105 protein-coding genes (2 of these 105 running past the window's edge) are annotated in these 115,343 nt (G+C 52.1%); 68 read left to right on the top strand and 37 right to left on the bottom strand.

Going from position 1 to position 115,343, the window contains the following annotated elements:
• The 3 genes in view from LG384_RS16055 to hisP are tightly spaced (at most 13 nt apart) and all read left to right on the top strand, a layout consistent with a single transcriptional unit that may run on beyond the window.
• Positions 1–29, top strand: partial view of a histidine ABC transporter permease HisQ gene (locus tag LG384_RS16055; RefSeq protein ID WP_045445664.1) — the 3' end only. It extends 658 nt beyond the left edge of the window; the window shows 29 of its 687 coding nt (coding positions 659–687); its start codon lies beyond the left edge, outside the window; it ends in the stop codon at positions 27–29.
• A complete protein-coding gene (gene hisM / locus LG384_RS16050; protein ID WP_045445661.1) occupies positions 26–733 on the top strand; it encodes a histidine ABC transporter permease HisM in 708 nt (235 codons plus the stop codon). The genes LG384_RS16055 and hisM overlap by 4 nt, the downstream gene beginning before the upstream one ends.
• Positions 734–746: 13 nt before the next feature.
• Positions 747–1,520 carry a histidine ABC transporter ATP-binding protein HisP gene (gene hisP / locus LG384_RS16045; protein ID WP_003028114.1) on the top strand — a complete coding sequence of 258 codons (774 nt, stop codon included), beginning with the start codon at positions 747–749 and terminating at the stop codon, positions 1,518–1,520.
• A gap of 46 nt (positions 1,521–1,566) precedes the next feature.
• Here hisP and LG384_RS16040 read toward each other — a convergent pair whose 3' ends face one another.
• The 4 genes from LG384_RS16040 to yfcG form a co-directional block, all read right to left on the bottom strand.
• Positions 1,567–2,082: a GNAT family N-acetyltransferase gene (locus LG384_RS16040; protein WP_200010375.1), complete on the bottom strand. Its 516-nt coding sequence runs from the start codon at positions 2,080–2,082 to the stop codon at positions 1,567–1,569.
• 84 nt (positions 2,083–2,166) lie between these two features.
• A complete protein-coding gene (locus LG384_RS16035; RefSeq protein WP_045445642.1) occupies positions 2,167–3,060 on the bottom strand; it encodes a TIGR01777 family oxidoreductase in 894 nt (297 codons plus the stop codon).
• 19 nt (positions 3,061–3,079) lie between these two features.
• The gene (gene folX / locus LG384_RS16030; protein WP_045445639.1) at positions 3,080–3,442 is read right to left on the bottom strand and encodes a dihydroneopterin triphosphate 2'-epimerase; all 363 of its coding nucleotides are present in this window, start codon (positions 3,440–3,442) and stop codon (positions 3,080–3,082) included.
• A gap of 64 nt (positions 3,443–3,506) precedes the next feature.
• On the bottom strand, positions 3,507–4,133 hold the full coding sequence (yfcG, locus tag LG384_RS16025; RefSeq protein WP_045445636.1) for a GSH-dependent disulfide bond oxidoreductase: 627 nt from the start codon (positions 4,131–4,133) through the stop codon (positions 3,507–3,509).
• A gap of 130 nt (positions 4,134–4,263) precedes the next feature.
• On the opposite strand from yfcG, the gene yfcF reads away from it, so the two are divergent.
• From yfcF to yfcD, 3 genes are read left to right on the top strand one after another with little or no spacing between them, the layout of a single operon-like run.
• Positions 4,264–4,908, top strand: coding sequence for a glutathione transferase (yfcF, locus tag LG384_RS16020; RefSeq protein WP_048220981.1), 645 nt, complete (start codon positions 4,264–4,266; stop codon positions 4,906–4,908).
• Between the two features lie 55 nt (positions 4,909–4,963).
• Positions 4,964–5,515, top strand: a complete 552-nt coding sequence (gene yfcE / locus LG384_RS16015; RefSeq protein WP_045445630.1) for a phosphodiesterase — start codon at positions 4,964–4,966, stop codon at positions 5,513–5,515.
• 56 nt (positions 5,516–5,571) lie between these two features.
• Positions 5,572–6,144: an NUDIX hydrolase YfcD gene (gene yfcD, locus LG384_RS16010; RefSeq protein ID WP_045445627.1), complete on the top strand. Its 573-nt coding sequence runs from the start codon at positions 5,572–5,574 to the stop codon at positions 6,142–6,144.
• Positions 6,145–6,148: 4 nt separating this feature from the next.
• On the opposite strand, the gene LG384_RS16005 is transcribed toward yfcD, so the two are convergent.
• Positions 6,149–7,168 carry a LacI family DNA-binding transcriptional regulator gene (locus tag LG384_RS16005; protein ID WP_045445624.1) on the bottom strand — a complete coding sequence of 340 codons (1,020 nt, stop codon included), beginning with the start codon at positions 7,166–7,168 and terminating at the stop codon, positions 6,149–6,151.
• Between the two features lie 249 nt (positions 7,169–7,417).
• On the opposite strand from LG384_RS16005, the gene LG384_RS16000 reads away from it, so the two are divergent.
• The 5 genes from LG384_RS16000 to LG384_RS15980 all read left to right on the top strand — a co-directional run bounded on the left by LG384_RS16000 (position 7,418) and on the right by LG384_RS15980 (position 11,448).
• Positions 7,418–7,861, top strand: a complete 444-nt coding sequence (locus tag LG384_RS16000; protein ID WP_045445621.1) for a PTS sugar transporter subunit IIA — start codon at positions 7,418–7,420, stop codon at positions 7,859–7,861.
• A 77-nt stretch (positions 7,862–7,938) separates the two neighbouring features.
• The gene (locus tag LG384_RS15995) at positions 7,939–8,211 is read left to right on the top strand and encodes a PTS sugar transporter subunit IIB (RefSeq protein WP_045445618.1); all 273 of its coding nucleotides are present in this window, start codon (positions 7,939–7,941) and stop codon (positions 8,209–8,211) included.
• A gap of 72 nt (positions 8,212–8,283) precedes the next feature.
• Positions 8,284–9,675 carry a PTS ascorbate transporter subunit IIC gene (locus tag LG384_RS15990; RefSeq protein WP_048220983.1) on the top strand — a complete coding sequence of 464 codons (1,392 nt, stop codon included), beginning with the start codon at positions 8,284–8,286 and terminating at the stop codon, positions 9,673–9,675.
• Positions 9,672–10,502, top strand: a complete 831-nt coding sequence (locus tag LG384_RS15985; RefSeq protein WP_045445611.1) for a transketolase — start codon at positions 9,672–9,674, stop codon at positions 10,500–10,502. Before LG384_RS15990 ends, LG384_RS15985 begins: the two co-directional genes overlap by 4 nt.
• The gene (locus LG384_RS15980; protein ID WP_225761220.1) at positions 10,495–11,448 is read left to right on the top strand and encodes a transketolase family protein; all 954 of its coding nucleotides are present in this window, start codon (positions 10,495–10,497) and stop codon (positions 11,446–11,448) included. The genes LG384_RS15985 and LG384_RS15980 overlap by 8 nt, the downstream gene beginning before the upstream one ends.
• Positions 11,449–11,486: 38 nt before the next feature.
• Here LG384_RS15980 and yfcC read toward each other — a convergent pair whose 3' ends face one another.
• The 3 genes from yfcC to ackA form a co-directional block, all read right to left on the bottom strand.
• Positions 11,487–13,007, bottom strand: a complete 1,521-nt coding sequence (gene yfcC, locus LG384_RS15975; protein ID WP_045445605.1) for a putative basic amino acid antiporter YfcC — start codon at positions 13,005–13,007, stop codon at positions 11,487–11,489.
• A gap of 216 nt (positions 13,008–13,223) precedes the next feature.
• Positions 13,224–15,368 (bottom strand): phosphate acetyltransferase, encoded by a 2,145-nt coding sequence (gene pta / locus LG384_RS15970; protein ID WP_045445603.1) that lies wholly within the window; start codon positions 15,366–15,368, stop codon positions 13,224–13,226.
• A 76-nt stretch (positions 15,369–15,444) separates the two neighbouring features.
• Positions 15,445–16,647, bottom strand: a complete 1,203-nt coding sequence (ackA, locus tag LG384_RS15965; RefSeq protein WP_225761219.1) for an acetate kinase — start codon at positions 16,645–16,647, stop codon at positions 15,445–15,447.
• A gap of 339 nt (positions 16,648–16,986) precedes the next feature.
• Between ackA and yfbV the strand changes: the two genes are divergently transcribed.
• The 4 genes from yfbV (at position 16,987) to LG384_RS15945 (ending at position 20,600) form a co-directional block, all read left to right on the top strand.
• Positions 16,987–17,442, top strand: coding sequence for a terminus macrodomain insulation protein YfbV (gene yfbV, locus LG384_RS15960; RefSeq protein WP_045445597.1), 456 nt, complete (start codon positions 16,987–16,989; stop codon positions 17,440–17,442).
• Between the two features lie 83 nt (positions 17,443–17,525).
• Positions 17,526–18,020, top strand: coding sequence for a YfbU family protein (locus LG384_RS15955; RefSeq protein ID WP_045445594.1), 495 nt, complete (start codon positions 17,526–17,528; stop codon positions 18,018–18,020).
• Positions 18,013–18,690 carry a sugar phosphatase gene (locus LG384_RS15950; protein ID WP_075261759.1) on the top strand — a complete coding sequence of 226 codons (678 nt, stop codon included), beginning with the start codon at positions 18,013–18,015 and terminating at the stop codon, positions 18,688–18,690. The genes LG384_RS15955 and LG384_RS15950 overlap by 8 nt, the downstream gene beginning before the upstream one ends.
• 77 nt (positions 18,691–18,767) lie before the next feature.
• A complete protein-coding gene (locus LG384_RS15945) occupies positions 18,768–20,600 on the top strand; it encodes an SLC13 family permease (RefSeq protein WP_045445588.1) in 1,833 nt (610 codons plus the stop codon).
• 89 nt (positions 20,601–20,689) lie between these two features.
• Here the strand turns inward: LG384_RS15945 and yfbR are convergent, their stop codons facing one another.
• Both yfbR and alaA read right to left on the bottom strand, forming a co-directional pair.
• On the bottom strand, positions 20,690–21,289 hold the full coding sequence (gene yfbR, locus LG384_RS15940) for a 5'-deoxynucleotidase (RefSeq protein ID WP_045445585.1): 600 nt from the start codon (positions 21,287–21,289) through the stop codon (positions 20,690–20,692).
• Positions 21,290–21,373: 84 nt separating this feature from the next.
• Positions 21,374–22,591 (bottom strand): alanine transaminase AlaA, encoded by a 1,218-nt coding sequence (alaA, locus tag LG384_RS15935; RefSeq protein WP_003028082.1) that lies wholly within the window; start codon positions 22,589–22,591, stop codon positions 21,374–21,376.
• Between the two features lie 926 nt (positions 22,592–23,517).
• Between alaA and lrhA the strand changes: the two genes are divergently transcribed.
• The 14 genes from lrhA to nuoN all read left to right on the top strand — a co-directional run bounded on the left by lrhA (position 23,518) and on the right by nuoN (position 40,211).
• Positions 23,518–24,456: a transcriptional regulator LrhA gene (lrhA, locus tag LG384_RS15930; protein WP_045445582.1), complete on the top strand. Its 939-nt coding sequence runs from the start codon at positions 23,518–23,520 to the stop codon at positions 24,454–24,456.
• Between the two features lie 626 nt (positions 24,457–25,082).
• Positions 25,083–25,526 (top strand): NADH-quinone oxidoreductase subunit NuoA, encoded by a 444-nt coding sequence (gene nuoA, locus LG384_RS15925; protein WP_003028077.1) that lies wholly within the window; start codon positions 25,083–25,085, stop codon positions 25,524–25,526.
• A 15-nt stretch (positions 25,527–25,541) separates the two neighbouring features.
• Positions 25,542–26,204, top strand: a complete 663-nt coding sequence (nuoB, locus tag LG384_RS15920) for an NADH-quinone oxidoreductase subunit NuoB (protein WP_003028075.1) — start codon at positions 25,542–25,544, stop codon at positions 26,202–26,204.
• 85 nt (positions 26,205–26,289) lie between these two features.
• The gene (nuoC, locus tag LG384_RS15915; RefSeq protein ID WP_075261760.1) at positions 26,290–28,092 is read left to right on the top strand and encodes an NADH-quinone oxidoreductase subunit C/D; all 1,803 of its coding nucleotides are present in this window, start codon (positions 26,290–26,292) and stop codon (positions 28,090–28,092) included.
• Between the two features lie 2 nt (positions 28,093–28,094).
• Positions 28,095–28,595 carry an NADH-quinone oxidoreductase subunit NuoE gene (gene nuoE / locus LG384_RS15910; protein WP_003028069.1) on the top strand — a complete coding sequence of 167 codons (501 nt, stop codon included), beginning with the start codon at positions 28,095–28,097 and terminating at the stop codon, positions 28,593–28,595.
• The gene (gene nuoF, locus LG384_RS15905; RefSeq protein ID WP_003839356.1) at positions 28,592–29,929 is read left to right on the top strand and encodes an NADH-quinone oxidoreductase subunit NuoF; all 1,338 of its coding nucleotides are present in this window, start codon (positions 28,592–28,594) and stop codon (positions 29,927–29,929) included. Before nuoE ends, nuoF begins: the two co-directional genes overlap by 4 nt.
• Before the next feature lie 204 nt (positions 29,930–30,133).
• Complete coding sequence (gene nuoG / locus LG384_RS15900; protein ID WP_045449731.1) at positions 30,134–32,860, top strand: NADH-quinone oxidoreductase subunit NuoG; 2,727 nt, start codon at positions 30,134–30,136, stop codon at positions 32,858–32,860.
• Positions 32,857–33,834 carry an NADH-quinone oxidoreductase subunit NuoH gene (nuoH, locus tag LG384_RS15895; RefSeq protein WP_003028063.1) on the top strand — a complete coding sequence of 326 codons (978 nt, stop codon included), beginning with the start codon at positions 32,857–32,859 and terminating at the stop codon, positions 33,832–33,834. The genes nuoG and nuoH overlap by 4 nt, the downstream gene beginning before the upstream one ends.
• A 14-nt stretch (positions 33,835–33,848) precedes the next feature.
• Positions 33,849–34,391: an NADH-quinone oxidoreductase subunit NuoI gene (gene nuoI / locus LG384_RS15890; RefSeq protein WP_005129470.1), complete on the top strand. Its 543-nt coding sequence runs from the start codon at positions 33,849–33,851 to the stop codon at positions 34,389–34,391.
• An 11-nt stretch (positions 34,392–34,402) separates the two neighbouring features.
• On the top strand, positions 34,403–34,957 hold the full coding sequence (gene nuoJ, locus LG384_RS15885) for an NADH-quinone oxidoreductase subunit J (protein ID WP_045445570.1): 555 nt from the start codon (positions 34,403–34,405) through the stop codon (positions 34,955–34,957).
• Positions 34,954–35,256, top strand: coding sequence for an NADH-quinone oxidoreductase subunit NuoK (gene nuoK / locus LG384_RS15880; protein WP_000612644.1), 303 nt, complete (start codon positions 34,954–34,956; stop codon positions 35,254–35,256). The genes nuoJ and nuoK overlap by 4 nt, the downstream gene beginning before the upstream one ends.
• Positions 35,253–37,094 (top strand): NADH-quinone oxidoreductase subunit L, encoded by a 1,842-nt coding sequence (gene nuoL, locus LG384_RS15875; RefSeq protein WP_045445564.1) that lies wholly within the window; start codon positions 35,253–35,255, stop codon positions 37,092–37,094. The genes nuoK and nuoL overlap by 4 nt, the downstream gene beginning before the upstream one ends.
• Before the next feature lie 123 nt (positions 37,095–37,217).
• The gene (gene nuoM / locus LG384_RS15870) at positions 37,218–38,747 is read left to right on the top strand and encodes an NADH-quinone oxidoreductase subunit M (protein ID WP_045445562.1); all 1,530 of its coding nucleotides are present in this window, start codon (positions 37,218–37,220) and stop codon (positions 38,745–38,747) included.
• A 6-nt stretch (positions 38,748–38,753) separates the two neighbouring features.
• Positions 38,754–40,211, top strand: a complete 1,458-nt coding sequence (gene nuoN / locus LG384_RS15865; RefSeq protein ID WP_045445559.1) for an NADH-quinone oxidoreductase subunit NuoN — start codon at positions 38,754–38,756, stop codon at positions 40,209–40,211.
• A gap of 55 nt (positions 40,212–40,266) precedes the next feature.
• Here nuoN and LG384_RS15860 read toward each other — a convergent pair whose 3' ends face one another.
• On the bottom strand, positions 40,267–41,271 hold the full coding sequence (locus LG384_RS15860) for a chemotaxis protein (RefSeq protein ID WP_045445556.1): 1,005 nt from the start codon (positions 41,269–41,271) through the stop codon (positions 40,267–40,269).
• A 63-nt stretch (positions 41,272–41,334) separates the two neighbouring features.
• A complete protein-coding gene (rbn, locus tag LG384_RS15855; RefSeq protein WP_225761218.1) occupies positions 41,335–42,252 on the bottom strand; it encodes a ribonuclease BN in 918 nt (305 codons plus the stop codon).
• 68 nt (positions 42,253–42,320) lie between these two features.
• Between rbn and LG384_RS15850 the strand changes: the two genes are divergently transcribed.
• From LG384_RS15850 to pmrD, 9 genes are all read left to right on the top strand, one after another.
• Positions 42,321–42,773, top strand: coding sequence for a GNAT family N-acetyltransferase (locus tag LG384_RS15850; RefSeq protein WP_225761217.1), 453 nt, complete (start codon positions 42,321–42,323; stop codon positions 42,771–42,773).
• A 53-nt stretch (positions 42,774–42,826) separates the two neighbouring features.
• Complete coding sequence (gene elaB, locus LG384_RS15845; protein ID WP_045445550.1) at positions 42,827–43,132, top strand: stress response protein ElaB; 306 nt, start codon at positions 42,827–42,829, stop codon at positions 43,130–43,132.
• 104 nt (positions 43,133–43,236) lie between these two features.
• Positions 43,237–44,535 carry an isochorismate synthase MenF gene (menF, locus tag LG384_RS15840; RefSeq protein WP_200010205.1) on the top strand — a complete coding sequence of 433 codons (1,299 nt, stop codon included), beginning with the start codon at positions 43,237–43,239 and terminating at the stop codon, positions 44,533–44,535.
• Positions 44,536–44,622: 87 nt separating this feature from the next.
• Positions 44,623–46,293, top strand: a complete 1,671-nt coding sequence (gene menD / locus LG384_RS15835; RefSeq protein WP_225761216.1) for a 2-succinyl-5-enolpyruvyl-6-hydroxy-3-cyclohexene-1-carboxylic-acid synthase — start codon at positions 44,623–44,625, stop codon at positions 46,291–46,293.
• Positions 46,290–47,048, top strand: a complete 759-nt coding sequence (menH, locus tag LG384_RS15830) for a 2-succinyl-6-hydroxy-2,4-cyclohexadiene-1-carboxylate synthase (protein WP_225761215.1) — start codon at positions 46,290–46,292, stop codon at positions 47,046–47,048. Before menD ends, menH begins: the two co-directional genes overlap by 4 nt.
• A gap of 14 nt (positions 47,049–47,062) precedes the next feature.
• Positions 47,063–47,920, top strand: coding sequence for a 1,4-dihydroxy-2-naphthoyl-CoA synthase (gene menB, locus LG384_RS15825; protein WP_045445537.1), 858 nt, complete (start codon positions 47,063–47,065; stop codon positions 47,918–47,920).
• Positions 47,920–48,882 carry an o-succinylbenzoate synthase gene (gene menC / locus LG384_RS15820; protein WP_200010196.1) on the top strand — a complete coding sequence of 321 codons (963 nt, stop codon included), beginning with the start codon at positions 47,920–47,922 and terminating at the stop codon, positions 48,880–48,882. Before menB ends, menC begins: the two co-directional genes overlap by 1 nt.
• Positions 48,879–50,246: an o-succinylbenzoate--CoA ligase gene (gene menE, locus LG384_RS15815; protein WP_225761214.1), complete on the top strand. Its 1,368-nt coding sequence runs from the start codon at positions 48,879–48,881 to the stop codon at positions 50,244–50,246. Before menC ends, menE begins: the two co-directional genes overlap by 4 nt.
• A 106-nt stretch (positions 50,247–50,352) precedes the next feature.
• Positions 50,353–50,616 carry a signal transduction protein PmrD gene (gene pmrD, locus LG384_RS15810; RefSeq protein WP_045445519.1) on the top strand — a complete coding sequence of 88 codons (264 nt, stop codon included), beginning with the start codon at positions 50,353–50,355 and terminating at the stop codon, positions 50,614–50,616.
• Positions 50,617–50,618: 2 nt separating this feature from the next.
• Here pmrD and arnF read toward each other — a convergent pair whose 3' ends face one another.
• From arnF to nudI, 8 genes are all read right to left on the bottom strand, one after another.
• A complete protein-coding gene (gene arnF, locus LG384_RS15805; protein WP_045445515.1) occupies positions 50,619–51,005 on the bottom strand; it encodes a 4-amino-4-deoxy-L-arabinose-phosphoundecaprenol flippase subunit ArnF in 387 nt (128 codons plus the stop codon).
• Positions 51,005–51,340 carry a 4-amino-4-deoxy-L-arabinose-phosphoundecaprenol flippase subunit ArnE gene (gene arnE, locus LG384_RS15800; protein WP_225761213.1) on the bottom strand — a complete coding sequence of 112 codons (336 nt, stop codon included), beginning with the start codon at positions 51,338–51,340 and terminating at the stop codon, positions 51,005–51,007. Before arnE ends, arnF begins: the two co-directional genes overlap by 1 nt.
• Positions 51,337–52,995, bottom strand: a complete 1,659-nt coding sequence (gene arnT, locus LG384_RS15795) for a lipid IV(A) 4-amino-4-deoxy-L-arabinosyltransferase (RefSeq protein WP_225761212.1) — start codon at positions 52,993–52,995, stop codon at positions 51,337–51,339. Before arnT ends, arnE begins: the two co-directional genes overlap by 4 nt.
• On the bottom strand, positions 52,992–53,891 hold the full coding sequence (arnD, locus tag LG384_RS15790; protein WP_225761211.1) for a 4-deoxy-4-formamido-L-arabinose-phosphoundecaprenol deformylase: 900 nt from the start codon (positions 53,889–53,891) through the stop codon (positions 52,992–52,994). The genes arnT and arnD overlap by 4 nt, the downstream gene beginning before the upstream one ends.
• Positions 53,888–55,870, bottom strand: coding sequence for a bifunctional UDP-4-amino-4-deoxy-L-arabinose formyltransferase/UDP-glucuronic acid oxidase ArnA (gene arnA / locus LG384_RS15785; protein WP_225761210.1), 1,983 nt, complete (start codon positions 55,868–55,870; stop codon positions 53,888–53,890). Before arnA ends, arnD begins: the two co-directional genes overlap by 4 nt.
• Positions 55,867–56,850 carry an undecaprenyl-phosphate 4-deoxy-4-formamido-L-arabinose transferase gene (gene arnC / locus LG384_RS15780; protein ID WP_200010183.1) on the bottom strand — a complete coding sequence of 328 codons (984 nt, stop codon included), beginning with the start codon at positions 56,848–56,850 and terminating at the stop codon, positions 55,867–55,869. The genes arnA and arnC overlap by 4 nt, the downstream gene beginning before the upstream one ends.
• Before the next feature lie 2 nt (positions 56,851–56,852).
• A complete protein-coding gene (gene arnB, locus LG384_RS15775) occupies positions 56,853–57,992 on the bottom strand; it encodes a UDP-4-amino-4-deoxy-L-arabinose aminotransferase (protein ID WP_225761209.1) in 1,140 nt (379 codons plus the stop codon).
• Between the two features lie 261 nt (positions 57,993–58,253).
• Positions 58,254–58,679, bottom strand: coding sequence for a nucleoside triphosphatase NudI (gene nudI / locus LG384_RS15770; protein WP_225761208.1), 426 nt, complete (start codon positions 58,677–58,679; stop codon positions 58,254–58,256).
• A gap of 228 nt (positions 58,680–58,907) precedes the next feature.
• Between nudI and LG384_RS15765 the strand changes: the two genes are divergently transcribed.
• The 6 genes from LG384_RS15765 (at position 58,908) to yfaU (ending at position 65,200) form a co-directional block, all read left to right on the top strand.
• Positions 58,908–59,450 carry a YfaZ family outer membrane protein gene (locus LG384_RS15765; protein WP_045445497.1) on the top strand — a complete coding sequence of 181 codons (543 nt, stop codon included), beginning with the start codon at positions 58,908–58,910 and terminating at the stop codon, positions 59,448–59,450.
• Positions 59,451–59,555: 105 nt separating this feature from the next.
• Positions 59,556–60,752, top strand: a complete 1,197-nt coding sequence (locus LG384_RS15760; protein ID WP_225761207.1) for a nicotinamide mononucleotide deamidase-related protein YfaY — start codon at positions 59,556–59,558, stop codon at positions 60,750–60,752.
• 270 nt (positions 60,753–61,022) lie between these two features.
• The gene (locus LG384_RS15755) at positions 61,023–61,805 is read left to right on the top strand and encodes an IclR family transcriptional regulator (RefSeq protein ID WP_045445492.1); all 783 of its coding nucleotides are present in this window, start codon (positions 61,023–61,025) and stop codon (positions 61,803–61,805) included.
• A gap of 14 nt (positions 61,806–61,819) precedes the next feature.
• The gene (gene rhmD, locus LG384_RS15750) at positions 61,820–63,025 is read left to right on the top strand and encodes an L-rhamnonate dehydratase (protein WP_200010180.1); all 1,206 of its coding nucleotides are present in this window, start codon (positions 61,820–61,822) and stop codon (positions 63,023–63,025) included.
• Positions 63,026–63,081: 56 nt separating this feature from the next.
• Entirely contained in the window at positions 63,082–64,371 is a 1,290-nt protein-coding gene (locus LG384_RS15745; RefSeq protein ID WP_045445490.1) for an MFS transporter, read from the top strand.
• A gap of 25 nt (positions 64,372–64,396) precedes the next feature.
• Positions 64,397–65,200 (top strand): 2-keto-3-deoxy-L-rhamnonate aldolase, encoded by an 804-nt coding sequence (yfaU, locus tag LG384_RS15740; RefSeq protein ID WP_200010178.1) that lies wholly within the window; start codon positions 64,397–64,399, stop codon positions 65,198–65,200.
• Positions 65,201–65,248: 48 nt separating this feature from the next.
• Here the strand turns inward: yfaU and glpC are convergent, their stop codons facing one another.
• The 3 genes from glpC to glpA are packed head-to-tail and all read right to left on the bottom strand — an operon-like array spanning position 65,249 to position 69,313.
• A complete protein-coding gene (gene glpC / locus LG384_RS15735) occupies positions 65,249–66,439 on the bottom strand; it encodes an anaerobic glycerol-3-phosphate dehydrogenase subunit GlpC (protein ID WP_003834686.1) in 1,191 nt (396 codons plus the stop codon).
• The gene (gene glpB / locus LG384_RS15730; RefSeq protein WP_225761206.1) at positions 66,436–67,695 is read right to left on the bottom strand and encodes a glycerol-3-phosphate dehydrogenase subunit GlpB; all 1,260 of its coding nucleotides are present in this window, start codon (positions 67,693–67,695) and stop codon (positions 66,436–66,438) included. The genes glpC and glpB overlap by 4 nt, the downstream gene beginning before the upstream one ends.
• Positions 67,685–69,313: an anaerobic glycerol-3-phosphate dehydrogenase subunit A gene (glpA, locus tag LG384_RS15725; RefSeq protein ID WP_045445479.1), complete on the bottom strand. Its 1,629-nt coding sequence runs from the start codon at positions 69,311–69,313 to the stop codon at positions 67,685–67,687. The genes glpB and glpA overlap by 11 nt, the downstream gene beginning before the upstream one ends.
• A 270-nt stretch (positions 69,314–69,583) precedes the next feature.
• Here glpA and glpT point away from each other — a divergent pair, with 270 nt between their 5' ends.
• Positions 69,584–70,942, top strand: a complete 1,359-nt coding sequence (glpT, locus tag LG384_RS15720; RefSeq protein ID WP_045445476.1) for a glycerol-3-phosphate transporter — start codon at positions 69,584–69,586, stop codon at positions 70,940–70,942.
• 3 nt (positions 70,943–70,945) lie between these two features.
• Positions 70,946–72,016 carry a glycerophosphodiester phosphodiesterase gene (glpQ, locus tag LG384_RS15715; RefSeq protein WP_225761205.1) on the top strand — a complete coding sequence of 357 codons (1,071 nt, stop codon included), beginning with the start codon at positions 70,946–70,948 and terminating at the stop codon, positions 72,014–72,016.
• A gap of 37 nt (positions 72,017–72,053) precedes the next feature.
• Here glpQ and yfaE read toward each other — a convergent pair whose 3' ends face one another.
• The 4 genes from yfaE to ubiG form a co-directional block, all read right to left on the bottom strand.
• On the bottom strand, positions 72,054–72,308 hold the full coding sequence (gene yfaE, locus LG384_RS15710; RefSeq protein ID WP_045445471.1) for a ferredoxin-like diferric-tyrosyl radical cofactor maintenance protein YfaE: 255 nt from the start codon (positions 72,306–72,308) through the stop codon (positions 72,054–72,056).
• A complete protein-coding gene (gene nrdB / locus LG384_RS15705) occupies positions 72,308–73,438 on the bottom strand; it encodes a class Ia ribonucleoside-diphosphate reductase subunit beta (RefSeq protein ID WP_045445468.1) in 1,131 nt (376 codons plus the stop codon). The genes yfaE and nrdB overlap by 1 nt, the downstream gene beginning before the upstream one ends.
• 112 nt (positions 73,439–73,550) lie before the next feature.
• Entirely contained in the window at positions 73,551–75,836 is a 2,286-nt protein-coding gene (gene nrdA / locus LG384_RS15700) for a class 1a ribonucleoside-diphosphate reductase subunit alpha (RefSeq protein WP_225761204.1), read from the bottom strand.
• A 439-nt stretch (positions 75,837–76,275) separates the two neighbouring features.
• On the bottom strand, positions 76,276–77,004 hold the full coding sequence (gene ubiG, locus LG384_RS15695; protein ID WP_045445462.1) for a bifunctional 2-polyprenyl-6-hydroxyphenol methylase/3-demethylubiquinol 3-O-methyltransferase UbiG: 729 nt from the start codon (positions 77,002–77,004) through the stop codon (positions 76,276–76,278).
• Between the two features lie 158 nt (positions 77,005–77,162).
• Here ubiG and gyrA point away from each other — a divergent pair, with 158 nt between their 5' ends.
• Positions 77,163–79,799 (top strand): DNA topoisomerase (ATP-hydrolyzing) subunit A, encoded by a 2,637-nt coding sequence (gyrA, locus tag LG384_RS15690; protein ID WP_045445460.1) that lies wholly within the window; start codon positions 77,163–77,165, stop codon positions 79,797–79,799.
• A 43-nt stretch (positions 79,800–79,842) separates the two neighbouring features.
• Here gyrA and LG384_RS15685 read toward each other — a convergent pair whose 3' ends face one another.
• The 6 genes from LG384_RS15685 to atoS form a co-directional block, all read right to left on the bottom strand.
• Positions 79,843–81,027 (bottom strand): acetyl-CoA C-acetyltransferase, encoded by a 1,185-nt coding sequence (locus LG384_RS15685; protein WP_225761203.1) that lies wholly within the window; start codon positions 81,025–81,027, stop codon positions 79,843–79,845.
• Positions 81,028–81,057: 30 nt separating this feature from the next.
• On the bottom strand, positions 81,058–82,380 hold the full coding sequence (locus LG384_RS15680; protein WP_045445444.1) for a TIGR00366 family protein: 1,323 nt from the start codon (positions 82,378–82,380) through the stop codon (positions 81,058–81,060).
• On the bottom strand, positions 82,377–83,027 hold the full coding sequence (locus LG384_RS15675; RefSeq protein ID WP_045445441.1) for a 3-oxoacid CoA-transferase subunit B: 651 nt from the start codon (positions 83,025–83,027) through the stop codon (positions 82,377–82,379). Before LG384_RS15675 ends, LG384_RS15680 begins: the two co-directional genes overlap by 4 nt.
• A 2-nt stretch (positions 83,028–83,029) precedes the next feature.
• Entirely contained in the window at positions 83,030–83,689 is a 660-nt protein-coding gene (gene atoD, locus LG384_RS15670; protein ID WP_048221006.1) for an acetate CoA-transferase subunit alpha, read from the bottom strand.
• 196 nt (positions 83,690–83,885) lie between these two features.
• Positions 83,886–85,271, bottom strand: coding sequence for an acetoacetate metabolism transcriptional regulator AtoC (gene atoC / locus LG384_RS15665; RefSeq protein ID WP_045445434.1), 1,386 nt, complete (start codon positions 85,269–85,271; stop codon positions 83,886–83,888).
• Complete coding sequence (atoS, locus tag LG384_RS15660) at positions 85,268–87,106, bottom strand: two-component system sensor histidine kinase AtoS (protein ID WP_225761313.1); 1,839 nt, start codon at positions 87,104–87,106, stop codon at positions 85,268–85,270. Before atoS ends, atoC begins: the two co-directional genes overlap by 4 nt.
• A gap of 166 nt (positions 87,107–87,272) precedes the next feature.
• Here atoS and rcsC point away from each other — a divergent pair, with 166 nt between their 5' ends.
• Complete coding sequence (gene rcsC / locus LG384_RS15655; protein ID WP_045445421.1) at positions 87,273–90,119, top strand: two-component system sensor histidine kinase RcsC; 2,847 nt, start codon at positions 87,273–87,275, stop codon at positions 90,117–90,119.
• Positions 90,120–90,184: 65 nt separating this feature from the next.
• Here the strand turns inward: rcsC and rcsB are convergent, their stop codons facing one another.
• The gene (gene rcsB, locus LG384_RS15650) at positions 90,185–90,835 is read right to left on the bottom strand and encodes a response regulator transcription factor RcsB (protein WP_045445418.1); all 651 of its coding nucleotides are present in this window, start codon (positions 90,833–90,835) and stop codon (positions 90,185–90,187) included.
• 16 nt (positions 90,836–90,851) lie between these two features.
• Positions 90,852–93,521, bottom strand: coding sequence for a phosphotransferase RcsD (gene rcsD, locus LG384_RS15645; RefSeq protein WP_045445415.1), 2,670 nt, complete (start codon positions 93,519–93,521; stop codon positions 90,852–90,854).
• A 740-nt stretch (positions 93,522–94,261) separates the two neighbouring features.
• Here rcsD and LG384_RS15640 point away from each other — a divergent pair.
• The 6 genes from LG384_RS15640 to mgtE all read left to right on the top strand — a co-directional run bounded on the left by LG384_RS15640 (position 94,262) and on the right by mgtE (position 101,651).
• Entirely contained in the window at positions 94,262–95,386 is a 1,125-nt protein-coding gene (locus LG384_RS15640) for a porin OmpC (protein WP_045445412.1), read from the top strand.
• A 115-nt stretch (positions 95,387–95,501) separates the two neighbouring features.
• Positions 95,502–96,557 carry an FAD:protein FMN transferase ApbE gene (gene apbE, locus LG384_RS15635; protein WP_225761202.1) on the top strand — a complete coding sequence of 352 codons (1,056 nt, stop codon included), beginning with the start codon at positions 95,502–95,504 and terminating at the stop codon, positions 96,555–96,557.
• 79 nt (positions 96,558–96,636) lie between these two features.
• Positions 96,637–97,701, top strand: a complete 1,065-nt coding sequence (ada, locus tag LG384_RS15630) for a bifunctional DNA-binding transcriptional regulator/O6-methylguanine-DNA methyltransferase Ada (RefSeq protein WP_225761201.1) — start codon at positions 96,637–96,639, stop codon at positions 97,699–97,701.
• Positions 97,701–98,351 carry a DNA oxidative demethylase AlkB gene (alkB, locus tag LG384_RS15625; RefSeq protein WP_045445403.1) on the top strand — a complete coding sequence of 217 codons (651 nt, stop codon included), beginning with the start codon at positions 97,701–97,703 and terminating at the stop codon, positions 98,349–98,351. The genes ada and alkB overlap by 1 nt, the downstream gene beginning before the upstream one ends.
• Positions 98,352–98,426: 75 nt before the next feature.
• Positions 98,427–100,070: a multidrug ABC transporter permease/ATP-binding protein gene (locus LG384_RS15620; RefSeq protein WP_225761200.1), complete on the top strand. Its 1,644-nt coding sequence runs from the start codon at positions 98,427–98,429 to the stop codon at positions 100,068–100,070.
• Between the two features lie 144 nt (positions 100,071–100,214).
• A complete protein-coding gene (mgtE, locus tag LG384_RS15615) occupies positions 100,215–101,651 on the top strand; it encodes a magnesium transporter (RefSeq protein ID WP_045445397.1) in 1,437 nt (478 codons plus the stop codon).
• On the opposite strand, the gene LG384_RS15610 is transcribed toward mgtE, so the two are convergent.
• Positions 101,614–102,861: a SulP family inorganic anion transporter gene (locus LG384_RS15610; RefSeq protein WP_225761199.1), complete on the bottom strand. Its 1,248-nt coding sequence runs from the start codon at positions 102,859–102,861 to the stop codon at positions 101,614–101,616. The two genes, mgtE and LG384_RS15610, sit on opposite strands and share 38 nt — an antisense overlap.
• Before the next feature lie 278 nt (positions 102,862–103,139).
• Here LG384_RS15610 and mqo point away from each other — a divergent pair, with 278 nt between their 5' ends.
• Entirely contained in the window at positions 103,140–104,801 is a 1,662-nt protein-coding gene (gene mqo, locus LG384_RS15605; protein WP_048221009.1) for a malate dehydrogenase (quinone), read from the top strand.
• Positions 104,802–104,893: 92 nt separating this feature from the next.
• Here the strand turns inward: mqo and eco are convergent, their stop codons facing one another.
• On the bottom strand, positions 104,894–105,391 hold the full coding sequence (eco, locus tag LG384_RS15600; protein WP_200010369.1) for a serine protease inhibitor ecotin: 498 nt from the start codon (positions 105,389–105,391) through the stop codon (positions 104,894–104,896).
• A 413-nt stretch (positions 105,392–105,804) separates the two neighbouring features.
• On the opposite strand from eco, the gene napF reads away from it, so the two are divergent.
• From napF to LG384_RS15535, 13 genes are all read left to right on the top strand, one after another.
• A complete protein-coding gene (napF, locus tag LG384_RS15595; RefSeq protein ID WP_045445392.1) occupies positions 105,805–106,296 on the top strand; it encodes a ferredoxin-type protein NapF in 492 nt (163 codons plus the stop codon).
• Positions 106,286–106,549 (top strand): chaperone NapD, encoded by a 264-nt coding sequence (gene napD, locus LG384_RS15590; protein WP_045445389.1) that lies wholly within the window; start codon positions 106,286–106,288, stop codon positions 106,547–106,549. The genes napF and napD overlap by 11 nt, the downstream gene beginning before the upstream one ends.
• Positions 106,546–109,032, top strand: a complete 2,487-nt coding sequence (gene napA, locus LG384_RS15585) for a nitrate reductase catalytic subunit NapA (RefSeq protein WP_225761198.1) — start codon at positions 106,546–106,548, stop codon at positions 109,030–109,032. Before napD ends, napA begins: the two co-directional genes overlap by 4 nt.
• 6 nt (positions 109,033–109,038) lie before the next feature.
• Complete coding sequence (napG, locus tag LG384_RS15580; protein WP_045445382.1) at positions 109,039–109,734, top strand: ferredoxin-type protein NapG; 696 nt, start codon at positions 109,039–109,041, stop codon at positions 109,732–109,734.
• The gene (gene napH / locus LG384_RS15575) at positions 109,721–110,584 is read left to right on the top strand and encodes a quinol dehydrogenase ferredoxin subunit NapH (protein ID WP_225761197.1); all 864 of its coding nucleotides are present in this window, start codon (positions 109,721–109,723) and stop codon (positions 110,582–110,584) included. The genes napG and napH overlap by 14 nt, the downstream gene beginning before the upstream one ends.
• A complete protein-coding gene (napB, locus tag LG384_RS15570) occupies positions 110,581–111,030 on the top strand; it encodes a nitrate reductase cytochrome c-type subunit (RefSeq protein WP_045445376.1) in 450 nt (149 codons plus the stop codon). The genes napH and napB overlap by 4 nt, the downstream gene beginning before the upstream one ends.
• Positions 111,031–111,039: 9 nt before the next feature.
• Entirely contained in the window at positions 111,040–111,642 is a 603-nt protein-coding gene (gene napC / locus LG384_RS15565; RefSeq protein WP_045445373.1) for a cytochrome c-type protein NapC, read from the top strand.
• A gap of 14 nt (positions 111,643–111,656) precedes the next feature.
• Positions 111,657–112,283, top strand: a complete 627-nt coding sequence (gene ccmA / locus LG384_RS15560; RefSeq protein ID WP_223307006.1) for a cytochrome c biogenesis heme-transporting ATPase CcmA — start codon at positions 111,657–111,659, stop codon at positions 112,281–112,283.
• Positions 112,280–112,939, top strand: a complete 660-nt coding sequence (gene ccmB / locus LG384_RS15555; RefSeq protein WP_045445367.1) for a heme exporter protein CcmB — start codon at positions 112,280–112,282, stop codon at positions 112,937–112,939. Before ccmA ends, ccmB begins: the two co-directional genes overlap by 4 nt.
• Before the next feature lie 95 nt (positions 112,940–113,034).
• Positions 113,035–113,772, top strand: a complete 738-nt coding sequence (locus tag LG384_RS15550; RefSeq protein ID WP_045445364.1) for a heme ABC transporter permease — start codon at positions 113,035–113,037, stop codon at positions 113,770–113,772.
• The gene (gene ccmD / locus LG384_RS15545) at positions 113,769–113,981 is read left to right on the top strand and encodes a heme exporter protein CcmD (RefSeq protein ID WP_045445361.1); all 213 of its coding nucleotides are present in this window, start codon (positions 113,769–113,771) and stop codon (positions 113,979–113,981) included. The genes LG384_RS15550 and ccmD overlap by 4 nt, the downstream gene beginning before the upstream one ends.
• Positions 113,978–114,457: a cytochrome c maturation protein CcmE gene (gene ccmE, locus LG384_RS15540; RefSeq protein WP_045445358.1), complete on the top strand. Its 480-nt coding sequence runs from the start codon at positions 113,978–113,980 to the stop codon at positions 114,455–114,457. The genes ccmD and ccmE overlap by 4 nt, the downstream gene beginning before the upstream one ends.
• Positions 114,454–115,343 carry the 5' portion of a heme lyase CcmF/NrfE family subunit gene (locus LG384_RS15535; protein WP_048221011.1) on the top strand. The gene runs 1,066 nt beyond the window's last position, so 890 of the gene's 1,956 nt are visible here — the first part of the coding sequence; the start codon lies at positions 114,454–114,456; the stop codon falls past the right edge of the window. Before ccmE ends, LG384_RS15535 begins: the two co-directional genes overlap by 4 nt.

The raw sequence follows: 115,343 nt of genomic DNA, 5'->3' as shown, positions 1-115,343 counted from the left end.
CCGTGGGTGTGAAGAGGGCTGACCTGTGATTGAGATTATTCAGGAGTACTGGAAATCCCTGCTATGGACCGACGGCTATCGCTTCACCGGCGTGGCAATAACGCTGTGGTTGCTGATCTCATCTGTGGTAATGGGGGGCATCCTGGCGCTGTTTTTGGCGATTGGTCGTGTTTCCAGCAATAAGTTTATCCAGTTTCCCATCTGGCTATTTACCTATATTTTTCGTGGAACACCGCTTTACGTTCAGTTGCTGGTGTTTTATTCCGGAATGTACACGCTGGAAATCGTTAAAGGGACAGACTTCCTCAACGCTTTTTTCCGCAGTGGCCTTAATTGTACCGTGCTGGCGCTAACGCTAAACACCTGTGCCTATACCACAGAGATTTTTGCCGGGGCAATCCGTTCGGTACCTCATGGCGAGATTGAAGCCGCGCGTGCCTATGGCTTCTCTTCATTTAAAATGTATCGCTGTATTATTTTGCCTTCAGCATTGCGTATTGCGCTGCCAGCATACAGCAATGAAGTCATTTTAATGTTGCACTCAACGGCGCTGGCATTTACGGCGACGGTGCCGGATTTGTTGAAAATCGCCCGCGATATCAACTCGGCAACTTACCAGCCGTTTACCGCATTCGGTATTGCCGCCGTACTGTATTTGATGATTTCGTATGTCCTGATCAGTCTGTTCCGTAAAGCGGAAAAACGCTGGTTGCAGCATGTCTCCTCTAAATGATTCGAGTAACACGATGTCTGAAAATAAATTAAACGTTATCGATTTACATAAGCACTACGGCGAACATGAAGTGCTGAAAGGGGTATCGCTGCAGGCCAACGCGGGTGATGTTATCAGTATTATTGGCTCGTCAGGTTCCGGTAAAAGTACGTTCCTGCGCTGCATTAACTTTCTCGAAAAACCGAGCGCTGGGTCGATTGTGGTCAGTGGTCAGAATATTGGCCTGGTACGCGACAAAGACGGTCAACTCAAGGTGGCGGATAAAAACCAACTTCGTCTGTTACGTACGCGACTGACTATGGTCTTCCAGCACTTCAACCTGTGGAGCCATATGACGGTGCTGGAAAACGTCATGGAAGCGCCGATTCAGGTGTTAGGTTTAAGCAAACAGGAAGCTCGCGATCGCGCGGTGAAGTATCTGGCCAAAGTCGGTATTGATGAACGCGCCCAGGGTAAATATCCGGTACATCTGTCCGGTGGGCAACAGCAGCGTGTATCTATTGCTCGCGCGCTGGCAATGGAGCCGGAAGTGCTGCTATTTGATGAGCCGACTTCAGCCCTTGATCCGGAGTTGGTCGGTGAAGTACTGCGCATTATGCAGCAACTGGCCGAAGAGGGAAAAACCATGGTGGTCGTCACCCATGAAATGGGATTTGCCCGGCATGTCTCCACGCACGTTATTTTCCTGCATCAGGGGAAAATCGAAGAAGAAGGCGATCCGGAGCAGGTATTCGGCAACCCGCAGAGTCCACGTTTGCAGCAGTTCCTGAAAGGGTCATTGAAGTAGTACTGCTGTACCGTCCAAAATGCCCGGGGGCACCTCACTTCCGGGCTTATAAACCCCGTGCTGGACACTCCAGACGATAGACACAGTCGTCATACCGTATGCCATTCACTTCGTATGCTTGCTCGAGTACCTGGGTGAGTACAAAACCTGTCTTTTCCAAAATGCGTACTGACCCCGTATTCTCGGCTAACACATATGCGTTTATCGCGGTGACTCCTGCCTGCTGAAAGGCGTAATCGCACACAGCACGGACTGCCTCGCTGGCGATACCTTTTCCCTGTGCCTGTGGGACGACGGCGTAGCCGATATCTGCTTCCTGAGGATAAAGATGACTAATTTGTAAGCCAATATCGCCCAACGGCGTATTGTTATTATGTTCACGGATAACGAAGGAATGCTTAGCGGAAAGGCGTCTGGCAAACAGTAAGCGCGTTTCTTTTGCCGTGGAGATGTCAGCCATATAACGCATTATTTCCGGGCTTTCACGCAGCCTGAGGAAAAATGACCAGTCAGAGAGTTGATATGCAGAGAGGATAAGTCGGGGAGTCGTTATTATCGCCATAAAGTCGCTATTAAATGTCGCCATTGAGGTAGTCAGTTTTATAACCTTACCACCACAATAGCGACAGTGAACAGTCAGCAGAGATTATCGCAGGACATCCGCCAGCGCTTCTTCCAAATCATACCAGCGAAATGCAAAACCAGCGGCTTCCAGGCGTTTGGGTAACGCTCGCTGCCCGCCGAGGACCAGCACCGATGATTCCCCCATCAGTAACCGCATGGCCGTCGCAGGGACGCGCACGATAGCAGGTCGGTTCAGGGCATGACCCAGCGCGTGGGCGAACTGCTCGTTACGTACCGGGTATGGTGAAACCATATTGAAGGGGCCGTGCAGATCGTTATCCAGCAGCCAGATAATACCGTTCACCATATCGTCAATATGGATCCAGGCAAGATATTGGCGTCCGTTACCGATAGGACCGCCCAGGCCAAGACGAAATGGTGGAACCATTTTTGCCAGGATCCCGCCAGCAGGAGCCAGCACAACCCCTGTACGTAGCAAACACACGCGTGTTCTGTCGCTTTGCGCACTGCTGGCAATGTTTTCCCATTGAGCGCACAACTTATGGGTAAACTCGTTATGCGGTGGCTCTTCTTCTGTGACGACTACCTCGCCAAGGTCACCGTAATATCCTGCCGCGGAACCCGATATCAATACCGCTGGTGGTGTGTCGCTGGCCCTGATTAGATCGACCAGTTTCTGTGTAATAACCCAGCGGCTCTGGCACAGTCGCTCTTTTTGCTCAGCAGTCCAGCGCTTATCCGCGATAGGTTCACCGGCAAGGTTAATGACTGCTTCAATTCCATTGAGGTTGTGTTGGTCCTCAAGTCCTTTCCAAATCGTGACCCGTGAATCCAGGATCTGGCGGGCTTTATCGGGGGTACGTGTCACTACGGTTATCTGATGCCCCAATTCCAGCAGACGGGGGATCAGATGGCGTCCAATCAGGCCAGTACCGCCAGTAATCAGAATCTGCATGTCGCCTCCCGGGTAACGATTAGCGCTGCCAGCTCAGCGTCATGGAAACGGAGTCGGCATAACGCAATGCGTGAAGTTTATCGATCTCTACTTCAGCATAAGTGACCCAGTGATGTTCGCGTGCGATATCGAGCACATCTTGAGTTAATTTTTCTAATAATGAGAAGCGGTTACTTTCCACATGTTGAATTATGCTCTTGGTGATCGTGCGGTAATTCAACGCATCGTTGATATCTTCACTGGTACGGGCTATGTCTGCCGGATAGTGGATGGCTATGTTGATGACGATATCCTGCCGGTTGAGGATCTCCTCTTCTTTGATGCCAATAAAGGTGCGCAGACGAAGGTTTTTTATACGAATAATAGCGTCAGGTTGTGACATTGCAGGTTTCCTCCATGTATGAACCTCTGCATGATACACGAGAACCTAATCGCGTTACTTCTTCTCACTGAGCAGTTTGCTGCATCGCGCGTTCCGTGGCGGGACGCGTACGGATACGCTCGTACCAGTTATTGACTGCCGGATAAGTATCGAGATCGATACGTTGCCGCTGGTGGGCGTTAATCCAGGGCCAGCAAGCAATATCCGCAATACTATAATGATCGCCACCCAGCCAGGGTGAAGTTTCCAGACGCTTATTCATCACGTTATACAATCGGTGGGTCTCAACCTGATATCGTTCAATGGCGTAAGGGATCGTCTGCGGTGCGAAGTGATTAAAGTGGTGATTTTGGCCTAGCATAGGACCTAATCCGCTGACCTGCCAGAAGAGCCACTGTAGCGTGGTATGGCGTTCTCGCAATTCACCACTTAGCAGCTTTCCGCTCTTCTCCGCCAGGTAGAGCAAAATTTCACCAGATTCAAACAGACTGATCGGTCTTCCGCCATCTTCCGGGGCATGATCGACAATTGCAGGAATTTTATTATTTGGCGAAATAGCCAGAAAATCGGGATGAAACTGATTACCTTTGCTGATATCCACATGAATTAAACGGTACTTCAACTGCGCCTCTTCCAGAAACAGCGTGATTTTATGTCCGTTGGGCGTTGGTGTGTAGTAGAGGTCGATCATTTTCAGCGTCCGTTTTGTCACCTGGTCACTACAAGTATAGAACCTGCTGACGAGCGTGAGTTTTCATCAAGTGACAGAGTGAGAAAGACTCTATATTTTGAAAGTAAGCCAATACATCTCTGAGGATATTATGAGCAAACCTGCAATTACGCTGTGGTCAGATGCAAACTTTTTCTCCCCGTACGTGTTGTCCGTATATGTTGCTCTACAAGAGAAAGGGCTGCCTTTTACGCTGAAAACAGTAGATCTCAACCATGGCGAACACTTGCAGCCTTCATGGCAAGGGTATGCGCTCACGCGCCGTGTACCGGTTCTCGAGATCGACGGTTTTGAACTGAGTGAATCATCGGCAATTGCCGAGTTTCTTGAAGAGAGCTTCGCGCCGCCGCAATGGGAGCGGATTTACCCTCACGATATCCAGAAACGCGCCCGCGCCCGCCAGGTTCAGGCCTGGATCCGTAGCGATCTCATGCCGATTCGTGAAGAGCGTTCAACGGACGTGGTCTTTGCCGGTGTAAAAAAACCGCCGTTAAGTGAAGCGGGGAAGGCGAGTGCGGAAAAATTGTTTGCCACAGCGGGCAACTTACTGGCCCATGGGAAACAGAATTTATTTGGTGAATGGTGTATTGCAGATTGCGATTTAGCGCTCATGCTTAATCGTCTGGTCCTTAACGGAGATGATGTTCCTGAGCAGTTAGCGGAATATGCAGCGTTCCAGTGGCAGCGTGCATCGGTACAACGTTTTATCGCGCTTTCCGCGAAGCGTTCCTGCTGATCATCGGGGCGTAATCCAGTATCATTGAAAGGTAATTTTCAACGAGGAGTGAGTGATGAAACTGATGTTCGCATCGGACATTCATGGTTCGTTGCCAGCCACGGAGCGCGTACTTGAGAGGTTTACCCAAAGCGGTGCGCAATGGCTGGTGATATTGGGTGATGTTTTAAACCACGGGCCGCGTAATGCGTTGCCGGAAGGCTATGCGCCGGCGCAGGTTGCCGAGCGTTTGAATGAGCAGGCATCGCGTATTATTGCGGTGCGTGGCAACTGTGACAGCGAAGTGGATCAGATGCTCCTGCAATTTCCGATAACTGCACCGTGGCAGCAAATTCTGACAGATAATCAGCGCCTCTTTTTGACGCACGGACATCTTTTTGGCCCGGAAAATCTTCCGCCCCTGAGTGCCGGAGATGTGCTGGTTTATGGGCATACTCATTTGCCGGTTGCAGAACAGCGTGGGGAGATTTATCACTTTAACCCTGGTTCGGTCAGCATCCCGAAAGGGGGTTTTACGGCAAGCTACGGGATTCTGGATGATAATGTTCTCAGAGTAATGGCACTCAATGATCAAAGTATCATTGCGCAGGTCGAGATTAATCCGTAATTTACCCCACAAACGTAAACGCGCCGTAAGAGCGCTAGAAAAAAGAAGGTTTCCTGATGGTGGAACAGCGTCGTTTGGCAAGTACGGAATGGGTGGATATTGTGAATGAAGACAACGAAGTCATCGCACAATCCAGCCGGGAACAGATGCGGGCGGAACGCTTACGTCATCGTGCAACGTATATCGTTGTGCATGATGGTATGGGTAAAATTTTGGTTCAGCGCCGCACCGAGACAAAAGACTTTTTGCCTGGCATGTTGGATGCCACAGCAGGTGGCGTCGTTCAGGCAGATGAGCAACTTCTCGAATCGGCCCGTCGCGAGGCAGAAGAAGAGTTAGGCATCGCGGGCGTACCGTTTGCCGACCACGGGCAGTTTTATTTTGAAGATAAAAATTGTCGGGTTTGGGGGGCGTTGTTTAGTTGTGTATCTCATGGGCCGTTCGCGTTGCAGGAAGAAGAGGTTAGCGAGGTTTGCTGGCTGACACCGGAAGAAATTACGGCGCGCTGCGACGAATTCACGCCAGATTCACTGAAGGCGCTGGCGTTGTGGATGACCCGCAACGCCAAGAATGAGTCCGCGACTAAGTCGTCAGAGACCCAACAAGAAAAGCAGGAAGAGGCGGAGTAGAACCTCAACAGCTATCTCGCATGCATAAACTGGAGGCGATCTGTTTTTGATCGCTCCAGTTTCCATCCTGAATTCTCGCCAGCAATGCGCGCCCGGCCTCAAGACCAATCTTACGATGTGGTACAGCCATTGTTGTCAGTGGCGGTTGGCAGACTTTGCTCACATCGCTATTGCCGAACCCCACGACAGCAAGATCATCAGGAACTTTAATACGTCGCCGCTGACATTCGTACAATACGCCGCAGGCCAGTTCATCTGACACACAGACCAGCGCGTCCAGCTCCGGCCAGGCGAGAATAAATTCGGGAAGTTGTGACGTTCCGGTAGAAAAAACCGGGGGTAATGCGGCATTAATCACCCGATTTGGTGACATATGATGACGCAACATCGCTTTATACCAGCCTTGTAAATGTTGCTGAAAAATCCACTGCTCCTGATTGGCACATAACAGGCCAATGTTCTGGTAGCCACGCTGAATCAGCATCTCAGTCAGTTCAAACATAGCCGCGACGTTATCAATGCCGATATTCATATCGATGGGGTCGCTACGAATGGCACCGATTTCCATAACCGGAATAGACGCATTTTTCAGCCAGTGCCGCACGGTGTCGTTGTGTTCGACGCTAAGCAATATTGCGGCTGCAATATTTGAGGCAAGCAGTGTTTCCAGTAGTTTTTCTTCCTGCTCAAGACGATTGCGGGACTCTGCCAGCATTATCTGGTATCCGGCTGGCTGTAAAATTTCCTGCAACCCCGCGAACATTTCTGAACAACCTGCCTCAGCCAGATTAGGCACCACCATGGCAATTGTGCGTGATGAAGCTGATGCCAGCGCACTTGCCGCAAGATTAGGCATATACCCGAGCTCATGCACCGCCGCTTCAATTTTTTCTCTGAGTTTATCGGATACCTGTTCAGGGGTGCGTAATGCACGGGAGACGGTCATAGTGCCAACACCAGCAAGCTGAGCAACATCGGCGATGGTCACTTTTCCTGTACTACGCCGTTTTCGAGTTAGAGACATACAAATTCCTGCTTAATTACAACCAGTTGAGCTGTTTTTTTATTGTCATTCTTTGCTTCGCGTAAAGGGCAGTATACGCCTTAAATCATTTTTTTTGCTGTGATTTCACTCAGTAATCGTATTTTGATAGCGCTATCACATAACCGAACGATATCTTTTGATAGCGCTATCTTTGTGACTACGATCGCAGATATGGTTTCAGTGGTTGAATAAAGTTTGTCCATATTGAGCGAATGCTAAGGAGGAAAAGTGCTGAGTACCTGGTTAACGGATAGAACCATTATGCTGTGCGAAAGCGTAGAGGATTGGCCGCAGGCTCTGGAGCTTTGTGCCAGACCCTTGCTGAATGCGGGAGTCATTACGTCTGATTACCTCACTGCCATTGTCGCGCAGCACCATAAGTTAGGCCCTTATTATGTGCTGGCTCCGGGTCTTGCGATGCCCCATGCCAGGCCAGAAGAAGGAGCGAAAGACTTAGGTTTGTCGCTGCTGAAATTAAAGCAAGGTGTTTCATTTGGTGCAGGAGAGTTTGATCCAGTTGATATTATTATTATGCTGGCCGCTCCAGATAAACACAGCCATATTGCCATGATTTCTGCCCTTGCTGAGTTATTTTCAAGTGATAAAGAACTTGCGCAATTACATAGTGCTACAACACGGGAGGAAATTAAAAAAATTATTTCACGCTTCTGATTTAAGTCCAGATTGAATGTTATGAAACATTACGCGTGAGCGTGATGCGGGTGTACTCTACTAAAAAGGTGATAACAATGAAAATCATGGCTATTTGTGGCTCTGGCCTGGGCAGCAGTTTTATGGTTGAAATGAATATTAAAAAAGTCCTCAAAAAACTCAATATTGAGGCGGAAGTCGAACACTCCGATCTCTCCTCCGCCACGCCAGGGGCCGCCGACCTGTTCGTCATGGCTAAAGATATTGCTGCCAGCGCCAGCGTACCAGAAGCACAACTGGTAGTGATTAATAATATTATCGATATCAATGAACTCGAAGCGCAGCTATGCGCATGGTTCGATAAACAATAACTGTATATGTGCGTAATCACTCAGACTGCATTTCGGCAGTTTGACTGCCCATGTGCATAAAGCGAGGTGGATATGTTTATCCTTGAAACGCTAAATTTTGTTGTTGATATACTGAAAGTACCCTCTGTGCTGGTAGGATTAATTGCCTTAATTGGCCTGGTTGCGCAGAAAAAGGCTTTTTCTGATGTTGTTAAAGGTACCATTAAAACTATTCTTGGATTTATTGTGCTTGGTGGTGGGGCTACCGTATTGGTTGGTTCATTAAATCCATTGGGCGGGATGTTTGAGCACGCTTTTAATATCCAGGGTATTATTCCCAATAACGAAGCGATTGTCTCTATTGCGCTAGAAAAATACGGTGCCTCGACGGCGCTTATTATGGCATTTGGGATGGTGGCCAATATTATTGTCGCCCGTTTTACTCGATTGAAATATATCTTTTTGACCGGGCATCACACCTTTTATATGGCCTGTATGATCGGCGTAATCCTGACTGTGGCAGGATTTGACGGGGCGGGGCTGGTCTTTACGGGGTCACTGATTCTCGGGCTGGTCATGGCCTTTTTCCCTGCACTGGCGCAGCGTTATATGCGCCGTATCACAGGCAACGATGAGATTGCTTTCGGTCACTTCGGCACGTTGGGATATGTGCTCTCAGGCTGGATTGGAAGCGTGTGCGGTAAAGGCTCTCGCTCAACAGAAGAGATGAATCTGCCGAAGAATTTAAGCTTTCTGCGTGACAGTTCTATCTCTATTTCCCTGACCATGATGATCATCTACCTGATTATGGCAATTAGCGCCGGGCGGGAATACGTTGAAAGTACCTTCAGTGGTGGGCAGAACTATTTGGTTTACGCCATCATCATGGCAATTACCTTTGCTGCAGGGGTGTTTATCATTCTGCAAGGGGTGCGCCTGATTCTGGCGGAGATCGTGCCGGCCTTTACCGGTTTTTCTGAAAAACTGGTGCCTAATGCCCGGCCTGCACTTGACTGTCCGGTAGTCTATCCCTACGCCCCTAATGCTGTATTAATTGGTTTTCTGTTCAGCTTTCTCGGTGGTCTGGTGGGGCTGTTCTTACTTGGGCAGATGAAGCTGGTGTTAATTTTGCCGGGCGTGGTGCCACACTTTTTCACTGGGGCAACTGCGGGGGTATTTGGTAACGCCACCGGTGGGCGTCGTGGGGCAATGATTGGCGCTTTTGCTAATGGCCTGCTAATCACTTTCCTGCCCGTACTTCTTCTACCTGTACTGGGTGCAATCGGCTTTGCCAACACGACCTTTTCAGATGCTGACTTTGGTGTGGTAGGCATTGTCCTTGGCAACCTTGCTCGCTATTTGTCCCCTCTCGCTATCACTGGTCTGGTTGTCGCGCTCTTTGCGTTACTGGTTGCCTGGAACGTGTTCGCTAAAAACAGAACGGCAGCGGGTAATGCGCCGGAAAATAATGGAGCCAAATCATGAATGTGAATGAAGTTACACAACTGGCGAAAGAGATCCGCATCGCCACGCTGAAATCGCTGACGCATCTGGGGTTTGGCCATTTCGGCGGCAGTATGTCGGTCGTGGAAACGTTGGCCGTCCTGTATGGTGCAGTGATGAAAATCGACCCCGCCGATCCGGACTGGCCGGAACGTGACTATTTCGTCTTATCCAAAGGTCATGCGGGGCCGGCACTGTACAGTACTCTTGCGATCAAGGGGTATTTCCCGATTGAAGAATTGAGCACGCTGAACCAAAACGGTACTCGTTTGCCCAGCCATCCGGACAGGCTTAAAACGCGTGGTGTAGACGCTACCACTGGCTCGTTAGGACAGGGCATATCTATCGCCGCTGGGATGGCGTTATCCCATAAGCTGGCAAAGCGTCCGAATCGGGTATTTTGCATTGTTGGCGATGGCGAACTGAACGAAGGTCAGTGCTGGGAGGCGTTTCAGTTTATTGCGCACCATAAGCTGAATAACCTGACGGTGTTTGTTGACTGGAATAAACAACAGTTAGATGGCGAACTGGATGACATCATTCGCCCGTTTAGCCTGGAGGACAAATTCACGGCCTTTGGTTTTGAGGCGATCACGGTGAAAGGGGATGATATTGCAGGCCTGCTGACTGCAGTGCAGTCGCGTCTGAATGAAGAGACTCGACCTCGGATTGTTATTCTCGACAGTATCAAAGGACAGGGTGTGCCATATCTGGAACATCTCAGCAATTCCCATCACCTGCGTCTGACGGAAGAAATGAGACAGGCGTTGAATGAAACCGTTCATCATCTGGAGGCCACGCATGATTAAGCTCGCGCCCGCAGGGCAAAAAGATAACGTAGAGATGCGTAAGGTATATGCCGGATTCGTGGCGAAAGAAGTGGCAGCAGGAAGCCCGATTATTGCTCTTGAAGCCGATCTGATGAGTTCGATGGCAATGGACAGTGTGGCGCGGGATTACCCGCAGCGCGTTATTAACTGCGGCATCATGGAAGCCAATGTGATTGGTACTGCCGCTGGACTGGCATTAACGGGGCGTAAACCGTTTGTGCACACTTTCACTGCATTTGCCAGCCGTCGTTGTTTCGATCAGCTGTTTATGTCACTGGACTATCAGCGTAATAACGTGAAGGTGATCGCTTCAGATGCCGGGGTTACCGCTTGTCACAACGGAGGTACGCACATGTCCTTTGAAGATATGGGGATTGTGCGCGGCCTGGCGCATTCGGTGGTACTGGAAGTGACGGATGCGGTGATGTTCGACGATATCTTACGCCAGCTTCTGGAGCTTGAGGGCTTCTATTGGGTACGCACAATCCGTAAGCAGGCGTCGAGTATCTACGCGCCAGGATCGACATTTACGATCGGCAAAGGGAATGTTCTGCGCGAAGGCGAAGATGTCACGCTAATAGCCAACGGGATTATGGTTGCAGAAGCGCTGGAAGCCGCACGACAACTGGAGCACATAGGGGTAAATGCGGCAGTCATCGATATGTTTACTCTGAAGCCTATCGATAGGATGTTGGTGAAGAACTATGCCGAGAAAACGGGACGAATTGTGACCTGTGAAAACCACAGTATTCATAATGGACTGGGGTCAGCAGTGGCTGAAGTGCTGGTGGAAACGTGCCCGGTACCGATGCGTCGGGTTGGTGTCAAAGAACGTTATGGTCAGGTTGGGACACAGGATTTTTTACAGGAAGAATATGGACTCACCGCCGCGGCGATTGTTGAGGCAGCGAAATCATTAATGTGAAGGAACGCCCCTTGTCATAGGTGACAAGGGGCTTATTTTTAATGATATCCCATTATCTGTGCGCCTATCACCACCACGCTGGACATAATAAACAGCAGCCCCAGCAGCGTTGCTCCCACTTTCAACCAGTTGCGGAAGTCCACCCGGCAAACGCCCAATGTCGCCATAAGTGACGCGGATGTTGGATAGATAATATGGCTGAAACCATCACCAAACTGGAAAGCGAGAACGGTAACCTGGCGGTTTACACCGACTAAATCACCGAGAGGCGCCAATAACGGCATAGTCAGCGCCGCCTGGCCTGAGCCGGAGGTGACAAAGAAGTTAAATACTGCCTGAAATAGCAGCATAAACCATGCAGCGATAGCATTGTCCAGACCGCTGATACCGTTGGCAATACTGTGCAGGAGAGTATTTAACACACTGGCATCCCCCGCCTCTCCATTGCCCACAAGCAGTAAAATACCCTTGGCAAAACCAACCAGCAGGGCAGGGGCAATCATCATCCGCGCACCTTCGGTAAACGACGAGGCCATAATGTTGACCGTCATACCATTGAGCCGGAAGATAACGCCAATAATGCCTATCACCAGACCCATGGTGAAGAACTGGCTGGCGATTTCAGGAATGAACCATGCGTTGACAATCACGCCCCAGACAACCCAAATCATCACGCCGGTGAGTACTAACAATACCAGCCAGTCGCCCAGAGTGAAACGCCGCTCCACGACGTCATCCTGCTGCTCGCGGAAGAAACGATCGGATTCATGAACGCGTGAAAGTAGAGGATTCTTTTTGATGCGTGATGCGTAGGCGAGGGTGAAAGTGAGACCAATCAGGGTCGCAACGACCCATACCACGATACGCAGGCCAGAGCCGGAGAGCACCGGTACACCCGCAATGCCTTGCGCGACAACCACACAGAACGGATTCATCCACGAGCTGGCAAAGCCAATTTGGGTGGCGATGTAGGTAACGAGCACAGTGGTGATACTGTCGTAACCCAGGCGTACCATGAGCGGTGCAATGATAATGGCAAAAGCGACAGCCTCTTCTCCCATGCCAAATACAGCACCACCTAATGAGAAGAGAATAAACAGCACCGGGATAAACAAGACCTCGTTACCCCGCGTATGACGGATAAGCGCCAGGATGCCGTTATCAATGGTTCCTGTACGCATAACAATGCCAAATGCGCCGCCAATTACCAGCATAAACATAATGATGCCAACGGCAGTGCCAAATTTTGAGCCGGAGGTTAAACCTTCAAACGGAAAGTTCATCAGTCCGGGACTTTCATCGCCGGTGGTGAAAAACTTAACCCGATGGTACTGCTCTTCACCCGCATCGTTGGTCAGTATACGAAACGAGTGGGGATCGACCACTTTCCGGGTTTTGGTCTGCCCATCAACCTGGTACTGCACCTCCTGGCTGTCGAACATGCCGACGGGTACAACCCAGGTCGCCAGGCTGGTTAAAATGGCAACGAAAAATATGATCACCAGCGTATCGGGCATTGCCCATTTCTTAGCGGGTTGTGATTCTGTTACTGCAGACATGAAGAGCTATCCCTGTTGCAAAGCAAAGAGGCTAAGTATGCAAACAGGAGAATAGTTATTCATTGATGCAGCGCAGTTAAGCAAATATTTCAGAAATTACTAATTGGAATAACAGGCATAAAAAAACCGGAAATATCAGCTATTTCCGGTTTAAAGAACCACTATCTGTAGGCCAGACTGGACGCGTTCACGTCACCATCTGGCGTACAAAGCAGATTACTGCTGCTGCTGAGACGACTGGATCGCGGTCAGTGCGATGGTGTAGACGATATCGTCTACCAGCGCGCCACGAGACAGGTCGTTCACCGGCTTGCGCATACCCTGCAGCATCGGCCCGATGGAGATCAGGTCGGCAGAACGCTGTACCGCTTTGTAGGTGGTGTTACCGGTGTTCAGATCCGGGAAGATGAACACGGTAGCGCGACCCGCAACCGGAGAGTTCGGCGCTTTGGATTTCGCAACGTCAGCCATAACAGCGGCATCGTACTGCAGCGGGCCATCGATCATCAGGTCTGGACGTTTTTCCTGCGCCAGACGAGTTGCTTCACGTACCTTCTCAACATCGCTACCTGCACCAGAAGTACCGGTGGAGTAGGAAAGCATCGCTACGCGCGGTTCGATACCGAAAGCAGCTGCGGAATCTGCAGACTGAATTGCGATTTCTGCCAGCTGCTCTGCAGTCGGATCCGGGTTGATCGCGCAGTCGCCGTAAACGTATACCTGATCCGGCAGCAGCATGAAGAACACAGAAGATACCAGAGAGCTACCTGGTGCAGTTTTGATCAGCTGCAGCGGTGGGCGAATGGTGTTCGCTGTGGTGTGAACAGCACCAGAAACCAGACCGTCAACATCGTCCTGTTCCAGCATCAGGGTACCGAGAACCACGTTGTCTTCCAGCTGTTCGCGGGCAACGGTTTCGGTCATCCCTTTGTTTTTACGCAGTTCGACCAGACGAGCAACGTAGCTTTCGCGAACCACATCCGGGTCAACGATTTCTACGCCAGCACCCAGCTCAACGCCCTGAGAGGCTGCAACACGGGTGATTTCATCCGGGTTACCCAACAGTACGCAAGTTGCGATACCACGTTCAGCACAGATGGCTGCCGCTTTAACGGTACGCGGTTCGTCGCCTTCCGGCAGAACAACGCGTTTACCGGCTTTACGAGCCAGTTCGGTTAACTGATAGCGGAACGCTGGCGGAGACAGACGACGGCTGCGCTCAGAGGTCGCAGTCAGGGATTCAACCCAGTCAGCGTTGATATAGTTAGCAACGTATTCCTGAACTTTCTCAATGCGCTCGTGATCGTCAACCGGAACTTCCAGGTTGAAGCTCTGCAGGCTCAGAGAGGTCTGCCAAGTGTTGGTGTTCACCATAAATACCGGCAAGCCGGTTTCGAATGCACGTTCGCAAAGTTTGGTGATGCGCGCGTCCATCTCGTAACCGCCAGTCAGCAGCAGGGCACCGATTTCAACGCCGTTCATTGCCGCCAGGCATGCTGCAACCAGCACATCAGGGCGATCGGCAGAAGTCACCAGCAGAGAACCAGCACGGAAGTGCTCAAGCATGTGTGGAATGCTGCGTGCGCAGAAAGTCACAGACTTCACGCGACGGGTGTTGATATCGCCTTCGTTAACGATGGTAGCGTTCAGGTGACGCGCCATATCGATTGCACGAGTAGCGATCAGGTCAAAGCTCCATGGCACCGCGCCCAGAACCGGCAGCGGGCTGGACTCTTGCAGTTTAGCCGGATCAACTTTGATCACTTTCGCTCTGGAAGAGTCGTCGAAAATCTCGGACAGATCCGGGCGAGTACGGCCTTGCTCATCAACCGGTGCGTTCAGTTTGTTAACGATAACGCCGGTGATGTTGGTATTTTTTGCGCCGCCGAAGCTGCTGCGAGTCAGTTCAATACGCTCGTTCAGCTGTTCCGGGGTGTCAGTACCCTGAGACATAACGAATACGATTTCCGCATTCAGCGTTTTCGCGATTTCGTAGTTCAGAGATTGTGCGAACTGATGTTTACGGGTTGGGACCAGGCCTTCAACCAGTACGACTTCTGCATCTTTGGTGTTCGCGTGGTAATTCGCGATGATCTCTTCCATCAGCACATCTTTCTGATTGCTGGAGAGCAGAGATTCAACGTGGCTCATCTTCAGCGGCTCAGCAGCTGGTAAAGAAGAGTTAGCACGTACGATAGCGGTGGTCTGGTCTGGCGCATCGCCACCGGCACGCGGTTGAGCAATCGGCTTAAAGACGCTCAGACGAACGCCTTTGCGTTCCATTGCGCGGATAACGCCAAGGCTGACGCTGGTCAGGCCGACGCTGGTTCCGGTAGGGATCAGCATAATAATACGGGACACGGTTTATCCTCTTTCGTTACCGCCGACATGTGGCGGGTTACAAAACAGCACCGCCAGCTAGGCTGGCGGTGTGAAATCAGGCAGTCAGACGGCTCGCGTCTTGCGCGATAACCAGTTCTTCGTTGGTTGGGATAACCACCGCAGGACGGGTACCTTCTTTGTTGATGAAACCAGATTTGCCGAAACGTGCGGCCAGGTTACGTTCGTGGTCAACTTCAAAGCCCAGAACGCCCAGTTTGCCCAGAGACAGTTCACGAACCATCGCTGCGTTCTCACCAATACCACCGGTGAAGACAACCGCATCCAGACGACCATCCATCAGCGCAGTGTAAGAACCGATGTATTTCGCCAGACGGTGGCAGTAAACGTCCATTGCACGTTTAGCGTCTTCTTTGGTGGTGTAGTTGTCTTCAACATAACGGCAGTCGCTGGTGACTTCGGTCAGGCCGAGCAGGCCGGATTCTTTAGTCAGCATTTTGTTGATAGCGTCAACGCTCATGCCCAGCGTGTCGTGCAGGTGGAAGATGATCGCCGGGTCGATGTCACCGGAACGTGTACCCATCACCAGACCTTCCAGCGGGGTCAGACCCATGGAGGTATCAACACATTTCCCTTTACGGATAGCAGAAACAAAACCGCCGTTGCCCAGGTGGCAAGTGATGATGTTCAGTTCATCAACCGGTTTGTTCAGCATTTTTGCCGCTTCCTGAGTTACGAAGAAGTGGCTGGTACCGTGCGCGCCGTAACGACGAACGCCGTGTTCTTTGTACAGGCTGTACGGCAGGGCGTAGAGGTAAGATTCTTCCGGCATAGTCTGATGGAACGCAGTGTCAAACACAGCCACGTTTTTATCTTTCAGATTCGGGAAGGATTTCAGCGCTTCAGCAATACCGATCAGGTGAGCCGGGTTATGCAGCGGTGCGAAAGAGGCAGAATCTTTGATGCCCTGGATAACGGAATCGTCGATAACCACGGAGCTGGTATACTTTTCGCCGCCGTGTACGATACGGTGACCAATTGCGGTCAGTTGCGCAGACAATTCCGGTTTTTGTGCCAGAATAGTGTTAACGATGAAGTTCAGCGCTTCACTGTGAGCGGCGCCTGCACCTAAAGCCGCTTCTTGTTTACCGCCGTCCATTTTCCACTTGATACGTGCTTCTGGGAGATGGAAACATTCGGCTAAACCAGAAAGGTATTCTTCACCGTTTACTGCATCGATGATGGCAAATTTCAGTGAGGAGCTACCGCAGTTCAGAACCAGTACTAACTTACTCGACATGGAAGTACCTATTTATGATACGTGGCTAAAAAAACGTCAGGGAGTCATAGAGCGTAGCGCATGATGACACCGACGTTTATGATTAACATCATGCGCCATTGTCTTTTTGGGCACGATGGAATAAATACCTTTGAGTCTATGTCATTTTGCGTAATTTTCAGCCAATGGCATACTGTATGCCAGTTTGACGACTCAATGATTTTGGACTAAAGGCCTTACAGGCCGACACAGGATACCTGATTGTGGGTATCGAAGACAAAATGTTTTGAACGATGTCCTCTGTAGTTGTTGTTTTGCACAAATTTTTTAAATTTTATATGTGAAGTTGAGGTAACCGCCATGTCGACACCGGATAATCGCTCCGTAAATTTTTTCAGTTTGTTTCGCCGGGGGCAGCACTACGCAAAGACGTGGCCGATGGAAAAGCGCCTTGCGCCAGTATTTGTTGAGAACCGCGTGATTCGCATGACGCGTTATGCTACCCGTTTTATGCCGCCTATCGCCGTATTTACCTTATGCTGGCAAATTGCGCTGGGGGGGCAGTTGGGACCGGCTGTGGCGACCGCATTGTTTGCGCTTAGCCTGCCGATGCAGGGTATGTGGTGGTTAGGTAAACGTTCTGTCACGCCGTTGCCACCATCCATACTCAACTGGTTCTATGAGGTTCGGGGAAAATTACAAGAGGCCGGACAAGCGCTGGCACCGGTGGAAGGAAAGCCGGATTATCAGGCGCTAGCTGACACGCTTAAGCGCGCCTTCAAACAACTGGATAAAACTTTTCTTGATGATTTGTAATTAACCCCGGATTACGCATATAAAAGAAGGCACAAGATGCCTTCTTTTTTTTCATTGCAGCAGTAGTGATACAGGAGTCCCAAATGGAAATGACCAACGCTCAACGTCTTATTTTGTCCAACCAGTACAAAATGATGACTATGCTCGATCCTGGTAATGCCGAACGCTATCGTCGTTTGCAGACGATTATTGAACGCGGTTACGGTTTGCAGATGCGCGAGCTTGATCGTGAGTTTGGCGAGCTGACGGAAGAAACCTGTCGCACAATTATCGATATTATGGAGATGTATCATGCATTGCACGTCTCCTGGACTAACCTTAAAGACGCGCAGACTATTGACGAACGTCGCGTCACGTTCCTCGGCTTTGATGCCGCAACGGAAGCGCGCTTCCTGGGATACGTTCGTTTTATGGTCAATGTAGAAGGGCGTTATACCCATTTTGATGCGGGTACGCATGGCTTCAACGCCCAGACGCCAATGTGGGAAAAATATCAGCGCATGCTGAATGTCTGGCACTCTTGCCCGCGTCAGTATCACCTGAGCGCGAACGAAATTAACCAAATCATTAATGCCTGAGGGGGCGAGCGTGCAGTGCAAAGGCTTTCTGTTTGATCTGGATGGAACGCTTGTCGATTCCTTACCAGCAGTAGAACGTGCATGGTGTAACTGGGCCGATCGTTTTGGCCTTGATCACGACGAAGTGCTGGGCTTTATTCATGGCAAGCAGGCGATAACCTCTCTGCGGCACTTTATGGTCGGGAAATCCGAAGCGGAGATCGCAGCGGAGTTTACGCGCCTGGAGCAAATAGAGGCGACTGAGACTGACGGGATCATCGCACTACCCGGGGCGGTTGATTTACTGAATCACCTCAATAAAGCGGGGATCCCGTGGGCGATAGTGACCTCCGGATCAATGCCGGTGGCGCGGGCACGTCATCGTGTCGCGGGTCTGCCGGCCCCTGAAGTGTTTGTCACTGCCGAACGGGTAAAAAGAGGTAAGCCGGAGCCAGATGCATATCTTTTGGGAGCGCAACTGCTCGGCCTTGCACCGCGAGAGTGTGCTGTTGTAGAGGATGCGCCAGCTGGTGTGCTCTCTGGTCTGGCGGCAGGGTGTCATGTTATTGCCGTGAATGCCCCCGCAGACACACCGCGTCTGGATGAGGTCGACTTTTCGCTGACCAGTCTGGAACATATTTCCGTGACCAAACAACCTAACGGAAATGTGAGCGTTGTAAGAAATACCTGATCGTGATTTAGCCCCAGATTGTTGGGGCTTTTTTATGGCAGAATCGGTCTATCCCTCTCATTTAACAAGGATATGTTGTGAACGGTGAATTGGTATGGGTTCTCTCATTGTTGGCTATCGCCGTCGTTTTGTTTGCAACTGGCAGAGTGCGTATGGACGCGGTCGCTTTGCTGGTTATTATTGCCTTTGTTCTGAGTGGAACACTGAGCATCACAGAAGCTTTTTCCGGTTTTAGCGATCCTAACGTTATTTTGATAGCGGCCTTATTTATTATTGGCGACGGCCTGGTGCGTACCGGGGTGGCGACGGTGATGGGGGCCTGGTTGGTTAAGGTCGCCGGCAGTAGCGAAGTCAAAATGCTGGTGCTGTTGATGATAACCGTTGCCGGTCTCGGGGCATTTATGAGCTCTACCGGCGTGGTCGCCATTTTTATTCCGGTTGTCTTAAGCGTATCCATGCGCATGCAAATATCCCCCTCACGCCTGATGATGCCGCTGAGCTTTGCCGGATTGATCAGCGGGATGATGACGTTGGTGGCAACACCACCTAACCTGGTCGTTAACAGTGAGTTGCTGCGTGAAGGGCTTAACGGCTTCAGTTTCTTCAGCGTTACGCCTCTGGGGCTGGTTGTTCTCGTACTCGGCATTATTTATATGCTGTTGATGCGTTTTATGCTCAAAGGGGACGTTGCCGGGCAGCAGGGTGACGGATGGAAACGCCGGACCTTTCGCGATCTCATTAAAGAATATCGCCTCACCGGGCGTGCCCGTCGGCTGGCTATTCGTCCTGGATCGCCGATGATTGGCCAGCGCCTGGATGACCTTAAATTACGTGAACGTTACGGGGCGAATGTGATTGGCGTTGAACGCTGGCGTCGCTTTCGTCGCGTTATCGTGGACGTTAACGGGGTTTCTGAGTTTCGGGCGCGTGATGTTTTGTTGATAGACATGTCCGCTGCCGATGTGGATTTGCGTGAATTTTGTAGCGAACAACTGCTGGAGCCAATGGTGCTGCGTGGTGAATATTTCTCCGAACAGGCGCTTGATGTTGGCATGGCTGAGATTTCACTGATCCCGGAATCGGAGTTAATTGGTAAAACGGTACGGGAAATAGGATTTCGTACCCGTTATGGGCTGAATGTTGTTGGATTAAAGCGTGATGGTACTGCGCTTGCCGGGGCGGTTGTGGATGAGCCGCTGTTGATGGGGGATATTATTCTGGTAGTGGGAAACTGGAAGGTCATTGCCTTGATGGGGAAAAAGGGGCGTGACTTTGTGGTGCTGAATATGCCAGTGGAAGTGAGTGAAGCTTCCCCGGCACACAGTCAGGCACCGCATGCGATTTTCTGCCTGGTTCTTATGGTCGCTCTGATGCTGACCGATGAAATACCAAACACGGTTGCCGCTCTCATCGCGTGCCTGCTGATGGGCAAATTCCGTTGTATTGATGCTGAGAGCGCGTATAAAGCGATTCACTGGCCGAGTATTATCTTGATTGTCGGGATGATGCCTTTTGCGCTGGCCCTGCAAAAAACAGGCGGTGTCGATCTGGTGGTGAAAGGGTTGATGGATGTCGGTGGAGGGTATGGCCCGTACATGATGCTGGGTTGCCTGTTCGTACTGTGTGCAACCATTGGATTATTTATCTCAAATACCGCGACGGCAGTTCTGATGGCACCAATTGCGCTGGCGGCAGCGAAGTCTATGGGGGTTTCGCCGTATCCTTTTGCGATGGGGGTTGCGATGGCGGCATCCGCGGCCTTTATGACGCCGGTCTCCTCACCGGTCAACACGCTGGTGCTGGGACCGGGAAACTACACTTTCAGCGACTTCGTGAAGATTGGTGTGCCATTTACGGTTATTGTCATGGCGGTGTGCGTAGTAATGATCCCGATGCTGTTCCCGTTTTGACGGATGGTATGGCCCGGTGGCGTTGCGCTACCGGGCCAACAACGCCTTCCTGTAAGCCGGTCAGGCCTTACGCTATCTGGCAACGCGTCTTATAGCGGAGAATCCTGACTAATCTCGTCAAGAGATAAGTGGAAACTTGGCACGAACATATCCATAAAATAATCCATCTCTTCGCTACGACGTGACTCCAGTGTTTTTTCCAGTCGTGTTTTCGCCAGCAAAAATTCGTTGTTACCGGCCGAGAGTTCCTCCAGACACTTCAGATAAGCGCAAAGGGCATCGGCCTGTTTAACAATAGATTTCTCTTCATCGCTGTAAGCGTGTTCATCAATTAATGGCGCAAAAATATCACGCAGCTCATCTGGGACCATATCGACCAGCTTCTGCTGGGCAATTTTCTCAATGGCTTTATATTCCTGAGCAATTTGCGAGTTGAAGTATTTAACCGGGGTAGGGAGATCACCGGTCAGCACTTCGGAAGCATCGTGGTACATCGCCAGCAGGGCAATGCGTTCGGCATTAACCTGACCACCAAATTTACGATTCTTGATAGCGGCCAGCGCATGAGCAACCATCGCAACCTGCAGGCTATGCTCAGACACATTTTCGGTGCGCACGTTGCGCATCAATGGCCAGCGATTAATGAGCTTCAGACGGGAGAGGTGGGCAAAAAAATGGCTCTGCTTCATAACGACCCTTACTCAGTGACTTCAGTAAAGGTATTGTGCGCAGAGAGTGCCGCCGGATGCAAATCCCGGCGGCGCTCAACGTTATTACAATTGACGATAGCCTGACAGGAAACGTTCGAATTTACTCAGCGACATTTCGATATCGTCAATGCGCGGCAGCGTTACGATACGGAAGTGGTCCGGCCACGGCCAGTTGAATGCGGTTCCCTGTACCAGCAGGACTTTTTCCTGGAGCAGGAAATCGAGCACCATCTTCTGGTCGTCATGAATATTGAACCGCTTCGCATCAATTTTTGGGAACATATACAGTGCGCCGCGAGGTTTGACGCAGGAGACGCCGGGAATATCGTTCAGCAATTCCCAGGCACGATTGCGCTGTTCATACAGGCGTCCGCCCGGCATGATGAATTCGCTAATGCTTTGGTAGCCTCCCAGTGCGGTCTGGATGGCATGCTGTGCAGGAACGTTGGCGCACAAACGCATAGATGCCAGCATTTCAAGACCTTCGATATACCCTTTGGCATGTTTCTTCGGTCCATTCAGCACCATCCAGCCCTGGCGGAAACCAGCAACACGGTAGGTTTTTGACAGGCCGTTAAAGGTGATGGTCAGCAGGTCCGGAGCCATTGCGGCGATCGAATGGTGCTCGGCGTCATCATAGAGGATCTTGTCGTAAATTTCGTCGGCAAAGATAATAAGATTGTTCTGGCGTGCAATCTCAACAATCTCCATCAGCAGTTCTTTGGAATAAACGGCACCGGTGGGGTTGTTCGGGTTGATGATGACGATCCCACGCGTGCGTGGGGTGATTTTGGCGCGAATATCATCCAGATCCGGGAACCAGTCTGAGGACTCATCGCACAGGTAGTGCACGGCGTTACCGCCGGAGAGCGATACCGCAGCTGTCCACAGCGGATAATCGGGCGCAGGTACCAGCATTTCGTCCCCACTGTTCAACAACGCCTGCATCGCCTGGACTATCAACTCGGAAACGCCGTTACCAATATAGATGTCTTCGACGGTAACATCGCGCATTCCACGAGCCTGGTAATGTTGCATGATCGCTTTACGGGCGGAATAAAGGCCTTTGGAGTCGCAATATCCCTGCGCTGTTGGTAAATTGCGGATCACATCAACCAGAATCTCATCTGGCGCTTCAAATCCGAATGGCGCGGGGTTGCCGATATTCAGTTTCAGAACTTTATTGCCTTCTTCTTCCAGGCGCTTTGCTTCCTTCAGAACCGGGCCACGAATGTCATAACAGACATTTTCTAATTTGCTGGATTTTTCAATGGGGGACATGAATCTTGACCTTTTTAGCTGTGAATGCCACTCCCTGCCGTGGAAGTCAGCACAGAACAATGTACTCCCACGACGGTGAGTTTTGAAGGGTCTTTAGTAGAAGATTTCGATCCGGCATGAAGTTATAATTCACTGTTAACGACTAATTAATATATTAATTATAGTGCTTAATTCTATTAATAATGTATTTAATGGGTTTTTATTTTGTATTTATCCTTTGGTGGTGGTGATTTGTCTGGTTAAAAATAGTTAGATGGGCCAGGCGGTCTGCAATCGTCTCATCACTCAAATGGCGTAATTCGAAAATACTGAGTCCTGATGCTGTCCGACTGTTATCGGTATGATCCGCCAACGGCAGGGTGTGAATCTATTGTTAAGTATAATTAATGAATAGTGTCAGTCTTAATTAATTATTATTTAATATTTAAACAGCATTTATTGAATGCGTTAATAATAGTAAAAGCGCAAGTTCAAGATAACACCATTTTGCTTCGAATTATTCACGATAACACTTATAAATATAGTGGTTTTAGGTTAAGATAAGTCTCATGAAATGGTGTGCGGTACGTGTTTTGCGATAATTCTCATGTTGGTTGATTGTTTCTAACATACTGAAAATTTGGCTTTTAATGTGTAAATTAATGTTTGCTAACTATTTTCAATATTTACAAAATTTACATGTTTCCCCATTAGTCAGAATCATTCAAAAGCTAAAAAATTGACTGTTTCTCGTTACTATATTCCGATTAGAGTCCCGGATATTATAAAGCGCAGAAAGAGAATTGTTTCGTTTGTACACCAAATACATCCTTATTTTCACTTGGTTACACTAAGTGAAACTGCGAGGGAAGCACATTACAAATGGAATTGTTTGTTTCTGAATGCACAGCATTAACCCGGTATGACCCGCGAGTAAGTGAAAAATTATGATAAATGCAAATCGTCCGATAATTAACCTCGACCTCGATCTGCTGAGAACCTTCGTTGCTGTTGCCGACCTGAATACCTTCGCGGCTGCGGCTGCTGCGGTATGTCGCACACAGTCTGCGGTGAGTCAGCAAATGCAACGCCTTGAACAACTAGTGGGGAAAGAGTTGTTCGCGCGCCATGGTCGCAACAAACTGCTGACTGAACATGGTATTCAGCTTTTGGGTTACGCCAGAAAAATACTGCGTTTTAATGATGAGGCCTGCTCATCATTAATGTTTAACAATCTTCAGGGAGTGTTAACTATCGGCGCTTCCGATGAATCGGCCGATACAATACTGCCTTTCCTGCTCAATCGAATAAGCTCGGTATATCCGAAGCTTGCTCTTGATGTGAGAGTGAAGCGTAACGCTTACATGGTGGATATGTTGAAGTCGCAGGAAGTGGATCTGGTGGTCACCACCAACCGTCCAGGTGATTTTGAGTGCCTGAATCTGCGCACCTCACCGACACACTGGTATTGCGCGGCTGAGTATATCCTGCAAAAAGGCGAACCAGTTCCTCTGGTTCTGCTCGACGATCCTAGTCCGTTTCGGGATATCGTACTGGAGACACTGAATGCCGCACAGATCCCGTGGCGTCTGGCCTATGTAGCATCAACATTACCAGCGGTTCGTGCTGCGGTGAAAGCGGGACTGGGCGTCACTGCTCGTCCGGTAGAAATGATGAGTCCGGACCTGCGCGTTCTCGGGGCTGTGGACGGGCTACCGCCGTTACCTGAAACGGAATACCTGTTGTGCTGCGATCCCACCACGAAAAATGAATTGGCTCAGGTTATCTTTAAGTCGATGCAGACATATCAAAACCCCTGGCAATACAACCAGTTTACTCCCGAAGGGGGAGATGATTCGCTGATCGTTGAAGGTGACTTTGAGTAATGTGTCACAAATAATCGTTATAAAATGTAAGTGTAAAAAAGAGCCGCTAATGGTGAAAAAACATCCAGCGGCTCTTTTTTTATACAAATAATGGCGCTTGATACCATTTTGTATACTAAAACTTAACAAAATCAGCCGGTAAAAAACTTGCCTTAAAATTGAATGAAAAACAAACAACAGGAGTGTCATCTGTTTCTATGTTAAAAAACTAGAGAAATTGTTGCTGTTTTTTATGGTGAATTAACAAAAGCGTGTCACAGATCAAGAAAATACTCCCATTTAGGGGGAGGCATCTGAGTGAAATCCTGTCAAAATAGAGCAGTATTATCTTTTTTACTTCACTACGGACACGATTCAACAACATTGAAAATGACTAATGAAACGATCGAAATTAGTCTAAACAGCACTTTATGTTAATGAAATTGGATTGGTGTAAAATAATGTGAGGGAACTTTTGTTAAAGTTGACAAAAGGTTATAGAAAGGAGTAAAAAACCCCATCAATTGGCTGTTTAAATGATTTTCTACAGTGATTGTAAGGTTTTTTTTATTCCTCCCCATGAATCGATGTGGCGTTCATCTGCCGAAAAGAGCAGAGAATTTGGCGCTACTTTTGATGAGTAAGCAATGAGTATGTCAACATCCACTGAAATCATCGCTCATCACTGGGCATTCGCTATCTTTCTTATTGTTGCCATTGGCCTGTGCTGCCTGATGCTTGTTGGCGGCTGGTTTTTAGGTGGTCGCGCGCGCGCGAGATCTAAAAACGTGCCGTTTGAATCAGGTATCGACTCGGTCGGCACCGCCCGCCTGCGCCTGTCTGCCAAGTTTTATCTGGTAGCCATGTTCTTCGTTATCTTCGACGTTGAAGCGCTGTATCTGTTCGCATGGTCAACTTCTATCCGTGAAAGCGGCTGGATTGGCTTTGTGGAAGCTGCAATTTTTATTTTTGTGTTACTGGCAGGTCTGGTTTATCTGGTGCGTATTGGCGCGCTGGACTGGACGCCCGCGCGTTCACGCCGCGAGCGTATGAACCCGGAAACGAACAGTATCGCTAATCGTCAACGCTAACCGCGAGGCATTAAGATGGATTATACGCTCACCCGCATAGATCCTAACGGTGAGAACGACCGTTACCCCCTGCAAAAACAGGAGATCGTAACCGACCCCCTGGAGCAAGAAGTTAACAAAAACGTGTTCATGGGCAAACTGCATGACATGGTTAACTGGGGCCGTAAAAACTCAATTTGGCCATACAACTTTGGCCTTTCCTGCTGCTACGTTGAGATGGTGACCTCGTTTACCGCCGTGCATGATGTGGCCCGCTTTGGTGCGGAAGTACTGCGTGCCTCTCCGCGTCAGGCTGACCTGATGGTTGTGGCCGGAACTTGCTTTACCAAAATGGCCCCGGTTATTCAGCGCCTCTACGATCAGATGCTGGAACCAAAATGGGTTATTTCCATGGGCGCATGCGCTAACTCCGGCGGTATGTACGATATCTACTCTGTCGTGCAGGGTGTTGATAAATTTATTCCGGTAGATGTGTACATCCCGGGATGTCCGCCGCGCCCGGAAGCGTATATGCAGGCGCTAATGCTGCTGCAAGACTCCATTGGCAAAGAACGCCGTCCGCTCTCCTGGGTGGTTGGCGATCAGGGCGTTTATCGCGCCAATATGCAGTCAGAGCGCGAGCGTAAGCGCGGCGAACGTATTGCTGTAACGAATCTTCGTACACCAGACGAGATTTAATATGCGCCTGTCGGCAGCAGCACTTCCTTCGCTTATTACTACATAAATAGCGCGAAGCACTGCCGACCACCACGGACCATTTGCAATGGTGAACAATATGACCGACTTAACCGCGCAAGAAGCTGCATGGCAGACACGGGATCATCTCGATGACCCGGTCATTGGCGAACTGCGCAACCGTTTTGGGCCGGATGCCTTTACCGTTCAGGCGACTCGCACCGGGGTACCCGTTGTTTGGGTCAAGCGTGAACAATTACTGGAAGTTGGCGATTTCTTAAAGAGACTGCCGAAACCTTACGTCATGCTGTTTGACTTACACGGCATGGACGAACGTCTGCGTACGCACCGCGAAGGGTTACCTGCCGCGGATTTTTCCGTTTTCTATCACCTGATCTCCATTGAACGCAATCGCGATATCATGCTCAAGGTGGCATTGTCTGAAAACGATCTACGCGTACCGACTTTCACCAAACTGTTCCCGAACGCTAACTGGTATGAGCGCGAAACCTGGGAAATGTTTGGCATCGATATCGAAGGCCACCCGCACCTGACGCGCCTGCTGATGCCTCATACCTGGCAGGGACATCCGCTGCGTAAAGATTACCCGGCGCGTGCCACTGAATTCGATCCGTTTGAGCTGACCAAAGCCAAGCAGGATCTGGAAATGGAATCACTGACCTTCAAACCTGAAGAGTGGGGCATGAAGCGTAGTACCGAAAATGAGGACTTTATGTTCCTCAACCTTGGTCCTAACCACCCGTCTTCTCACGGTGCATTCCGTATTGTTCTGCAGCTTGATGGCGAAGAAATTGTCGACTGTGTGCCTGACATCGGTTACCACCATCGTGGTGCTGAAAAGATGGGTGAACGTCAGTCCTGGCACAGCTACATTCCGTACACTGACCGTATCGAATATCTCGGCGGCTGCGTCAACGAAATGCCTTATGTGCTGGCGGTAGAAAAACTGGCGGGCATTACCGTACCGGATCGTGTCAACGTGATCCGCGTAATGCTTTCCGAACTGTTCCGTATCAATAGCCACCTGTTGTATATCTCGACGTTTATTCAGGACGTCGGCGCAATGACTCCGGTATTCTTCGCCTTTACCGACCGTCAAAAAATCTATGACGTGGTGGAAGCGATCACGGGTTTCCGTATGCACCCGGCCTGGTTCCGTATTGGCGGTGTTGCGCACGATCTGCCGCGCGGTTGGGACAAACTGCTGCGTGATTTCCTGGACTGGATGCCGAAGCGTCTGGATTCTTACGAGAAAGCGGCGCTGCGTAACACCATCCTGAAAGGTCGTTCGCAGGGCGTTGCCGCTTACGGCAAGAAAGAAGCGCTGGACTGGGGTTGTACCGGTGCCGCGTTGCGTGCGACAGGTGTTGATTTCGACGTGCGTAAATCACGTCCGTACTCTGGCTACGAAAACTTTGACTTTGAAGTGCCGGTTGGTGGTGGTGTATCCGACTGCTATACCCGCGTAATGCTGAAAGTTGAAGAACTGCGTCAGAGTCTGCGCATCCTTGAGCAGTGCCTCAACAACATGCCGGAAGGCCCGTTCAAAGCGGATCACCCGCTGACCACGCCGCCACCGAAAGAGCGCACGCTTCAACATATCGAAACCCTGATCACCCACTTCCTGCAAGTATCGTGGGGTCCGGTCATGCCGGCGAACGAGTCCTTCCAGATGGTTGAAGCGACCAAGGGTATCAACAGTTACTACCTGACCAGCGATGGCAGCACCATGAGTTACCGTACTCGTATCCGTACGCCGAGCTTTGCGCATCTGCAGCAGATTCCGGTAGCGGTACGTGGCAGCCTGGTGTCCGACCTGATCGTCCATCTGGGTAGTATCGATTTTGTTATGTCAGATGTGGACCGCTAATTATGCACGAGAATCAACAACCACAAACCGAGGCTTTTGAGCTGAGTGCGGCTGAGCGTGAAGCGATTGAGCACGAGAAGCACCACTACGAAGACCCGCGTGCGGCGTCCATTGAAGCGCTGAAAATTGTTCAGAAGCAGCGTGGCTGGGTGCCGGATGGGGCGATCTATGCGATCGCTGACGTGCTGGGTATCCCGGCAAGCGACGTTGAAGGTGTTGCGACATTCTACAGCCAGATCTTCCGCCAGCCAGTTGGCCGCCATGTGATCCGCTATTGCGACAGCGTGGTGTGCCATATCAACGGCTATCAGGGGATCCAGGCCGCGCTTGAGAAAAAACTCAACATCAAGCCGGGGCAGACGACCTTTGACGGTCGCTTTACGCTGCTGCCAACCTGTTGCCTGGGGAACTGCGATAAAGGGCCAAACATGATGATCGATGAGGACACTCACGCTCACTTGACCCCGGAAGGCATCCCCGAACTGCTGGAGCGGTATAAATGAAAGACATTATCCGTACTCCCGAAACACATCCGCTGACCTGGCGTCTGCGTGATGACAAACAGCCAGTATGGCTGGACGAATACCGTAGCAAAAACGGCTACGAAGGTGCGCGTAAAGCCCTGACAGGGCTGTCACCGGATGAAATCGTCAACCAGGTAAAAGACGCTGGCCTGAAAGGACGCGGCGGCGCGGGCTTTTCCACAGGTCTTAAGTGGAGTCTGATGCCGAAAGACGAATCCATGAACATCCGTTACCTGCTGTGTAACGCGGATGAAATGGAGCCGGGTACCTATAAAGACCGTTTGCTGATGGAACAACTGCCGCACCTGTTGGTGGAAGGTATGTTGATCTCTGCGTTTGCGCTGAAAGCGTACCGTGGTTACATCTTCCTGCGCGGTGAATATATTGAAGCGGCTGTGCATCTGCGCCGTGCGATTGCCGAAGCAACCGAAGCGGGTCTGCTTGGCAAGAACATCATGGGCACCGGATTCGACTTCGAACTGTTCGTGCATACCGGGGCAGGGCGTTACATCTGTGGTGAAGAAACCGCACTGATTAACTCCCTCGAAGGTCGCCGTGCTAATCCGCGCTCGAAGCCGCCGTTCCCGGCAAGCTCTGGCGCATGGGGTAAGCCGACCTGCGTTAACAACGTCGAAACCTTATGTAACGTGCCGGCAATTCTCGCCAACGGCGTGGAGTGGTACCAGAACATTTCGAAGAGCAAAGACGCTGGCACCAAGCTGATGGGGTTCTCCGGTCGCGTGAAAAACCCGGGACTGTGGGAACTGCCCTTCGGCACCACCGCGCGAGAAATCCTTGAAGACTACGCTGGCGGCATGCGTGATGGCCTGAAGTTTAAAGCCTGGCAGCCGGGCGGCGCGGGAACCGACTTCCTGACCGAAGCACACCTTGACCTGCCGATGGAATTCGAAAGTATCGGTAAAGCGGGGAGTCGTCTGGGTACCGCGCTGGCAATGGCTGTCGATCACGAGATTGGCATGGTACCGCTGGTGCGTAACCTGGAAGAGTTCTTTGCCCGTGAATCCTGCGGCTGGTGTACGCCGTGTCGTGACGGTCTGCCGTGGAGTGTGAAAATTCTGCGTGCGCTGGAGCGTGGTGAAGGCCAGCCTGGGGATATCGAGACACTTGAGCAACTGTGTCGTTTCCTCGGTCCGGGTAAAACCTTCTGTGCACACGCACCGGGTGCGGTCGAACCGCTGCAGAGCGCCATTAAATATTTCCGCGAAGAATTCGAAGCTGGCATTAAGCAGACCTTCAGCAATACCCATGCAATTGGTGGTATTCAGCCGAACCTGCTTAAAGAGCGCTGGTAATAGCGGTATTGGCGTTTTGCGATACCTGAGAAAAAATTTCGATTAATGCCTAAAAAATAACCGAGACCTTCGCGCTGTGGCAAGGCAGCAACAGAGCGAGTCCCAGGAGTTTAGTGAACTAAATGACTGGGGGAGCGATGGCAGCCAATACAGCCAGAGTGTGAAGGATGAAGGTTATTTAGGCCAACTGGAAGCATGCTGACTATGGCTACGATTCATGTAGACGGCAAAGAATATGAGGTCAACGGAGCGGACAACCTGCTGGAAGCTTGTCTGTCTCTCGGCCTTGATATTCCGTACTTTTGCTGGCACCCGGCGCTGGGAAGCGTCGGTGCTTGCCGCCAGTGTGCGGTGAAGCAATACCAAAACGCGGAAGACACGCGTGGTCGCCTGGTGATGTCTTGTATGACACCGGCCACCGAAGGCACCTTTATTTCTATTGACGACGAAGAAGCGAAACAGTTCCGTGAGAGCGTGGTGGAATGGTTGATGACTAACCACCCACATGACTGTCCGGTCTGCGAAGAGGGGGGGAACTGCCACCTTCAGGATATGACTGTAATGACAGGTCATAGCTTCCGTCGCTACCGCTTCACTAAGCGTACTCACCGCAACCAGGATCTGGGGCCATTCATCTCTCACGAAATGAACCGCTGCATTGCCTGCTACCGCTGCGTACGCTACTACAAAGATTATGCAGATGGCGCGGATCTGGGCGTATATGGCGCACATGACAACGTCTACTTCGGTCGCCCGGAAGACGGTACGCTTGAAAGCGAATTCTCCGGCAACCTGGTAGAGATCTGCCCGACCGGCGTATTCACTGATAAAACGCACTCCGAGCGTTATAACCGTAAATGGGACATGCAGTTTGCGCCAAGCATCTGCCAGCAATGCTCCATTGGCTGTAACACCAGCCCGGGTGAGCGCTACGGTGAACTGCGTAGAATCGAAAACCGCTACAACGGTACCGTTAACCACTACTTCCTCTGCGACCGTGGTCGTTTTGGCTATGGTTACGTGAACCTGAAAGACCGTCCGCGTCAGCCGGTACAGCGTCGCGGCGATGATCTGATTACCCTTAATGCCGAGCAGGCGATGCAGGGCGCGGCAGATATTCTGCGTCAGTCGAAGAAAGTCATCGGCATCGGTTCCCCACGAGCCAGCGTCGAGAGCAACTTCGCGCTGCGTGAACTGGTGGGTGCGGAAAACTTTTATACCGGTATTGCTCAGGGCGAACTGGAACGTCTGCAACTGGCACTGAGCGTGCTGCGTGACGGTGGTATTCATACGCCTGCACTGCGCGATATCGAATCGTATGATGCGGTACTGGTACTGGGCGAAGATGTTACCCAGACCGGCGCGCGTGTTGCGCTGGCAGTTCGTCAGGCTGTGAAAGGCAAAGCACGTGAGATGGCTGCGGCGCAAAAAGTCGCTGACTGGCAGATTGCGGCAATCCTTAATATCGGTCAGCGAGCCAAGCATCCGCTGTTCGTGACCAACGTTGACAGCACTCGTCTGGATGATATCGCAGCATGGACTTACCGTGCGCCGGTTGAAGATCAGGCGCGGTTAGGTTTTGCTATCGCTCATGCGTTGGACAACAACGCGCCAGCGGTTGAGGGCATCGACCGTGACCTGCAGAACAAAATCGACGTCATCGTTCAGGCTCTGGCTGGTGCTAAGAAACCGCTGATTATCTCCGGTACTAACGCCGGTAGCGCAGAAGTGATTCAGGCGGCGGCTAACGTGGCGAAGGCGCTGAAAGGTCGCGGCGCTGACGTAGGCATTACCATGATTGCTCGCTCCGTGAACAGTATGGGTCTGGGCATGATTGGCGGCGGATCTCTTGAGGATGCGCTGACTGAGCTGGAAACCGGTCGTGCTGACGCGGTGGTGGTGCTGGAAAACGACCTGCATCGTCATGCAAGTGCGACTCGCGTTAACGCCGCACTGGCGAAAGCGCCTCTGGTGATGGTTGTTGACCATCAACGTACGGCGATCATGGAAAATGCTCACCTGGTGCTTTCTGCCGCAAGCTTTGCTGAGAGCGATGGTACGGTCATCAACAACGAAGGTCGCGCACAGCGCTTCTTCCAGGTGTATGACCCGTCCTACTACGACAGCAAAACGATTATGCTGGAGAGCTGGCGTTGGCTGCATTCGTTGCACAGCACTGTGCAAAACCGCGAAGTGGACTGGACGCAACTCGATCACGTTATTGACGCTGCCGTTGCCGCACTGCCGCAGCTGGCAGGCATCAAAGATGCTGCGCCGGACGCGAGCTTCCGCATCCGTGGACAGAAACTGGCACGTGAGCCGCACCGTTACAGCGGTCGTACCGCAATGCGCGCCAACATCAGCGTACACGAACCGCGTCAGCCGCAGGATAAAGACACCATGTTCGCTTTCTCAATGGAAGGGAACAACCAGCCGGATGCGCCGCGTTCACAGATTCCGTTTGCCTGGGCTCCAGGCTGGAACTCCCCGCAAGCGTGGAACAAGTTCCAGGATGAAGTGGGCGGTAAACTGCGTCATGGCGATCCGGGTGTGCGTCTGATTGAAGCGTCAGAAGGCGGTCTGGACTACTTCACTACCGTTCCGGCGAGCTTCCAGGCGCAGGATGGTCAGTGGCGTATTGCACCTTACTATCATCTGTTTGGCAGCGACGAAATGTCCCAGCGCGCACCGGTCTTCCAGACGCGCATGCCGCAGCCGTACATCAAACTCAACCCGGCGGATGCCGCGAAGTTGGGCGTAAATGTCGGTACGCGAGTTTCCTTTAGCTACGATGGCAATACGGTGACACTGCCGGTTGAAATCTCTGAAGGATTATCGGCAGGGCAGGTTGGTTTGCCGATGGGTATGCCTGGCATCGCACCGGTACTGGCAGGCGCGCGTCTTGAGGATCTGCAGGAGGCACAACAATGAGTTGGATTACCCCCGATCTGATTGAGATCCTGCTGAGCATTCTCAAAGCGGTAGTGATCCTGCTGGTGGTGGTCACCTGCGGGGCATTCATGAGCTTTGGTGAACGTCGTCTGCTGGGTCTGTTCCAGAATCGTTACGGACCGAACCGTGTTGGCTGGGGCGGTTCGCTCCAGCTGGTCGCGGACATGATCAAAATGTTCTTTAAAGAAGACTGGATCCCGAAATTCTCGGATCGCGTCATCTTTACTCTGGCACCGATGATCGCCTTCACCTCTCTGTTGCTGGCTTTTGCAATTGTGCCAGTCAGCCCGAACTGGGTGGTTGCTGATCTGAACATCGGGATCCTGTTCTTCCTGATGATGGCGGGTCTGGCCGTTTACGCGGTACTGTTCGCCGGTTGGTCAAGCAACAACAAATACTCGCTGCTGGGTGCGATGCGTGCTTCTGCGCAGACGCTCAGTTACGAAGTGTTTCTCGGACTTTCCCTGATGGGCGTGGTGGCGCAAGCCGGTTCATTCAATATGACCGACATCGTCAATAACCAGGCTGATATCTGGAACGTTATTCCGCAGTTCTTTGGTTTTGTCACCTTTGCCATCGCGGGTGTGGCGGTGTGTCACCGTCATCCGTTTGACCAGCCGGAAGCCGAGCAGGAACTGGCCGATGGTTACCACATTGAATACTCCGGTATGAAATTCGGTCTGTTCTTTGTGGGTGAGTACATTGGTATCGTCACCATTTCTGCGCTGATGGTTACCTTGTTCTTCGGTGGCTGGCATGGCCCGTTCTTACCGCCATTCGTCTGGTTCGCGCTGAAAACCGCGTTCTTCATGATGATGTTCATTTTGATTCGTGCGTCGTTACCGCGTCCTCGTTATGACCAGGTAATGTCCTTCGGCTGGAAAGTCTGCCTGCCGCTGACGCTCGTCAACTTGCTGGTAACGGCGGCTGTCATTCTCTGGCAGGCGCAATAAGGGACACAAAGACCATGACCTTAAAAGAATTGTTAGTAGGCTTCGGCACCCAGGTACGCAGTATCTGGATGATCGGCCTGCATGCGTTCGCGAAACGCGAAACGCAGATGTACCCGGAAGAGCCGGTCTATCTACCACCCCGTTTTCGCGGACGTATCGTGCTGACGCGCGATCCTGACGGTGAAGAACGTTGCGTTGCCTGTAACCTGTGTGCGGTAGCCTGTCCGGTAGGTTGTATCTCTCTGCAAAAAGCGGAGACCAAAGATGGCCGCTGGTATCCGGAGTTTTTCCGCATTAACTTCTCACGCTGCATTTTCTGTGGCCTGTGCGAAGAAGCCTGTCCGACAACGGCAATTCAGCTTACCCCAGACTTTGAACTGGGTGAGTACAAGCGCCAGGACCTGGTTTACGAGAAAGAGGATCTGCTGATCTCCGGTCCGGGCAAATACCCGGAATATAACTTCTACCGGATGGCAGGTATGGCAATCGACGGCAAAGATAAAGGCGAAGCTGAGAACGAAGCCAAGCCTATCGACGTCAAGAGCCTGTTACCGTAAGGAGAGGGGCAATGGAGTTCGCTTTTTATATCTGTGGCCTGATAGCCATTCTCGCAACCTTGCGGGTGATCACCCATACCAATCCGGTACACGCACTGCTGTATCTGATTATTTCGCTGCTGGCGATTTCTGGGGTGTTCTTCTCGTTAGGTGCTTACTTTGCGGGTGCGCTGGAAATTATCGTTTATGCGGGCGCCATCATGGTGCTGTTCGTGTTCGTGGTAATGATGCTGAACCTCGGCGGTTCTGAAATTGAACAGGAACGTCAGTGGCTGAAACCACAAGTATGGATTGGTCCGGCAATTCTGTCGGCCATCATGCTGGTGGTCATCGTTTACGCCATTCTGGGTGTTAATGATCAGGGCATCGACGGTACGCCAATCAGCGCGAAAGCAGTCGGTATTTCCCTGTTCGGACCTTATGTTCTGGCGGTTGAGTTGGCTTCGATGCTGCTGTTGGCTGGTCTGGTTGTGGCCTTCCACGTCGGTCGCGAAGAGCGTATGGGTGAAGTGCTGAGCAACCGCACCGACGATCGCGCGAAAAGAAAAACGGAGGAGCACGCATGATCCCCTTACAACATGGATTGATCCTCGCTGCGATTTTATTCGTGCTGGGCTTAACCGGTCTGGTTATCCGCCGCAATCTGCTGTTTATGCTGATCGGGTTGGAAATCATGATTAACGCTTCTGCGCTGGCCTTTGTGGTCGCGGGTAGCTACTGGGGCCAGACCGATGGTCAGGTGATGTATATCCTCGCCATCAGTCTCGCGGCTGCTGAAGCGAGCATCGGACTTGCGCTGCTACTGCAACTTCATCGCCGTCGCCAGAACCTGAACATCGATTCAGTAAGTGAGATGCGTGGATGAACATGCTTGCCTTAACCATTCTTCTGCCATTTATTGGCTTTGTATTACTGGCGTTTTCTCGTGGTCGTTGGTCAGAAAATCTGTCCGCTACCGTAGGGGTTGGGTCGATTGGCCTGGCAGCGCTGGTGACTGCGTTTGTTGGCGTGGATTTCTTCGCCAACGGTAAACAGGCATTTAGCGTTCCGCTGTGGACGTGGATGTCTGTTGGCAACTTTAACATCGGTTTCAACCTGGTGCTGGACGGCCTGTCACTGACCATGCTTTCTGTTGTGACCGGCGTGGGTTTCCTGATCCACATGTTTGCTTCCTGGTACATGCGCGGTGAAGAGGGATACTCTCGTTTCTTCGCCTACACCAACCTGTTTATCGCCAGTATGGTTGTTCTGGTACTGGCTGATAACCTGTTGTTGATGTACCTCGGTTGGGAAGGCGTGGGCCTGTGCTCCTATCTGCTGATCGGTTTCTACTACACCGATCCGAAGAATGGCGCTGCGGCAATGAAAGCCTTCGTGGTGACCCGTGTCGGTGACGTGTTCCTGGCGTTCGCGCTGTTCATCCTCTACAACGAGCTGGGCACGCTGAACTTCCGCGAAATGGTTGAACTGGCGCCTGCGCACTTTGCAGATGGCAATAACATGCTGATGTGGGCAACGCTGATGCTGCTGGGCGGTGCGGTCGGTAAATCGGCGCAGTTGCCGTTGCAGACCTGGCTTGCTGACGCGATGGCTGGCCCGACGCCTGTTTCCGCGTTGATCCACGCCGCAACGATGGTTACCGCGGGTGTTTACCTGATTGCGCGTACCCACGGCCTGTTCCTGATGACGCCGGAAATCCTGCACCTGGTTGGGATTATCGGAGCTATTACGCTGGTGCTGGCAGGTTTCGCGGCGCTGGTGCAGACCGACATCAAACGCGTTCTCGCCTATTCCACCATGAGCCAGATTGGCTACATGTTCCTGGCGCTTGGTGTTCAGGCGTGGGATGCGGCGATTTTCCATCTGATGACGCACGCCTTCTTTAAAGCACTGCTGTTCCTGGCATCCGGCTCGGTTATCCTTGCCTGCCACCACGAACAGAACATCTTCAAGATGGGCGGCCTGCGTAAGTCTATTCCGCTGGTGTATCTCTGCTTCCTGGTCGGTGGCGCAGCGCTGTCGGCTCTGCCGCTGATTACCGCGGGCTTCTTCAGTAAGGATGAGATTCTTGCCGGTGCGATGGCGAACGGTCATATCAATCTGATGGTTGCAGGTCTGGTCGGCGCGTTTATGACCTCTCTGTACACCTTCCGTATGATTTTCATCGTGTTCCACGGGAAAGAACAAATTCACGCTCACGCAGGGAAGGGGATTACCCACCACCTGCCGCTGATTGTACTTATGATCCTGTCCACCTTCGTTGGTGCGTTGATTGTGCCTCCGCTGCATGGCGTGCTCCCGGCAACAACTGAGCTTGAGCATGGTCGCGTGATGACGCTGGAAATTACCTCCGGCATCGTAGCGATTGCGGGCATCCTGATTGCAGCCTGGCTGTGGTTGGGTAAACGTACTCTGGTGACCTCAATTGCCAACAGTGCGCCGGGTCGCCTGCTGGGAACCTGGTGGTATAACGCCTGGGGCTTTGACTGGCTGTATGACAAAGTATTCGTCAAGCCGTTCCTGGGCATAGCCTGGTTGCTGAAACGCGATCCAATGAACTCGATGATGAACATTCCGGCGATCCTGTCTCGCTTCGCAGGTAAAGGCCTGCTGTTGAGCGAAAATGGCTATTTGCGCTGGTATGTTGCATCCATGAGCATTGGCGCGGTTGTCGTGCTGGCACTGTTGATGGTACTGCGTTGAGTTTGAGGATTGCGGTTGTTTTGCCCGGTGGCGTTAAAACCGCAATCCGAAGTGAATTTTCTGTCGTGAGAATTCGTTGAAAATCAGGTCCTGTTGGGACTTTAACAAGGAATAAAGATCGCCATGTTACTACCCTGGCTAATATTAATTCCCTTTATCGGTGGCTTCCTGTGCTGGCAGACCGAACGCTTTGGCGTGAAGGTGCCGCGCTGGATCGCGCTGGTTACCATGGGATTGACGCTGGCGCTTGGCCTGCAACTGTGGTTGCAGGGCGGCTATTCACTGACGCAATCTGCTGGCATTCCGCAGTGGCAGTCTGAGTTCGTCGTGCCGTGGATCCCGCGCTTTGGCATCTCTATTCATCTGGCTATCGACGGTCTGTCGCTGCTGATGGTAGTGCTGACCGGTCTGCTCGGCGTTCTGGCGGTACTATGTTCCTGGAATGAAATCGAAAAATACCAGGGCTTTTTCCACCTGAACCTGATGTGGATCCTCGGCGGCGTAATTGGCGTGTTCCTTGCCATCGACATGTTCCTATTCTTCTTCTTCTGGGAAATGATGCTGGTGCCGATGTACTTCCTGATCGCGCTGTGGGGGCATAAAGCTTCTGACGGTAAAACGCGTATCACGGCGGCCACTAAGTTCTTCATCTATACCCAGGCGAGTGGCCTGGTCATGTTGATCGCCATCCTGGCTCTGGTATTTGTGCACTACAAAGCAACCGGTGTCTGGACCTTCAACTATGAAGAGTTGCTGAATACCCCGATGTCCCACGGCGTGGAATATCTGCTGATGCTGGGCTTCTTCATCGCCTTCGCGGTGAAAATGCCGGTGGTTCCGCTGCACGGCTGGTTGCCGGACGCGCACTCCCAGGCACCGACCGCAGGTTCCGTTGACCTGGCGGGGATTTTGCTGAAAACCGCGGCATACGGTCTGCTGCGTTTCTCCCTGCCGCTGTTCCCGAACGCGTCGGCGGAGTTCGCACCTATCGCCATGTGGCTGGGCGTTATCGGTATTTTCTACGGCGCGTGGATGGCCTTTAATCAGTACGACATCAAACGTCTGATTGCCTACACCTCTGTATCGCACATGGGCTTCGTGCTGATTGCTATCTACACCGGCAGCCAACTGGCTTACCAGGGCGCGGTGATCCAGATGATCGCTCACGGCCTGTCCGCAGCCGGTCTGTTCATTCTGTGTGGTCAGTTGTACGAACGTCTGCATACGCGTGATATGCGTATGATGGGCGGTCTGTGGGGCAAAATGAAATGGCTGCCAGCGCTGTCGATGTTCTTCGCGGTATGTACGCTGGGTATGCCAGGCACCGGTAACTTCGTTGGCGAATTCATGATTCTGTTCGGCAGCTACCAGGTGGTTCCGGTCATTACGGTGATCTCGACCTTTGGTCTGGTATTTGCCTCTGTTTACTCGCTGGCGATGCTGCATCGCGCTTACTTCGGTAAGGCGAAAAGCCAGATTGCCAGTGTTGAACTGCCAGGGATGTCGCTGCGTGAGCTGTTTATCATCCTGTTGCTGGTCGTGCTTCTGGTACTGCTTGGCTTCTATCCGCAGCCGATTCTGGATACCTCGCATTCTGCGATGAGCAACATCCAGCAGTGGTTTGTTAATTCCGTTACTACTACAAGGCCGTAAATCGCCATGACAATAACTCCACAACACCTGATTGCGCTGCTACCGCTGCTGATCGTCGGCTTGACGGTGGTGGTTGTGATGCTCTCCATTGCGTGGCGACGCAATCACTTCCTCAATGCCACGCTGTCGGTCATTGGGCTTAACGCCGCGCTGGTTTCGCTCTGGTTTGTTGGCCAGGCGGGCGCAATGGATGTCACCCCGCTGATGCGGGTTGACGGTTTCGCTATGCTCTACACCGGGCTGGTGCTGCTGGCGAGCCTTGCCACCTGTACCTTTGCCTACCCGTGGCTGGAAGGCTATGACGATAACCGGGAAGAGTTCTACCTGCTGGTGTTGATCGCCGCGCTGGGTGGCATTCTGCTGGCGAACGCCAACCATCTGGCGGCGCTGTTCCTCGGTATCGAACTGATCTCTCTGCCGCTGTTTGGTCTGGTTGGCTATGCGTTCCGTCAGAAGCGTTCGCTGGAAGCCAGTATCAAATACACCATCCTGTCTGCCGCAGCCTCTTCATTCCTGCTGTTTGGTATGGCGTTGGTGTACGCGCAGTCAGGCAACCTGTCGTTTGTTGCGCTCGGTAAGAGCCTCGGCGATGGTATGCTGAACGAACCGCTGCTGCTGGCCGGTTTTGGTCTGATGATCGTTGGTCTGGGCTTTAAACTCTCGCTGGTGCCGTTCCATCTGTGGACGCCAGACGTATACCAGGGCGCTCCTGCTCCGGTATCCACCTTCCTGGCGACGGCGAGCAAAATCGCTATCTTCGGCGTGGTAATGCGTTTGTTCCTGTACGCGCCGGTGGGTGACAGCGAAGCGGTACGTATCGTGCTGGGTGTCATCGCCTTTGCTTCCATTATCTTCGGTAACCTGATGGCGCTGAGCCAGACCAACATCAAACGTCTGCTGGGTTATTCTTCTATCTCTCACCTCGGTTATCTGCTGGTGGCGCTGATTGCTCTGCAAAGCGGTGAGATGTCGATGGAAGCGGTCGGCGTTTACCTGGCTGGTTATCTGTTCAGCAGCCTGGGTGCGTTTGGTGTGGTCAGCCTGATGTCCAGCCCGTACCGCGGCCCGGATGCCGATTCTCTGTTCTCCTACCGTGGGTTGTTCTGGCATCGTCCGATCCTTGCGGCAGTGATGACGGTGATGATGTTGTCTCTGGCGGGGATCCCGATGACGCTGGGCTTTATCGGTAAATTCTACGTACTGGCAGTTGGTGTGCAGGCCAACCTGTGGTGGTTGGTTGCCGCAGTAGTCGTCGGGTCCGCGATTGGTTTGTACTACTACCTGCGTGTTGCCGTGAGCCTGTACCTGAGCGCACCGCAGCAGCTTAACCGTGATGCACCGTCTAACTGGCAGTACAGTGCTGGTGGTATCGTGGTACTGATCTCTGCTCTGCTGGTTCTGATCCTCGGTGTCTACCCGCAACCGTTGATCAGCATCGTGCAGTTGGCAGCACCGCTGATGTAAGCGAAAAGTTGAAACGAAAAAACCCGCCTCGGCGGGTTTTTTTATGCAGCAAATATCAGGCTGAAAGCTGACGACTTACCAGCGGTCCGCTGACGTCTTTCGCCGCGCGCTCCATCACTTCCTGAATCACAGAAGACAGCTCGTTAATCTCAAATTTTGCCACGTAGCCATCTGCCTTTACTCTGCGAACGTGATCTTCATTTGCACTACCGGAGAGTGAAGAGTGGATCACTACCGGGATCTTTTTCAGACGCTCATCGGTTTTAATCTTGCGGGTGAGTGTAAAACCGTCCATCTCCGGCATTTCCAGATCGGTGAGCACCAGGGCGATTTTCTCGCTGATGGGTTTACCTTCCGCCAGGGCCTCCTGAGACAGTTGCTGTATTTTTTCCCACGCGTCTTTGCCCGTCACATGCATCAGATGGGGGATTTCCATGGCATTAAGCCCTTTCTCCAGCATCGCGCGGGCGACTTTTGAGTCTTCTGCAACAATCGCTACCGCACCCGGTGTGATATTGAACTTACTGGTTTTAAGATTGGTGGCACGCAGATCGTGATTTGACGGCACGATGTCATACAGGATTTGTTCAACGTCGAGTACCAGCGCCAGGTTGTTGGTCTCTTTATTGTCGTCCAGACAGGCGATACTGGTGATATAGCGACCGTTAACAGCTTTCTCCGCAGTATGCACCTGCTGCCAGTCCAGGCGCATAATGTTTTCCACGGATTCCACCGCAAATGCCTGCACGCTGCGGGCGTATTCAGTAATCAACAGGATATTAAGACCGGTTTCTGGTTTACATCCGGCAACGGCTGGCAGGTCAATTACCGGGATCACCTGATCACGGATATTCACCATACCTAACAGCGGGGCTTTCATGCCAGCCGGACGCGTAAACGTGGGCATCGGGACGATTTCACGCAGCTTGAATACGTTGATGCCAAACAGCTCCGATTTCTGCTCATCCAGTGATGTGCCCAGACGAAACAGCAACAGTTCAAAGCGGTTAGACAGGGTTAGGTTTGTCCTGTCGTCGATGTCTTTTTGAAAATTGTTCATCCTGTCCTCAGTGTGAAAGCCAGCTTTTCTCTGTTATCGGCACTGAGGCGAAAAAATAGAGCACTAAACCGTGAAAATGGCGAAATCGTGAGCCAGTTCGGTCGCCGGAAACAGGGTCCTGCACTCTTCGAGCAAACGCTGGCAGCCTTTTTCATCGTAGCGTGAGCTGACGTGGGTTATTATCAAACGGCTCACTCCGGCCTCCAGAGCCAACTGAGCGGCTTGTCGGGTAGAGCTGTGTCCACGGCTGTTGGCTTTTTCCTCCATCGACGAATCCAGCGTGGTTTCATGAATCATGGCATCCACACCTTTTGCCAGCTCGATGGCGGTAGCACACGGTGCGGTATCGCCGAAAATAGCAACAGATTTGCCCGGTATTGCCGGCGCGAGAAAATCTGCACCGTTAATCGAGCGGCCATCTTCCAGCACGATGCTCTTTCCGGCTTTCAGTTCCTGAAACCAGGGACCCGGTTTCACACCCGCAGCCTTTAGTGCTTTAGCGTCAAGCGCGCCGGGTTTGTCATGTTCTTCGACCCGATAGCCGTAACACTCCACAGGGTGTTCCAGTGCGAACGCAGTAACTTTCCGCAAGCCATCATCCAGAATTTCACCCGCGGTAACTTCCACAATCTCCAGCGGATAATCGGTCCAGGAGCCGCTAAGGCGTAATGCGGTCTCGGTAAACTCCCGTAATCCTTTCGGACCGTAGAGTGTCAGTGGCTGAACGTTTCCGGCCATCGAACGGCTACACAATAGCCCGGGTAAGCCAAAGAGATGATCGCCATGCAGATGGCTGATAAAAATTCGCTCGAGCTTTCCCGGATTAAACGGTGTACTAAGCATCTGGTGCTGCGTCCCTTCGCCGCAATCGAAAAGCCATAGCCCCGCCTGCGTGGGATGTTGCAGATTCAGTAGTATTGCCGTTACATTGCGTGAGCGAGTGGGAACACCCGCAGACGTGCCTAAAAATAGTAATTCCATCTTTTGCGTTACACTTTTCGCCATCATTGAGGCAGGGTGTTCAGGTTATCACAACAAAGGGGCAGACAATGATTCACTGGCAAGATCTCCACCATACAGAACTGAACGTCCAGCAACTGTATGCCATTCTTCAGCTTCGCTGCGCGGTATTTGTCGTTGAGCAACAGTGTCCGTATCAGGATGTGGACGGCGATGATCTGGTGGGTGAAAACCGTCACATTCTGGGGTGGTATAACGGTCAACTGGTAGCGTATGCGAGGATTCTGAAAAGTGACGAGGATCTGGAGCCGGTAGTGATTGGTCGAGTGATCGTAAGCGAAGCGTTACGTGGTGAAAAACTGGGTCAACAGCTGATGGTGCAGACGCTGGCATCGTGCTCGCAGCACTGGCCGCACAAGGCGTTATATCTCGGCGCACAGGCACATCTGCAATCCTTTTACGCACGCTTTGGTTTTATGCCGGTAACGGATGTCTATGACGAAGATGGTATCCCACACATAGGCATGGCGCGTGAGGCGTAAATAGCCACTGTTGTCTATAGTTAGTGGATACGTAAATAGAAAGGGAGAATATAATGTCTTTTCGTTCTGATGAATCACGTATTGACGACGACCTGGAACTACTCAGTGAAACGCTGGAAGAAGTGCTGCGTTCATCGGGTGATCCTGCTGACCAGAAGTATCTTGAGTTAAAAGCGCGCGCTGAGCAGGCGCTGGAGGATGTGAGAAATCGCGTAAGCCATGCCTCTGACAGCTATTATTATCGCGCGAAGCAGGCAGTTTGCCGGGCTGATGACTATGTACATGAAAAGCCCTGGCGTGGGATTGGCGTCGGCGCAACGGTCGGTTTAGTGATGGGTTTATTGTTGGCACGGCGATAAATTCAGCACCCTCTTCGCAATAGTAAGTACTCCCTAAACGGGGGTACTGCTTTTTCTGTTCAGTACCCCGTATAATGAGAGGTTTTTAACAGGGAGAGGTCCGCGTGCATTCAATCACTACTGCGCTGGAAAGTCTGATGCGCCATTTGTCGCAAGAGATACCAGCAGCACCTGGAATTCGTATTTACGATATACCTTTCCCGCTGAACGATGCATTTGACGCTTTAGGATGGCTGGCCAGCCAACCCGTCTGGCCGCAGTTTTACTGGCAGCAGCGTAACGGCGATGAAGAAGCTGCTGTGCTGGGAGCTACCGCCACATTCTCTTCTCTCGAATCTGCCCAGCAGTTTTTACGCCAGCATGAAGATAATCCAGAACTACGGATCTGGGGATTGAATGCGTTCGAGCCTCAACGCGGTAATTTACTGTTACCCCGTCTGGAGTGGCGACGCTGCGCAGGAATGGCGACTTTACGGTTACATCTTTATAGTGATGTTTCTCTGCGCGAAGATGCTGCGCGTGCTGGCGCATTTCTCTCAGCACTTGCCAGTGTTAAGCCACTTCCCACATTGCGCCTGAATTTGACCGGTGAACAGCACTGGCCTGATAAAGCTGGCTGGACACGCCTGATTGAACTTGCCACGCAAACCATCGCCAGAGAAGATCTCGATAAAGTGGTGCTGGCGAGGGCCACCGATTTACAGTTCTCTCATCCGGTGCATGCCGCAGCGGTAATGGCTTCAAGCCGTCGTTTAAACCTCAACTGCTACCATTTCTTTATGGCATTCTCCGCCGAATGCGCTTTTCTTGGTTCGTCTCCCGAACGCCTGTGGCGGCGGCGTGACACCGCTTTGCGTACCGAAGCGCTGGCCGGAACTGTCGCTAATCATCCTGACGATCACCGGGCCTGGCAGCTTGGCGAATGGCTAATGAAAGATGATAAAAACCAGCGTGAGAATATGCTGGTGGTGGAAGATATCTGCCAGCGGTTACAGAACTGCACGCAAACGCTCGACGTGCTTCCCCCGCAGGTGCTTAGATTACGCAAAGTGCAGCATTTGCGGCGTTGTATCTGGACGGCATTGAATCAGCCAGATGACGCGCTTTGCCTGATGCAGCTACAGCCGACGGCCGCCGTGGCAGGTATTCCGCGCGAGCTGGCGCGCGAGTTTATCCAGCATCATGAACCTTTTGAACGCGAATGGTATGCCGGATCTGCGGGATACCTCTCTCTGCGCCAAAGCGAGTTCTGCGTATCGTTACGTTCTGCGAAAATTAATGCAAACGTGGTACGCCTGTATGCCGGGGCGGGGATCGTGCGTGGCTCAGATCCAGAGCAGGAATGGCAGGAAATAGACAATAAAGCGGCAGGGTTACGTACTTTATTACAGATGGAAGGATAATGATTTCGTGTATATTCCCGACTCATATCAAAAATCCATTTATTCGATTCTTTATACTGTGTCGCAATATTGATACCGGACAATCTCATGTCAGTAAGCGCATTTAACCGACGCTGGGCGGCGGTCATTCTGGAAGCACTCACTCGCCACGGCGTCAGGCATGTTTGCATTGCGCCTGGCTCACGTTCGACGCCGTTGACTCTGGCTGCAGCGGAAAACTCTGCTTTTATACACCATACGCATTTTGACGAGCGTGGGCTTGGGCATCTGGCTTTAGGGCTGGCAAAGGTCAGCAGACAACCTGTTGCAGTGATTGTGACCTCCGGCACGGCAGTGGCGAATTTGTATCCGGCGCTGATCGAAGCGGGTCTGACCGGTGAAAAACTGATTTTACTTACGGCGGACAGGCCGCCAGAACTGATTGATTGCGGGGCGAATCAGGCGATTCGCCAGGCGGGTATGTTTGCCTCACATCCATCGCATACGCTCTCTTTACCACGTCCAACGCAGGATATTCCGGCAAGCTGGCTGGTTTCCACCATTGATAACGCATTAGCCTCACTGCATAGCGGCGCAGTACACATAAATTGCCCGTTTGCAGAACCGCTGTATGGCGATATGGACGAAACTGGCGTTGAGTGGCAACAGCACCTTGGTGACTGGTGGCAGGATGACAAACCGTGGCTGAGCGAATCACGTCGGCTGGAAAGTGATAAGCAGCGTGACTGGTTTTTCTGGCGACAAAAACGTGGCGTGGTGATTGCCGGTCGCATGAGTGCGGAAGAGGGCAAGAAAGTTGCACTCTGGGCGCAGACGTTAGGCTGGCCGCTGATTGGCGATGTATTGTCGCAAACCGGGCAACCGTTGCCATGTGCCGATCTGTGGCTGGGTAATGCAAAAGCGGTGGCTGAGTTACAGCAGGCGCAGATTGTGGTGCAGCTCGGCAGTAGCCTGACCGGGAAACGTCTGCTGCAGTGGCAGGCCAGTTGCGATCCGCAGGAATACTGGATTGTCGATAATATCGAAGGACGTCTGGATCCGGCTCATCATCGTGGACGCCGGTTAGTCGCGAAGATAAATGACTGGCTGGAACTGCATCCGGCTGAGAAGCGTCAGCCCTGGTGCGTGGAGATTCCACGTCTCGCAGAACAATCCTGGCAAGCGGTGGTGGCACGTCGTGATACCTTCGGAGAAGCACAACTGGCGCACCGCATTCGGGATTATCTACCTGAACAGGGACAGCTGTTTGTGGGTAATAGTCTGGTGGTGCGTCTGATAGACGCACTGTCGCAGCTTCCTGTCGGTTATCCGGTTTACAGCAATCGTGGGGCGAGCGGTATCGACGGTTTGTTGTCTACAGCCGCGGGCGTACAACGCGCCAGCGCGAAATCGACGCTGGCTATTGTCGGCGATTTATCCGCGCTGTATGACCTGAATGCACTGGCGTTATTACGCAAGGTCTCTGCTCCGTTCGTATTGATTGTGGTGAATAATAACGGTGGTCAGATTTTCTCACTACTGCCAACGCCACAAAGCGAACGCGAACGCTTCTATCTGATGCCGCAGAACGTCCACTTTGATCACGCGGCAGCCATGTTCAACCTGAAATATCACCGACCGGAAAGCTGGGAGCAACTGGAAAGCGCGCTGGCGAATGCCTGGCGAACCCCTGCTGCAACGGTGATTGAGCTGGTAGTGAATGAAACTGACGGGGCGCAAACTCTGCAGCAACTGCTGGCACAGGTGAGCCATCTATGATCCTGCACGCGCAGGCGAATGAGGGCCAGGCGGGTTATCCCTGGCTGGTTTTCCTGCACGGATTCTCAGGTGATTGTCAGGAATGGCAAACGGTCGGCGAGACGTTTCAAAACTACTCGCGATTGTACATCGATCTGCCAGGACACGGCGGTTCTGCTGACATTCGCGGGAGGGGCTTTGATGACGTCAGTGAATTGCTGCGTAATACTTTATTTAGTTACAACATACTTAACTACTGGTTGGTGGGATATTCTCTTGGCGGCAGAGTCGCGATGATGGCGGCCTGCCAGGGGATGCCGGGGCTTTGCGGATTGGTTGTTGAAGGTGGACATCCTGGGCTACAACGCGAAGATGAGCGGATTCAGCGTCGTCTCTCAGATGGCCGCTGGGCCGCACGTTTTCGCCGGGAACCGTTGCGTGATGTGTTTAATGACTGGTATCAACAGCCAGTTTTCGCCTCGTTAAGCCCTGTACAACGACAGGCGCTCGTGGCGCTGCGCAGCCATAATAATGGTGTTACGTTGGCTGCAATGCTGGAGGCTACCTCGCTTGCCGTCCAACCTGATTTACGTGCGCAACTCACTACGCGCACATTTCCGTTTTATTATTTATGTGGTGAACGTGACGATAAATTCCGCGCTTTGGCGACGGAAATGTCTGTACCGAACCATGTGATTCGTAACGCCGGACACAACGCGCATCGGGATAATCCCGCAGGCGTGGTGGACTGTCTGGCTCAGATTCTGCGTCGCTGACTAAAGGACATTTTATGATCTATCCTGATGAAACAATGCTTTACGCACCGGTAGAATGGCTCGATTGCTCTGAAGGCTACACCGACATTCGCTACGAAAAATCCACCGACGGTATCGCAAAAATCACCATTAATCGTCCGCAGGTACGCAACGCATTTCGCCCTGTTACCGTTAAAGAGATGATTCAGGCGCTGGCGGATGCACGTTATGACGATAACATTGGCGTGATTATCCTGACGGGTGCTGGCGACAAAGCGTTCTGCGCGGGCGGCGATCAGAAAGTGCGCGGTGACTACGGCGGATACCAGGATGACTCCGGAGTGCATCACCTGAACGTGCTGGACTTCCAGCGTCAGATTCGTACCTGTCCGAAGCCTGTTGTGGCGATGGTTGCGGGTTATTCCATTGGCGGTGGTCACGTGCTGCACATGATGTGTGACCTGACTATTGCAGCAGAAAACGCCATCTTCGGTCAGACTGGACCAAAAGTCGGTTCATTCGACGGTGGTTGGGGTGCCTCTTACATGGCGCGCATTGTCGGCCAGAAAAAAGCGCGTGAAATCTGGTTCCTGTGCCGTCAGTACGATGCAAAACAGGCGCTGGATATGGGCCTGGTCAATACCGTGGTTCCGCTGGCGGATCTGGAAAAAGAGACCGTACGCTGGTGTCGTGAAATGCTGCAAAACAGCCCGATGGCGCTGCGTTGCCTGAAAGCTGCGCTGAACGCTGATTGTGATGGTCAGGCGGGTCTGCAGGAACTGGCTGGTAACGCCACCATGCTGTTCTACATGACGGAAGAAGGACAGGAAGGCCGTAACGCCTTTAACCAGAAACGTCAGCCTGACTTCAGCAAATTCAAACGGAATCCGTAATGCGTAGCGCGCAGGTATACCGCTGGCAGATCCCCATGGACGCGGGGGTGATTCTGCGCGACAGGCGGTTAAAAACGCGTGACGGGCTGTACGTTTGTCTTCGTGACGGCGAGCACGAAGGGTGGGGAGAGATCTCCCCACTGCCGGGCTTCAGCCAGGAAACCTGGGAAGAGGCGCAAACTGCGCTGCTGAGCTGGGTAAACGGCTGGTTACAGGGGGATTCAACCTTACCGTCGATGCCTTCAGTGGCCTTTGGCGCAAGCTGTGCGCTGGCTGAACTTGAGGGGGCATTGCCTGATGCGGCGGACTATCGCGCTGCGCCGTTGTGTACGGGCGATCCTGATGATCTGGTTTTGCAGCTGGCAGACATGCCGGGCGAGAAGGTCGCGAAGGTGAAAGTCGGTCTGTATGAAGCGGTACGCGACGGCATGGTCGTCAACCTGTTGCTTGAGGCGATCCCCACGTTACATCTGCGTCTTGATGCTAACCGTGCCTGGACGCCGCTTAAAGCGCAGCAGTTCGCGAAATATGTTAATCCGGAGTATCGCGCGCGCATTGCTTTTCTCGAAGAGCCGTGTAAAACCCGCGACGATTCGCGCGCGTTTGCTCGCGAAACCGGGATTAGCATCGCCTGGGATGAAAGCCTGCGTGAAGCAGACTTTACCTTTATAGCTGAAGAGGGTGTGAGTGCGGTTGTCATCAAACCAATGCTCACCGGCAGTCTGGATAAGGTTCGCGAACAGGTTGAGGCGGCGCACGCGCTGGGGCTTACGGCAGTAATCAGTTCGTCTATTGAGTCGAGCCTGGGTTTAACTCAACTGGCCCGGATTGCCGCCTGGCTGACGCCACAGACCATTCCTGGTCTGGATACGCTTAGTCTGATGCAATGCCAGCAGGTACGCAGCTGGCCGGGCAGCATGTTGCCGTGTGTCGACGTTGATTCTTTGGAACGGCTGTTATGAGCTTCCCTGACTGGCCGTGGCGTCACTGGCGGCAGGTTCGGGGAGATGCGCCAGCCTTACGCCTCAATGATGAGGTGCTAAGCTGGCGAGATCTCTGCACCCGGGTAGACGCTCTGGCTACAGGGTTTGCCGCTCAGGGCGTGGAAGAGGGCGATGGCGTACTGTTGCGAGCCTGGAATCATCCCCGGACTCTGATGGCCTGGCTGGCATTGTTGCAGTGCGGAGCCCGGGTTTTACCTGTGAATCCACAACTGCCTCGGTCATTGCTGGAGACATTGGTACCTGATTTAACGCTGTATTTTGCGCTGAATCTGGAAGGCGACGATACATTTTCAGCGCTGACGCCACTGCGAATGCGCGAACAGTCTGGCGAGTATGCTGTCGCCTGGCTGCCCCAGCGTTTGAGCTCGATGACGTTAACCTCCGGTTCAACCGGGTTACCTAAGGCGGCTGTCCATACCTGCGAGGCTCATCTGGCTAGCGCACAGGGCGTGCTGTCGCTTATCCCGTTTGGTACAAAAGATGACTGGCTGCTCTCACTGCCGTTATTTCATGTATCTGGTCAGGGTATTCTGTGGCGCTGGCTGTTTGCGGGCGCGCGAATAACCGTGCGTGACAAGCAGCCGCTGGAACAGATGTTGATTGGCTGTACCCATGCTTCGCTCGTGCCCACACAGCTCTGGCGTTTGCTGGTGAATAAAACACCGGTAACGCTGAAAGCCGTATTGCTGGGAGGTGCGGCAATCCCCGTTGAACTGACTGAACAGGCGCGCGAGCACGGGATTCGTTGTTGGTGCGGTTACGGGCTGACGGAATTTGCCTCTACGGTTTGCGCAAAAGAAGCGGATGGTCTGGGCGATGTAGGCTCCCCTTTGCCGGGCAGAGAAGTCAGAATTGTTAATGATGAAGTCTGGCTGCGAGCCGCCAGTATGGCACAAGGGTACTGGCGTAACGGGAAACTTAACCCACTGGTTAATGCTGAAGGCTGGTTTGCCACCCGCGACCGTGGGGTATTAAATGACGGTAAGTTAACCATTGTCGGCCGCCTGGATAATCTGTTCTTTAGCGGTGGGGAAGGTATCCAGCCGGAAGAGGTGGAGCGCGTGATTACGTCGCATCCGCAGGTTCTGCAAGCCTTTGTTGTTCCGCTGGAAGACAGAGAGTTTGGGCATCGTCCGGTAGCAGTCGTTGAATATGACGCTGACGCTGGAAAAATTGACCTTGCCGAATGGGTTAACGATAAGTTGGCGCGTTTTCAGCAGCCGGTGCGTTGGCTGACATTACCGCCAGAGCTGAAAACCGGTGGTATTAAAGTTTCTCGCCGTGCGTTGCTTGACTGGGTTCGTGCCAACGATAAAGATTAAGGCCGCATTCATTTTACATCTCATTTTGCCATTCCATACCCATTGTTGTTTTGTTTATCTGCTAAAGTGTAACTTGTTATGATATTTATTAACAAACAGGTGCGCTATGGAATGGCATGTGAAGAAGTCTTGCTGTCTCAAAAAGACAGGGAAAATTTATATCGTAATTTGCGATAGCGGCGGCTCACTGAAGATGCTGGCTGAGGCGCAAACCTCTGAGCGGGTTAATGTCGGCGATCTTCTTTCACCGCTGAAAGATGCTTTGTATTGTATTAATCGTGATACATCACGGGTGATTAAAATAATAGATGCCAGACAATACCACTGTGACGACTGGCAGCGTCTGTTGCATCTGTCTGAGGGCAAATAACCTCAGGAAGCCTGTCCGGGAGAAGGCAGAAAAATCATCATTAGCCCTGCCATGATGCACAACACTCCAGCAAACGCCTTCAATGAGAAAGTCCCCTGCCAGCCGGGTAAAATCATCGATGCTACCCATACCAGCACATAGCTGAGGCTGAGCAGGGCATATGCTTTGCTCAGAGCCAGCTGGTGCAGGGCTTTATGCCAGCAGATAACTGACAGTAAATACCCCAACAGACCGGCATACAGGGCTAGCGCCCCGATGCTGGTGGACAATAAAGCGGATATAAACGCCTGCGGATATTGTATCGGCGGCAGACTATCCATCGCATAACCCAGACTTAGTTGAGCGGCAGAAGTAATGAAAACGCTGCACAAACCCCAAAATATGCCCATTACACCGCGCTCCCAAGAATAAAGATGCCGGTGATGAGCAGCCCAACCCCCAGCCAGTGACGCCTTGTGACAGGTTCGCGCCAGATTTTCCATGCAGCCAGTGTGACCCATACAAAGTTGAGACTCAGCATCGGATAGGCGATGCCGACGGGAATGTTCTGCAATACTGCCATCCAGAGCAGCATAGCCAGACCCAGACAGGCCAGAGCCAGGACAACCCACCGCATAATATGACGTTTTCGCGCGTGGACGGGTACCGGGCGAGTGGCCTGCTTCTGGCATAGTTGTCCGCAGACGCTGAGCAGGCTGGCAAGAACCAGGATTATCCAGATCATTTTGGTCGATACTGAATCAAAACCAGGCGTCCCTGATTATCGATATAGTCAGCAGGCGGAATGGCAAGTTGATTAATATCTTCACCTTTCGAAATTGACAACACGAGGGTAATGTTTCCTTCCTGACGATGTTGTGCTAACCAGTTTGCAAAGTCATCCCGGCTGACAAAGCGGCCTCTGGCATCCGGATAGTTGAGTCCGTATTTTAACTCGCCCGCTTGTCCGTACATGATGATGTCGTCGCGTTTCAGACTCCAGGCCAGGCCCGCAGCGACACCTACGTTATCGGAGAGAATATAACGACTCGACTCCAGCGACTCTTTGGTCATCTCAACAAAAAACTGAGGCTGCTTAGATTCCATGACCCGATCGGGTATTGAAAAGCCAAACAACAGCGCCAGTCCCAGTGGACAAAGCGCTGCGAATTTCCAGTTTTTCTCGGTACTGTTCAGCGTATACCAGCCAAAAAAAGTCCAGCTAATAAAAATGCCCCACACACAAAAAACCTTATAGGTTTCAATATGCGTCCAGACAGGCGACTTTAACGGCCCCAACGTGGACGCGATAAAAGTTGCGACAATGCCGAGCACGCCAAACAGGATGTTAATCCAGCCATTAACACGTAAAGCAATGGAACCCTTTTGTGCTGCCTGCAGGCCGAAACGCGCAGTGAGGATCGCAAGCGGTGCGAAGCAGGAAAGAATATAGGTCGGCAATTTTCCTTTGGCGATACTGAAAAACAGTATCGGCATGATTATCCAGCTCAGCAGGTACAAGGCACTGCGCGGAAAATCACGTTCACGCCAGCCCGTACGCAGTGCGCCAGGCAGCAGGCCAAGCCAGGGCAGGCAGCCTGCGATAAACACAGGCAGGTAATACCAGAACGGCGCTTTATGCTGGGCATCCACCTGCGCAAACCGCTGAATATGTTCGACCCAGAAAAAGTAATGCCAGAAGTCAGGTTCGCGTTGTGCAATGGCCATCGCCCACGGCAGAACAATCGCTATACAGCCTAAAATTGCCAGCCAGCCGTAGATAAAAAATGTTTTCCAGCGTTTTTGCACCCAGACCCATGGCAGTACGCTGAGTACCGGGACGGCCAGCGCGAGAAAACCTTTGGTCATTACTCCCATACCGCAGGTTAACCCTAGCAGTAAAAAAGCGATGATTTTGCGTTTTTTACTGGTGGCCTGCATGCCTTCCCAAAAACAGAACATGCCCGCCATCAGCCAGAGTGCGATGATAGGATCAAGAACCGCGTAGGTTCCGATGCTGTAAACGGAGAAAAACGTTAAGAAAATGACTGAAGAGAGTAAGGCTGCGCGTTTATCCTGCCATAACCGCATTGCAAATCCGGCTACCAGCAGTGCGGTCAGCAGTGTAGCAAAAATTGCACCTGCCCTGACGCCAAAGTTGGTGGCACCAAAGAGCCATTGCCCGATGCTGTTTAGCCAGTATCCGGCAATGGGTTTTTCAAAATAGCGTAGCCCTAAAAAGTGCGGGACTATCCAGTCGCCCGCGTTCAGCATTTCCCGACTGATTTCAGCATAGCGCGTCTCGTCAGGCTGCCAGAGCATGCGGCTATTGATGGGTAAAACGTAATACAGCGCAATAAAGGCGATAAATGCCATTATGTTGCGTATGGATCTCATCATGTCGCGCTCACTGGTTGCTGGCAGCCGAGCCATCCCTCTCTGCCGGGTATTTTGCCACGTATGATTTGTCCTGATGGCAACGTGTTAATGTCGTCCGGCAGCAGATCGCCAAGTGGACAAAACGTAATCCCCGCATCAATTGCGCGAATCAGTAGAGTGTTAAAATCCTGATGAAATGCGATACCTTCGACTTCCGCATGAATTGTGTACACAGATGTTCCTCTGTTCATCAGCATGTGGGAGAGGATCCAGGAATTGAAATCGACAGCTTGCACTTCCCCGCCAACCACTTCATCCCATGTCGGTAAGGTAACGGGAATTTGCGGCGTGCCTGTTTTGCCTGTCTCAAGCACCGGGCGGAATAACGATGTTCCCCGACAGTCGCTGTTATAACGTAGCTTGAACGCTTCTTTTGCGTGGACAACGCGTGCATCGGCACGCCAGCCGGCAACGGCAGAACAGGTGACAGGCTGTCCGGTAATGGCTTCGAGAGCGGTGATACCCTGGGAAATATCATCGATCAGCTGTTTGTCATTCCAGTTCCCGCTGCGAGCCTGCCAGGCGTGGTGATCCCAGGCATGTAACCCGGTTTCGTGAACCAGAGCCGTTTGCTGAATAATTGCCGCATTGGCCTGGCCGATCTCTTTTCCAGGCCACGCGGTACCTGCCAGCAAAATATCCCATCCGTAGAGGGAGGCAGCGTTTGAGCGCAGCATCTTCCATAGAAACTGCGGCTTTACCATACGCCAGAGATGGCGTCCCATGTTGTCAGGCCCAACGCTGAAGAAAAAACTTGCCCGAATGTTATGTCGGTTCAATGTCTCCAGCAGGCGGGGTACGCCTTCGCGCGTCCCCCTGAAGGTATCGACATCAATACGCAAGCCTACCTGTTTCATGATCTCTGTTCCGTGATATCCACACTGCGCAAGAAGAAATCCAGGGTTTCTTCCACAGTCTCCAGCATTTCGATGGAGGGCTCCCAGTTCAGGCAGCGCTTGGCATTGCGAATATTGGGTTTCCGGTGTTCAACGTCCTGATAACCTTTACCATAGTAGCTGCTGCTTTCGACGTCACGAAAACCGGCAAATGGTGGAAAGTGTTGGCGCAACGGATGTCTTTCGAAGCAGGCCAGCAGCATTTCCGCCAGTTCCTGAATACTGGCTTCATTATCCGGATTACCAATATTGATAATCTCGCCGTCGCAGCGTCCGCCGTCGTTTTCAATGATACGGAACAGAGCTTCGATACCATCGCGAATATCAGTAAAGCAGCGCTTCTGTTTACCGCCTTCAATCAGCTTAATCGGTGACCCTTCCACCAGATTCAGGATCAGCTGAGTAATGGCGCGTGAGCTACCGATACGTGCAGCGTTGAGGCTGTCCAGACGTGGTCCCATCCAGTTAAACGGACGGAACAGCGTGAAGCGTAATCCCTCTTTTTCGCCATACGCCCAAATGACGCGATCCAGAAGCTGTTTGGACACTGAGTAGATCCAGCGTGGTTTATTGACCGGGCCAACGGTAAGGTTTGAGCTGTCTTCATCAAAGACCTTATCGCTACACATCCCGTAAACTTCTGAGGTGGAGGGGAAAATGATGCGCTTTTGATATTTCACGCAGTAGCGAATGATCCTCAGGTTCTCTTCAAAATCAAGTTCGAAGACGCGCAGCGGATTACGGGTGTATTCAATCGGCGTGGCAATCGCCACCAGCGGCAGCACGACGTCGCATTTTTTCACATGATATTCAATCCATTCGGAATGAATACTGATATCGCCTTCCACAAAATGGAACCGCGGGTGTTGCAGAAAACGCCCAATCGCATCGCTGCCAATATCGAGCCCATAGACTTCATAGTTATCTTCGCGCAGCAGGCGTTCTGTCAGATGATTACCAATGAAACCATTAACGCCGAGGATCAAAACACGAGTACGACGTTTGCGGGTGGAAAGCGGCTGGCTGTTCAGATGAGACCCCGCAACCAGACCCAGCACTTGCGCCAACTGCGATCCCTGCATAGTGATACCATCGCCAGCTTGCCCGGTGATGATTTCGAGCGCCCCATCAGCACAGGCAATCAGTAATGGTGACACTGAAAGCACGGTCCCTGGCTGGGCTACAGCGCGATGAGCAGACAGTCGTGATGACCAGACAGTGAATTTTTGTGTTCCCACGTAGCTGAATGCGCCCGGCCAGGGATCGGATACGGCACGTACCATGTTATGTAACTGCGCTGCAGGTTTACGCCAGTCGAGGAAGCTGTCGTCCGGTGTCCGTCGACCAAAGCAGGTGGCTTCTGTTTCCTGCTGAGGGCGTTCCTGAAAGTCACCCGTTTTGATAGCCGGCAGCGCCTGTTCGAGAACCTGCCGGGCAGTCTGGCACAGTTTATGATGCAGCGTTAAGGCTACGTCGTCGGGGGAAATGGCAACACGTTGTTGAGCAATAATAGCGCCCGCATCCGCGCGTTTTACCATGCGATGAAGCGTCACGCCCGTTTCTGTTTCTCCGTTGACCAAAACCCAGTTCAGCGGTGCGCGGCCACGATACTTGGGCAGCAGCGAGCCGTGCAGGTTAAAGGCACCCACAGGCGCAAGATTCAGAATGTCATCGCTCAGTAAATGACGATAGTAGAACGAGAAGATAACATCTGGCGCGAGCTGGCTAATTCGTTCAATCCATAGCGGATGATTGACCTCGTCAGGGGCGTAAACCGGTATGCCTGCGCTGGCCGCCAGCCGGGAAACCGAACCGAAAAATGCTTTCTCAGCAGGGTTATCGGCGTGGGTAAAAATAGCTGCGATTTCATAACCTGCATCCAACAAGGCTTGAATTCCCTGACATCCCATATCGTGATAAGCAAATACGACGGCTTTCATGCGTGGTGTTCCTCGGTTGAGTGCGTGGTTTGTGGACGAATAACGTGTTGAACAAAATAACGGGGGCGGGCACGGACATCGTTATAGATGCGACCGATATATTCGCCGAGTAATCCCATGCCTATAAACTGTGCGCCGATAAACGTGAACAGTACGGCAAACAGCATGAATACCCCTTCCGCAGCCCACTGTGGGCCTAGCGTCAGGCGAAGAATGACCAGCAGGACGGACAGAGTGAAACCCGTGGCGGCAATCACGCTGCCCAGCAGACTCAACATACGCAGTGGTGTGGTTGTCAGGCAGGTCACCAGGTCATACATCAGGTTAATCAGGCGCATGAAGCTGTACTTAGAATCGCCAAATTCACGTTCCGCGTGATGCACCGGAATTTCCGTTGCGCGCCGGGCAAAGATGTTGGCCAGAATCGGAATGAAGGTGCTGCGTTCCTGGCAATGCAGCATGGCATCAACGATGTGACGGCGATAAGCACGCAGCATGCAGCCGTAATCTCCCATCGCTTTTCCGGTGGTTCGCTGAATCAGATGGTTGATCATCCGGGAGGCGGTCTTACGAAACACACTGTCTTGCCTGTTCTGGCGCACCGTTCCGACGACATCGAAACCTTCATCAGCTGTGGCAACCAGCCGGGGGATCTCCTCCGGAGGGTTTTGTAAATCGGCATCCAGCGTGATAATCAAGTCGCCGGTAACGTGGCTAAAACCGGCCATAATTGCCGAGTGTTGCCCGTAGTTTCGGTTGAGCAGAATAGAGACAATATGGCTGTTCTGCGCATGAGAAGCCTCCATCATCAGTTGAGCGGAATTATCGCTGCTGCCGTCATCGATCAGCAGAATTTCGTATTCTTTTCCCAGCTTTTCGCAGGCGGCGCAGGTACGTTTAATTAACTCTGGCAGGCTTTCCTGTTCGTTAAACACGGGAATAACCACCGAGACTTTCTTAATCGGCGTGGCTTCAAACATGATTATTGTCCTGCTATCTGGCGAAGTGCTGTAATCACGCGCCGGGTATCATCGGCGGTCATGTCAGGGAATAACGGCAGCGAACAGATGTGCGCGCTATTCCATTCCGTATCAGGAAGCGAAAGGGTAGTGAAACGTTCGCGATAATATTTTTGCGTGTGTGCGGCGCGAAAATGCAGGCCGGTACCAATACCTCTGGCTTTAAGCGCTTCCATTAACGCATCTCTGCTTATACCGCAGCGTGCTTCATCGACACGAATAATAAACAGGTGCCAGGCGTGTACATGCGACCACCGCGGCAGGTTCAGCGGCTGAAAAGGCGAATCAGCCAGCGCTTGTTGGTACTGTTGGGCAATTTCCGCGCGGCGCGCGTTCAGTTGCGCCAGTTTGCCCAGTTGCGCCAGGGCGATAGCAGCATTGATGTCGGTGAGGTTGTATTTGTATCCCGGCGTGAGAACTTCTGCCTGCGGGGCTCGGCCGTAGGTTTGTCGGTCATACGCATCCACTCCCAGGCCGTGAAATTTCAGGCTGCGTAACCGTTGAGCCAGCTGTTTGTCGTCAGTAACAACCAGCCCGCCTTCCGCACAGGTAATATTTTTGATGGCGTGAAAGGAGAAGATTGCCGTGCCGCGAGCACCAACATGACGACCTTTATATAACGTTCCCACGGCATGGGCTGCGTCTTCTATCACCGGGATCCCATAGCGCTCGCCGATAGCGTAAATCGCGTCAAGATCGGCGGGAGCACCTGCGTAATGCACCGGTATAATAGCTTTGGTTCGTGGCGTAATAGCGGCTTCAATTTGCTCCGGTGTTACCATCAGCGTATCGCGGTCGACATCGATCATGACCGGCGTGGCTCCCAGCAGGACAATCATGTTGAGCGTAGAAACCCACGTCATTGAAGGCGTGATGACTTCATCGCCTTCACCCACACCCAACGCCATCAGCGTGACGTGCATACCTGCGGTGGCAGAGCAGACGGCAACCGCATGTTGGTTTCCCGTAAGCCGACAGAACGCCTCCTCCAGCTCATGGTTTTTAGGGCCGGTGGTAATCCATCCTGAATCCAGAACCGCCTTAACTGCGGTAAGTTCTTCAGTACCCATTGCCGGGCGAGAGAAGGGCAAAAAGTCAGACATCATTATTCCTTCAAGCCATTAAACGCAGTCGTAGGTTTATTTTTATGACAAACAAGCGCGCGTTAATTATTTCATCAGGCTACAAAGGTTAATGATCGAAGGTTAATTTATCCTTAAGGATTTAAGGTGGAGAAAAGAGGGCGATGCAGAAGAGATTAATTGTTATTTAATTGATATTAAACATTTTGTTTGCTCAGCCCCGAAGGGCTGGTGCATAAAGATATTAAGTCAGCGAGGTGATTCTAAGAAGCAGCGTTGTACTTACAGTAATCCTTTTAATGTTAATGTCTTTCGGGTGGCGATGTTTAAGTCGTAATGTTCAAGATCTTCTGGTTTTACCCAGGCGAAATCCTGAAACTCTTCATTAATGTTCACTTCGCGATTGGCAGAAATGCAGTCGAAGATCAGATAAATCATGTAAATCTCTTCCTGCCTGCCGTCAGCATACGTTTTGGTGCGGATATCATCGCTGAAGGTCCAGGGGGTGATATCGGTCAACACAAGCTGCTCGCCTAACTCTTCCCTTACTTCCCGTCGCAGGGCTTCTTCGATACGTTCGCCAGGTTCCACGCCACCGCCCGATAACGCCCACTGACCGGGAAAAACACCGCGATCGTTGGCCATTTTACACAGCAAATAACAGCCTTCATTTTGAATTAATGGGCAAACAATTGTCCTTTGACGCACGGTTATGTTCCTTATGTACAGAGATGAGGCAAAAGAATACGGGAGCTGACGCGTTGGTTAAAGTGATTATTGTCAATTCCATCGTCACTTATTGAAACGGTTTCGGGTAGTATTTCGTTACAATATGTTATTAGATCGCTTTTTTAGCTCATTGATTCCTTTGCTGTTGGCAGTACAATCCTGCGGTTTTGGGGCACATTAATTACTTGCTTGCTGGAAAGGGTAAAAATGAAAAAAAGCGTACTGTTAGGACTTGCCGGAATGCTGTTTGTTTCCGCATCGGCTAATGCCATCAGCATCAATGGTCAGGCTGGTGAAGATTACACCAACATTGGCGTCGGCTTTGGCACCGAGTCAACCGGATTAGCGGTAAGCGGCAACTGGATGCACAATGATGACGATGGCGACGCGGCTGGTCTGGGTCTTGGTCTGAATATCCCGCTTGGACCGCTGTTGGCTACTGTTGGCGGCAAAGGTATTTACACCAATCCGAAGGATGGTGATGAAGGTTATGCGGCGGCTGTTGGTGGTGGTCTGCAGTGGCCGATTGGCGACAGCCTCCGTCTGTTTGGCGAATACTATTACTCTCCGGACTCGCTCTCCAGCGGTATCGACAGCTTTGAAGAAGCGAATGCCGGTGCGCGCCTGACGATTATGCGTCCACTGAGCATTGAAGCGGGTTATCGCTACCTGAATCTGGCCGGTAAAGATGGCAACCGTGATAACGCGATTGCTGACGGCCCGTACGTTGGGGTTAGCGCCAGCTTCTAATCTTCCTGGCGCGGCGTTCTGCTGCGCCTGTTTTACTCCTCTTCCTTCTCCATGTTCCCCCTGCATTGCGTTATAGTGTTTCTATTACAAAAGCAGGAGAACACAATGTTAAATGTGGAGATGCTATCCACCGGGGATGAAGTGTTGCACGGGCAGATCGTCGACACCAACGCTGCCTGGCTGGCCGATTTTTTCTTTAATCAGGGATTACCGTTAACGCGCCGTAACACGGTAGGCGACAATCTTGACGATTTGGTCGCTATCTTGCGTGAGCGTAGTGAACACGCCGATGTGTTGATCGTCAATGGCGGCTTAGGGCCAACCAGCGATGATTTGAGTGCACTGGCAGCGGCAACGGCAAAAGGTGAGGGACTGGTGCTGCATGAGCCATGGCTGGCCCAGATGGAGAGCTTTTTCCGCGAGCGCGGCCGCGTGATGGCGCCGAGCAATCACAAACAGGCCGAGCTTCCTGCCAGCGCGGAGTTTATTAATAATCCGGTGGGCACTGCATGTGGCTTTGCCGTTAAGCTAAACCGCTGCCTGATGTTCTTTACGCCGGGCGTGCCGTCAGAATTTAAAGTCATGATCGAGCATGAGATCCTGCCGCGCTTGCGTGAGCGTTTCTCGCTCTCTCAGCCCCCTCTATGTCTGCGATTAACCACCTTTGGCCGCTCTGAAAGCGATCTGGCACAGAGCCTGGATTCTCTGTCACTACCGGCAGGGGTGACAATGGGGTATCGCTCATCCATGCCAATTATCGAGTTGAAACTCACCGGGCCGGATTCCCAACGTGAAGCGATGATGGCGCTGTGGCCGGAAGTTAAACGGGTCGCCGGACAGAACATGATTTTTGAGGGGACGGAAGGATTACCCGCGCAAATCGCCCGTAAGTTACAGGATCGCCAGTACAGCCTGACGTTGAGCGAACAGTTCACCAGTGGTCTGGTTGCTCTGCAACTTTCCCGTGCTAACGCCCCACTGCTGGCCAGCGAGGTGGTCCCTTCTCAGGAAGAAACGCTGGCGCAAACGGCGCACTGGATAACTGAACGACGCGGCAACCATTATGCTGAGCTGGCGTTGGCGGTATCGGGTTTCGAAAACGAACATATTAACTTTGCCCTGGCAACGCCCGATGGTACATATGCCTTGCGCGTGCGACTGAATGCGAATCGCTATAGCTTGCCGGTTCGTCAGGAAGTCTGCGCGATGATGGCGCTAAATATGCTGCGTCGCTGGCTAAACGGGCAGGATCTTGCCAGCGAACACGGCTGGATTGAAGTGGTTGAGTCGCTGACGATCTAGCCTGTAAATTGCCCGGTAGCGCTGCGCTTATCGGGCTTTAAGTGAACGTCTGCTTATGTGTGTGAGTAGACGTTCCCCCGCCATTCGGCAATTTCTCCTGCATTATTGTCCAACCTGTTGTACTCCCTGTGGAAAAATCCGTGCTGTGGTTCACATTTTTATACGTAATCTTTCCAGCCTGCTGGAAGAAAGGCGGGATTTGATGTGCTTCACAATTTTAACCCTGTTGACCGAACACACTGATTCCAGTATCTCAGACCGGAGTCCAGTATGTTGGAATCAAGCAAAGTCCCCGCGCTTACCAGAGCGATAGAAATTCTCAATCTTATTGCGCGTATCGGCCCGTGCAGCGCCGCAACGATTGTGGATACGTTGGGTATTCCGAAAAGCACCGCTTATTTGTTGTTAAACGAACTGAAGCGTCAGCGCTTTCTCAGTATTGATCATCAGGAGAACTACTGCCTGTGGACCAAACTGGTTGAACTCTCGGGGCATGCGTTGAGCAAAATGGATCTGCGTGAGCTGGCGCGTCCGCGCTTGACACAGCTTATGGATGAAACCGATCTGCTTTGTCATCTGGGGCTCATCGACCACGAAAGCGCGTATTACATTCTGAAAGTGGAATCCTCGTCCACCATCAGCGTGCGTTCTCATGAGGGAAAAAGTCTTTCTCTGTATCGCTCTGGCATCGGCAAATGTTTGCTGGCCTGGCAGCCTGCTGCAGTACGCAAAACCATTATTGACCAGTTGGTATGGGAGAAGGCGACGCCGACCACAATTGCTGATCCTCAGCAACTGAATGATGAACTGGAGCGCATTCGCCAGCGTGGATGGAGTTTTGATAATGGCGAGGATTACCCGGATGTTCGCTGTGTTGCCGCTCCCGTTTTTAATGCCAGTAATACGCTGACTGCCGCGATTTCAGTGGTTGGCACTCGTTTACAAATCAACGAAGAGAATCGTGATTACCTGGCCGGGAAGGCAATTGCCTGCGCCAAAGATATTTCACGTCTGTTGGGCTGGAAAAGTCCCTTCGATTCACTCGCATCATAATAATGGAGAACATCATGACCCTACCAAAAATTAAACATGTTCGTGCCTGGTTTACCGGCGGTGCTACGGCGGAGAAAGGGGCGGGCGGTGGTGATTATCATGACCAGGGCGCTCATCACTGGATTGACGATCACATTGCTACGCCAATGAGCAAATACCGTGAGTATGAACAGTCGCGCCAGTCTTTCGGCATAAACGTGCTGGGGACGTTGATTGTCGAAGTGGAGGCAGAAAACGGTCAGACGGGGTTTGCAGTCTCGACGGCTGGAGAGATGGGCTGCTTTATTGTCGAAAAGCATCTTAATCGCTTTATCGAAGGCAAATGCGTCAGTGATATTAAACTCATTCACGATCAGATGCTTGGTGCCACAATGTATTATTCTGGCTCTGGCGGTCTGGTGATGAACACCATCTCTTGCGTGGATCTCGCGCTTTGGGATCTGTTTGGCAAGGTCGTGGGATTACCGGTCTACAAACTGCTGGGTGGCGCGGTTCGTGATGAAATTCAGTTCTATGCCACTGGGGCACGTCCAGATCTGGCAAAAGAGTTGGGCTTTATCGGTGGAAAAATGCCGACCCATTGGGGGCCGCACGATGGGGACGCGGGTGTTCGCAAAGATGCCGCGATGGTGGCCGATATGCGTGAGAAATGTGGCCCGGATTTCTGGCTGATGCTCGACTGCTGGATGAGCCAGGACGTGAACTATGCCACCAAACTGGCGCATGCCTGTGCGCCGCATAACCTGAAATGGATCGAAGAGTGTCTGCCGCCACAGCAATATGAAGGTTATCGTGAGCTGAAGCGCAATGCACCGGCAGGCATGATGGTGACCAGCGGTGAACACCACGGCACGCTGCAGTCCTTCCGTACGCTGTCTGAAACCGGCATTGATATCATGCAGCCTGATGTCGGCTGGTGTGGTGGATTAACCACGCTGGTGGAAATTGCCGCAATTGCCAAATCGCGTGGACAACTGGTGGTGCCGCACGGCTCATCGGTCTATTCGCACCATGCGGTTATCACTTTCACGAATACCCCGTTTAGTGAGTTCCTGATGACCAGCCCGGATTGTTCAACGATGCGTCCGCAGTTCGACCCTATCCTGCTGGATGAGCCAGTGCCGGTGAACGGACGGATCCATAAGTCGGTACTTGATAAGCCTGGCTTTGGCGTCGAGCTTAACCGTGACTGCAATCTGAAGCGCCCCTACAGCCACTAATGACCAGTGCGTTGCCTTATCCACGGCAACGCCCTCATTTCTTTGAGGATCTTGTGATGACAACCACTTTACTTGACGGTGTAGTGAAGAAAAACCGTGCGCGTTTGATTCCCTTTATGTTGGCGCTGTATGTGCTGGCATTTCTGGATCGCTCAAACATTGGTTTTGCCAAAGAGACGTATCAGATTGATACCGGGCTGAGTAATGAAGCCTATGCACTAGGGGCGGGAATTTTCTTTGTGGTATACGCGTTCCTGGGCGTACCAGCCAACCTGCTGATGCGTAAATTTGGCGCCAGAAGCTGGATTGGCACCACCACGCTGCTGTGGGGATTTCTCTCTGCGGCGATGGCGTGGGCGGATACCGAAGCAAAGTTCCTGATTATCCGTACCTTGTTGGGGGCGGCGGAAGCCGGTTTCTTCCCCGGCATGATCTACCTGACGTCGCAATGGTTTCCGCAGCGTAACCGCGCCAGCATTATGGGGCTGTTTTACATGGGGGCACCGCTGGCGTTAACTCTGGGATCGCCGCTTTCCGGCGCGCTGTTAGAAATGCACGGTTTTATGGGGCATCCGGGATGGTTCTGGATGTTCGTTATCGAAGGTTTGCTGGCAGTTGGTGCAGGCGTTTTCACCTTCTTCTGGCTGGACGACACACCACAGGAGGCGCGCTTTCTTAATGCGGAAGAGAAAGCCGTTCTCATCAGCCAACTGGCGAGCGAAGAAGAGAAAAAGGTCACCTCAAAACTGTCAGATGCTTTGCGCAATGGGCGTGTCTGGCAACTGGCAATTATTTATCTGACGATTCAGGTAGCGGTCTATGGATTGATCTTCTTCCTGCCCACCCAGGTTGCGGCACTATTGGGAACCAAAGTTGGCTTTACTGCGTCCGTGGTGACGGCCATTCCGTGGGTGGTTGCCCTGTTCGGTACCTGGCTCATCCCGCGCTACTCCGATCGTACCGGTGACCGGCGCAATGTGGCGGCCCTGACGTTGTTAGCCGCCGGGATCGGGATTGGCGTTTCCGGTCTGGTGTCTCCGGTGCTGGCTATTCTGGCCTTATGTGTGGCGGCCGCGGGCTTTATTGCCGTCCAGCCTGTGTTCTGGACAATGCCGACTCAATTGCTCTCTGGTACCGCGCTGGCTGCGGGTATTGGCTTTGTAAACCTGTTTGGCGCGGTGGGGGGATTTCTGGCTCCCATCTTGCGGGTTAAAGCTGAAACCGTTTTTGCCAGTGATGCAGCAGGGCTTCTGACCCTGGCATGTGTCGCAGTTATTGGTTCAGTCATTATCTTCACCCTGAAAGTCAGCCGTCCTGCTTCGCAAATGGGCGCGGTGCATCATTAATCTTATCTACGTTGTAAGGATCGTTATGAACGCATTGTTATCAAACCCTTTTAAAGAAGCGCTGCGCAAAGGGGAAGTCCAGATTGGTTTGTGGCTCAGTTCGACCACCTCCTATATGGCGGAAATTGCAGCAACATCGGGTTATGACTGGTTGCTCATTGATGGTGAGCATGCGCCGAACACGGTACAGGACCTCTATCACCAGCTTCAGGCTATTGCGCCCTATGCCAGTCAGCCAGTGATTCGTCCGATTGAAGGCAGCAAGGCGTTGATTAAGCAGGTACTGGATATCGGTGCGCAGACGCTGCTGATCCCGATGGTGGACAGCGCAGAACAGGCTCGTCAGGTGGTTTCCGCGACGCGTTATCCTCCGGTGGGAGAGCGTGGAGTTGGGGCCAGCGTGGCCCGTGCAGCGCGTTGGGGACGTATTGATAATTACATGGCGCAGGCTAATGAGTCGCTCTGTCTGTTGGTGCAGGTCGAAAGTAAAACGGCGCTGGATAATCTGGATGCGATCCTGGATGTGGAAGGTATCGATGGTGTTTTCATCGGTCCGGCAGATCTCTCTGCGTCTTTAGGTTATCCGGATAACGCCGGGCACCCTGAGGTACAGCGAATTATTGAAGAGAGCATCCGTCGCATTCGTGCAGCCGGAAAAGCAGCGGGATTTCTCGCTGTCGATCCGGCGATGGCGCAAAAATGTCTGCAGTGGGGGGCGAACTTTGTTGCCGTAGGGGTGGACACGATGCTCTATAGTGAAGCGCTGGATCGCAGGTTGGCGATGTTTAAATCTGACAAGGCTGTGCAAAAGCTCAAAAGCAGTTATTGATACTTGCTTGCCCGATGGTGGAATACCATCGGGCAGCAGCGAGCAGCGTTAACCCAATGCTTTGGCAAGCAGAGTGATCGGATGTTCACAGCGCTTACTTGTAGACATCTCAATCTGCCATTTACAGGTTTCGCAGTCGGTAACGACGATATCCGCACCGCTTTCTTCGATCTGGCGGAACAGGGGGGCGCCAATAGACTGTGATGTCGGATAGTTTTCTTTTTTGAAGCCGTAAGTTCCAGCGATCCCGCAGCACTGAGAATCCAGCACTGTCAGTTCAAGCCCCGGAATTTGTCGTAGCAGCTCCAGCGTGTAGAGCGTCCAGCCCATTTTCTCCATATGGCAGGGAGTGTGATAGACCACTTTCAGCGGCAGCGTTTTCAACGGCAGCGTTTTGCCTTCATCCAGTTTGCGCCACAGCCAACGGGTGGCCAGCTCAATATGTTCGCGCAGGCCTGAGTTGTCGACATCCAGCACTTCCGGGTATTCATCGCGCAGCGCAAAGGTACAGGTTGAAGAGGTGGCAATCACCGGAATGCCTTTCCCGTCAATGGCTTCTCTGAGTGAGGCCACATTACTTACCGCTTGTTTACGTGCTTTATCGGTAAAACCATTGGCGATCAGCGGAACACCGCAGCACTTCTCTTTACTCAGCAGTTGTACGCCGGTACCCATCGCGTTCAGCACTTTAATCAGATCTTTGCCGAGCTGGGGATGGTTGTAGTTCACAAAGCAGCCGTGGAAAAAGGCGACCTGATCCTGATACTGTGCCTGCTGGGCAGCAACGCTGCGATACCAGCGGCGGAATGTACCAAAGGAGTACTTCGGCAGCGTACGACGGTGATCGATTTTTAGTGCGTAATCAAGAAGCTGGCGTACCGGTTTCAACGACGTGGCGGTGTTGACTATCGGCGCAAACGGCGTGGAAACACTGCCCATCAAATCGGTATGGCTTAAGACAAAGTTACGGAGTGACGGGCGCGTCGTGTCGTATTTGGCGCGCGCACGCTGGATAATATCGCCAATTTTCACATCTGAGGGGCAGGCGACTTCGCAGCGTTTGCAGTTGATGCAATATTTCAGTGCATCGTCATATAACGCACCATCTTTCAGACGCAGACGTTCACCGTCCGGACCAGCCTGTTTGGGGCCAGGATAGCTCGGGTTTACACGACTGACCGGGCAGGCGGTGGTGCACACTGTGCATTTGATACAGCTTTCAAAACGTGTGTCGCTCATTGCAGGCCTCCTGCACGTTTCGCAATATGATGTGCGGCATGCAAGGCGCTAACTGCGCATACGCCGCCTCCACAACCCTGTGCGATAGGGTCAAATCCGCCAAGTACAGAACCGATGGCAAACATGTTCTCTACTGTTTTTCCCGCAAGAGCAGGGCGCAGTGCGTCATCCGTTGTCACGCCGAACTGTTGCCACGGTTGTGGATCGAATACATCACGCTGATACCACTCTGCTCGGGTCGCGGTTTGCTGGACATCCAGCCCCATAATCGGTTCGTGAATGGCCTCGCGAGTGGCGACCAGCCCGCTGCTAAAGAAACTGCCGCTGGCGAGTACAGCGAAGCGTGGACGCAATGGAATATCAGCATGGTTGCGGGTCCATATTTCGCTCACCAACCCGTCCTGGCAGGTGATTTTTTTCACTTCATCGCCAGGCATCCAGATCCCACCCTGGCGTACAAACTGGCGCTGCAACTGATTATGCAGACGCATGCCCAGGACTGAAGGCGGCAGGGTTGGCAGTAAATTAAGCGAACAGGGGAGACGATCGTTGAGCCATTGCCAGAGCCGGGAGTCAGCCAGTCCGAAGCAGGCTGGCATAATGATCATGTCGCAGGTTTTTGCTATCGGCAGCAGCGCGTCGTAAAGCAGCGGCCATTTGTCTTCGTTATCCAGCAGGCGTGCGATGTTAACGGCGCGAAACTCGGTTGGGTTGTCGCGCAGAACATCCAGTTCCGGCAGATCGATTTCAGCCGTTTCGACGCTGAGGTTGCGCTGCTGTAATGAGGCGGCAGCGAGATGTGCCTGAAAATCCAGCAGACCGCTAATGCCCACCACGCAGATGCGCTGAGCTGACAGTGGCCAGACCGGGACTTCCGGCGAGCTTAACCAGGTTGAACGTAGGGTCCCCAGCGGTGTTACACGCTGATGCGCCTGGTGAACGTCCCCCTGCAAACGTGCTCCGGATCCTTCCAGCAAAGTCTGTGCCTGTTGTGCCAGTTCCAGCACATTTTGTGTTCCGATAATGCTATAAGGATGCGCAGGAGCCTGAGTGCACAACGCGTTCAGCCCTGTCTCAATGTTAGTGACCGGTTGACCATCCGGCAGAGTGCTGAGCAAATCCAGTGAACCGGAGGAAAAATGCAGCGCGCTTTGGCCGCGAGTGACAATCGTGCAGCGTAAACCGTTTTTTTGCAGTTGCAGGCCGCACAGCAGTCCGGCGAGGCCGCCGCCGATAATGACGGTATCAAATTTCATCCTGGTGCTCCTTTTCCAGACCGCACAATCCCTGATAAACCCAGCGCGTGAATTCGCTTTCGCGCAACGCATCCCCCCAGGCGATAGGTTGCACGCCTTTCCAGCGCTCATTGAGGAACTCGGATAGCTGAGTGATGGATTGCGCCGCGGTGGTGACATTAAAACGTTGCAGCAAACCTGCGGCACGGCAGGCACACAGTTCACCCTGGCATGTCCCCATGCCGACGCGGGTGCGGCGACGTAAATCCAGCAGGCTGTTAACGGTTAAATTCTCGACGGCATATTGCACTTCTCCCGCCGTGACCGCTTCGCATTCACAGACCAGACTGCGGTGCTGACGACCTTCGCTAAGCCAGGCTGGAGTGCGATCGCCGTGACGGTATACCGCTGAGCCACGAAGTGGTGCTGGCAAAGAGATGACGCGTTTTAGCGTGTGCTCGGTAGATTCCTGCGACCCAGGCAGTGCGGTATCCGCCGTGGTACAAGGGCGGGAATTACCCAGTTTGCGACATACTGCGTCGGTCGCCCATTCCGCCATCAGGCGGTAGGTCATAAGCTTCCCGCCAGTGATAGTGATAAACCCATCCAGCCCGTCGCGTTCGGCGTGATCGAACAGCACAATGCCGCGGCTGACGTTGCGACCGCTAGGGTCATCATCACTGGCAACCAGAGGACGCACGCCGGAGTAAGCGCGTAAAATGCGCGTTTTCGCCATAATCGGTGCCAGCTTCTCGCCTTCACGCAACAGAATATCCACCTCTTCTGCGGTGACACGGTTGCTGTCGATATCGTCGTAATCAATGTGTTGTGAGGTCGTACCGATCAGCGAGATGGTATCGCCAGGCACCAGAATATCGGCGTCGGACGGCTTACGACAGCGGTTGATGACATGCTGGTTAATGCGATGATCCATGATCAGCAGCGAACCTTTCGCCGGGAACATGCGAATGCTCAGATCGGCATATTCCGCAATACGCTGACCCCAGATCCCGGCGGCATTCACCACTACCGGTGCATGCAGGGATTGCATCTCACCCGTAAGATGGTTACGTACGTTCACGCCGCAGACGGTCGCTCCTTCACGAATCAGTCCGGTCACTTCATGGGCCGTTAAGATAACGGCTCCGTGCTCGCGTGCGTCCAGCATATTGGCTGCGGTTAAACGGAAGGGATCCACGGTACCGTCCGGGACTTTTACTGCGCCAATCAGTTGCGGGTTTACCGCCGGTTCGATAATGCGCGCCTGCTGCGGGTCTATCGCTTCTGCGCGGATGCCCGCTTCTTCACAGGCGCGAATAAAGGTGGCCTGGAAGGAGAGTTCATCCTCCGGCAGCGTAATAAACAGACCGTCCGTCGGCTCGACGCAATGGCGGGCGATACGTTTCAGAATTTGGTTTTCGCTGATGCATTCGCGAGCAGATTCAGCGTCGGTGACGGCGTAGCGCGCACCGCTGTGCAGCAGACCATGGTTACGCCCCGTTGCGCCCGTAGCGATATCGTGGCGCTCTACTAAGATGACGCGCAAGCCGCGCAGGGCACAGTCGCGTGCGATCCCTGCACCTGTTGCTCCTCCACCAATGATAATCACGTCACTTGTTTGCGAGTCGCGAGTTTTCATTGTTTTTCCTCACAGTTCGTTTTTTATCATTTAGCCACATAAAAAACATGGATTGTTTGATTTCGCGCATAATCGCTCATAATTCGAAAATGAAACGTGATTCCGTGCGTCTTTATGAACATTTGTCATAAAACTGTAACAATATGTGCTGTAATTCACATTATTGCACCGAATGATTCCTTAACATCGCGGCCACACTGGGAGCGGTAGGGTTGTTACGACAAACTGCAGTGTTTCCTTCGAACGAAAGACGGCCACGGAGGCTACAATATGTTGAGCATTTTTAAACCGGCGCCACACAAAGCGCGTTTGCCTGCAGCGGAGATCGATCCGACCTATCGTCGATTGCGCTGGCAGATTTTCTTGGGGATCTTTTTTGGTTACGCCGCGTACTACCTGGTACGTAAGAACTTTGCCCTGGCGATGCCTTATCTGGTTGAGCAGGGTTTCTCTCGTGGCGATCTGGGCTTTGCGTTGTCTGGTATCTCCATCGCTTATGGTTTTTCGAAATTCATCATGGGGTCCGTTTCGGACCGCTCGAATCCGCGCGTTTTCCTGCCCGCTGGTTTGATTCTGGCTGCGGCAGTGATGTTGTTTATGGGCTTTGTACCGTGGGCGACATCGAGCATTGCCGTGATGTTTGTGCTGTTGTTCCTCTGCGGTTGGTTCCAGGGGATGGGCTGGCCGCCGTGTGGCCGTACCATGGTGCACTGGTGGTCACAGAAAGAGCGTGGTGGCATCGTTTCCGTCTGGAACTGCGCGCATAACGTTGGTGGTGGTCTGCCACCGCTGCTGTTCCTGCTGGGGATGGCCTGGTTTAACGACTGGAAAGCGGCGCTGTACATGCCGGCATTTGGCGCGATTGTTGTTGCCCTGTTTGCCTTTGCTCTGATGCGCGATACCCCGCAGTCCTGCGGTCTGCCGCCGATTGAAGAGTACAAGAACGACTATCCGGATGATTACAACGAAAAAGCAGAAGAAGAGCTGACTGCGAAGCAGATCTTCATGCAGTACGTTCTGCCGAACAAACTGTTGTGGTACATCGCCATCGCCAACGTGTTCGTCTATTTACTGCGTTACGGCATCCTTGACTGGTCGCCGACCTATCTGAAAGAAGTGAAGCATTTCGCGCTGGATAAATCTTCCTGGGCTTACTTCTTATATGAATACGCAGGTATCCCGGGCACCCTGTTATGCGGCTGGATGTCGGATAAAGTCTTCCGTGGTAACCGTGGCGCAACCGGCGTGTTCTTTATGACGCTGGTGACTATTGCGACGATCGTCTACTGGATGAACCCGGCAGGAAACCCGAACGTTGATATGGCTTGTATGATTATCATCGGCTTCCTGATCTACGGCCCGGTAATGTTGATCGGTCTGCATGCGCTGGAACTGGCACCGAAAAAAGCGGCGGGTACGGCGGCAGGCTTTACCGGACTGTTCGGTTACCTGGGCGGTTCTGTGGCGGCAAGCGCCATTGTCGGTTACACCGTTGACTTCTTCGGCTGGGATGGCGGCTTTATGGTGATGATTGGCGGCAGCGTGCTGGCGGTTATTCTGCTGGTGGTCGTCATGATTGGTGAAAAACGTCATCACAAAGAGATGGAACTGAAGCGTAACGGGGGCTAATAGATGAAAACGACATTGAAAAGTCTCAGCGTAGCGCTGATGTTGACCGGTATGGTGGCCAGCAGTGCGGCCATCGCTGCAGACAAGATTGTGATTGCACACCGTGGAGCAAGCGGCTATTTACCGGAGCATACGCTGCCCGCAAAAGCGATGGCCTATGCGCAGGGTGCGGATTATCTGGAGCAGGATTTGGTGATGACTAAGGACGACCATCTGGTCGTCCTGCATGACCACTATCTTGACCGTGTAACCGACGTTGCCGAACGCTTTCCGGATCGTGCCCGTAAAGATGGACGTTACTACGCTATCGACTTTACGTTGGATGAGATCAAATCGCTGAAATTTACTGAAGGCTTCGATATCGAAAACGGCAAAAAGGTGCAGACATATCCAGGGCGTTTCCCGATGGGTAAATCTGATTTCCGCGTGCACACTTTCGAAGAAGAGATTGAGTTCGTTCAGGGATTAAATCATTCCACCGGTAAGAACATCGGTATTTACCCGGAAATGAAAGCACCGTGGTTCCATCACCAGGAAGGGAAGGATATTGCGGCTAAGACGCTGGAGGTACTCAAAAAGTATGGGTATACCGGCAAGGAAGACAATGTCTATCTGCAGTGTTTTGACGTCGCAGAGCTAAAACGCATTAAAAATGAACTGGAACCGAAGATGGGGATGGATCTCAATCTGGTGCAGTTGATTGCGTACACTGACTGGAATGAAACCCAGGAGAAAAAACCAGACGGTAGTTGGGTTAATTACAACTACGACTGGATGTTTAAACCGGGTGCGATGAAGCAGGTGGCAGAGTATGCGGACGGCATTGGGCCGGATTACCACATGCTGGTTGATGAGAAATCTAAGCAAGGCAATATCTCATTAACCGCAATGGTTCAGGACGCTCATCAGAACAAGATGGTTGTGCATCCTTATACCGTTCGTGCCGATCAACTGCCGGATTACGCGACTGACGTGAATCAGCTGTATGACATTCTGTATAACAAGGCGGGTGTTGACGGGCTGTTTACTGATTTCCCGGATAAAGCGGTGAGCTTTTTGAAAGAGAAGCGCTAAATGTGCCGGGTGGCGGCTTCGCCGTCACCCGACAAAACTACATTTCTATCTCAATATCCCCTTTTGCCCGACAACAGCAGGGCAAGATCTCACCTGGCTGAATAAAGGCTAAAGGCTCTGCAATCCAGTCCACCTGTCCTGCTACCAGACGCGTACGGCAGGAACCACAATAGCCCTCACGACACTGATATTCGACCTCAACATTGTGCGATTCGAGCACAGCGAGCAGGGAAGGATGTTCATCCTGGCACAACAACTGTGTGCCAGAAATGCGCAGGGTAATGCGGCCCATCAGAGCTGGAAATCACTCAGATCGTCGGTGTTCACTTCGGAGTCGATTTGGCCGACCAGATATGAGCTCACTTCCACTTCCTGTGGCGCAACCTGAACGTTATCAGACACCAGCCAGGTGTTGATCCACGGGATCGGGTTAGAGCGTGTCTGGAACGGCAGATCAAGTCCCACCGCTTGCATACGAATATTGGTGATGTACTCGACGTACTGACACAGAATATCTTTGTTCAGACCGATCATCGAACCGTCGCGGAACAGATAGTCTGCCCACTCTTTTTCCTGCAGTGCAGCATGTACAAACAGGTCGTAGCACTCCTGTTTGCACTCTTCGGCAATCTCTGCCATTTCCGGGTCGTCCACGCCGCTGCGTAACAGATTCAGCATATGCTGCGTACCTGTCAGGTGCAGCGCTTCATCGCGGGCGATCAGGCGAATGATTTTGGCATTGCCTTCCATCAATTCACGTTCGGCAAAGGCGAAAGAGCAGGCGAAGCTGACGTAGAAACGGATCGCTTCGAGTGCGTTAACACTCATCAGGCACAGATATAGTTTTTTCTTCAGCTCACGCAGGTTCACGACAATCGTTTTGCCATTTACCGTGTGCGTACCTTCGCCCAGCAGATGCCAGTAGCTGGTCATCTCGATTAATTCGTCGTAGTAGCTGGAAATCCCTTCCGCACGTTTCTGGATCTGTTCGTTGGTGACAATATCGTCAAACACTATCGCCGGATCGTTAACGATGTTACGGATGATATGGGTGTAGGAGCGTGAGTGGATTGTTTCAGAAAACGCCCACGTTTCAACCCAGGTTTCCAGCTCAGGGATAGAGATCAGCGGCAACAGCGCCACGTTTGGGCTACGTCCCTGAATGGAGTCCAGCAGCGTCTGATACTTCAGGTTGCTGATAAAAATGTGTTTTTCATGTTCTGGCAGTGCCTGGTAGTCGATGCGATCGCGAGAGACATCGACCTCTTCTGGGCGCCAGAAGAAAGAGAGTTGCTTTTCGATCAATTTTTCGAAGATGTCATATTTTTGCTGATCGTAGCGTGCAACGTTCACCGGCTGGCCGAAGAACATCGGTTCCAGTAGCTGGTCATTTTTCGTCTGTGAAAATGTGGTGTATGCCATTGATGTGAATCCTTTGTGGTATGAGCGCCGGATGGCGGTGCAGGCACCGCGTCCGGCCTACAAACCGTGCAATCGTAGGCCGGGTAAGCGTAGCGCCACCCGGCATCATTCATCAGATCTTACATGCGCCGCTTTCGCAGCCATCGTCCTGAATGGACGGCACCAGATCATCCTGCGCATCTTCTGCACCGTCACGGGTGTTCTGATAGTACAGCGTTTTCACACCAAATTTGTAGGCGGTGAGCAGATCTTTCAGTAACTGCTGCATCGGCACTTTTCCGGACGGGAAGCGTGACGGATCGTAGTTAGTATTCGCTGAAATAGACTGGTCAATAAACTTCTGCATAATGCCGACCAGTTGCAGGTAGCCGTCGTTGTTCGGCATTTCCCACAGCAATTCATAGGCATTTTTCAGGTGCTCATAGTCCGGCACAACCTGGCGCAGGATCCCATCCTTAGAGGCTTTAATACTCACGTGGCCGCGTGGGGGTTCAATGCCGTTGGTGGCGTTGGAGATCTGCGAAGAGGTTTCGGACGGCATCAGGGCAGACAACGTGGAGTTACGCAGGCCGTGAGTCTTGATCGATTCACGAAGTTGTTCCCAGTCGTAATGCAGTGCTTCGCTGACGATCGCATCCAGATCTTTTTTGTAGGTATCGATCGGCAGAATACCTTTGGCATAGGTGGTTTCATTAAACCACGGGCACGCGCCTTGCTCTTTTGCCAGTTCGTTAGAGGCTTTCAGCAGATAATACTGAATGGCTTCAAAGGTTTTGTGAGTCAGGTTATTTGCGCTGCCGTCAGAGTAACGCTTGCCATTTTTTGCCAGCCAGTAGGCATAGTTGATCACGCCAATACCCAGCGTACGACGGCCCATTGCGCCACGTTTTGCCGCCGGAATTGGATAATCCTGGTAATCCAGAAGTGCATCCAGTGCGCGAACAGCCAGTACAGCCAGCTCTTCCAGTTCATCCAGACTCTCAATTGCGCCGAGGTTAAATGCTGACAGCGTACACAGCGCAATCTCACCGTTTTCGTCGTTAACGTCGGTCAGCGGTTTGGTTGGCAGGGCGATTTCCAGGCACAGGTTGGACTGGCGCACCGGTGCGATGGCCGGGTCAAACGGGCTGTGGGTGTTGCAATGGTCAACGTTCTGAATGTAGATACGGCCAGTAGAAGCGCGTTCCTGCATCATCAGTGAGAACAGTTCGACCGCTTTTACGCGTTGTTTACGGATGCTGTCATCGTTTTCATATTGGGTGTACAGACGCTCGAACTCATCCTGATCGGCGAAGAACGCATCGTACAGACCCGGGACATCGGATGGGCTAAACAGGGTGATGTCGCTGCCTTTCAGCAGACGGGTGTACATCAGCTTGTTGATTTGCACACCGTAGTCCATGTGACGAACGCGGTTACCTTCAACGCCACGGTTATTTTTCAGCACCAGCAGACTTTCAACTTCCAGATGCCACATTGGATAGAACAGCGTAGCAGCACCGCCGCGTACGCCACCCTGAGAGCAGGATTTGACTGCGGTCTGGAAGTGCTTGTAGAACGGGATACAGCCGGTGTGGAACGCTTCACCGCCGCGGATCGGGCTACCCAGCGCACGAATGCGGCCGGCGTTGATACCGATCCCTGCACGCTGGGAAACGTATTTCACAATCGCGCTGGAAGTGGCGTTGATAGAGTCCAGGCTGTCACCACACTCGATCAGTACGCAGGAGCTGAACTGACGGGTCGGAGTACGCACACCAGACATGATTGGCGTCGGCAGCGAAATTTTGAACGTAGAAACGGCATCGTAGAAACGTTTAACGTATTCCAGGCGGGTTTCACGTGGATAGTTAGAGAACAGGCAGGCTGCTACCAGAATGTAGAGGAACTGCGCACTTTCATAAATCTCACCGGTAACACGGTTTTGCACCAGATATTTGCCTTCTAGCTGCTTAACAGCAGCATAGGAGAAGGTCATATCGCGGTCGTGTACGATGAACGAGTCCATCTGCTTGAACTCTTCTTCCGTGTAGTCTTCCAGCAGATGATTGTCGTATTTGCCCATTTCAACCATTTTCACTACATGGTCGAACAGTTTTGGCGGTTCAAATTCACCATAGGCTTTTTTACGCAGGTGGAAAATTGCCAGGCGGGCAGCCAGATACTGATAATCCGGCGCATCGCGGGAGATCAGGTCTGCGGCAGCTTTGATGATAGTTTCATGGATATCGGAGGTTTTGATACCGTCATAAAACTGAATGTGGGAGCGCAGCTCGACCTGAGAAATCGATACGTTATTCAGTCCTTCTGCCGCCCAATCCAGAACTCGGTGGATTTTGTCGAGATTGATGCGCTCTGTACTACCATCACGCTTTGTCACCAGCAGACTCTGATTCATGTGGTTTTTTACCTGTCCGTGAAAGAAAAAATATCCCCCATATTATCCACAGAGCCATGTTGTGACTAAGTCTGTGGATAAATACTATATATAGGGGTTGTTTGATAAAATAGACGCTATATGGTGAGTATTCTAGTAGGGATTCTTTTCAGCACAAGAGTTGATTTTGAGGTTAAATTGAGGTTGCAAAAGGGTGAGAATCGCTAAGTGCGCGTCTTATAAGGCCTGGCGAGGATGTCAATAATTGAGAAAAAAAATAGAAAATTTGATCGAGTGCTGATTTCTTCGTCGAAGGTGCAGAAGGTTCTTATGATTTGGCGCAAAAATTGCGTTAGCGATGCTACTAATGATTGGTAGGTATGGCAGTAAAGCGTGGTCAAACAAACTAAATGCCGGATGGCGGGGAGAACCCTTTATCCGGCCTTTGTAATGGAGCGTGTTACTCGGCTTGTGCGGTGGTATGTACCATATAGTTAACGTCGACGCCTGGGCCCAGTTTGAAGGTGTTAGTGATCGGGTTGTAATGCAGACCCGTCATATGACGTTCCTTCAGTACAGTCTGGTCAACCCAATCTAACAACTCAGCAGGCTTAATAAATTTTTTCACGTCATGTGTGCCTTTTGGCACCATACGCAGAATATATTCCGCCCCGACCACCGCCATCAGCCAGGATTTGCCATTGCGGTTAAGCGTGGAGAAAAAGACTTCGCCACCCGGTTTTACCAGCCTGGCGCAGGATCTGACCACTGACTGCGGATCCGGAACGTGTTCCAGCATTTCCATGCAGGTTACAACGTCATATTGATGCGCATGTTTTGCGGCGTGCTCTTCTACGGTTTCTTGCACATATTCAACCTGAATACCGCTTTCCAGCGCGTGAAGTCTGGCTACCTGTAACGGTTCAAAGCCCATATCCAGACCGGTGACCGTAGCACCTTCGCGCGCCATACTCTCCGCCAGAATGCCGCCGCCGCAACCGACGTCGAGAACTTTTTTACCAAACAGTCCACCTGAGCGCTCGGTAATGTAGCCCAGGCGCAGTGGGTTAATGCGGTGCAGAGGCTTAAATTCGCCCTCAAGATCCCACCAGCGCGACGCGACTGCTTCAAATTTGGCAATTTCTTCATGGTCAACGTTGTGAGTTACCGGGGGTTTTTCGGCATTCATTGGGGCTTCTACTCCTGAATTAGCAATACAAACGAGTATATCAGCCTGACGGGATGAATAAAGCCTCTCTCTGGGGGAATCCATTTACCTGAATCTGCACGGGTGTGTTATAATTTGCGACCTTTGAATCCGGGATACAGTAGAGGGATAGCGGTTAGATGAGCGACCTTGCGAGAGAAATTACACCGGTCAACATTGAGGAAGAGCTGAAGAGCTCGTATCTGGATTATGCGATGTCGGTCATTGTTGGCCGTGCGCTGCCGGACGTCCGAGATGGCCTGAAGCCGGTACACCGTCGCGTACTTTACGCCATGAACGTATTGGGCAACGACTGGAATAAAGCCTATAAAAAATCTGCCCGTGTCGTTGGTGACGTAATCGGTAAATACCACCCTCATGGTGATACCGCCGTTTACGACACCATTGTTCGTATGGCGCAGCCATTCTCCTTGCGTTATATGCTGGTGGATGGTCAGGGTAACTTTGGTTCTGTCGATGGCGACTCCGCAGCAGCGATGCGTTATACGGAAATCCGTATGTCGAAAATCGCCCACGAGCTGATGGCTGACCTGGAAAAAGAAACGGTTGATTTCGTCGATAACTACGACGGTACCGAACGTATTCCTGACGTGATGCCGACCAAAATTCCTAACCTGCTGGTGAACGGCTCGTCCGGTATCGCGGTAGGTATGGCGACCAACATTCCGCCGCACAACCTGACGGAAGTGATCAACGGCTGTCTGGCATACATTGACGATGAAGACATCAGCATTGAAGGGCTGATGGAACACATTCCTGGCCCGGACTTCCCGACCGCCGCGATCATCAACGGTCGTCGTGGTATCGAAGAAGCCTACCGTACCGGTCGCGGCAAAGTGTACATTCGTGCGCGTGCGGAAGTCGAAGCTGACGCGAAAACCGGTCGTGAAACCATCATCGTGCATGAAATTCCGTATCAGGTGAACAAAGCACGCCTGATCGAGAAAATCGCTGAGCTGGTGAAAGACAAACGCGTTGAAGGCATCAGCGCGCTGCGTGACGAGTCTGACAAAGACGGTATGCGCATCGTGATTGAAGTAAAACGCGACGCGGTCGGGGAAGTGGTTCTGAACAACCTCTACTCTCAGACCCAACTGCAGGTTTCCTTCGGTATCAACATGGTTGCACTGCACCATGGCCAGCCGAAGATCATGAACCTGAAAGACATTATCGCAGCCTTCGTGCGTCACCGTCGTGAAGTGGTTACACGCCGTACTATTTTTGAACTGCGTAAAGCTCGCGATCGTGCACACATCCTTGAAGCGCTGGCGATTGCGCTGGCAAACATCGACCCGATCATCGAACTGATCCGCCGTGCGCCAACCCCGGCTGAAGCGAAAGCTGCGCTGGTTGCCCGTTCCTGGGAACTGGGTAACGTATCCGCCATGCTGGAACGTGCTGGTGACGACGCCGCGCGTCCTGAATGGCTGGAACCTGAGTTCGGCGTGCGTGACGGTCAGTACTATCTGACAGAACAGCAGGCCCAGGCGATTCTGGATCTGCGTTTGCAGAAACTGACTGGCCTTGAGCATGAGAAACTGCTCGACGAATACAAAGAGCTGCTGGAGCAGATCGCTGAACTGCTGCACATTCTGGGCAGCGCCGATCGTCTGATGGAAGTTATCCGTGAAGAGATGGAGCTGATCCGTGAACAGTTCGGCGACGAGCGTCGTACTGAAATCACTGCCAACAGCGCTGACATCAATATCGAAGATCTGATTAGCCAGGAAGATGTTGTCGTGACCTTGTCTCATCAGGGCTACGTTAAATATCAGCCGTTAACTGACTACGAAGCACAGCGTCGTGGCGGGAAAGGTAAGTCAGCAGCACGTATTAAAGAAGAAGACTTTATCGACCGCCTGCTGGTGGCCAACACCCATGACACGATCCTCTGCTTCTCCAGCCGTGGCCGTCTGTACTGGATGAAGGTGTACCAGCTGCCGGAAGCGAGCCGTGGCGCGCGTGGACGTCCAATCGTCAACCTGCTGCCGCTGGAAGCTAACGAACGTATTACCGCTATTCTGCCAGTACGCGAGTACGAAGAGGGCGTGAACGTCTTTATGGCAACCGCCAGCGGCACCGTGAAGAAAACGGCGCTGACCGAGTTCAGCCGTCCGCGTTCTGCCGGTATCATTGCGGTTAACCTTAACGAAGGCGACGAGCTGATTGGCGTGGATCTGACAGCAGGTAACGATGAAGTTATGCTGTTCTCTGCCGCCGGTAAAGTGGTGCGCTTTAAAGAAGACGCCGTCCGTGCGATGGGTCGTACTGCGACCGGCGTACGCGGTATCAAACTGGCAGGAGAAGACAAAGTCGTTTCTCTGATTGTTCCGCGCGGTGAAGGTGCCATCCTGACCGTAACGCAGAACGGCTACGGTAAACGTACCGCAGCAGAAGAGTATCCGACCAAGTCTCGTGCGACGCAGGGCGTTATCTCAATTAAAGTCACCGAGCGAAACGGTTCTGTTGTTGGCGCGGTGCAGGTTGAAGATAGCGACCAGATCATGATGATTACCGATGCCGGTACGCTGGTGCGTACTCGCGTGTCGGAAATCAGCGTGGTAGGGCGTAACACCCAGGGCGTTATCCTCATCCGTACTGCGGAAGATGAAAATGTCGTGGGTCTGCAACGTGTTGCTGAACCGGTTGATGATGAAGAGCTTGATTCTATCGACGGTAGCGCCGCAGAAGGGGACGATGATATCGCGCCTGAAGCGGAAAGCGATGACGATGCTGCGGATGACGCAGAAGAGTAATTAAGCTGTTATGAGAAGGGCCGGAGAAATCCGGCCCTTTTTTTTAGTTCATCCTTTCCACGATCATGGCAATTCCCTGACCGCCGCCGATACACAGCGTTGCCAGTCCGAGCGTTTTATCCCGCGCCTGTAGGGCATGAAGCAGCGTGACCAGAATACGTGCTCCGCTGGCACCGATAGGATGACCAAGCGCGATAGCCCCGCCGTTGACGTTAACTTTTTGCGTATCAAAGCCCAGCGTTTTACCCACCGCCAGGAACTGCGCGGCAAACGCCTCGTTGGCTTCGATAAGATCGATATCGGACAGTTGCAGCCCGCTCAGTTGCAGCGCTTTTTGCGTCGCCGGTACTGGCCCCATTCCCATCATTGCTGGTGCGACGCCGCCGCTGGCGTACGCTTTAATACGTGCCAAAGGTTTCAGTCCCGCAGCCAGCGCCGCAGATTCCTCCATTATTACCAGGGCTGCAGCACCATCGTTGATCCCCGAAGCATTACCTGCAGTGACGGTGCCTGCTTTGTCGAAAGCCGGACGCAGCGCGGCAAGACCTTCAGCCGTAGAGTCAGCTTTTGGAAATTCATCACGCTCAAAGACAATGGTTTTTTTTCGGGATGTCACGCTGACGGGCACTATTTCCGCCTGAAACGCGCCGGAATTTATCGCAGCCACTGCTTTATGCTGCGAAATCAGCGCCAGTTCATCCTGCATCTCCCGGCTGATATCGTATTCACGGGCAACATTTTCAGCCGTGATCCCCATATGGTAACCGTGGGTGGCGCAAATCAGACCGTCACGCAGGATGACATCGGATAGCTGTCCATCCCCGAGGCGATACCCCCAGCGGGCTTTGGCGTCTAACAGGTAGGGGGCCTGGCTCATGTTTTCCATACCTCCGGCGACAATTGCCTGTGCCTGCCCGGCCTGAATTGCCTGCGCGGCAAGTGCGACGCTTTTGAGACCTGAGCCGCACACTTTGTTGACGGTAAAACCGCAAACGGTGTCGGAGAGACCACTTCTTAACAATGCCTGGCGTGCCGGGTTTTGTCCGAGACCTGCCTGCAACACGTTACCCATGATGACCTCATCAACCTGCTGCGGGTCAAGGTGGGCGCGCTCAAGTGCGGATTTAATTACGGTAGTCCCAAGTTCGATGGCGCTGGTGGTCGCCAGGGCGCCGTTGAAGCTGCCAATAGCGGTACGTGCCGCGCTGACGATGACACAATTTTTCATCTTCTGTTCCTTTAAAGTGAGTGGTTGCCGTCAGAACAAGGTCAGACCGATAACAAAAATGACCCCGGAAAAGAGCAGGGCGGTGATGCAGTACCCCATGATGTCGCGCACACCCAGCCCGGCGATAGCCAGTGCAGGCAGCGCCCAGAACGGTTGCGCCATGTTCATCCACTGCTCGCCATAGGCGATAGCCATGACTGACTTGCCGAGGTCAGCGCCAAGTGCCTGCGCAGCTGGCATAACGAATGGCCCCTGAATAACCCAGTGTCCGCCGCCTGATGGCACGGCAAAGTTAATTAGCGCAGAGCTAAAAAAGGTCATCAGCGGGAAAGTGTCTTTATTGGCGACGTTGATGAAGAACTCGGTAATCAGTCCGCCGAGACCTGAGTGCTCCATCATCAACTGAATACCGGCGTAGAAGGGGAATTGCACCAGGATCCCGGCGGTACTGCGTGCTGCGGCGCTGACGGCGCGCATATAGGCCATTGGCGTTTTGTGCAGCAGCAGACCAGCAATCATAAACATCAGATTGACGGTGTTAATGGTGATGTTGAAGCCTTTCTCGGCGAAATAGATGGCCAGATAAGCAATTCCTAACGCACCGATGATCAGGGCCAGAATACGGCTCTCTTCCAGTTTTTCTGACGGCGGGGCATCCGCGGGTAATTTCTTCTGAAAATCCGCCTCTTCAAGCAGTAACTTAGGGTCGATACTGACGACATCAGACGGCTTCGGCGTCATCATGCGCGTGATGAACGGCATCACTACAATCAGCGCCAGCGTGATGAAGATATTAAAACCGGTAAACAGGGTATCGCCGACGGGGATCAACCCCGCGACATGCTCAACCGGGTTGCCCGGCGTTGCTGCCAGCAACGGCATTGAGCCGGAGAAACCGCCACCCCAGGTGAGAAAACCGATGTAGGCGCAGGCAATCAGCAGCGGATAATCGGAACCAGGGACCCGTCGGGCGACTTCACGGGCAAACATCGCCCCAACAACCAGACCGAAACCCCAGTTGATCACACAGGCAACCGAACCAAAAAAAGTCACCAGCATCACACCCTGAGCGGGGGTTTTTGCTGCTGAGGCCGCCGTGCGCAGCAGGCTTTTAACCGGCCCTGAACTCGCTAACGCATGACCGGTTACGATGATCAGCGCCATCTGCATACCAAACGCCAGCAGGTTCCAGAACCCATCCCCCCAGAATTTCACCATGCTTATCGGGGTTTGCGGCGTCAGCCATAGCGCGATCCCAAAGGTCAGCAGCGTGAGCAACATTGCAAAAATCAGTGGGTCAGGAAGCCAGCGGCTGACCACGCGCGTCATAAAGCGAGATATACGGCCAATCATTCGTCACCTCGCTGGATGACCAGATCGCTGACGACGTCGAACTGCGCTTCAGTTTTCTCACGCAGAGTAGCGATATCGCAGCCTTCGACAATTTCCGTGAGCCACATTTTGCCATCAAGGAAACGGAAGACAGCAAGCTCGGTCACCAGCATGTGCACTGCATGCTGAGCCGTGAGCGGCATCGTGCAGTGACGGAGGATTTTCGCCGAGCCATCTTTCGCACAATGTTCCATGGCGATAATCACTTTACGAGCACCCGTCACCAGATCCATCGCGCCGCCCATGCCTGGTACCATTTTGCCGGGGACGACCCAGTTGGCGAGGTTAGCCTGTTCATCGACCTGTAACCCACCGAGTACACAGGCATCGACGTGGCCACCGCGAATAAGCGCAAATGACATGGCGCTGTCAAACATGGCAGCACCCGGCAAAATTCCACACGGCTGCCCACCCGCGTTAACCAGATCAGGATGCGCGGTCGTTACCGGACCAAGTCCCAGAAAACCGTTTTCAGACTGTAGCGTGATATGAATATCATCTGGCAGGTAGTTGGCGACCATCGTCGGCAGGCCAATGCCTAAATTTACAACATCGCCATCGCGAAGCTCTTGCGCCACGCGGCGCGCAATACGTTGTTTAGCATCCATGATTAGCTCTCCTGTGGAATAACGATATGGTCGATAACGGCGCCAGGGGTGACTATCTGGTCAGGAAGAAGCTCACCTGTTTCGACCATTTCATCTGGCTCAACCAGCGTGATGTCGGCGGCGAGGGCAATCAGTGGGTTGAAATTGCGGGCGCTAAGTTGGTAGGTAAGATTGCCCAGCATGTCTGAGCGGTGAGCGCGAATAAGCGCCAGGTCTGCACGTAACGGGCGTTCGAGCAGCCAGGTTCTGCCATCAAGCGTCATGGTTTGCTTGCCGTCTTCAACTACGGTACCAACGCCGGTTGGCGTCAGAAAACCGCCGAGACCCGCGCCGCCGCAACGGATTTGCTCAATGAGAGTGCCCTGCGGAACCAGTTGGACGTCCATCTCGCCTGCAATCATGCGGCGTCCGGTTTCAGGATTGGTGCCAATGTGTGAAGCAATCACTTTGCTTACCCGACCATTGACGATCAATGGTCCGATCCCGGTATCGACAAATGCGGTATCGTTGGCAATTAGCGTCAGATCCCTGACGCCAGATTCAAGTAAGGCTTCGACAAGGCGAGGCGGTGTGCCAACACCCATAAAGCCACCGACCATGATGGTCATGCCGTCACGAAAGAAGCCTGCGGCGTCTTGTAAGGTAATCAGTTTTGTTTTCATTATGTTTCCCTTTGACATACTCCATTTTGGGTACGCTCAGGGAATTGCAAGCAGGGTGCCAGAATGATAATACAGATGTGATAATTTATAACTCATTGAGTTATATTGATTATTTTTAAGCAGGATGTGAGCGGGAAGTCAATGAACTATGCAGAGTTTTGCGCAGTGTGCAAAATTCTGCATAGCAAATTTTGTCTCAGGAACCTGACGGGTCGATACCATATTCTTGTAATTTATACATCAGGGCGCGTCGGCTGATCCCCAACATTAGCGCGGTGCGGGTTCGGTTTCCGTCCTGCTGTTCGAGGACTTCAACAATGATCCGTTTTTCTTCGCGTTTAATCTCTTCTTTCAGGTTCCGCTCTCCGGTCTGGGCGGGTTTTACTTCCGTTATTGCGCTTACGGGAGAGCGGAACTGGGCGGGCAGGTCTTCAGCAAAAATTACCGCACCGGTATTCATGACCACCGCGCGTTCGATCACGTTGGACAGTTCGCGAATATTTCCCGGCCATGGCCAGGCCGTGAGGATTGACATGGCTGTCGGATCAATTTCAATGATATCTCGCTGATTTTCCGAACTGAATTTTTGTAAAAAATGGTTAGCTAACAGAGCGATGTCTTCACGGCGTTCACGTAATGGGGGCAGGGCCAGATGAATCACGTTTAGCCGATAAAACAAGTCTTCGCGGAAGGTTCCTTCTTTTACCATTGTGTACAGGCAGCGATTGGTGGCGGCAATAATACGAATATCAACGCGAATGGTTTGATGCCCACCGATGCGTTCGAATTCTCGTTCCTGCAAAATTCGTAGTAGTTTCGCCTGTAGAACCAGCGGCATCTCACCAATTTCATCAAGCAACAGCGTCCCCTGATGAGCGCGTTCGAACAATCCTTGCCGTAATGTCTGCGCGCCGGTAAATGCGCCTTTTTCATGACCAAACAGCTCGCTCTCCAGCAATGATTCTGGTAACGCGGCACAGTTTATTTTTATAAACGGACCGCTGGAACGTCGGCTGTTGTAATGGATTGCGCGGGCTATCAGTTCTTTCCCCGTGCCGCTTTCACCGCTAACCAGTACATTTGCCTGTGAGAGCGCGATTTTTGCCGTATCTTTGCAAATATCCATCATCAGCGGGCTGGTCGTAAGGATATGCCCCCATTGCCAGCTGGTGCTGAGGGCCTGATGAAGACTGCGGATCTCCTGCTTCATCGCCTGTAACTGCAATGCGCGTTGAATCACCAGGTTAAGTTCGTCCAGGTCAAACGGCTTAATCACGTAGTCAAATGCGCCACTACGTAATGCCTCTACTGCCGTTTCTACTTCGGCGTAGGCCGTCATCAGAATGACGGGGATCCGTGGCTGCTGGGTTCGCATGATTTTCAGTGCGTCGATTCCATCCATTTCTGGCATACGAATGTCCATCAGCACCACATCGGGCTGTGTGTCAGCAAACAGGCTAAGCGCTGCTTTGCCGTCGCTGGCACAGTGTGTCTCATGTCCTTGCAGCGAAAAGGCCGTGGTAAGCATACGGCGGACATTTTCTTCGTCATCAACGATGAGAATACGGTATGTGGTTTTCATTCTGACAAGGTTCCCTGAGGATTGATCGGTAAAATAAGAGTGAAAGTTGCGCCGCAGCCAGGCATGCTGACTACATGGATATCCCCTTGATGCGCATTGATTATGCGCTGGCTCAGTGCCAGTCCCAGACCTGTGCCTGACGCTTTTGTGGTAAAGAATGGATCGAATATTTTCTTCTGTAAGGCAATATCAATCCCACTGCCATTATCCTCAATCATTACTGCCTGCTGCGAAGCGGTGTATTGCCAGGTGCGGATCCGAATTTCACCTCGTGCGCCTATCGCCTGTACTGCATTGATTAAAATATTCAGGATCACCTGTTTGAGCAGTTCTCGATCGGCGACGATCGCTGTCAGGCTGGCATCTAATTCTGTTGTAAAGCTGATACGGGCCTGAATACCGGAGGTTTGCACGAGGATCAGCGTCTCTTCAATCAGCGCATTGAGTCGAACCTGTTGCCACTGGCTTTGCCGCGGGCGTGAGAAGTCCAACAGTTGCTGGATAACTTTATTAATTGAATCAATTTCATTTAGCACAACGGATAAATACTCCTGATGCTCCGGCTGAGAAGTTTGCTGGCGGATGATCTGGACATACCCGCGTATTGCCGTCAGAGGATTACGTACCTCATGGGCCACCCCGGCCATTAGTTCACCGAGTGTGGCGAGCCTTTCTGTTTGTGCCAGACGGCGTTGTGTCTCTTTGCGGGCTGTTAAATCTGAGAAGATCACCAGTGCGCCGATCAACTCGCCATGAGCGTTATGGATTCGGCTGGTGGTGACGCTTATCTCAATAGTTCGTTCACGCCCAGGAAAGCTGACCTCCAGCGCGACATGCTCGGTACCGTACTCCAGGGTATCCAGCACCGGGCTGTAGAACCCTGTGTTAGCAAACAGCTTTGCATAGGATTGCCCAACCAGCTCATGTAGCTTATAGCCTGTTATCTGCTCCGCCGCCGGGTTCATGGTGGTGACGTCACCCTGTCTGTCGATTGCAATGACGCCATCTGCGGCGTTCTCAATAATCAGGTCGTTAAGCGTTTTGGTTTCGCGTAATGTTTGTGCCAGCGCATTGACGCTGCGGCTAATTTGTCCCAACTCGCCGGGCAGGTTAGGAAGACGAGCTGGGGTTTTTTGCGCCAGCGTCGAGAGCCCGTCAGTGATGATGTCGATATTGGCGCCGAATCGGCGTGAAAAGAGAACGATAAGTAGCAGGCTGCTGACTAATCCGGCTGCCAGAACGGCAATGATCCTGACGTCCATTCGCCAGGCTTGCTGGCGGATATCTTCCGTCAGTTCGTTAGCCCATATATAACCAATGACTTCGCCATGCCGTTCTATTGGGATCATTGAGTTGAGAATGTCACCGCGAACTTGTCGTCCTGAATAGACTACAGGGGTGTTGTTGTCCATCACCTCATGTCCGGGATGGTCTGTCGCGATGGTGATACCAACATTGCTTTGATAAAGCGCAGAGGGTGCATAGGTGATAATCGCATCCAGCGCTTTGTGGTAATACCCTGCACCCACGCCGGGAAACGCCTGTGTGATCCGTTCTGTAATGGAGCTCAGCTCTTCATTAAGCGCACGAATACGCGCTTCACGCGGCAGATTATCGAAGTGGCTAAAGCGATCGCCCAACTCATCGTTCAGCAGGGTTACTACCGATGATAATTTTTTCTCTTTTTCAGATAAGACTGCTGAACGGCCTTCGGTTTCTACGATATAACCAATAGATATTGTTGGTACAATAACCATCAGAATGGCCATCATGATCATCTGATTGCGTAAACGTCGCGGATATAAGCGGCATATGAGCCCTTTCAGATTGCGCATCATGACATCCATGTAGTGTGTTTGGTCAAACACGATTATCACGGGTTGAGGCAACGGTTTCTCAGCGGTCTATCATACTCCCGCAAAGAGATGGCATTGCGATGCGGGGCATTTCCCGCTACCTTAACCACACTTTATTGATTCCCTGAGGCGGAGCTTCGCCCTTTTGAAATACCTTGCTTCCGTTCATGCAACCCTAAAAGTTTCACGCTATCTGTTCAGGGCGCTGGCGCTACTGGTTTGGCTTCTGATTGCTTTTGCTTCTGTGTTCTACATTGTGAATGCGTTGCATCAGAGAGAGTCTGAGATTCGTCAGGAGTTTAACCTCAGCTCCGATCAGGCCCAACGCTACATTCAGCGCACTTCTGACGTGATAAAAGAGCTGAAATATATTGCTGAAAATCGCTTAACGGCGGAAAACGGTGTGATGTCCCAACGGGCACGGGATGATAAAACCGTCGTGCCTAATTTTGAGCCGTTGTTTGCCGATTCCGACTGTACGGTAATGGGGAATACCTGGCGCGGATCGCTGGAATCGCTGGCGTGGTTTATGCGCTACTGGCGAGACAATTTTTCTGCCGCTTACGATTTGAATCGTGTGTTCCTGATCGGCAGTGATAACCTCTGCATGGCCAATTTCGGCCTGCGTGATATGCCTGTTGAACGTGACGTCGCTCTGAAAGCGCTACATGAGCGCATCATCAAATACCGTAACGCGCCACAGGAAGAAAACGGCAATAACCTGTTCTGGATAAGCCAGGGGCCGCGTCCCGGTGTAGGGTATTTTTATGCGCTTACACCAGTTTATCTGGCGAATCGCCTGCAGGCGATGCTGGGTGTGGAGCAGCCGATTCGTATGGAGAATTTCTTCACACCAGGCAACTTGCCGATGGGTGTGACAATCCTCGATGAAAATGGTCATGCGTTGATTTCGTTGACCGGTCCAGAAGGCAATATCAAAGCTGAACCGCGCTGGATGCAGGAACGCTCCTGGTTTGGTTATACGCCGGGTTTTCGTGAGCTGGTGTTGAAGAAAAATCTGCCGCCATCATCACTCAGCATTGTCTATTCCGTTCCGGTCGATATGGTACTGGAGCGGATCCGCATGCTGATCCTGAACGCGATTCTGCTGAATGTGCTGGTGGGTGCGGCACTATTTATGCTCATGCGTATGTATGAGCGACGTATCTTCATTCCTGCGGAAAGTGACGCGCAGCGACTGGAAGAACATGAGCAGTTTAACCGTAAAATTGTTGCTTCCGCGCCGGTCGGCATTTGTATTCTGCGCACCATAGACGGCATTAACATCCTGAGCAATGAGCTGGCTCATACCTACCTGAACATGCTGACGCATGAGGACCGGCAACGGCTAACGCAAATTATCTGCGGCCAGCAGGTTAATTTTGTTGATGTGCTAACCAGCAATAATACCAATCTGCAAATCAGCTTTGTGCACTCACGTTATCGCAATGAAAACGTAGCGATTTGTGTACTGGTGGATGTCAGCGCTCGCGTCAAAATGGAAGAGTCGTTGCAGGAGATGGCTCAGGCGGCGGAACAGGCAAGCCAGTCTAAATCGATGTTCCTGGCGACGGTGAGCCATGAGCTGCGTACCCCGCTGTATGGCATTATCGGTAATCTCGACCTGCTGCAAACGAAGGAACTTCCTGATGGGGTGGATCGCCTGGTGACGGCGATGAATAACTCCTCCAGTCTGTTGCTGAAAATTATTAGCGATATTCTCGACTTCTCGAAAATCGAATCTGAACAGCTGAAGATTGAGCCGCGTGAGTTTTCACCGCGAGAAGTGATGAACCATATTACTGCCAACTACCTGCCGCTGGTGGTTCGCAAGCAACTTGGGTTGTACTGTTTTATCGAACCGGATGTGCCGGTGGCGTTAAATGGTGATCCGATGCGCCTGCAGCAGGTGATTTCTAACCTGTTGAGCAATGCGATTAAATTCACCGATACCGGCTGTATTGTGCTGCATGTGCAGTGCAGCGGGGACTACCTCAGTATTCGCGTGCGTGATACCGGCGTGGGCATTCCGGCCAAAGAGGTCGTGCGCCTGTTTGATCCTTTCTTCCAGGTGGGGACAGGGGTGCAGCGCAATTTCCAGGGAACCGGGCTGGGGCTGGCAATTTGTGAAAAACTGATCAGCATGATGGACGGAGATATCTCCGTTGATTCTGAACCGGGAATGGGTAGCCAGTTTACGTTGCGTATTCCACTTTATGGTGCGCAATACCCGCTGAAAAAAGGGGCTGAAGGCCTTGCGGGTACGCGTTGCTGGCTGGCGGTGCGTAACGCCTCGCTGTATCACTTTATCGAAACCAGCCTGGCGAGTGCGGGGATGACAGTACTGCGCTATGAAGGTCAGCAGCCTGAGGCGGATGATGTACTGATTGCTGATGATGCGCAGGAACAGGCCTGGAAGGGGCGAGCAGCGGTTATTTTCTGCCGTCGCCATATTGGTATTCCGCTGGAAAGAGCGCCGGGTGAGTGGGTGCACAGTGTGGCATCACCGCACGAGTTGCCTGTGCTATTGGCGCATATTTACAGCGTTGAACTGGGCAATGAAGAACTTTCAAGCGCGCTACCAGCCCCGGATAAGATCGGTAGCACGAACGATGACATGATGATTCTGGTGGTCGACGATCATCCGATAAACCGCCGTTTGTTGGCCGATCAACTGGGATCGCTGGGATATCAGTGTAAAACTGCTAATGACGGTGTGGATGCGCTAAATGTATTGAGCAAAAACCATATCGACATTGTGCTGAGTGACGTCAATATGCCGAATATGGACGGTTATCGTCTGACGCAGCGCATTCGCCAGTTGGGCTTAACGTTGCCGGTTGTCGGTGTGACGGCTAATGCGTTAGCAGAAGAGAAGCAGCGATGCCTGGAGTCAGGTATGGATAGTTGTCTGTCCAAGCCTGTGACGTTAGATGTGCTGAAGCAAACGCTGGCGGTCTACGCAGAGCGGGTCAGAAAAACGCGGGTATAAAAAATGCCTGATAAGCGTAACGCGCTATCAGGCATTTCTGAGCTTAGAGCCAGGCTCTAAGTGAATTAGTCTTTGTCTGACGGGCTCAATGTCACGGACGACAGATAATTCAGCAATGCAATATCGTTTTCCACACCGAGCTTCATCATCGCAGACTTTTTCTGGCTACTGATGGTTTTAATGCTGCGGTTGAGTTTTTTAGCGATTTCAGTGACCAGGAAACCTTCGGCAAACAGGCGCAGGACTTCGCTCTCTTTTGGTGACAAACGTTTGTCACCATAACCGCTGGCACTGATTTTCTCCAGCAGGCGAGAGACGCTTTCCGGGGTAAATTTCTTGCCCTTTTGCAGCGCAGCCAGCGCTTTCGGCAGGTCAGTTGGCGCACCTTGTTTAAGGACGATCCCTTCAATATCGAGATCCAGTACTGCGCTCAGGATAGCCGGGTTGTTGTTCATGGTAAGAACGATAATCGACAGGCTCGGGAAATGACGCTTGATGTATTTAATTAACGTGATCCCGTCACCGTATTTATCTCCAGGCATGGAGAGGTCGGTAATCAACACATGGGCATCTAATTTTGGCAAATTGTTGATTAGTGCAGTGGAGTCTTCAAATTCGCCGACAACATTCACCCACTCGATTTGCTCAAGTGATTTACGAATGCCGAACAGCACAATCGGATGGTCATCGGCAATAATTACGTTCATAGTGTTCATGTATTGGGCTACCTTGCTACAGCAAGCTCTTGACGTAATTGTCAATGTCGCTGATATACTTTTCTATACCTGGAGCATCCTTCTCTTGAATAAGATGTTCCAGCGCTTCACATAACTGCTTGCCGGGTACCAAATTAAGCATGGCAAACACGCCTTTCAGGCGATGGGCGGTTTGAGCTAACGCAGCGAAATCACTGGTTGCTGCCTCAGTATACAACCTCTTAACATCATCCGGTACTGTGTCCACAAAGAGCGCATAGTAACCGCTGGCATGAAGTTCGGCGTTTTCATCTCCGCCGAGAGGGAGTTGTTGGATCTCTTCCTGCGCCAGTTGTTCTTCAATTAGCGCCAGGACAGCTTCCTGCATCGCATTGCTCATATTAAAGTTGACGCGCAACTGACCAGGGCCAATTTTCCTCACGCCAGACTCATCATCGCTTAAAAGCAAGCCCGAGGCAGTAAGATTAGACGGATTATCAGTTAAAAAGAGATCATATTCTTGACTATTTAACCGTTCATCGGGCGTGATGCAGGTTGCTCCCCAGTTTTCTAACTGACGTAACACAATGCTACGTACGTCATTAGAGGTGACATCAACCATCACGCAGACGTCATCCAACAGGCGTTCTTCAATGTCAGCATGCTGGTCATGCAGTGGCATTTTAACATGGACTATATAGCGTGTTCCAAGTTCTTCCCGTGCTTTAATATTCAGGTGTCCGCCCAGTTTACGGGCTAATTGATCGCACAGCCAAAATGTTAGTGGATTTGCTTTACCGTAGCGATCGCTCTGCGTTTCATTAATGAACGGGAAATGCAGATTATCAATTTCATTTAACGTGATCCCTTCACCAGTATCCAGAATACGGAAGGTCAGACGTTCTGCTTCCGACTCGTCCTGGTCAACCTCGAGGGTAATTTTACCAATTTGGGTAGTGGTTACCGCATACTGAATCAGCAGCATCAGAATGCGGCGCAAAGCATCGCGGTCGCCACGGCGCTCGTCACTGGCGCTGAGGTGATTTTTGATTAGCAACTGTAGCCCTTTACGTTTAATCACCGGCAGAACTTCAGGGACCACTTCATCAATTAACGTCTGAATGGAAAACAGCGTTGGGTCGCTTTTCCAGGTGTCGCTCTCCAGAATATTAGCCAACTGGATTTCATCCACCATACGAACCAGAATATCAGCCTGATTTGCCAGCTTCTGACTGTCAGGCGTATTTAGCGCGGCAGCGTTGACGGCAAGTATTCTGGCGGGTTCTTTCAGAGCACTGCCTATATTCTGCATAAAGGCAGCGCGGGCCTGTTGGTTTTTCTCATACAGACGCTGTGCTTGTTTCAGCTTTTTATTAACCAGAATTTCTCTGTCCTGGTCACGAATGATAAAGATCTGTGTACGCGGTGAAATCTGACTGCGGAACAGCCTGATTTCATACAGTTCATTATTAATAGTGGCTTGAATCATGCCCTGATGCTGTTCCGCCATGCTGGTAATGTTTTGCAGATTTAAATGCGGCAGCAGGTGGTCGGCAATTTTATTACTGATGACCGTACGGTTCGCCTCCTGGTCATGTACCAGTAAACCCAGAGGCAGCAGGGAAACAATCTCTTCATTAATGGCCCGCAGAACGCGTAATTCATTATTGGCGGCAAGGTTTGGCGCCACGTCGGTCGAGCGGGCAGGGAGGTGGCGAAAGGTGGTATAGCCAAACAGCGCCAGGGCAAGCAGGGCGATATTCAGTAATAGCGGTAGCAGGATGCTTTGCAAAGATTCAAGGAGCAATGAACCAAACGGTACCTGCCAGACAAGTCGCATATCCGTTGAGTTCAGCGCAGAGGAGATCTCAATTTTACTGTTGTTAAAGCTGATACTGACGCTGTCAGGTGATTCTTTTTCATTAAGATGTTCGGCCGTTGAGGTGGCATCCGGTTCCAGATGGAAGCTGTCCAGCGGCATTCCTGGTGGGATAAGATCATTAATTGGCAAATCAAAAGCGACGACGGTTGCCAGATGCCCCGGCTGATTAAACGTAGTACGTAGCGTGAAGTAATGTCCGTTTTGCCAGGCCAGGCGGCGCAGGGAGGAGAAGCTTTCACGTTCGTCCAGCGCGTTGGCCTGCTGCAGCATTTCAGCACGGCGTGAATCGACGATATTACCTATCGTTGACTCTTTAAAGCCGGAAGAGAGATCTTTTAGCGGCAGCGTTGAAATAAGGATCAGGCTATTGTCCTGACCATTCAGATAATACATTGACCACGGAATATTCTCCGCTCCCCACAGCGTATCCAGATAGGTCGAAATGCGCTGGGTCATCTCCAGCGTCGAGCTGTCGTGTGAACCGAAAATAAGCGCTTCGGTCTTTCTGCGGGGTTTTTCAAGATAGTAAACATCTTGTTTAAGGCGAGTCTCTTGTAGCCCGTCGGCGGTAGAGGAGGTGGTTGTGGCGGCAATGTTGTCATAGATCTGCCAGGTTACGTACCGCCAGGTATCGACCCTTTTATGGATAGCATGAGTGATATCAACTATCTGATAGCTTTTATCTTTTAACCAGGTGTTGACCGCACTCTGGACCATCACGCCCATCATCACTAACAGCACAACGATCAGTAATAAGAAGAAACGGGTAATACTTCCCGGCAACAGGGAGAATCGGGTAGAAACCGTTGTGTCTGACTGACTCATTCGTGTTTATGACCTGTTAAAACGACGCTAAAGATGATGGGGCAGTATAAAGGGTAATGTATGAATTGCCATACTAACGCAACGCCCGTAGTACAGCATTTTTTACCGTGCATTTCGCTGCTGCCATAGTGCTGTAAAGGTGTACAGCGTACAGGGTGAAGTACAAATATAAATGCAAGACCTAAGAATTTAGCATTAAATAACAAGAAATTATTTAATGAATTTATACGTGATGAATGTGAGATGAGAGGGTTAATAATCGTTATAGTTTAGGAGAGTTAGCACAGGATGGTAAGTTTTGTGTAAAGAAGGGTAAAAAAAAACCGAACGCAGAGCATTCGGTTGAAATAGGGGTAAACAGACATTCATGAATGAATGACGGTAATAAATAAAGTTAATGATGATAGCGGAACTATTTTAGTTGCGAGTGAAGATTTTGTTTTGTCATTCAGTGCTATGAGTAAATCTAACTCAATTATTTGATTTTTAAGCATTTTGTAATGAATCTTGATTATTCGTGCTTATTTTGGCTGTTTTTTACATTTAAAAAAGTTCCCTTATATTAATATTTTGAAACATCTATGGTGATAAATGAAACACCTTAAAAGTTTTAGTATCATATTCGTGTTGGATTATTCTGTGTTTTTGCGGAGAATGAAGTTGCCGACTGGTTAATGAACGTTAATCAGTATGCAGTGGCATAAAAAAGCAATAAAGGCATATAACAGAGGGTTAATAACATGAAAGTTAAAGTACTGTCCCTCCTGGTACCAGCTCTGCTGGTGGCAGGCGCAGCAAATGCGGCTGAAATTTACAACAAAGACGGCAACAAATTAGACCTGTACGGCAAAGTCGATGGTCTGCACTATTTCTCCGATAACAAAGGTGATGATGGTGATAAAACTTACATGCGTATCGGCTTCAAAGGCGAAACCCAGGTTAACGATCAACTGACCGGTTACGGCCAGTGGGAATACCAGATTCAGGGTAACCAGAGTGAAGCCAGCAACGACGCCTGGACGCGTGTGGCATTCGCAGGTCTGAAATTCGCTGATGCAGGTTCTTTCGATTATGGTCGTAACTATGGCGTGACTTATGATGTTACGTCCTGGACTGACGTCCTGCCAGAATTTGGCGGCGACACCTACGGTGCTGATAACTTCATGCAGCAACGTGGTAACGGTTATGCGACTTACCGTAACACTGATTTCTTCGGCCTGGTTGATGGTCTGAACTTTGCTCTGCAGTACCAGGGTAAAAATGGTAGCGTAAGCGGTGAAAACGTAAGTGGTCGTAGCCTGCTGACTCAGAATGGTGACGGTTACGGCGGATCACTGACTTATGATCTGGGTGCTGGCTTCGGTATCGGTGGTGCGATTACTACCTCTAAACGTACTGCTGACCAAAATGCTGTTGGCGTATACGGCAACGGCGATCGTGCAACGGTTTATACCGGTGGCCTGAAATACGATGCGAACAACGTATACCTGGCAGCACAGTACTCCCAGTCTTACAACGCTACCCGTTTCGGTACCTCTAATGGCAGCAACCAGACTGCTGCTTATGGCTTCGCAGACAAAGCACAAAACTTTGAAGTTGTGGCTCAGTACCAGTTTGATTTCGGTCTGCGTCCGTCCGTTGCTTACCTGCAGTCAAAAGGTAAAGACATCAGCAATGGCTTCACTAACTTCGGTGACCAGGACATCGTGAAATATGTTGATGTTGGCGCGACTTACTACTTCAACAAAAACATGTCTACCTATGTTGATTACAAAATCAACCTGCTGGATGACAATGCGTTCACCCAGGCTGCAGGCATTGCTACCGATGATATCGTAGCACTGGGTCTGGTTTACCAGTTCTAATCTGCATTTATCTCTGTCAAAGGGCCTGCGGGCCCTTTTTTAATGCCGTTTTTCTGACGTACAAACAACTATTTTTGGTGTACTCTTGCGCCCGTTTGCATGAGGATAATCACGTATGGATATGAATTTTTGTCGTGTAGCCCTGTTGGCTGCAACGATCTTTTTTGTCGGGTGCGATGAGGCCCCGAAATCGGCTCAGCTCCCGTCCCCGACCGCCACGGTACTGGAAGGTAAAACAATGGGAACCTTCTGGCGGGTCAGTGTGGTGGGAATAGATGCCAAACGCGCCGGGGAATTGCAGGCGAAGATCCAGACTCAGCTTGATGCTGACGATCAGCTTCTTTCTACCTATAAAAACGATTCTGCATTGATGCGCTTTAACCTGTCGAAAAGCCTGTCACCATGGCCGGTTAATGACGCGCTGGCGGATATTGTAACGTCTGCGTTACGTATCGGCGCAAAAACGGATGGGGCTATGGACATCACCGTTGGGCCGCTGGTCAATCTGTGGGGGTTTGGTCCGGATCAGCAACCTGTTCATATTCCTGCTCAGGCGCAAATTGATGCAGCAAAAGCGAAGACTGGCCTTTCGCATCTGAAGGTCGTTAATGAGGCCCATCAGAACTACCTGCAAAAAGATTTGCCGGAATTGTACGTTGATCTCTCCACCGTGGGAGAAGGTTATGCCGCTGATCATCTGGCCCGCCTGATGGAACAAGAGGGGATCGCTCGTTATCTGGTCTCCGTGGGCGGTGCGCTGAATAGCCGGGGAATGAACGCCGAGGGGCATCCGTGGCGTGTGGCGATTCAGAAACCAACCGATCGCGAAAACGCGGTGCAGGCGATTGTGGATATTAACGGGCACGGGATCAGTACTTCCGGTAGTTACCGTAATTATTACGAACTGGATGGCAAGCGTCTGTCACATGTTATCGAGCCGCAATCCGGTCGACCGATCGAACACAATCTGGTGTCCGTGACGGTAATTGCTCCGACGGCGCTTGAAGCCGACGGCTGGGATACCGGACTGATGGTTCTCGGAACGGATAAAGCCAAAGAGGTCGTGCGTCGTGAAGGGCTGGCAGTTTATATGATCGTGAAAGAGGGCGATGAGTTTAAAACCTGGATGTCGCCACAGTTTAAAAGCTTTCTGGTCAGCGACAAAAATTAAAAAGCAAGAATACGGGTTTTTGTATCATGCAATGCGGACACACTGAGCCTAAGCGCTATGCTTAACCAAGGAGTCCAAAATGAGAAATATCTTACGCCTGACTGATGATGACCGCTGGCAGTCTGTGTTGGATCGCGACACAGACGCCGACGGTCAGTTTGTCTTTGCCGTTCAAACTACCGGTATTTTTTGTCGTCCCTCCTGCCGGGCGAAACATGCGCTGCGCAAAAACGTCAGCTTCTTTGCGGATGCACAGCAGGCACTGGCTGCCGGGTATCGGCCGTGTAAACGCTGTCAGCCGGACAAAGACAATGCGCAACAACATCGGTTGGATAAGATTACCCGCGCCTGTCAGCTTTTAGAGCAAGAGTCCCCCCTCACGCTGGATGAATTAGCGCAACAGGTGGCGATGAGCCCGTTCCATTTACATCGTCTGTTCAAAGCGACAACAGGAATGACCCCGAAAGCGTGGCAGCAGTCCTGGCGCGCTCGCCGTCTGCGCGATGCGCTGGCGAAAGGGGAGCCGATAACGCAGGCGATCCTTAACGCCGGGTTCCCCGACAGCAGCAGCTACTATCGTAAAGCGGATGCGGCGCTGGGCATGACGGCGAAACAATTTCGTAAAGGCGGCGACAGCGTATCTGTGCGCTACGCGCTTACGGACAGTGCTCTGGGTCGCTGCCTGGTGGCGGAAAGTGAACGCGGTATCTGTGCGATTTTACTTGGCGATGACGATGCCACGTTGATAGCGGAGCTCCGTGAACTGTTTCCCACCGCGCTTGACGAACCTGCAGATGCGCAATTCCAACTGCATGTGCGTGAGGTGATTGCCGTGATTAACACGCGCAACAGGCCACTGTCCTTACCACTGGATATCCGGGGAACCGCATTCCAGCAGCAGGTGTGGCAGGCGCTACGCGCTATTCCCTGTGGTGAGACGGTTAGCTATCAGCAACTGGCCAGCGCAATCGGCAAACCGAAGGCTGTTCGCGCGGTGGCCAGCGCCTGCGGGGCGAATAAGCTGGCGATTGTGATCCCGTGTCATCGGGTGATCCGCGGTGATGGTGCGCTTTCGGGATATCGTTGGGGCGTTGCGCGTAAGGCACAACTCCTGCAACGTGAAACTACCGGCGAGGAAACATAATGCTCGATCTCTTTGCAGATGCGAAACCCTGGCAAGAGCCACTGGCATCCGGTGCGGTAATTTTGCGACGTTTTGCGTTTGACGCCGCACCTTCTTTACTACAGGCGATCTCATCCGTCGCCACCCTGTCGCCTTTTCGCCAGATGGTTACGCCCGGCGGTTATACGATGTCGGTAGCGATGACAAACTGTGGTCATCTGGGCTGGACGACGGATCAGCACGGTTACCTTTATTCTCCGGTTGATCCGCTGACTGGCGCAGGCTGGCCGCCATTACCGGACGTTTTTGTCGACCTGTGTCAACAGGCGGCAATTGCCGCAGGCTATCCTGACTTTCACCCGGATGCATGCTTGATTAACCGCTATAACCCCGGAGCAAAACTGTCGTTACATCAGGATAAAGACGAACCCGATCTGCGAGCGCCTATTGTATCTGTGTCGCTGGGTTTACCGGCGATCTTTCAGTTTGGTGGTTTGCAGCGTAATGATCCGTTAAAACGTTTGCTGCTGGAACATGGTGATGTGGTGGTATGGGGAGGGAAATCGCGTCTGTTTTACCATGGTATCCAGCCGCTTAAGACGGGGTATCATCCGTTGACGGCCGACTGTCGTTACAATCTGACATTTCGCCAGGCGGGTAAAGCGGAATAAAAATAAGAATTATTATTGCTGTAAGCGTTGAGATGTTTAAACTGCGGGCTGTTATTACTTGTCCGGGTTGTACACATGGAACTTTTACTTCTTGTCTGGCGGCAGTATCGCTGGCCATTTATCAGCGTAATGGCGCTCAGCCTTGCCAGCGCTGCGCTGGGAATTGGGCTGATTGCGTTTATAAATCAGCGCCTGATTGAGACGGTCGACACCACGCTGATGGTGCTGCCGGAGTTTCTCGGCCTGCTGCTGTTACTTATGGTCGTCACGCTTGGCTCACAGCTGGCGCTGACCACGCTGGGCCACCACTTTGTCTACCGCCTGCGTAGCGAATTTATCAAACGTATACTGGATACCCACGTTGAGCGCATCGAGCAGCTTGGTAGCGCCTCATTACTGGCCGGTTTGACCAGTGATATCCGCAACATTACCATCGCTTTCGTCCGTCTGCCTGAGCTGGTACAGGGAATTATTTTGACCATAGGATCGGCGGCGTATCTGGCGATGCTGTCGACCAAAATGCTGCTGGTAACGGCAATCTGGATGGCGATCACTATCTGGGGCGGGTTTGTACTGGTGGCGCGGGTGTACAAACATATGGCTACCCTGCGTGAAACAGAAGACAAGTTGTATAACGATTATCAGACGGTGCTGGAAGGGCGCAAAGAACTGACGCTCAACCGTGAACGTGCCGAGCATATCTTTAACCAGTTGTACGTCCCGGATGCCAAAGAGTATCGCCATCATATTATCCGTGCCGATACCTTCCACCTGAGCGCAGTCAACTGGTCCAACATTATGATGCTGGGCGCAATTGGCCTGGTGTTCTGGATGGCTAATAGTCTGGGCTGGGCAGATACCGCAGTGGCGGCGACCTATTCGCTGACGCTGCTGTTCCTGCGTACGCCGTTACTCTCTGCCGTCGGCGCGCTGCCCACATTGCTCACCGCGCAGGTGGCTTTCAACAAACTGAATAAGTTCTCACTGGCACCATTCAAGGCAGAGTTTCCGCGACCAACCGCGTTTCCGAACTGGCAAACGCTGGAAATGCGCAATGTGGTATTTCACTATCAGGATAATGCGTTCTCCGTTGGGCCGATTAATCTGACCATCCATCGTGGCGAACTGATCTTCCTGATTGGCGGCAACGGCAGTGGAAAATCTACTCTGGCGATGCTGCTTACCGGATTGTACCAGCCGCAGTCTGGTGAGATTTTGCTGGATGGCAAGGCGGTAGCGATTGAAAAACCAGAAGATTATCGCAAGCTATTCTCGGCGGTGTTCACCGACGTCTGGTTGTTCGACAAACTGTTGGGCCCTGAAGGGAGAGACGCAAATCCGCAACTGGTGGCGAAGTGGTTGGATCATCTGAAGATGGCGCACAAGCTGGAATTGAATGATGGTCGCATCCTCAATCTGAAGCTGTCTAAAGGGCAGAAAAAACGTGTGGCGCTGCTACTGGCATTAGCGGAGGAGCGCGACATTATTCTGCTCGATGAATGGGCTGCCGATCAGGACCCGCACTTCCGCCGTGAATTTTATCAGGTGCTGTTGCCATTAATGCAGGAAATGGGCAAAACCATTTTCGCCATCAGCCATGACGATCATTACTTTATTCATGCCGATCGTCTGCTGGAGATGCGCAACGGGCAGCTTACCGAGTTAATGGGTGATGAACGCGACGCCGCATCGCGTGATGCAGTAGCCCGTACAGCCTGATCCCATAGGCCGGATAAGGAGCTACCGGCCTACGGTTAACACTCTCATCCGCCGTTTTTTTATCCAACCGGCGGCTCAGTTTATTGTTATTTACATAATTCAGCATCATGATTAACGATATTTCAAATCATGGATTTATGATTAATGTCTGTAATAAATAAAAACAGCGCCAGGCTGCGTGATGAAGAACGTGCGCGTCTGATCTGGCTGCTGACCACTGATAAAGCCATTATTTCTACACTGTTGGGCAAGCTTACCCTGGCTGAGCAATATGACGTCGGTACATTAGCCGACGATATTGCTGAGGTAGGGGCGCTGGTGGCCCACCTGCCACCGCCCGATTTGGCCGATACCCTCGAAGCGTTACCCTCTGAAGAACGTCATGCCTTGTGGCGACTGGTCGAAAGTGAAAAACGCGGAAATGTGCTGCTTGAGGCGTCAGAAAACGTCTGGGACGATCTGATCGATGAGATGACCGACCGCGAGTTGCTGGACGCGTTGCAATATCTCGATATCGATGAACAGATTTATCTGGTGCAGCATTTGCCACGCAACCTGACAGGCCGACTGCTGGCATCGCTGCCGGCAGAGGAGCGGGCGCGTGTGCGCCAGGTGATGCACTACGAGAAGAATCGCGTCGGCGCGATTATGGAGTTCGAAGTCATCACCGTGCGCCCGGACGTGACGCTGGAAGTGGTACAGCGCTATCTGCGACGGTTGGGGAAAATGCCGGAAAACACCGATAAACTCTTCGTGACCGATCGCAATAAAGTCCTCGTAGGCGAACTGACGTTGACCTGTATTTTGCTTAATGATGTGCAGCGCAAAGTCAGCGAGGTGATGGAAGACGATCCGCTCACCTTCGCTCCGGAGGATATTGCAGAAAACGCGGCACGAACGTTTGAACGTGACAACCTGGTCAGTGCGGCGGTGGTGGATCCATCAGGTAAGCTGATGGGCCGTTTGACCATCGATGAGATCGTCGATGTGGTATATGAAGAAACCGACACCGATCTGCGCCGGATGGGGGGGTTAAGCGCCGAAGAGGATGTGTTCGCCCCGGTCACTAAAGCAGTAAAAACCCGTTGGGCATGGCTGGCGATTAACCTCTGCACGGCATTTATCGCCTCACGAGTCATCGACGGTTTTGAACACACGATTTCACAACTGGTGGCGCTGGCTTCGTTGATGCCTATCGTGGCGGGAATCGGCGGTAATACCGGCAATCAAACCATCACCATGATCGTCCGCGCGCTGGCGCTGCAAAATATTCAGCCCGGTAACCTGACGTTCCTGATCCTGCGTGAGATGGGCGTGGCGTTGATCAACGGCCTCGTCTGGGGCGGGATTATGGGGGGGATTACCTGGTGGCTGTATGATGATATGGCGCTTGGTGGCGTTATGACCCTGGCGATGATGCTTAACCTGCTGATGGCGGCATTGATGGGGGTAATCATTCCGATGACGATGGTGAAACTCGGGCGCGACCCGGCTGTCGGCTCAAGCGTTATGATCACCGCTATTACCGACACCGGCGGATTCTTTATTTTTCTTGGTCTGGCGACGCTGTTTCTGATGTAACCACTTGTTTGCATCTTACGATACGCGGCAGAACCAGCATCATCATCACTCCGGCAACCACGCCAATCGCCAGGTTGCCGGTAGAAACCGTCGCGGCAACGGTAATCAACATTACCAGCGTTTCGGTGACTGGCATTTTCACCAGCGCGGCGGGAGTGATACTGTGCCAACTGAACGTTTTTACCGCCACAATCACCATAATGCCGGCCAGTACCGACATGGGTATTTTCGCCATTACTTCACTTAATGCGGTGACCAGCAGCAGTAATACTAATCCGGCGGCCAACGTTGAGAGTCGACTGCGTCCTTTGCCCATCTCAACGTTGACGATTGTTTGGCCAATCATCGCGCATCCGGCAATGCCGCCATAAAACCCGGCCAGAATATTAGCGATCCCCAGTCCCGCACTTTCACGGTTTTTATTCGATGGCGTGACCGTCAGATCGTCAACCAGTCTTGCGGTTAACAACGACTCCATCAAACCGACAAAGGCGATGCTTAGCGCGCAGGGCCAGATAATGGCAAAAGTTTGCCCGTTAAATGGTACCAGCAATTGGGTTAAACCAGGTAGTCCACCGCGCATTGAACCTTCGTCACCGACGGTAGGCAACAGTTGTCCACTGGTCACGGTGAATACCGTCAACAAGACAATGGCAACCAATGGTGCGGGAATATTTTTAATGAATCGCGGTAGCCACAGTACGATCAGCAGCGTCAGGATAAACAATCCCCAGATTAACGGGTTTTTTCCCCAGAAGTGCGGGACCTGAGCAAAGAAAATCAAAATGCCCAGCGCGTTGACAAAGCCCGTCATGACGGCCGCGGGGATAAAACGCATCAGGCGTGCCATGCCTAATACGCCAAACAGGATCTGGATAAGTCCGGCCAGCACGACCGCTGGCAGAATGTACTGCACGCCGTGTAGGTGCACCATTGGGCCAATAACCAGAGCTACAGACCCCGCAGCGGCGGTAACCATTGCCGGGCGCCCCCCCAGAAAGGACATTGCCAGGCACAGTACAACGGAGGCAATAAGACTGACTTTCGGATCAACGCCAGCGATAACGGAAAAGGAGATTACTTCCGGGATCAGTGCAAGGGCGGTAACCACGCCCGCCAACATTTCGCGCACCAGTAAATGGGGCTTACGCAATACGGTTCCAACGGAATGATCTGCCGTCGCGGCAGGGGAGGGATGGAGCGCAGACATATTTACTCTCAGGTCGGAAATGGCCTGATACAGCAGACCGACAAGCATCCGTGCGGTGAATAGCAAAGCGCAGCATAGTACCCGTCTGGTGGGCGGGTTTCCAGAAATGATTGTCAATAACCCTATAAAGAATCAACTTATTAATAACATTTTTAAAATTTAAATATAATTTATAAACAATATTTAATTATTTTTACTTAAGTGTTACCGTTGGTACCGCTCGATTTTCACCTGCAATAAAAGCTAAAAAGCGATACTAAAAGTAAGGCATTAACATTATGAAAAAAGTGACTGCCATGCTCTTCACCCTGGCCGTAGGACTGAACGTTGTCTCTATGGCGGCAAAAGCGAAAGCGACTGAAGAGCAGGAAACGGATGTGCTGTTGATTGGCGGCGGCATTATGAGCGCCACACTGGGAACCTATTTACAGGAACTGGAGCCACAATGGTCAATGACCATGGTTGAGCGACTGGATGGCGTTGCTCAGGAGAGTTCGAACGGCTGGAACAATGCCGGAACGGGACACTCTGCACTCATGGAACTGAATTACACGCCTAAAAAAGCCGACGGTAGTGTCAGCATTGAAAAGGCTGTCGAAATTAACGAAGCCTTCCAGATTTCCCGCCAGTTCTGGGCGTATCAGGTCAACAATGGCGTGATGCATGAACCCCGCTCGTTTATCACCACCGTGCCACATATGAGCTTTGTCTGGGGCGACGAGAACGTGAATTTCCTGCGTGCCCGTTATACCGCACTGCAGCAGAGTACGTTGTTCCGTGGCATGCGTTACTCCGAAGATCACGCGCAAATTAAAGAGTGGGCGCCGCTGGTCATGGAAGGTCGCGATCCAAAACAGAAAGTTGCGGCAACGCGTACTGAGATTGGTACTGACGTAAACTACGGCGAAATTACGCGCCAGCTGATTGCATCGTTGCAGAAAAAACCTAATTTTGCTTTGCAGCTGAGCACCGAAGTGCGTGGGTTTAAGCGTAACGCGGATAATAGCTGGACCGTCACGGTTGCCGATCTGAAAAACAGCGAAGCGGAACACGACATCAAGGCGAAGTTTGTCTTTATTGGTGCTGGTGGCGCTGCGTTGAAACTGCTACAGGAAACCGATATCCCGGAAGCGAAAGGCTATGCCGGATTCCCGGTTGGTGGTCAGTTCCTGGTGGCGGAAAACCCGGACGTGGTCAATCGTCACCTGGCGAAAGTCTACGGTCAGGCGTCCGTTGGCGCACCGCCGATGTCCGTACCGCATATTGATACCCGCATTCTGGATGGCAAGCGCGTGGTACTGTTTGGACCATTTGCGACGTTCTCTACCAAGTTCCTGAAAAATGGTTCCTTGTGGGATCTGCTCAGCTCTACCACCACATCAAACTTTATGCCGATGGTGAATGTAGGGCTGGATAACTTCGATCTGGTGAAATATCTGGTAAGCCAGGTCATGCTCAGCGACGACGACCGTTTTGCTGCACTGCAGGAGTACTATCCGCAGGCGAAAAAAGAAGACTGGCGTTTGTGGCAGGCAGGTCAGCGTGTGCAGATCATCAAAAGTGATGAAGAAAAGGGCGGCGTTCTGCGTCTGGGAACTGAAGTGGTCAGTGACAAAGAAGGAACAATTGCTGCACTGCTGGGCGCATCGCCAGGGGCGTCAACCGCTGCACCGATCATGCTGCATCTGATGGAAAAAGTGTTTAAAGATAAAGTTGCCAGCCCGGAATGGCAGGCGAAACTGAAAACAATTATCCCGTCCTATGGCACGAAGCTGAACGGTAACGTTGAGGCCACGGAACAAGAGCTGCAATATACCAGTGAAGTTTTGGGTCTGAAGTACGATAAACCGCAGGTCGCTGATGAAGCACCGAAACCGCAGCTTAAACCTCAGGCACAACCGCAACCTGAGCAGAAAGCTGTCGCAGATATCGCACTGTAAAGAAAATGCCGGATGGCACTGCGCTTATCCGGCCTACTTCGTGCGTTTGTAGGCCGGATAAGGCGGTACGCCGCTATCCGGCACATTCTCACTTATCGCGCGACTGCGTCCTGAATCTTCTCTTCCGCTTTCCAGATTCGGTATTTCACTTCTACGTTTTCCGGAGTGTAGACCACAATCGGCAATTTGCTGTTGTAACGCACCATACCGTCATCACCCAGATAAGCTGTGATGAATTTTTTCTCTTTTTTGCCGTCCGGGCAGGCCATCATGGTCGAGACCGGGGAGCTGACTTTGTCAAAAACATAGTAGTCGTATCCCCAACCTTCCAGAGTTTTGCTTTCCAGCTCTCCACCAAGGCGATGCCTGTTGCAGTCAACTTCCAGCGTTTGTCCGATCAGCAGTTCCACTTTTAGAGTAGATTCATCTTTCTCAGGAGCGAGCTGGATAACCTGGCGCTTCATACCTTTGTCGGCTTTAGGATAAGGCGCTGTTTTTTCCAGTGGTTGAGTGTTGGCATCGTTGTTTGCAGCCCACACAGAGGTGCTGGCAACGGCAGCTAACAGGACGGCAGGGACAATAGTCTTCATCTTATTGTTCACAGTTTTTCCTTTCTTCTGTCTTCTGAACGTATCTATGGCAGGTTAGCATATTCACATCATCTATTAATCTAAATTTACTTATATTTTAAGTGTATTGGCTGAGTGTTTGTTATTAATATGGTGATATATCCTAAGAATTATCTCATAAATAAGATAATTCTCTTTTTGCGGTGTTCGTTATATAATTTAGTATATAACTAATTGAAATGTGAGCAAAAGCGCGTTTTTTTCCACCAACCCCACACTCTTTTGATCCGGCAACAGCATTTACCCCGATTGGGGTATGCACCTCTAACACATCCTGAAATATCTTACTGTTAAAAATAACTACTCATAAATAGTGCGGTTTTTATTGTCGTTCAACCCGCTCAGGGAGAGCGTCATTATGGAAGGACAATGTCATGGTTGATTTATCCCGTCGAGGCATGTTGACAGGCAACTGGCGTAACGCTGGCATTGGGATCCGTCCGCCGTGGAGCAAGGAAGAATCTCATTTTCTGGCCCATTGCCTCCGTTGTGACGCCTGCATCCAGGCGTGTGAAACCGACATCCTGCAGCGAGGCCAGGGTGGGTATCCGAGCGTAAATTTCAAACACGGCGAATGCAGCTTTTGTTACGCCTGCGCACAAGCCTGTCCCGAATCACTTTTTCTTCCGCGCCACACCAGGGCATGGGAACTGAACTTTACGATCGGTGAAAACTGCCTCGCAAATCAGTCTGTTGAGTGCCATCGCTGTCAGGATAGTTGTGAACCCATGGCCATTACCTTTCGCCCCACGCTGTCTGGTATTTACCAGCCACAGCTCGACAATCAGGGCTGTAACGGATGTGGAGCGTGCGTCGCTACCTGTCCGGTTTCAGCCATTAACGCGGAGTACAACCATGGACACTAACTGGCAGGTCTGCAGCCTGGTCGTTCAGGCAAAAAGTCAGCATATCAGCGATATCGCCACGCAGTTGAGTACATTTCCAGGTTGTGAAGTTGCACTCAGTGATGTGGAAAGCGGCCAACTGATCGCGGTGGTAGAAGCTGAACAAAGTGAAACGCTAATGAAAACAATTGAGTCGGTACGCAACGTTGCGGGCGTACTGGCGGTGTCGCTGGTTTATCACCAGCAGGATGAGCAAGGTGAGGAAACACCATGAAACTCAGTCGTCGTAGCTTTATGAAAGCTAACGCCGTTGCGGCCGCTGCGGCGGCTGCCGGGTTAAGCGTGCCGGGCGTAGTCCGCGCGGTAGTCGGTCAGCAAGAAGCTATCAAATGGGACAAAGCCCCGTGCCGATTTTGCGGTACAGGTTGTGGCGTATTGGTAGGGACTCAGCAAGGGCGTGTTGTGGCATGCCAGGGCGATCCGGATGCGCCGGTTAACCGTGGACTTAACTGCATTAAAGGTTACTTCCTGCCTAAAATCATGTACGGCAAAGACCGTTTAACGCAGCCGATGCTACGCATGAAGGATGGCAAATATCACAAAGAAGGCGAATTCACCCCAATTAGCTGGGACCAGGCCTTCGACGTGATGGAAGAGAAATTCAAAACGTCCCTGAAAGAAAAAGGGCCAGATGCCATCGGCATGTTTGGCTCCGGTCAGTGGACCATCTGGGAAGGTTATGCGGCGGCGAAGCTGTTCAAAGCGGGTTTCCGTTCAAACAACATTGACCCGAACGCACGTCACTGCATGGCATCAGCGGTAGTCGGTTTTATGCGTACCTTTGGTATGGATGAACCGATGGGTTGCTATGACGATATTGAGCATGCGGATGCTTTTGTTCTGTGGGGCGCCAATATGGCGGAGATGCACCCAATTCTGTGGTCACGCATCACCAACCGTCGCCTGTCCGATCCTAATGTCAATGTGGCGGTTCTCTCTACCTTCCAGCATCGTAGCTTTGAACTGGCCGATAACGGCATCGTCTTTACGCCGCAAAGCGACCTGGTGATCCTCAACTACATCGCAAATTACATCATTCAAAACAATGCGATAAACCAGGATTTCTTCAGCAAGCACGTTAACCTGCGCAAAGGTGCGACGGATATCGGCTACGGTTTACGTCCGACGCATCCGTTGGAGAAAGCGGCGAAAAACCCAGGTTCTGATGCATCCGAACCGATCAGCTTTGAAGAATACAAAGCGTTTGTTGCGGAATATACGCTGGATAAAACCGCAGAAATGACCGGCGTTCCGAAAGATCAACTGGAACAACTGGCGCAGCTGTATGCCGATCCGAATAAGAAAGTCATCTCCTACTGGACGATGGGCTTTAACCAACACACGCGCGGCGTGTGGGCCAACAACCTGGTCTACAACCTGCACCTGTTGACCGGCAAGATCTCCCAGCCTGGCTGTGGTCCGTTCTCTCTGACTGGCCAGCCTTCCGCTTGTGGTACCGCGCGTGAAGTAGGGACGTTCTCCCATCGCCTGCCTGCGGACATGGTGGTGACTAACGAAAAACACCGTGATATCTGCGAAAAACACTGGCAGATCCCAACCGGTACTATTCCGGCGAAAGTGGGTTTACATGCGGTAGCGCAGGATCGTGCGCTGAAGGATGGCAAGCTCAATGTTTACTGGGTGATGTGTAACAACAACATGCAGGCCGGACCGAATATTAACGAAGAGCGTATGCCTGGCTGGCGCGATCCGCGCAACTTTATCATCGTTTCCGATCCGTACCCGACGGTCAGCGCCCTGGCGGCCGACCTGATCCTGCCGACAGCGATGTGGGTGGAAAAAGAAGGGGCCTACGGTAACGCTGAGCGTCGTACTCAATTCTGGCGTCAGCAGATTAAAGCGCCGGGCGAAGCAAAATCGGATTTGTGGCAACTGGTGCAGTTTGCCCGTCGTTTCAAAACGGAAGAGGTCTGGCCGGAAGAACTGTTGGCGCAGAAACCAGAACTGCGTGGCAAAACTCTGTATGACGTGCTGTTTGCAACGCCTGCGGTGACGAAATACCCGGTTAGCGAACTGGCTGAAGATCAGCTTAACGATGAGTCCCGCGAGCTGGGTTTCTACCTGCAAAAAGGGCTGTTCGAAGAGTATGCATGGTTTGGTCGCGGTCATGGACACGATCTTGCACCGTTCGATGATTACCACAAAGCGCGCGGGTTACGCTGGCCGGTAGTTGAAGGTAAAGAGACCCAGTGGCGCTACAGCGAAGGTAACGATCCGTACGTGAAGGCTGGAGAAAGTTACAAGTTCTACGGCAAGCCGGACGGTAAAGCGGTGATTTTCGCACTGCCATTTGAACCGGCGGCAGAAGCGCCGGATAAAGAGTATGACCTGTGGCTCTCCACCGGACGTGTACTGGAACACTGGCACACCGGCAGTATGACGCGTCGCGTGCCTGAACTGCACCGTGCCTTTCCGGAAGCCGTGCTGTTTATCCATCCGCTGGACGCGAAAGCACGCGATTTGCGTCGTGGCGATAAAGTCAAAGTGGTCTCCCGCCGTGGCGAAGTCATTTCGATTGTGGAAACACGTGGGCGTAACCGTCCACCGCAGGGGCTGGTGTATATGCCGTTCTTCGACGCCGCACAGCTGGTGAACAACCTGACGCTGGATGCGACGGATCCGCTTTCTAAAGAAACGGATTTCAAGAAGTGCGCTGTGAAACTGGCGAAGGTGTAAGTCGCTATGTCCCGGTCAGCAAAACCCCAAAATGGCCGCCGCCGCTTTCTGCGCGATATGGTTCGCGCAGCTGGCGGACTGGCAGTTGTTGGCGTGGCGCTGGGGTTGCAACAACAAACCGCACGTGCAACCGGCGTGCGGTTACGCCCGCCTGGGGCATTGAGTGAGGACGCATTTGCCAGCGCTTGCGTACGCTGCGGGCAGTGCGTTCAGGCTTGCCCTTATGACACGCTGAAACTGGCGACTCTGGCCTCCGGGCTGGCGGCGGGGACGCCGTATTTTATTGCCCGCGATATTCCCTGCGAAATGTGTGAGGACATCCCGTGCGCCAAAGTTTGTCCAAGCGGAGCGTTGGATCGGGAAATTGAATCGATCGACGATTCACGCATGGGGTTGGCGGTGCTGCTGGATCACGAGAACTGCCTCAATTATCAGGGATTGCGCTGCGACGTCTGCTATCGCGAGTGCCCGAAAATTGACGAGGCCATCACCCTGGAGCTCGATCGCAATATGCGTACCGGTAAACATGCGCGGTTTATTCCTACCGTTCATAGCGATGCCTGTACCGGATGCGGTAAATGCGAAAAGGTCTGTGTGCTGGAGCAACCAGCCATAAAAGTGCTGCCTTTGTCGCTGGCAAAAGGGGAGTTGGGACACCATTACCGCTTCGGTTGGCTGGAGGGGCAAAATGGCAAATCGTAAACGTGATGCAGGCCGTGAAGCGCGGGCGAAAAAAGGCTGGTGGCAGAGTCATCGTTGGCTGGTGTTGCGTCGTTTAAGCCAGTTTCTGGTGTTGGCGATGTTTCTCAGCGGCCCGTGGCTCGGTGTGTGGATCCTGCATGGTAATTACAGCAGCAGCCTGTTGCTGGATACCATTCCGTTAACCGATCCACTCATTACGCTGCAAAGTCTGGCCAGTGGGCATTTGCCTGCGACGGTGGCGTTAACGGGCGCGGCCATCATTACGGTGCTGTATGCCCTTGCGGGCAAGCGATTGTTTTGTAGTTGGGTCTGTCCGATGAATCCTGTAACCGACTTTGCGAGCTGGTTACGCAGAAGGTTTGAGTTGAATCAGTCAGCGACAATTCCGCGCTATATACGCTACGTCCTGCTGGTTGTCATTTTGCTGGGCTCTGCTGTAACAGGCACGTTGCTGTGGGAATGGATAAACCCGGTTTCTCTGCTGGGACGTAGCCTGGTGATGGGGTTCGGTAGCGGCATACTGCTGATTATTGCACTGTTTTTATTTGATTTACTGGTCGTTGAACATGGCTGGTGCGGGCACCTTTGCCCACTTGGCGCACTGTATAGCGTGCTGGGAAGTAAAGGGGCGTTAACCGTTTCGGCGAAAGAACGCGAGAGATGTAACCGCTGTATGGATTGTTTTCATGTTTGCCCGGAACCGCATGTGCTACGTGCCCCGGTGCTGGATGAGCAAAGCCCGGTGCAGGTGACCAGTCGCGATTGCATGGCCTGCGGTCGCTGTGTGGATGTCTGTTCTGAGGATGTTTTTACAATAACAACACGATGGAGTTCGGGAGCGAAATCATGAAAAGCCATGACCTGATTAAAGCGCTGAGTCAAATGACGGCAGCGCTGGCCCTGGTAGTCAGTGGGGCAGTTTGGGCTGCAAACGGAGTGGATCTGAGCCAGTCACCGGAAGTTTCGGGGACGCAGGAAGGGGCGATTCGCATGCCGAAAGAGCAGGAGCGTATGCCGCTGAACTACGTTAACCAACCACCGATGGTTCCGCACAGCGTTGATGGTTACCAGGTTACAACTAACACCAACCGCTGCCTGCAGTGCCATGGCGTGGAAAGCTATCGGACAACCGGCGCGCCGCGCATCAGCCCGACGCACTTTATGGACAGCAATGGCAAAGTGCTGGCGGAAGTGGCGCCGCGTCGCTATTTCTGCCTGCAGTGTCATGTCCCGCAGGCTGATGCTGCTCCGATTGTCGAAAATACCTTCACCCCCTCGAAAGGTTACGGGAAATAAGAGGTCATTATGGAAAATTCTAACCGTAAACCAGGCTGGATTAAGCGCGTCTGGCAATGGTGGCGTCGCCCCAGCCGTCTGGCGCTCGGCACGCTGTTGTTAATCGGCTTTGTGGGCGGCATTATTTTCTGGGGCGGTTTTAACACCGGTATGGAAAAGGCCAACACTGAAGAATTCTGTATCAGCTGTCACGAAATGCGCAACACTGTCTATCAGGAATACATGGAAACCGTACACTACAACAACCGTAGTGGTGTACGTGCGACCTGCCCTGATTGCCACGTCCCGCATGAGTGGGGCCCGAAAATGATTCGTAAGATTAAAGCCAGCAAAGAGCTGTATGCGAAAGCGTTGGGGTTGATAGACACACCGCAAAAATTTGAAGACCACCGTCTGATAATGGCGCAAAATGAGTGGCGGCGTATGAAAGACAATAACTCGCAGGAGTGTCGTAACTGTCATAACTTCGAGTTTATGGATTTAACCGCCCAGAAAGGTGTTGCGGCTAAAATGCATGACCAGGCCGTGAAAGAAGGACAAACCTGTATCGACTGCCATAAAGGGATAGCGCACAAACTCCCCGATATGCGTGAAGTTAAACCGGGATTCTAACAGGATGTTGATGCGTGCAAATGCTTGAAGCCAGGGAACTGCTCTGTGAGCGGGATGACAGAATACTGTTTAGTGAGCTGTCATTTCGCGTAACCGCGGGTGAATGGGTGCAAATTACCGGGAGTAACGGCGCAGGGAAAACCACTTTGCTGCGCTTACTTACTGGTCTGGCTCGCCCTGATGCCGGAGAGGTTTGCTGGCAAGGGCAACCACTGCATCAAGTGCGGGACAGTTACCATCAGGAACTGCTTTGGATCGGACATCAGCCGGGAATTAAAACCCGGCTTTCGGCGTTGGAGAATCTGCGTTTCTTCCACCATGATGGCGATACTGCTCAGTGCCTGGCCGCTCTGGCACAGGCCGGGCTCGCCGGATATGAAGACATTCCAGTTAATCAACTCTCTGCCGGACAACAACGCCGTGTGGCATTGGCTCGTCTGTGGCTGACCCGCGCCCGGCTCTGGATCCTGGACGAACCGTTCACTGCGATTGATGTCAATGGCGTTGAACGCCTGACTCAGCGTATGGCACAACATACGGAGCAGGGCGGTATTGTTATTCTCACGACTCATCAGCCTCTGAATGTAGAGACCAATAAAGTGCGGCGTATTGCGCTGACCAGCGAGAGGGCTGCGCAATGATGTGGCGAATTTTCCGTTTAGAACTGCGGGTTGCGTTCCGTCATAGTGCGGAGATTGCCAATCCGTTATGGTTCTTCCTGATTGTGATTACGTTATTCCCGCTAAGCATTGGCCCGGAACCACAACTGCTGGCGCGAATTGCGCCGGGTATTATCTGGGTTGCAGCACTGCTGGCATCATTACTGGCGCTGGAGCGCCTGTTTCGCGATGACCTTCAGGACGGCAGCCTCGAACAGCTGATGTTACTGCCATTGCCGCTACCGGCGGTGGTGCTGGCGAAGGTAATGGCACACTGGGTCGTGACCGGCCTGCCGTTGCTTATCCTCTCGCCGCTGGTGGCGTTGCTGTTGGGAATGGATATGTACGGTTGGCAGATTATGGCACTGACGCTGTTGCTCGGTACGCCGACGCTGGGTTTTCTCGGGGCTCCAGGCGTTGGATTAACGGTTGGTCTGAAGCGTGGCGGTGTGTTGTTAAGCGTGTTGGTACTGCCGCTAACCATCCCGCTGCTGATTTTTGCGACCGCTGCGATGGATGCGGCCTCTATGCACTTACCCGTTGAAGGGTACATGGCGATTCTGGGCGCACTGTTGGTGGGGAGCGCGACGTTAAGTCCTTTTGCGACGGCGGCTGCGTTACGCATCAGTGTGCAGTAGCACGATTTTTATTTTAGCGTGCCTGATCAGGCGATTTTCCGCCATCAGGGACAACGGCAGTTTCATTTGTTTTGCTTGAGTCTGGTGACTGAACTATGTGGAAAATACTTCATCAACTGGCGATGCCCCCACGGCTCTATCAGATCTGTGGCTGGTTTATCCCGTGGCTGGCGATTGCCAGTGTAGTGATACTGGCAACGGGTTGGATCTGGGGATTTGGTTTTGCACCTTCGGATTATCAGCAGGGGCAGAGCTATCGCATTATCTATCTGCACGTCCCGGCGGCAATCTGGTCGATGGGGATTTATGCCTCGATGGCGGTTGCGGCGTTTATCGGCCTGGTCTGGCAGATGAAAATGGCCAATCTGGCTTTAGCCGCGATGGCCCCTGTTGGCGCAGTGTTTACCTTTATCGCACTGGTGACCGGGTCGGCATGGGGTAAACCAATGTGGGGAACCTGGTGGGTATGGGATGCCCGACTCACTTCTGAACTGGTGTTGCTGTTTCTCTACGTAGGCGCTATCGCACTGTGGCACGCATTTGATGACCGCCGCGTGGCGGGGCGTGCTGCCGGTATTCTGGTGCTGATTGGCGTTGTTAACTTACCGATTATTCACTACTCGGTGGAGTGGTGGAATACGTTGCATCAGGGATCGACCCGTATGCAGCAAAGTATTGATCCGGCGATGCGCACGCCGTTGCGTCTGGCAATCGTCGGCTATCTGTTGCTGTTTATCACGCTGACGCTGATGCGCATGCGTAATCTGATTTTGTTGATGGAAAAACGCCGCCCGTGGGTGAGCGAACTGATCTTAAAAAGAGGCCGCCAATGACCCCTGCATTTGCATCATGGAGTGATTTTTTCGCGATGGGCGGTTACGCCTTGTATGTCTGGTTGGCTGTGGCTATGAGCGTTGTCCCTATGATTGTACTGGTGCTGCACTCTGCGTTACAGCATCGGACGATATTACGCGGTGTAGCACAGCAACGGGCAAGAGAAGCCCGTATGCGCGCGGCACAAACGCAACGGGAGGCGGCGTGAATATTCGACGTAAAAATCGACTCTGGATTGCCTGTGCGGTGCTTGCGGGTCTGGCATTAACCATCACGCTGGTGCTCTACGCGCTGCGTTCTAATATCGACCTGTTCTATACGCCGGGCGAAATACTCTATGGTAAGCGTGAAACCCAGAAGATGCCTGAAGTCGGTCAACGCCTGCGTGTGGGGGGCATGGTTATGCCTGGCAGCGTTAAACGCGACCCGCAATCCCTGAAGGTGAATTTCAGCATCTATGACGCCGAGGGCGTAGTCGATGTGACGTATGAAGGTATCCTGCCGGATCTGTTCCGTGAAGGGCAGGGGGTCGTTGTGCAGGGTGAACTGGAAGAGGGGAATCATGTGCAGGCAAAAGAGGTCCTCGCCAAACATGATGAGAATTACACCCCACCGGAAGTCGAAAAAGCGATGCAGGAAAATCACCGTCGCCCGGAAAGTGTTTATAAGGATAAAACGTCATGATGCCTGAAATTGGCAATGGGCTTCTGTGTCTTGCACTTGGCGTTGCATTGCTGCTCTCGGTCTATCCTCTGTGGGGCGTAGCGCGCGGTGATGTACGGATGATGGCCTCTGCACGGCCATTTGCCTGGGTGTTGTTTATCTGCGTGATGGGTGCGTTTCTGGTGTTGGTAAACGCATTCGTGGTCAATGACTTTACCGTGACCTATGTGGCCAGTAACTCTAATACTCAGCTCCCGGTTTGGTATCGGGTAGCGGCAACGTGGGGCGCGCATGAAGGCTCACTGTTGCTGTGGGTGCTGCTGATGAGCGGCTGGACGTTTGCCGTGGCGCTGTTTAGTCAGCGGATGCCGCTAGATATCGTCGCTCGTGTACTGGCTGTGATGGGCATGGTCAGTGTTGGTTTCCTGTTGTTTATCTTGTTTACCTCTAACCCGTTTTCTCGCACCTTGCCTGATTTCCCAGTCGAAGGGCGCGACCTGAACCCGCTGTTGCAGGATCCGGGGCTTATTTTCCATCCCCCGTTGTTGTATATGGGCTATGTCGGTTTCTCAGTCGCTTTTGCATTCGCGATTGCCGCGTTGATGAGCGGGCGTCTGGACAGCACGTTTGCCCGTTTTTCGCGCCCCTGGACGCTGGCGGCGTGGGTGTTTTTGACGTTGGGGATTGTGCTCGGCTCCGCCTGGGCGTACTACGAGCTTGGCTGGGGCGGTTGGTGGTTCTGGGATCCGGTCGAGAATGCTTCGTTTATGCCGTGGCTGGTAGGCACAGCGCTGATGCACTCCCTGTCGGTTACCGAACAACGTGCCAGTTTCAAAGCCTGGACGCTGCTGCTCTCGATCTGCGCTTTCTCGCTATGTCTGTTGGGCACTTTCCTCGTGCGTTCAGG

Source organism: Citrobacter sp. Marseille-Q3906, assembly GCF_916618775.1.
GTDB classification, from domain to species: domain Bacteria; phylum Pseudomonadota; class Gammaproteobacteria; order Enterobacterales; family Enterobacteriaceae; genus Citrobacter; species Citrobacter murliniae.
This window is presented reverse-complemented; position numbering and strand designations above follow the sequence as displayed.

Coding starts and splice junctions, on each gene's coding strand:
- eco (WP_200010369.1), bottom strand. CDS start 105,391: ATGAAGACTATTGTCCCTGCCGTCCTGTTAGCTGCCGTTGCCAGCACC.
- apbE (WP_225761202.1), top strand. CDS start 95,502: ATGGATATGAATTTTTGTCGTGTAGCCCTGTTGGCTGCAACGATCTTT.
- napD (WP_045445389.1), top strand. CDS start 106,286: ATGGACACTAACTGGCAGGTCTGCAGCCTGGTCGTTCAGGCAAAAAGT.
- LG384_RS16005 (WP_045445624.1), bottom strand. CDS start 7,168: ATGTCTCTAACTCGAAAACGGCGTAGTACAGGAAAAGTGACCATCGCC.
- nuoH (WP_003028063.1), top strand. CDS start 32,857: ATGAGTTGGATTACCCCCGATCTGATTGAGATCCTGCTGAGCATTCTC.
- menD (WP_225761216.1), top strand. CDS start 44,623: ATGTCAGTAAGCGCATTTAACCGACGCTGGGCGGCGGTCATTCTGGAA.
- nuoI (WP_005129470.1), top strand. CDS start 33,849: ATGACCTTAAAAGAATTGTTAGTAGGCTTCGGCACCCAGGTACGCAGT.
- ccmB (WP_045445367.1), top strand. CDS start 112,280: ATGATGTGGCGAATTTTCCGTTTAGAACTGCGGGTTGCGTTCCGTCAT.
- LG384_RS15860 (WP_045445556.1), bottom strand. CDS start 41,271: ATGAACAATTTTCAAAAAGACATCGACGACAGGACAAACCTAACCCTG.
- nuoB (WP_003028075.1), top strand. CDS start 25,542: ATGGATTATACGCTCACCCGCATAGATCCTAACGGTGAGAACGACCGT.
- alaA (WP_003028082.1), bottom strand. CDS start 22,591: ATGTCCCCCATTGAAAAATCCAGCAAATTAGAAAATGTCTGTTATGAC.
- nuoJ (WP_045445570.1), top strand. CDS start 34,403: ATGGAGTTCGCTTTTTATATCTGTGGCCTGATAGCCATTCTCGCAACC.
- LG384_RS15675 (WP_045445441.1), bottom strand. CDS start 83,027: ATGGATGCTAAACAACGTATTGCGCGCCGCGTGGCGCAAGAGCTTCGC.
- atoD (WP_048221006.1), bottom strand. CDS start 83,689: ATGAAAACAAAACTGATTACCTTACAAGACGCCGCAGGCTTCTTTCGT.
- arnT (WP_225761212.1), bottom strand. CDS start 52,995: ATGATGAGATCCATACGCAACATAATGGCATTTATCGCCTTTATTGCG.
- arnA (WP_225761210.1), bottom strand. CDS start 55,870: ATGAAAGCCGTCGTATTTGCTTATCACGATATGGGATGTCAGGGAATT.
- rbn (WP_225761218.1), bottom strand. CDS start 42,252: ATGGAATTACTATTTTTAGGCACGTCTGCGGGTGTTCCCACTCGCTCA.
- glpC (WP_003834686.1), bottom strand. CDS start 66,439: ATGAGCGACACACGTTTTGAAAGCTGTATCAAATGCACAGTGTGCACC.
- LG384_RS15950 (WP_075261759.1), top strand. CDS start 18,013: ATGCCTGAGGGGGCGAGCGTGCAGTGCAAAGGCTTTCTGTTTGATCTG.
- yfbR (WP_045445585.1), bottom strand. CDS start 21,289: ATGAAGCAGAGCCATTTTTTTGCCCACCTCTCCCGTCTGAAGCTCATT.
- yfaE (WP_045445471.1), bottom strand. CDS start 72,308: ATGGGCCGCATTACCCTGCGCATTTCTGGCACACAGTTGTTGTGCCAG.
- atoC (WP_045445434.1), bottom strand. CDS start 85,271: ATGAAAACCACATACCGTATTCTCATCGTTGATGACGAAGAAAATGTC.
- nuoM (WP_045445562.1), top strand. CDS start 37,218: ATGTTACTACCCTGGCTAATATTAATTCCCTTTATCGGTGGCTTCCTG.
- menB (WP_045445537.1), top strand. CDS start 47,063: ATGATCTATCCTGATGAAACAATGCTTTACGCACCGGTAGAATGGCTC.
- yfcE (WP_045445630.1), top strand. CDS start 4,964: ATGAAACTGATGTTCGCATCGGACATTCATGGTTCGTTGCCAGCCACG.
- napC (WP_045445373.1), top strand. CDS start 111,040: ATGGAAAATTCTAACCGTAAACCAGGCTGGATTAAGCGCGTCTGGCAA.
- ccmD (WP_045445361.1), top strand. CDS start 113,769: ATGACCCCTGCATTTGCATCATGGAGTGATTTTTTCGCGATGGGCGGT.
- nuoC (WP_075261760.1), top strand. CDS start 26,290: ATGGTGAACAATATGACCGACTTAACCGCGCAAGAAGCTGCATGGCAG.
- nuoE (WP_003028069.1), top strand. CDS start 28,095: ATGCACGAGAATCAACAACCACAAACCGAGGCTTTTGAGCTGAGTGCG.
- LG384_RS15765 (WP_045445497.1), top strand. CDS start 58,908: ATGAAAAAAAGCGTACTGTTAGGACTTGCCGGAATGCTGTTTGTTTCC.
- rcsB (WP_045445418.1), bottom strand. CDS start 90,835: ATGAACACTATGAACGTAATTATTGCCGATGACCATCCGATTGTGCTG.
- yfcG (WP_045445636.1), bottom strand. CDS start 4,133: ATGATCGACCTCTACTACACACCAACGCCCAACGGACATAAAATCACG.
- LG384_RS16040 (WP_200010375.1), bottom strand. CDS start 2,082: ATGGCGATAATAACGACTCCCCGACTTATCCTCTCTGCATATCAACTC.
- LG384_RS15610 (WP_225761199.1), bottom strand. CDS start 102,861: ATGTCTGCGCTCCATCCCTCCCCTGCCGCGACGGCAGATCATTCCGTT.
- LG384_RS15620 (WP_225761200.1), top strand. CDS start 98,427: ATGGAACTTTTACTTCTTGTCTGGCGGCAGTATCGCTGGCCATTTATC.
- nuoG (WP_045449731.1), top strand. CDS start 30,134: ATGGCTACGATTCATGTAGACGGCAAAGAATATGAGGTCAACGGAGCG.
- menE (WP_225761214.1), top strand. CDS start 48,879: ATGAGCTTCCCTGACTGGCCGTGGCGTCACTGGCGGCAGGTTCGGGGA.
- nuoL (WP_045445564.1), top strand. CDS start 35,253: ATGAACATGCTTGCCTTAACCATTCTTCTGCCATTTATTGGCTTTGTA.
- LG384_RS15990 (WP_048220983.1), top strand. CDS start 8,284: ATGTTTATCCTTGAAACGCTAAATTTTGTTGTTGATATACTGAAAGTA.
- napG (WP_045445382.1), top strand. CDS start 109,039: ATGTCCCGGTCAGCAAAACCCCAAAATGGCCGCCGCCGCTTTCTGCGC.
- LG384_RS15745 (WP_045445490.1), top strand. CDS start 63,082: ATGACAACCACTTTACTTGACGGTGTAGTGAAGAAAAACCGTGCGCGT.
- napF (WP_045445392.1), top strand. CDS start 105,805: ATGGTTGATTTATCCCGTCGAGGCATGTTGACAGGCAACTGGCGTAAC.
- arnB (WP_225761209.1), bottom strand. CDS start 57,992: ATGTCTGACTTTTTGCCCTTCTCTCGCCCGGCAATGGGTACTGAAGAA.
- glpA (WP_045445479.1), bottom strand. CDS start 69,313: ATGAAAACTCGCGACTCGCAAACAAGTGACGTGATTATCATTGGTGGA.
- nuoA (WP_003028077.1), top strand. CDS start 25,083: ATGAGTATGTCAACATCCACTGAAATCATCGCTCATCACTGGGCATTC.
- atoS (WP_225761313.1), bottom strand. CDS start 87,106: ATGCGCAATCTGAAAGGGCTCATATGCCGCTTATATCCGCGACGTTTA.
- yfaU (WP_200010178.1), top strand. CDS start 64,397: ATGAACGCATTGTTATCAAACCCTTTTAAAGAAGCGCTGCGCAAAGGG.
- nuoN (WP_045445559.1), top strand. CDS start 38,754: ATGACAATAACTCCACAACACCTGATTGCGCTGCTACCGCTGCTGATC.
- LG384_RS15685 (WP_225761203.1), bottom strand. CDS start 81,027: ATGAAAAATTGTGTCATCGTCAGCGCGGCACGTACCGCTATTGGCAGC.
- menH (WP_225761215.1), top strand. CDS start 46,290: ATGATCCTGCACGCGCAGGCGAATGAGGGCCAGGCGGGTTATCCCTGG.
- LG384_RS15755 (WP_045445492.1), top strand. CDS start 61,023: ATGTTGGAATCAAGCAAAGTCCCCGCGCTTACCAGAGCGATAGAAATT.
- mgtE (WP_045445397.1), top strand. CDS start 100,215: ATGTCTGTAATAAATAAAAACAGCGCCAGGCTGCGTGATGAAGAACGT.
- napA (WP_225761198.1), top strand. CDS start 106,546: ATGAAACTCAGTCGTCGTAGCTTTATGAAAGCTAACGCCGTTGCGGCC.
- yfcF (WP_048220981.1), top strand. CDS start 4,264: ATGAGCAAACCTGCAATTACGCTGTGGTCAGATGCAAACTTTTTCTCC.
- nuoK (WP_000612644.1), top strand. CDS start 34,954: ATGATCCCCTTACAACATGGATTGATCCTCGCTGCGATTTTATTCGTG.
- arnF (WP_045445515.1), bottom strand. CDS start 51,005: ATGGGCATATTTTGGGGTTTGTGCAGCGTTTTCATTACTTCTGCCGCT.
- arnE (WP_225761213.1), bottom strand. CDS start 51,340: ATGATCTGGATAATCCTGGTTCTTGCCAGCCTGCTCAGCGTCTGCGGA.
- LG384_RS15850 (WP_225761217.1), top strand. CDS start 42,321: ATGATTCACTGGCAAGATCTCCACCATACAGAACTGAACGTCCAGCAA.
- rhmD (WP_200010180.1), top strand. CDS start 61,820: ATGACCCTACCAAAAATTAAACATGTTCGTGCCTGGTTTACCGGCGGT.
- LG384_RS15980 (WP_225761220.1), top strand. CDS start 10,495: ATGATTAAGCTCGCGCCCGCAGGGCAAAAAGATAACGTAGAGATGCGT.
- glpQ (WP_225761205.1), top strand. CDS start 70,946: ATGAAAACGACATTGAAAAGTCTCAGCGTAGCGCTGATGTTGACCGGT.
- folX (WP_045445639.1), bottom strand. CDS start 3,442: ATGTCACAACCTGACGCTATTATTCGTATAAAAAACCTTCGTCTGCGC.
- pmrD (WP_045445519.1), top strand. CDS start 50,353: ATGGAATGGCATGTGAAGAAGTCTTGCTGTCTCAAAAAGACAGGGAAA.
- nuoF (WP_003839356.1), top strand. CDS start 28,592: ATGAAAGACATTATCCGTACTCCCGAAACACATCCGCTGACCTGGCGT.
- hisP (WP_003028114.1), top strand. CDS start 747: ATGTCTGAAAATAAATTAAACGTTATCGATTTACATAAGCACTACGGC.
- LG384_RS15955 (WP_045445594.1), top strand. CDS start 17,526: ATGGAAATGACCAACGCTCAACGTCTTATTTTGTCCAACCAGTACAAA.
- gyrA (WP_045445460.1), top strand. CDS start 77,163: ATGAGCGACCTTGCGAGAGAAATTACACCGGTCAACATTGAGGAAGAG.
- lrhA (WP_045445582.1), top strand. CDS start 23,518: ATGATAAATGCAAATCGTCCGATAATTAACCTCGACCTCGATCTGCTG.
- arnC (WP_200010183.1), bottom strand. CDS start 56,850: ATGTTTGAAGCCACGCCGATTAAGAAAGTCTCGGTGGTTATTCCCGTG.
- LG384_RS15760 (WP_225761207.1), top strand. CDS start 59,556: ATGTTAAATGTGGAGATGCTATCCACCGGGGATGAAGTGTTGCACGGG.
- alkB (WP_045445403.1), top strand. CDS start 97,701: ATGCTCGATCTCTTTGCAGATGCGAAACCCTGGCAAGAGCCACTGGCA.
- arnD (WP_225761211.1), bottom strand. CDS start 53,891: ATGAAACAGGTAGGCTTGCGTATTGATGTCGATACCTTCAGGGGGACG.
- ackA (WP_225761219.1), bottom strand. CDS start 16,647: ATGTCGAGTAAGTTAGTACTGGTTCTGAACTGCGGTAGCTCCTCACTG.
- yfcC (WP_045445605.1), bottom strand. CDS start 13,007: ATGTCTGCAGTAACAGAATCACAACCCGCTAAGAAATGGGCAATGCCC.
- glpT (WP_045445476.1), top strand. CDS start 69,584: ATGTTGAGCATTTTTAAACCGGCGCCACACAAAGCGCGTTTGCCTGCA.
- napH (WP_225761197.1), top strand. CDS start 109,721: ATGGCAAATCGTAAACGTGATGCAGGCCGTGAAGCGCGGGCGAAAAAA.
- elaB (WP_045445550.1), top strand. CDS start 42,827: ATGTCTTTTCGTTCTGATGAATCACGTATTGACGACGACCTGGAACTA.
- LG384_RS15985 (WP_045445611.1), top strand. CDS start 9,672: ATGAATGTGAATGAAGTTACACAACTGGCGAAAGAGATCCGCATCGCC.
- menC (WP_200010196.1), top strand. CDS start 47,920: ATGCGTAGCGCGCAGGTATACCGCTGGCAGATCCCCATGGACGCGGGG.
- LG384_RS15640 (WP_045445412.1), top strand. CDS start 94,262: ATGAAAGTTAAAGTACTGTCCCTCCTGGTACCAGCTCTGCTGGTGGCA.
- napB (WP_045445376.1), top strand. CDS start 110,581: ATGAAAAGCCATGACCTGATTAAAGCGCTGAGTCAAATGACGGCAGCG.
- ada (WP_225761201.1), top strand. CDS start 96,637: ATGAGAAATATCTTACGCCTGACTGATGATGACCGCTGGCAGTCTGTG.
- LG384_RS15550 (WP_045445364.1), top strand. CDS start 113,035: ATGTGGAAAATACTTCATCAACTGGCGATGCCCCCACGGCTCTATCAG.
- rcsD (WP_045445415.1), bottom strand. CDS start 93,521: ATGAGTCAGTCAGACACAACGGTTTCTACCCGATTCTCCCTGTTGCCG.
- LG384_RS15680 (WP_045445444.1), bottom strand. CDS start 82,380: ATGATTGGCCGTATATCTCGCTTTATGACGCGCGTGGTCAGCCGCTGG.
- glpB (WP_225761206.1), bottom strand. CDS start 67,695: ATGAAATTTGATACCGTCATTATCGGCGGCGGCCTCGCCGGACTGCTG.
- yfcD (WP_045445627.1), top strand. CDS start 5,572: ATGGTGGAACAGCGTCGTTTGGCAAGTACGGAATGGGTGGATATTGTG.
- nrdA (WP_225761204.1), bottom strand. CDS start 75,836: ATGAATCAGAGTCTGCTGGTGACAAAGCGTGATGGTAGTACAGAGCGC.
- LG384_RS16035 (WP_045445642.1), bottom strand. CDS start 3,060: ATGCAGATTCTGATTACTGGCGGTACTGGCCTGATTGGACGCCATCTG.
- yfbV (WP_045445597.1), top strand. CDS start 16,987: ATGTCGACACCGGATAATCGCTCCGTAAATTTTTTCAGTTTGTTTCGC.
- nrdB (WP_045445468.1), bottom strand. CDS start 73,438: ATGGCATACACCACATTTTCACAGACGAAAAATGACCAGCTACTGGAA.
- ubiG (WP_045445462.1), bottom strand. CDS start 77,004: ATGAATGCCGAAAAACCCCCGGTAACTCACAACGTTGACCATGAAGAA.
- mqo (WP_048221009.1), top strand. CDS start 103,140: ATGAAAAAAGTGACTGCCATGCTCTTCACCCTGGCCGTAGGACTGAAC.
- LG384_RS15995 (WP_045445618.1), top strand. CDS start 7,939: ATGAAAATCATGGCTATTTGTGGCTCTGGCCTGGGCAGCAGTTTTATG.